The following is a 111,692-nucleotide window of genomic DNA, read 5'->3' as shown; positions in this document are numbered from 1 at the left end:
GTGCGTCGCCAGCCTGGCCAGCGTATCGAGATCGTGCGTCACCATGATCACGGTCAGGCCGAGCTCGCGCTGCAACTCGCGGAGCAAGTCGGCAAAGCTGCGGCTGCGATCGGGATCGAGCCCGGCCGTCGGTTCGTCCAGCAACAGCAATTCCGGCTCGAGCGCCAGCGCACGGGCCAGCGCCACGCGCTTGACCATGCCGCCGGACAGCTCGGCAGGCATCAGTTTGCCATGTCCGGGCTCGAGTTCAACCATCGCCAGCTTGAGATGGACCAGACGGCGAATCCAGTCGTCGTCCAGACACTTCAGTTCGCGCAATGGAAAGGCGATGTTGTCGAAGACCGGCAGCGCCGAAAAGAGCGCCCCGCCCTGGAACAACATGCCGAGCCGTCGCAACATGGCCCGTTGGGCGACGGGATGCGCAACCGCGAGATCCTCGCCGAACAGGTTGACGCTTCCCGCAGCCGGTCTCAGCAGGCCGAGAATCTGGCGTAGCAGCGTCGTCTTGCCGCTTCCCGAGCCGCCGATCAGGCCGACGATCTGCCCGGCCATGACCCGCAGGTCGAGATCGCGATGCACGTAACGGTCGCCGATCAGGGTGCTGAGCCCGCGCATCTCGACCACCGCCGACGTCGCACCGTTCATAGCTGGGGAATGCCCATGTTGCGGGTCATGATCGCGAACACCGCGTCGACCAGGATCACCAGCGTGATCGCCGTCACCACCGAGGTCGTCGTGTTGGCCGACAGGCTCTCGGTGTTCGGCTTGACGCGCAAGCCGAAATGACAGGCGACCCAGGCAATGATGAAGCCGAATACCAGGCCCTTGCCGAGGCCGATGACGAGATTGGCGACCGGCACCGCGCGCTGCAGGTTCTCGACGAAATAGGCGAAGGGAATGCCCAGTTGCAACAGGGCCGACACCATGCCGCCCAGCAGGGCGATCGCCGAAGCCCAGAGCACGAGGAGCGGCATGACTGCGGTCAACGCCAGCAACTTGGGCAAAACCACGCGAATGCTGCGCGATACGCCCATCGCCGACAGGGCATCGATTTCCTCGGTAACGCGCATCACGCCAATCTGCGCCGTCATCGCCGAACCCGAGCGGCCGGCGACCAGCACGGCCACCAACACCGGGCCCAGTTCGCGAATGATCGAGATGCCGAGGATGTTCACGATGAATACGTCGGCCCCGAAATTGCGCAACTGGAGCGCCGACAGATAACTGATCGTGACGCCGATCAGGAAGCCGACCAGCGCCGTGACCGGCAGGGCCATCGCGCCCGCCTTGTAGATGTTGGCGGCGATTTCCCGCCACGGGATTTCCGACGGATGCAGCACGAGATGGCCGAGGTCGAGCAGCATCTGGCCATAGAGGATTATCAGCGCCCGCAGGTTGTCGAGCAGGGCGAGCACCAGATAGCCCAACCGCACGACCGGCCCGGATGTAGGTGATGCAGCGACGGTCGCGGCCGGCGCCATGGTCGCCGCCCGCTCGAGCGCTCGCCGGTGCATCTCCGAAACCACCAGATCGCGCGGCCAGCTTTCGTTCCAGGTGCGCCAGAGCAGGACGGCCGCGGCACTGTCGAGCCGGCTGACGGACGACAGATCCCATGGCAGGCCTGCCAGCCGGCCGCCGGCCAGTTGCGCCTCCACTTCCCTCAATTGCGGCACCAGCGCAGCCAGCGTCCATTCTCCGGACAGAACGACCCTCCCCGACTCGACTTGCAGACGGGGAGACGGACTCACGCAACCTTCCTCGCCGTTCTCGACTTGACGATGTAATCGCGCCCGCTCTGCCGCCACACCGCCGCCTCTTCGCCGAGCGCGGCCGCCGTCCACGGATTTGCGGACAGCCAGTCGGCCGGCAGTTCGAGCTGGAAGCCGTTCGCCAGCGCCTTGACGCGCCAGGCCGGCAGGGCCCGGTCGTCGCGGGTGCGATGGAGCAGGACGGCCAGACGCAGGCAGAAAATGAGCCGCCAGGCACTGTCGACCGCAGGAAGCCCTCCCAGCTTTTCAAGCTTGCCGCGGTGGCCGAGCACCAGCATGGCGAGGCGCGCCTGATCCTTCTTGGAAAAGCCCGGCATGTCGGCGAAGGTCAGGATGTAGGCGCCATGCTTGTGGTATGCGTTATGCGCCACCGAGATGCCGATCTCGTGCATGCGCGTCGCCCACGACAGGAACTGCACGTCGGCCTCGGCCGGCGAACCCTCGGCGAGTTGCGTCAGGGCCGACAGGGCGGTCGCTTCGACGCGCTCGACCTGGTCGCCCTCGACCTGGTAGCGGCGGCGAAACTGCGCCACGGTCGAATCGCGCATGTCGTGGTGGTGGAAGCGCCCAAGCAGGTCGTAGAGGACGCCCAGGCGCAAGGCGCCGTCGGCGTAGGTCATGCGCTCGATGCCCAGTTCCTCGAAGATCGCCGACATGATGGCGATACCGCCCGGCAGCACCGGCAGGCGATCCCCCTTGACCCCGGGCAGATCGAGCGCTTCGGCCGAGCCGGCCTTGATCAGCAGGGCGCACAGCCGGTCCAGACCCTCGCGGGTGATGCCGCTCTCGCCGTTCGGGTTCAGGGCGTTCATTTCCAGCACGTCGGCAATCGCCCGCGCCGAACCCGAGGAACCGACCGCCTCCTTCCAGCCCAGGCGATGGTAGTCGTGGGCAATCAGTTCGATTTCCTTGGCCGCGGCGATCTGCGCTTCGCGCAGGCGCTTCCTGTCGATCCGGCGATCGGGGAAGAAACGCAGCGTGTAGCTGACGCATCCCATGTAGAGCGATTCCATCAGCTGCGGCTCGTGCCGCTTGCCGATGATGAACTCGGTCGACCCGCCGCCGATATCTACGACCAAGCGCTTGTGGGTAGCCATCGGCAGGGAATGCGAAGCGCCGATGTAGATCAGGCGCGCCTCTTCGCGGCCAGCAATGACCTCGATCGGAAAGCCCAGCGCCTCTTCCGCCAGCGGCAGGAATTCGGGGGCATTCTTGGCCACGCGCAGGGTATTGGTCGCCACCGCGCGCACCGCCCCGCGATCGAGTCCGCCCAAGCGCTCGCCGAAACGCCGCAGGGCTTCCAGCGCCCGAGTCTGCGCCGCGTCGTCCAGGCGCTTGTCCGCCGTCAGGCCGGAAGCCAGACGCACCGGCTCCTTGAGTGAGTCCAGCGGATAGATCTGGTCATCGACGACGCGCCCGACCTGCAGGCGGAAGCTGTTGGAGCCCAGATCGACAGCGGCGACGGTTTCGTAAATCATCGGCTTGCGGCGACCGTAAAGGTAGAACTGGCCAGCATTCTACCATTCCGCCCCGCCTGCCAGACCGGCAATATGGACGTAAAAAACCCGCCGACAAATGCCGGCGGGTTCTCGCAGAAACTACGCGCCGCTTAGCTGGCCAGCGCGTTCTTGATCTGCTCCAGCGTGGACGGATCCTCGATGGTCGTCAGATCGCCCGGATCGCGGCCTTCCGCCAGCGCCTGCAGCGAGCGGCGGAGCATCTTGCCGGAACGGGTCTTGGGCAGACCGGTGACGAAATGCACGCGGGCCGGGCGGGCGATGGCACCGAGGATGCCGTCGACCGTGCCCATGACTTCCTTCTCCAGCGCCTTGACCAGCTCGGGCGTCGCCACCTTCGAGGCATCCTTGACGACAGCGAAGGCCATCGGCATCTGGCCCTTCAGCTTGTCCTCGACGCCAACCACGGCAACTTCGGCGATCGCGGTGTGCGCCTGGATCGCCTCCTCGATCTCGCGGGTGCCCAGACGGTGGCCGGCGACGTTGATGACGTCGTCGGTGCGGCCGAGGATGGTGAAGTAACCTTCGTCATCCTTGATCGCCCAGTCATACGAAGAGTAGACCTGCGGCTCCTTGAACAGCGTGAAGTAGGTCGACACGAAACGATCGTCCTGGCCCCACACCGTGGACAGGCAGCCCGGCGGAAGCGGCGGGATGACGGCGGCGATGCCCTTTTCGTTCGGGCCGCACTCGGAACCGTCCTCGCGGAAGATCTTCAGGTTATAGCCATAGACCGGGAAGGAGGGCGAACCGAACTTGATCGGCGTCTTTTCGACGCCGTGCAGGGCAGCCAGCATGGGCCAGCCGGTTTCGGTCTGCCAGTAGTTGTCGATCACCGGCTTGTTCAGTTCGCTCTGGAACCACTCGTGCGTCGGCTGGTCGAGCGGTTCGCCGGCCATGAAGATGTGCTTGAGCGAGGACAGATCGTACTTGTGCATGTATGCCGGATCCTGCTTCTTGAGGACGCGGGCGGCGGTCGGCGCCGAGAACATGACGTTGACCTTGTACTTCTCGACGATCTGCCACCAGATGCCCGGATCCGGGCGCAGCGGCGTGCCTTCGTACATGATGGTCGCCATGCCGGCGATCAGCGGGCCGTAGATGATGTAGGAGTGGCCGACCACCCAGCCGATGTCGGAGGTCGAGAAATAGGTCTCGCCTTCGCCGCCGCAATAGATGTGCTTCATCGACGAAGCGAGGGCCACGGCGTAGCCGCCGGTGTCGCGCTGCACGCCCTTCGGCTTGCCGGTGGTGCCGGAGGTGTAGAGGATGTAGGACGGCTCGGAGGATTCCAGCCATTCGCACTCGACCTTGGCGTCGATGAACTGGGTACGCAAGGTGGCGTAGTCGACATCGCGACCTTCGACCTTGTTGAAGCCCTTGTCCAGACCGCGGTCGATCATCAGCACCTTGGCCGGCTTGTGCTCGGCCAGTTCGATGGCTTCATCGAGCAGATGCTTGTAGGGCACGGCCTTGCCGCCGCGCATGCCGGCATCGGACGAGACGATCAGGGTCGGCTTGGCGTCGTCGATGCGGGTGGCCAGCGAACCGGAAGCGAAGCCGCCGAACACCACCGAGTGGATGGCACCGATGCGGGTCGCAGCGAAGATCGCGAATGCGGCCTGGGCGATCATCGGCATATAGATCAGGACGCGGTCGCCCTTCTTGACGCCGAGGCTCTTGTAGATCGCCGCCATGCGCTCGACTTCGCGCTGCAACTCGGCGAACGAGTAGATCACCTCCTCGTTGGTTTCCGTCGAGATGTAGATCAGCGCGCGGTCATTCGGACGCTTGGCCGCATGACGGTCGATCGCGTTGTAGCAAAGGTTGGTCTTGCCGCCGACGAACCATTTGGCAAATGGCGGGCGGGAGAAATCGCACACCTGGGTGAACGGCTCCTTCCAGTCGATGAGCTTGGCCTGTTCCGTCCAGAACTCATCCGGCTTTTCGATGGAAAACTGGTGAAACTCCTTGTACGTCGTCATAAGACTTCCTCTAGCTTGGTTTTCCTGCACACACAGAGAATTGCCGGACTAATTGTTATGGTTTGCCCGGTCACGTAAGCGGCGTTCGATCTCTGCCATCGGCAGATTCAACCCCAAATCCTGATTCATCAAATGCAGCAGCGGCAGCAACTCGATGCCGAGCTGCCCGAGATGCGGCCGCACCACCTCGCCGCGCCGCGCGGCCAGCAGTTCCAGCGCGCGTTGCAGCTTGATCTGCCGCAGCTTCGCCGGATCGCCGGCACCGGACACGATCCGGTTGCCGCCCGCCCGCATCGCCTCGTGCATGCGCTGGGCTGCCAGTTCCAGCAGCGCCAGCGCCGAGGTCGCGGCATCCGCGGGAATGCTGGCAACGCCGATGCTCACCGTCAGCGAAACCGGTTGCCCCTGGGCCGGCACATTGGCAACCTCGACCGCTTCCCGCACCCGCTCGGCGAAGCCGGTAAACAACAGGAGCGACGTTCCCGGCGCGACGATCGCGAACTGCCCGGGCGCGAAATGCCCAAGACTGTCTTCCTGACGGATCTTGCCCGCCAGCATCTTGGCGAAACGCGTGCCGACACGCTCCGCAAGATCCGGCCCGAGCCGCTCGCAGACCTGATCGAAGGCGTCGAAGCCGAGGACCATGATGCACAGGTCGACGCCGGAGCGCGTGGCATGCGACATCGCCTGCGCCGCCTGGTGCTCCAGGTACTTCCGCGAAAAGAGGCCGCTGCCGGGATCCTGCACCATGCTCTCGCGTCCGGCTTCGATACCTTCCCGCGCCGCGGAAAGCGCCAGCAGGTTGGTCAGCCGGGTCAGGATCTCGGTGCTGCCCGCCCCCTTGGTGACGAAGTCCGAAACCCCCAGCTGCCGCGCACGCTCGCGCTCCGCTTCGGTTTCCTCGCCGGAAACGACAATGAAGGGCATTTCCTGCAGACGCCGCTGCTTCGAGGCGCGCACCCGCTGCAGCAACCCGAAGCCGTCGAGCTTGGGCATCTGCAGGTCGGAAATCACCGCCTTGATCGAATGATCGAGAATCAGCTGCTGCCAGGCCGATTCGCCATCGCCCTCCTCGCGGACGTCGAACTGCCCCTTCAGGTTCCTGACCAGCGCCATGCGCACCAGGCGCGAGTCGTCGACCACCAGAATACGCTGCAACTCGGCCATCTCAGTTGCCACCGATCTCGACGACGACACGCCCCTTGGCGCGCCCGGCAATGTATTCGTCGAAGGTCGCCGGCAGGTCGGCGAAGGCGATCCGGCGCGACATCATCGCCAGATGCGGCGGCCGCATGTCGCTGGCCAGACGCTGCCAGACACCGCTGCGATACGGCTCGCGGATGTAACCGGAATCGACGCCGAGCAGCGAGACGCCGCGCAGGATGAAGGGCGCCACGGTCGTGTTGAGGCTCATGCTGGCGGCCAGGCCGATGCTGGCGATGGTTCCGCCCTGCGCCATGGTGCTGGCGATCCAGGCGAGAATGTCGCCCCCCAGGTTGTCGACCGCACCCGCCCAGCGCGCCTTGTCGAGCGGACGGATCTTCGCCAGATCGAGGTCGCCGCGCAGCATCACCTCGGCGGCACCCAGGCTGCGCAGGTAATCGGCCTCGCTCGCCTTGCCGGTCAGCGCGACCACGTGATAACCGAGCTTGGCCAGGATATCGACCGCCAGGCTGCCGACGCCACCCGTCGCCCCGGTGACGATGACCGGACCGTTTGCCGGCGTCAGCCGGTTCTCTTCCATGCGCACGACCGCCAGGGCGGCAGTGAAGCCGGCCGTCCCGAGCGCCATCGCGTCATACAGTGACAGCCCGGCCGGCAGCGGGACCACCCAGTCGCCAGGCACGCGGGCAATTTCGGCGTAACCGCCATGATGCGCGACACCGATGTCGAAACTGGTCGCGATGACCGGATCGCCCACCTTGAAGCGCGGGTCGGCGCTCGCCATGACGGTGCCGGACAGGTCGATGCCGCCGACGCACGGGAAGCGGCGGATGATCTTGCCGGCTCCGGTCGCCGCCAAGGCATCCTTGTAATTCACACTCGAATAGGCGACGCGAATGGTCACCGAACCGGGGTCCAGCCGGCTTTCGTCCAGCGTCGCAAAACCGCTGCAAACCTTGCCGTCGCGTTCCTCAATTAGCAGTGCCTTGAAGGAATCCATTGTTTTCCTCGCTCCTCGGAAGGGAAATTGTATTCATAATTACAGCCAATGAACATAGTCAGCCAACTTTTCATTCTCTTTACAGCATGTAAGTTTTCGCTTACATTCAAACCCTATGCGTAAATTCCTACCCACCCTTTTCCTCGCCGTCGCCTGCACATCCGCCAGTATCACCGCCACCGCCACCGAACAGGTCCGCAAGGGCGAAGAGCAGCAGCCTTCCTTTTTCGAGCGCTACACCAATGCCGCTCAGGACGTGATCCTGCAGGGCCTCAAGCTGGTGGGCGTCCGTTACCGCTTCGGCGGCAACGATGAGGATGCCGGCCTCGACTGCAGCGGCTTCGTTCGTCTGGTCTTCAAGAACAGCCTGGGCGCCCAGTTGCCGCGCACGGCTGCCGAAATGAGCCAGGTCGGCCAGCGTATCGATACCACCCAGTTGAAGCCCGGCGACCTGGTGTTCTTCAACACCATGCGCCGCACCTTCTCGCATGTCGGCATCTATCTCGGCGACAACCACTTCCTGCACGCGCCGCGCACCGGTGCCGAAGTCCGCGTCGAAAGCATGGAAGACAGCTACTGGATCAAGCGTTACAACGGTGCCCGACGGATCATCGAAGGGAACTGAACGAATGATGCGGCGGATTCGCCGCATTTTTTTCGCCAAATTTCAATAACAATTCTCATTTACTTGGCCGGAAGCGGCCGCTAGAATTCGTTCGTCACCACACAAGCAAACGGAGTCCTGCAGCATGAAATCCTTAGCCCGCCTGGCCATCGCCGCGCTCGTTCCCCTGGCGTTCGCCGCCCATGCCGACGAGAAGGTGCTCAACCTCTACTCGGCGCGCCACTACCAGACCGACGAAGCGCTCTATGCCAACTTCACCCAGCAGACCGGGATCAGGATCAACCGCATCGAAGGCAAGGAAGACGAACTGCTTGAACGCATCAAGAACGAAGGCAGCAACAGCCCCGCCGACGTCTTCCTGACCGTCGACGCCGCACGCCTGGCCAAGGCCCACGAACTGGGGCTGTTCACGCCGGTCAATTCGAAGATCCTGGACACGCGGATTCCCGCCAACCTGCGCACCGACGACTGGTTCGCCTTCTCGAAGCGCGCGCGGGTCATCGTGTACAACAAGGCCGGGGTCAAGGTGGAAGAGGTCCAGACCTACGACGACCTCGCCAACCCGCGGCTCAAGGGCAAGCTCTGCTCGCGCTCCGGCTCCCATCCCTACAACCTTTCCCTGATGGCCTCGGTCATCGCCCACGAAGGTGAAGCCAAGGCCGAGGCTTGGGCCCGGGGCATGGTGGCCAACTTCGCGCGCGCCCCGAAAGGCGGCGACACCGACCAGATCAAGGCCGTCGCCGCCGGCGAATGCGGCGTCGCATTGTCCAATACCTACTACGTCGCCCGCCTGATGCGGTCGACCAAGCCGGAAGACGTAAAAACGATGGAAAAGGTCGGCATTGTCTGGCCCAACCAGGCCACCACGGGCACCCACATCAACGTTTCCGGTGGCGGCGTGCTGAAGACGGCCCCGCACCGGGAGGCCGCCGTCAAATTCCTCGAATACCTCGCTTCCGACGATGCCCAGCGCTATTTCGCCGACGGCAACAACGAGTGGCCGGTAGTCGAGAGCGTCAAGGTGAACAATCCGGCGCTCGAGGCCCTGGGCAAGTTCAAGGCCGATCCCCTGCCGATCGCCAAACTGGCGATGTACCAGATCAAGGCGCAGATGATCTTCGACCGCGCCGGCTTCAAGTAAGCGCGCAATTCGCCAGCGACACCCCGCCGCGGCGGGGTGTTTTCATTTACGCGCCCGCGACACCTGCCGCGACAGCGCGATCAGTGGCAACAGGCCGACCACGACGATGGCCAGCGAGGCGGTCGACGCCTCGGCCAGGCGTTCGTCGGAAGCCAGCGTGTAGGTCTGGGTGGCCAGCGTGTCGAAATTGAAGGGGCGCATCACCAGCGTCGCCGGCAGCTCCTTCATGACATCGACGAAGACCAGCAAGCCGGCGGTGAACAGGCTGCCGCGCAGCATCGGCGCATGCACGCGGCGCAGCGTTTCGCCCTGCCCCAGCCCCAGGCAGCGCGCCGCGTCGTCCATGTTCGGCGTGATCTTGGCCAAGCTCGACTCGACGGTATGCAGCGCCACCGCCAGGAAGCGCACGAGGTAGGCATAAATCAGCGCCGCGATGCCGCCCGTCAGCAGCAGCCCCGGGTTGCTGCCGAACCATTGCTCCCACTGGCCGGCCAGCCAGGTATCGAAGCGAGTTACCGGAATCAGCACGCCGACCGCGATGACGGCGCCAGGCACCGCGTAGCCGAGCCCGACCAGACGGTTGAGGCCGCTCGCCAGCGTGCTTTTCGACAGACGCGCGCCGTAGGCCATCAGCAGCGCCAGCAGGACGCCGATGCCTGCGGTGATGCCGGCGAGCAGGAAGCTGTTGCGCGACAGCGTCAGGAAACGCGCCCCGAACTGGGCATCGCCCTCGGTCAGCGCCATCTTGAGCAACAGTGCAGCCGGCAACACGAAGCCCAGCACCAGCGGCATGGCGCAGACGACGACGGCCAGCGTCGCCGCCGGCCGGCCGAGGCGGGCACCGGCCAGCGGCCGATTGCGGCCGGTGGTGTTGTGGTAGCGGGCGCGGCCGCGCGAAATGCGCTCGACCATCAGCAGGAAGAGGACGAAGGACAGCAGCATCGCCGCCAGCTGTGCCGCCGCGACGCGGTCGCCGAGCGAGAACCAGGCGCGGTAGATCCCTGTCGTGAAGGTGTTGACCGCGAAATATGCGACGGTGCCGTAGTCGGCCAGCGTTTCCATCAGCGCCAGCGCGATGCCGGCGGCGATGGCCGGCCGCGACAGCGGCAGCGACACCGCGAAGAAGGCGCGCCACGGCCCCATGCCGAGGGTACGCGCCGCCTCCAGCATGCCACTCGCCCGCTCCAGGAAGGCCGCGCGCGCCAGCAGGTAGACATAGGGGTAGAGAACGCAGACGAACATCAGGATGGCGCCCGGCAGCGTCCGGATGTCGGGAAACCAGTAGTCGCCGTGCTGCCAGCCGAAGGTCTCGCGCAGGGCCGACTGCACCGGGCCGACGAACTGCAGGAAATCGGTATAGACGTAGGCCATGACGTAGGCCGGCATGGCCAGCGGCAGCACCAGCGCCCACTCGAAGATGCGACGGCCGGGAAAATCGTGCATCGCGGTCAGCCAGGCCGTCGTCACGCCCACGAGGGCGACCCCGAGCCCGACGCCCAGGCACAGCAGCAGCGAATTGACGATGTATTCCGGCAGCACCGTCTGCGCCAGATGCGACCATGTCGCGCTGGTCCCGCCGACAAAGATGTTGAGGCCGACGCTGGCCACCGGCAGCGCCGCCAGCAGGGCGACGAGGACGGCAACGGCGAGGAGCGGGGAATGATTGGCAGCGCGCATGACGATGAATGCGAATTATAATCGACCACCATGTCCCAACTTGAACTAAATGGCGTCATCCAGCGCTACGGCAGCCACACCGTCGTCGACGGCGTCAACTTCCGGCTGGAGTCCGGCCAGATCGCCTGCCTGCTTGGCCCCTCGGGCTGTGGCAAGACGACCCTGCTGCGCTGCATCGCCGGTTTCGAGGAAATCGCCGGCGGCGAGATTCGCCTGCACGGCGCCGTGGTCAGCAGCGCCGGCAGGCGCGTGGCGCCGGAAAAGCGGCGCATCGGCATGGTCTTCCAGGACTACGCCCTCTTCCCGCACCTCACCGTCGAGCAGAACGTCGCCTTCGGGCTCGGCCGCCAGCCTGGGGAGGAAGCCCACCTGCGTGTCCGCCAGCTGCTCGCCACCGTCGGCCTGCACGGCCAGGGCGACAAGTATCCGCACGAACTCTCCGGCGGCCAGCAGCAGCGCGTCGCCTTGGCCCGTGCGCTGGCGCCGCGCCCCGAACTGATCCTCCTCGACGAGCCCTTTTCCAACCTCGACGTCGGCCTGCGCGAGCGGCTCTCGGTCGAAGTGCGCGAAATCCTCAAGCGCGAGGGTTCGACCGCGATCATGGTCACTCACGACCAGCACGAGGCCTTCGCCATGGCCGACGAGATCGGGCTCATGTACGAGGGCCGCATCCAGCAGTGGGACGTTCCCTACAACCTCTACCACCGCCCGGCCAACCGCTTCGTCGCCGACTTCATCGGCCAGGGCGTGCTGATCGCCGGCGTCGTCGGGCCGAACAACAGCGTGCGCATGGAACTCGGCACGCTGACTTCCGACACGCCGGTCGAATGCCACGAGACCTGCACCGATTGCGACAACGGCTGCCGCGTCGACATCCTGCTGCGGCCCGACGACATCGTTCACGACGACAGCAGCCCGGTGCAGGCCGAAGTGCTGCACAAGGCCTTCCGCGGTGCCGACATCCTCTACACCCTGCGCCTGGCGAGCGGCACCGAAGTGCTGTCGCTGGTGCCCTCGCACCACAACCATGCCCTCGGCGAAAAGATCGGCATCCGGCTCGATGCCGACCACGTGATCGCCTTCAAGAAGCATGAGGAATGCGACGATCCGGAATGCGAAATCAGGTTGGAGCAGCACCCGAAGCCCATCACCTGGCTGGCCGAAGAGCGCCCCCGCTGATCGTCACGCACCGTCCATGATTCCCTTTCTCGGCCTGCTCGACCCCTTTCCGCCGGTCGAGACGACCCGCGAGGATATGGGTGGCCTGCTCGCCATCGGCAGCGACCTGTCGCCGGCGCGCCTGCTCGACGCCTACCTGAACGGGATTTTTCCGTGGGGCACCGTCGAGGGCTATCCGCTGTGGTACAGCCCCGATCCGCGCATGGTGCTGTTCCCCGATGAATTCCGCCTCCGCCGCTCGCTGCGCAAGACCCTGCGCGCCCGTGGCTACGAGGTGCGCCTCGACAGCGATTTTCCGGCAGTCATCGCCGGCTGCGCCGCCATGCCCCGCCCCGGCCAGGACGGCACCTGGATCACCGCCGAGATGATGGACGCCTACGTCCGCCTGCATGAACTCGGCTGGGCGCACTCGGTCGAAGTTTACGTAGAAGGCGATCTGACTGGCGGCTTGTACGGCTTGGCGATCGGCCGCATGTTCTATGGGGAATCGATGTTCTCGCGCCGCAGCAACGTTTCGAAGATCGCCTTCGCCCATCTGGTCCGTTACCTTCGTGCCCACGATTTCGGCATGATCGACTGCCAGATGCGGACCGCGCATCTGGCCTCGCTGGGCGGCCGCGAGATTCCCCGCGCCGATTTCCTCGCCCGCCTCGGCGAACTGACCTGCAGCCCGCATCCGCGCCACCGGTGGACGACCGACGGCCTCGACCTGGACTGGTGACATGGCCCTGCCCGACGATTCCGCGTTGCCCTTCTCGCTGCTCCAGTTCTACGCCACCTCGCCCTATCCGTGCAGCTACCTGCCCGACCGCGAGGCGCGCTCGCAGGTGGCGACGCCGACCCACCTGATCGACGCCGAGATCTACAGTACCCTCGTCCGCCACGGCTTCCGGCGCAGCGGCGCCTTCACCTACCGCCCGCGCTGCGACAACTGCCGGGCCTGCGTCCCGGTCCGCCTGCCGGTTTCCGAGCTGCGCCCGAACCGCGCCCAGCGCCGTGCCCTCAAGCGCCACGCCGGGCTCACCGTGCGCGAGCTGCCGCTGGCCTTCTTCGCCGAGCACTACGCCCTCTACACCCGCTACCAGAACGCCCGCCACGCCGGCGGCGGCATGGACGAGGACAGCCACGAGCAGTACGGGCACTTCCTCCTGCAAAGCCGGGTGGACACGCGGTTGATCGAATTCTCGGAAGGCGGCGCGGTACGCATGGTCAGCATCGTCGACGTGCTGGAAGACGGCCTGTCGTCCGTCTACACTTTCTTCGATCCCGACCTGCCGCACGCCAGCCTCGGCACCTACAACATCCTCTGGCAGGCCGCGCAGTGCGTCGCCCTCGGCCTGCCCTACCTCTATCTCGGCTACTGGATCGCCGACAGTCGCAAGATGGCCTACAAGTCGCGTTTCCGGCCCATCGAAGGGCTGCTCGACGGCCAGTGGCAAGCCCTTCAACTCACCGAATCCGACCAATGAACCTCCGCCTGATTCCGCTGTGCTGCCTCGCCTTCCTCCCGCTCGCCCATGCCGAAGGCGAACGTCTGACCTACACCTGCGACGACGGCAGCCGCTTCGACGTGGCATTTTCGGCCGACAGCGACGGTCGACCGCAGGCGAGCCTCCGCTTCGCCGGGCGCGAGATCACGCTGCCGCAAGTCGTGGCGGCCTCCGGCGCCTCGTACCGGAGCGGCGATGTCGTGCTGCACACCAAGGAAGAAAAGGCCCTGTTCAGCGACGGCAAGAGCCGGCTGCGCAGCTGCCAGCAGGCCGGCAGCACGCCGGCGGCGGCACAACCGGCCGCCGGCGCCTTCGTCGACATCGGCGGCAGCGTCGCCTGGACGGACGGCGCCCCCCTGCCGCCCGACGCCGTGCTGATCATCCGCGTCCAGGACACCGCGCGCACCGACGCGCCGGCCCTGACACTGGCTGAACAACGCATCGGCCTCGCCGGGCAGCAGGCGCCGCTCCCCTTCCGCCTCACCATCGACCGCGACCTGCTGCACAGGAACGCCGTCGTCACCGTCAGCGCCCGCATCGAACGTCGCGGCAGGCTGCTCTTCATCAACGACTCCGTCCATCCCGCCTTCGTCGACGGTCAACCGCGCCAGGTCGCCATGCAGTTGCGCCCGGTCGGCGCCGCCCCGGGGCGCTGAACCGCGCCGGTTGCGCTGGATCAAGGTCCGCCACCGGCGCGCCGTGCGACAGTCCACGCTCCGCATCCAGACAAGAAAACTCCCCGTGCTATCGCCCAAGCATCCCCTGTGGCTGGTCGGCTTCCGGCCCTTCTTCGCGCTCGCCTGCCTGGCCGGCCTCAGCCTGCCCATCCTCTGGATCCTCATCCTCAAGGGCGTCCTGCCCGCCCCGGCGCAGCGTTTCTCGCCGACCCAGTGGCACGCCCACGAAATGTTCTTCGGTTTCGGCTGGGCGGTGCTCGGCGGCTTTCTGCTGACGTCGACCAAGAACTGGGTCGGCGTCCGCGGCTATCACGGCGCCACGCTGATGTGGCTGGTCGCCGCCTGGCTGCTCGAACGTCTCGCCATGGGCTTCGGCGGCGACTGGCCGGCGCCACTCTTCCTGCTCGCCACCAACCTCTTCCTGCCTGGCATCGTCGCCCTGCTGCTCGCCACGCTGATCCGCCACCGTGCGACCGACAGCTACCGCCTCGACAACGGCTTCTTCCTCGTCATCCTGCCGCTGTTCTGGATCGCCAAGACGCTGCTCCTGCAGCCCGAGCATTTCAACACCGGCTGGAGCATGACCCTCGGCCTCTTCCGCGTCGCCTTCCTCGTCATGTTCGAGCGCACGCTGACGCAGTTCATGCGCGCCGCCTTCACTGTCGACATCCTGCGCAAACCGCCGCTCGACATGGCGATCAAGGGGCTCGCCGCCATCCTCGTCTTCGCCGCCCTGCTCCCCGCCGGGCTCGCGCACGGCCTCGAACTCCTGCTCGCCGTCCTGCTCCTCGGCCGCCTCGCCTTCTGGCATCCGCTCAAGGCCTGCACGCGGCTCGACATCGGTATCATGTTCCTCGGTTACCTGGCCATCGCCGCCCAGCTGCTGATCGACGCCCTGCCGCCGCCGGGCAGCCTCGGCTGGGTCGGCACCGTCTCGGTGCACGTCTTCACCTTCGGCGCCATGGGGCTCGTCATCCCGGCCATGTTGATCCGCATCGCCAACGGCCACACCGGGCGCAAGGTCGTGTTCACCCGCTACGACAAGACGGTGCTGTGGATCATGATCCTCGCCTTCTACCTGCGCCTGGTCGGTCCGCAGTTCGCCTCCGGCGCCTACCTGCGCTGGCTCGACCTCGCCGCCGCCTGCTGGTTCGCCGCCTTCGGCCTCCTCGCCTGGCGCTACATTCCCCGACTCCTGCAGGCGCGCGTCGATGGCCGCGAACACTGAACGCCGGCGGCGCGCCCTGCTGCTAGCCGCCGCGCTGGCGCCCCCGGCGCTCGCCGCCGACGTCGCCTGCCACCTGACCTACGGCGGCGAGGCGCGCACCATCAGCGCCCGGCCGACAACGGTCCCGCACGCCGTGGCACCGGCCGCCGTCGGCAGCTTCTTCCTGTTCCGCATCGTCTTCCGCCAGGAACCTGCCGACCTCGCCGGCATCAAGCTCTACACCTACGTCGACCGTGACGAGGGGCCGACCCTCATCCACCAGGCCAGCTATCCCTACCCGCCGCCGGCCGCGGTCCACGGCTTCACCGGGCGCCATCTCGTCTACGAACCGCTGCGCGACAGCGAACTGCAATACTGGTGCGAACTGAAGGACGCTTCCTGAAAATGGCCCGTTTTTTCCGGTCGACCGCAACCGTCGCCCTGTTCTGCCTGCTCGCCGGCGCGGCGCGCAGCGAGCCGGTCACCCTGCTCTTCGCCGGCGACCTCATGCTCGCCGACGGTCCCGGCCGGACCATCGCCGCCGGCGGCGACCCGCTCGCCCCCTTCGCCACCATCCTCGACGCCGCCGACTACCGCATCGCCAACCTCGAAGTCCCGATTGCCAGCGGCGGCCAGCCGCATCCCGCCAAGGTCGCCACCTTCCGCGCCGACCCGGGCGTTGTCGCCATCCTGCACGGGCGCTTCGACGCCGTCTCGCTCGCCAACAACCATTCCGGCGACTACGGCCACGCCGCCTTCGGTGAAACCATGCAGCACCTCGCCAACGCCGGCATCGCGTATTTCGGCGGCGGCCGCAATCTCGCCGAAGCGCACCAGCCGCTATGGATCGACAGGAACGGCCTGAAGATCGCCATCCTCGGCTACAACGAATTCAAGCCGCGCGCCTTCGAGGCCGGCGCCGACTGGCCCGGCGTCGCCTGGAGCGAGGACGAGCACGTCATCGCCGACATTCGCGCCGCCCGGGCCGCCGGCGCCGACCTCGTCATCCCCTTCATGCACTGGGGCTGGGAGAAGGAAACGCAGCCGAGCGAACGCCAGATGACCTTCGCCCGCCGCATGATCGAGGAAGGCGCCGCCCTCGTCGTCGGCAGCCACCCGCACGTCACCCAGGGCGCCGAAATCCACCAGGGCCGGCCCATCGTCTACAGCCTCGGCAACTTCGTCTTCGACGGCTTCGACTACCCGGAAGCCCAGCGCGGCTGGCTGCTCCGCGTCAAGCTCGACAAATCCGGCGTCCTCGCCTGGGAAACGCTCGCCGCGCAGATCGACGACGCCGGCACGCCGTGGCCGGTCGCCGGCGCGTTCACGCCTTGCGGGCGCGGGGGCGAGGAAATCGCGCTGGAATGCCAGAATCCTTGAATTCACTCCTCACCGAGTATAACATATAAACATGTTATATGGAGGCGCCATGAACTTCAACATCTATCTTGACGACGAAACCGGGCAGCAGTTAGCTGTCGCCGCCAAAGAAAGCGGCGAAAACCGCAATGCGCTGATCCGCCAGGCCGTTGCCGAATGGTTGGCACGGCATGGCAAACCGCAATGGCCTGAAACGGTACTCAATTTTCAAGGGATCGCCGACATGCCGGCCTTCGAGTCCAGCCGCGACCAATTGCCCCCACCGAGCAGCGACCCCCTGGCATGAAGTACCTCCTCGACACCTGCACGGTCAGCGACTTCGTCAAAGGCCAGAGCGGCGTCCTTGATCGCATCAAGGCCACCCCGCCCAGCCTGATCGCCGTCTCCGCCATCACCCGCATGGAGGTCGAATTCGGCCTTCGACTCAACCCGGAACGTGCCAGAAAACTCGGCCCGATCCTCGACAGCGTGTTCAATGCCATCACCACGCTGCCGCTCGACGAAGCGGACGCCATTGCCGCGGCCGGCATTCGCGCCGCCCTCCAGCGCAGGGGCCAACCCATCGGCCCATACGACATCCTGATTGCCGGCTGCGGCCTGGCGCGCGGGCTGATCGTCGTCACCTCGAACACCGGCGAATTCGAGCGCGTCAGCGGCCTCCTGCTCGAAAACTGGCGCTAAATCGGCGTCGACCGCAACCGGCGGGCTACAATCCCGTCATCATGCAAATCGACACCTTCCTTGCCCGCTGGCGCGGCGCCGGCGGTTCCGAGCGCGCCAACTACCAGCTTTTCATCGCCGACCTCTGCGAATTGCTCGAAGTCGACAAACCCCAGCCCGCCAACGAAGACACCCGCGACAATCCCTACGTCTTCGAGCGCCGCGTTATCTTTCACCACGGCGACGGCAGCACCAGCAACGGCTTCATCGACTGCTACAAGCGCAGCAGCTTCATCGGCGAAGCCAAGAAAATCCGCGCCGGCTTTGAGACCCGCCAGTTCGACGACGCCCTGCTGCGCGCCCGCGGCCAGGCCGAAAACTACGCCCGCCACCTGCCGCCCGACGAAGGCCGGCCGCCCTTTTTGGTGGTTCTCGATGTCGGCAACGTCATCGAGCTCTACGCCGAATTCACCTGCACCGGCGGCAGCTACACACCCTTCCCCGACCCGCGCAGCCACCGCATCCGGCTCGACGACCTCGCCAAGCCCGACATCCGCGCCCGCCTCCAAGCCGTCTGGAACGACCCGCACAGCCTCGACCCGGCCCGCCGCACCGCCCGCGCCACGCGCGAAATCGCCGTCCGCCTCGCCCGCGTCGCCCAGTCCCTCGAAGGCAAATACCCGCCCGAGCGCGTCGCCGCCTTCCTCTCGCGCTGCCTGTTTTCCATGTTCGCCGAAGACGTCGGCCTGCTGCCCAAGGTCGACAACGAAGGCGCCTTCACCGGCCTGCTCAAGACGCTGAAGAACGCCCCCGAACAATTCGTTCCGCTGGTCGCCGAACTCTGGCAAGCCATGGACGAAGGCCGCTTCTCCGTCGCCATCCGTGCCCAGCTACCGCGCTTCAACGGCAAGCTCTTCAAGCAGCCCGAGGTTTTGCCGCTCGACCGCGACCAGATCGACCTGCTGCTCGAAGCCAGCCGCGCCGACTGGGCCGAAGTCGAACCCGCCATCTTCGGCACCCTGCTCGAAAGTGCGTTGAACCCGCTGGAGCGCCACGACCTCGGCGCCCACTACACCCCGCGCGCCTACGTCGACCGCCTCGTCCTGCCCACCGTCATCGAACCGCTGCGCGCCAACTGGCACGACACCCAGGCCGCCGCCCTGCTCCTTGCCAACGAAGGCAAGCTCAAGGACGCCGCCGACCTCGTCCGCGCCTGGCACCACAAACTGTGCACCACCCGCGTCCTCGACCCCGCCTGCGGCTCCGGCAACTTCCTCTACGTCACGCTCGAACACATGAAGCGCCTCGAAGGCGAAGTCCTCGACACCCTCGCCCAACTCGGCGACACGCAACAACGCCTCGAAGTCGAAGGCCTCACCGTCGACCCGCACCAGTTCCTCGGCCTCGAAATCAACCCGCGCGCCGCCGCCATCGCCGAAATGGTCCTCTGGATCGGCTACCTGCAATGGCACTTCCGCACCCAGGGCAGCGGCCTGCCGCCCAGCCCCATCCTGCGCGACTTCAAGAACATCGAATGCCGCGACGCCGTGCTCGCCGCCGACGCCATCGCCTTTGCCACCGACGAAGCCGGCAAGCCGCTCACCCGCTGGGACGGCCGCACGACCAAGCCCCACCCCGTTACCGGCGAACTCGTGCCCGACGAAGCCGCCCAAATCCCGCTGGAGCGCTACACCAACCCGCGCCCCGCCGAATGGCCGCAAGCCGACTACATCGTCGGCAACCCGCCCTTCATCGGCGCCGCCGCCATGCGCCAGGCCCTCGGCGACGGCTACACCGAAGCCCTGCGCGCCGCCTGGCCCGCCGTCCCCGAATCCGCCGATTTCGTCATGTTCTGGTGGCACCACGCCGCCGACCTGACGCGTCGTGGTGAAGTCCAGCGCTTCGGCTTCATCACCACCAACAGCCTCAAGCAAACCTTCAACCGCCGCGTCCTCGAACACCACCTCGGCGCACAGCCGCCGCTGGCGCTCGCCTGGGCCATCCCCGACCACCCGTGGGTCGACGCCGCCAGCGGCGCTGCCGTGCGCATCGCGATGACCGTCGGCCAGCCCGGCGACGCCCCGGGAACGCTGCAAACCGTCGTTGCCGAAGGCGGCGCCGACGGCGATGCCGTGCACATCGAACTGGCCGAGAAAGCCGGCCGCATCCACGCCGACCTGAGCATCGGCGCCGATGTCGTCGGCGCCAAGGCGCTGCGGGCGAACGAAGGATTGGCCAATCGCGGCTTTCAATTGATCGGCGCCGGCTTCATCGTCACCCCCGACGAAGCCGCCAAGCTACAACCCTGCGACCGCATTCGCCCCTACCGCAACGGCCGCGACCTGACCGACAAGCCACGCGGCGTCTCGGTCATCGACCTCTACGGCTTGACCACCGACGAAGCGCGCAGCCGCTACCCGGCTGCCTACCAATGGGTACTCGAACGCGTCAAACCGGAACGCGACCAGAACAACCGCGCCGGTTATCGCGACAACTGGTGGATTTTTGGCGAAGCACGCAAAGACATGCGCGCATCACTCGCCGGCCAGCCCCGCTACATCGCCACCGTCGAAACCGCCAAGCACCGCACCTTCCAGTTCCTCGACGCCAGCATCGCGCCGGACAACAAGCTCGTCTGCATTGCACTGCCCGATGCCTACACCCTCGGCGTGCTCTCGTCACAGGTGCACATCGCCTGGACGCTGGCCACCGGCAGCACCCTCGAAGACCGCCCGGTCTACGTCAAAACCACCTGCTTCGAGAAATTCCCCTTCCCCGCCGCCAGCCCCGAGCAGCAAACCCGCATCGCCGCCCTCGCCGAACAACTCGACGCCCACCGCAAGCGCCAGCAGGCCGCCCACCCCGACCTCACGCTGACGGGCATGTACAACGTGCTGGCCAAACTGCGCAGCGGCGAACCGCTGACCGCCAAGGACAAAGCCATCCACGAATCCGGCCTCGTCGCCGTCCTCCGCCAGCTCCACGACGAACTCGACGCCGCCGTCCTCGCCGCCTACGGCTGGTCCGACCTCGCGCCAAACAACACCGACGCCCTGCTCGACCGCCTCGTCGCCCTCAACGCCGAACGCAGCCGCGAAGAAGCCGCCGGCCACATCCGCTGGCTCCGCCCCGACTTCCAGAACCCGTCTGCTGCGGTCGACCCGCAAAAACAGGCAAAAATGGATTTGCCCCAAAATCCCCCGTCGACCGCAACCGCCCCCCCCAAACCCGCCGAAAAACGCCCCTGGCCCGCCACGCTGCCCGAACAAATCCGCGCCGTCGCCGACCAGCTGTCGCCGCACCCGCTCGACGAACCCGCCCTCGCCGCCCGCTTCACCGGCAAAGGCCCCTGGAAAAAGCGCCTCCCCGAAATCCTCGCCATGCTCGCCGCCCTCGGCCGCGCCAAGCAGTCGGACGGCGGTTGGGTGGGGTGAGCGTGTCATACTGCAAGCATTGAGCAATACAGCGCCAGCGCCGCGACGACATGCCTACCATTCTCAATTCTCACGGCTTCCGATTTTTCTTCTTCAGTCACGAAGGCGCGGAACCGCCGCATATTCATATTGAACATGGCGACAAGGTGGCAAAATACTGGCTGAACCCGGTCGCCCTGGCGATGTCGGAAGGGTTCAGAAGTCACGAATTGACGCGGGTTCGTGCGCTGGTGATCGAACACCGTGTGTTTTTCGAGGAGAAGTGGCATGAGTACTTTGGCAATCCAGCTTGATCCACATGCAGTCGATGTGAAGGTCGACGATGCTGCCTTGCATTTCGTCCTTGCCGATGGTCGCGAGATTTCCGCCCCGGTCGAATGGTTCCCACGCTTGCGCGATGCTTCACCGGCACAGCGTCAGCACTGGCGATTGATCGGCAAGGGGGTTGGTGTCCATTGGCCGGACATCGACGAAGACATTGCTGTCAGTACGCTGATGAGAAATCACTGAGCCGGCCGCGACACTCTCGACTGGAGTTTCGCGCCATGAACATCAAATATTTTCAGGATACCGATACCCTGTACATCGAGTTCCGCAAGAGTGAAATCGCCGAAACACGCGACCTCGACGAAAACACGCTGCTCGATGTCGATAGCGAGGGCAATGTCGTCGCCCTGACCATGGAACACGCTCGCCAACGGGCTGACTTTCCGCAGTTCTCATTCGAACAAATCGCTGCCTAACAACATGCGCGCGATTCACCCCGGCGAAATCCTCCGCGAGGAATTCCTCGTGCTGCTGGATATGAGCGCCAACGCGCTGGCCATGGCACTGCACGTTCCGGCGCCGAGGATCAACGACATCGTCCGCGAACGGCGGGCGATCACGCCCGACACGGCCCTGCGGCTGGCCCGCTATTTCGATACGACGGCGCAATTCTGGCAGAACCTGCAAAGTACCTTCGACCTGCGGCAGGCGGAAAACGAGAGTGCCGAACGGATCGCCGTGGAGGTTCGGCCTATGCAACGGGCTGCCTGAACCAGTAGCGGATCAGCAACTCGCCCGCTGCTCGAACCCCGTAAATTCCCCTTCGCCGTCGGCGATGTTGACGTGACTCACCTGCGCACGGGGCGGGCCGCGCCGGGCCCAGTCGATCAGTTTGAATACCGCAATGTCTTCACCGGCAGCCATGGCTTCGACGCTGCCGTCGCGGCGGTTACGCACCCAGCCGGCAACGCCGAGGAGACGGGCCTGTTCGGCCATCGAGGCGCGGTAGCAGACGCCCTGGACGAGACCTTCGATGATGAGATGACGGGTGATGTGCGCCACATGAGCCTCCGTCAGCGATTGCCAAGGATGCCGAAAGTGTAAGCGAAACCGGCGCAGCCATTGCGCTGCGCGGGTGCATTCATTCCCGACGACGGCAGCTTCAGCGCTGGCGCATCGTCGCCGGCAGAGCGGTACTCTTGTCCCGGCCCCAGAGGTCGAGCGGGTCGCCGACCGAGCGGCGCAGGACTTCGCGCGCCTTGGTGGCGGTCACCGGTTCGCTGAATGAAATGAGTTGGGCGAATGCCTGTCCGGTCAGGCGATACAACCACGTTCGGCGTTTTACGATCATGCTGCCCTCGCTTGGAGTTGATGACGCACTGGACTGCTGTCCCGCCGCTGGCGATTGATACGACTCTACTCCATTTGCGGCCGTCCTGCGCACTCGCAACAAGGTTATTTGCTGCAGAGCAGCATTTTCATTGATAACGCAACGCCTCGATCGGGTCGAGCCGCGCTGCCTTGCGTGCCGGGTACCAGCCGAAGAAGATGCCGACGGTGGCGGCGACGGCGAAGGCGACCAGCGCGGCGCTACCGGAAACGACGATGACCATGCCGGTGAAGACGTTGATCGCCAGGGCGACGGCGAGGCCGAGGACGAGGCCGAGCAGGCAGCCGGCGAAGGAGATCATCACCGCTTCGAGCAGGAATTGCGTGAGGATGTCGCGCTGGCGGGCGCCGATGGCCATGCGGATGCCGATTTCGCGCGTCCGTTCGGTGACCGAGACGAGCATGATGTTCATGATGCCGATGCCGCCGACCAGCAATGAAATGGAGGCGATGGCGCCGAGCAGGATGGACATGGTGCGCGTGGTTTCGGCTTCCGATTCGGCGGCCGCCGCCAGGTTGCGCATGAAGAAGTCGTTGGGCGTCCCTTCGCGCAGGCGGTGGCGCTGGCGCAGCAGGGACTCGACGCTGTCCATCGTGCGCTGCATGGTGTCGGCCGCTTCGGCCTGGACCATGATCATCCGCACCGAGCCCAGGAAGGGCGTGCCGAACACCTTGCGCTGCGCGGTGCTCAACGGAATGATGACGGTATCGTCCTGGTCGTTGCCGTCGAGGTTCTGCCCCTTGCTGGCAAGCACGCCGATGACGACGAACGGGTTCTGCTGGATGCGCATGGTCTTGCCGACCGGGTCCTCGTCGCCGAACAGGTTCTGCGCGGTGGTCTTGCCGATCAGCGCGACGCGCGTCGCCGAGCGCACGTCGGAATCGCCGAAGGCGGCGCCGCTGGCGATGCTCCAGGCGCGGGCATCGAGATACGGCGGCGTCGTGCCGACGACGTTGGCGTTCCAGTTCTGCGAGCCGTAGGCCAGCTGGCGGCGGCCCTGGTGGGTCGGCGCGACGTTGACGACGCCTTCCAGCTCGGCGATCGCCTCGGCGTCAGCGACGTTCAGCGTCGGCGCGCCGGCCGAGCCGCTGCGCACACCGGCGGTGGTGAAGGAGCCGGCAAGGACGATGAACAGATTGCTGCCCATCGTGCTGATGGTCTGCTGCACCGCGTACTGCGCGCCCTGCCCGATGGCCATCATGATGACGACGGCGCCGACGCCGATCACCATGCCGAGCATGGTCAGCGCCGTGCGCAGGCGGTTGGCGCCCATCGCCATCCAGGCTTCGCCGAGCATCGCCTTCAGCACGGCGCGATCTCCGCTTCGGTGAGCTGGTCGCTGACGATGTGGCCGTCGAGGAAGCGCACCTGGCGCCGGGCATGGGCGGCGATGTCGGGTTCGTGGGTGACGAGGACGATGGTGATGCCCTCGCGGTTGAGCTCGCCGAACAGGGCCATGATCTCCTCGCTGGTGTGGCTGTCGAGGTTGCCGGTCGGCTCGTCGGCGAGCAGCAGGCGCGGCTTGTTGACCAGCGCCCGGGCGATCGCCACGCGCTGCTGCTGGCCGCCGGAAATGCGGCTGGGCAGCGAGTCCGCATATTTGCCGAGGCCGACCTTTTCGAGCAGGGTACGGGCGGCGGCGCGCCGGATCGCCCTGTCGGCGCCGGCATAGACCAGCGGCAGGGCGACATTGTCGAGCAGGGTCATGCGCGGCAGCAGGTTGAAGCCCTGGAAGACGAAGCCGAGGGTCCGGTTGCGCAGCCGCGCCAGCGCGTCCTTGTCGAGATGGGCGACATTGGCGCCGGCGAGGAAATAGTCGCCGCTGCTCGGCGTGTCGAGACAGCCGAGCAGGTTCATGAAGGTGGATTTGCCGGAACCCGACGGCCCCATGATGGCGATGAACTCGCCCGGCCGGATTTCCAGGTCGACGCCGCGCAGGGCCGGAAACAGCCCGGCCGCCGTTTCGTAGGACTTGCCCAGCCCGACCACGCGGATGACCGGCTCGACCATCAGAACATCCGCATGCCGACGCTGGAGGGCGGCTTGCTGCCGTTGCTGTTCTCGCCGATGACGACGCGCTCGCCTTCTTTCAGGTCGCCGCCGAGCACTTCGGTATTGCGATTGTCGGTGATGCCGATCTGCACGCTGACCGGGCGGATCTCGCCGCCGTCCAGCACGAAGACGGTGCCGCTCTGGCCGTCGCGTTTCTTGCCCTTCTTCTCGCCGGGCGCCCGGCCTTCCATGCCGGCGCCCATGCCGGGACCCATGGTTGCGGTCGACGCCGGTTTCTGGCCATTTTCCGCCTTCTTCGCGCCGGCGTCGGCGGGCTTGAAGCGCAGCGCGGCGTTGGGCACCAGCAGCACGCCCTCGCGCCGGTCGACGGCGATGTTGACGTACGCCGTCATGCCCGGCAGCAGGACGTGCTCGGGGTTGGCCACATTGACCCGCACGTTGTAGGTGACGACGTTCTGCGTGTTGGTCGGGTTCAGGCGAATCTGCTGCACCTCGCCGGTGAAATTGCGGTTGGGGAAGGCGTCGACCGTGAAGCGCGCCTTCTGTCCCTCGCGAATGAGGCCGATGTCGGCTTCGGCGAAGCTGGTGTCGATGCGCATTTCCGACAAGTCCTGGGCAATCTTGATCAGCGTCGGCGTCTGGAAGCTGGCCGCCACCGTCTGGCCGAGGTCGACGACACGGTCGACGACGACGCCGTCGACCGGCGAGCGGATGACGGTGAAGTTGAGGTTGGCGCGGTCGCGGTCGTTCTGCGCGCGCGCCAGCGCCAGTTGCGCCTGCGCCGACTTGAGCGCCTGGCGGGACTGGTCGTATTCCTGCTTGGACACGTATTCCTGCGCGAACAGCGCGCTCATGCGCGCCTCGCTGGCCAGCGCCAGCTCCAGCGCCGCCTGGGCATTCACGACGTTGGCCGCGCTCTGCCGCTCGGCCGCCGAGACCAGCGCATCGTCGAGTTCGAGCAGCGGCTGGTTCTTCTTCACCTTGTCGTTGAAATCGACGTAGAGCTTCTTCACCGTGCCGGAAACCTGGGTGCCGACGCTGACCAGGACGACCGGGTTGAGCGTGCCGTTGGCCGACACCGTCTGCGTCACGTCCCCCTTTTCCAGCGTCGCCAGCTTGTAGCGGTTCTCCGGGTTCTGCGCGGTGCGCTGCTTGGCGTACCAGACGCCGCCGCCGATCAGGCCGGCGGCGAGCGCGAGGCCGAGGGCGATCCTGCCGATAGGTTTCATGGTTCTCCTTCCGCCGCCGGTTGCAGCAGCGTGTAATCGAGGGCACCCACCGACTGGGCCAGGGTGGCGCGGTAAACGTACCAGTCGAGCGCCGCCTGGATGCGCTGCAGCCGGGCGCTGGCCAGCGCGCTCTGCGCCGTCAGCAGGTCGAGCACGGTGCCGACACCGGCCTTGTAGCGGCCGAGCGCGACGCGCTCCGACTGCTCGGCGCTGGCGACCAGGTCGACCGTCGTCCGCAGGCTCTGCGTGGCGGTGGTCAGGCTCTGGTAGGCCTTCCAGACGTCGAGGGCAACCTGGTTCTTCAGGCGGTCGAGCTGGGCCGCCCGGACGTCGACCTGCGCCTCGGCGGCGCGCACCCGGTAGGTGGTGTCGAAACCGGTGAACAGCGGCAGGTTGACCGTGACGCCGAGCACCCCGCCATTGACCGAGACGCGATCGGTTTCGGCCCAGGTCGGCCCGGTCGACAGGCTGACCGTCGGCCGCCCCTGCGCCTGCACCAGGTCGACGTTGGCCTGCGCCGCCCTGACCTGCGCCTCGGCGGCCTTGAGGTCAGGGCGCCGGACCTCGGCTTCGGCGATCAGCGCCGCCACCTCGCGCTGGAAATCGGCATCGGGCAGCGTCGCCGGCGGCGCCACCAGCTCGAGGTTGCGGCCGGCCGGAAAGCCCATCACGTTGGCCAGCGCCCCGAGCGCGTTACGTGCTTCGCCTTCGGCGCGGATGCGGTTGAGCGTCGCCTGCGACAGCGCCGTCTGCGCCAGCAGGCGGTCGGCCGGCGTGGCAACGCCGACGTTGTAACGCGATTCGGCGGCATTGAAGCCCTCGCGCGCCGCCCGCTCGGCCTCGGTGGTCGACACGACGGCGGCGCGCGTCGCCTGCGCCGTGTAGAAGGCCTGCAGGGCGGAGAGGAACAGCGTCTGCACCGTGTAATCCTGCGTCGCGGCAGCGGCGGCCAGCAGTTGCCGGGCGCTTTCGCCGTTGGCCGAGCGGGCGCCGGAATCGAAGACCAGCCACGACAGCGTCAGCGCCGCGCTGCTGGCGTTGTAGTAGCGGCCGTCGTTCTGGTAGCGGCTGGCGCCCACCCGGCCGTCAAGGCCAGGCAGCCAGGCCGCCTGCGCGACCCCGACCTGCGCCGCCTGCACGCGCGCTGCCGCCCAGATTTCGCGGGTCTGGGGGTTGTTGCACAGCGTCAGGTCGACCGCGTCGATCGCCGTCAGCGGTGCCGCCGGCACCTCGCGCGCGCAGGGGACGTCGGCGGCGCGCCCGGCCGCCTGTGGCGTCGGACGCGGCGGCGTGATCCGCGCGGTATCGAAAGGGTCCAGAGCGACGGCCTCTACCGAAACGGCCAGACCGAACAGGAATAACGTCAGGGGGCGCAGCGGATTCGACATGGGGGCATAGTTTAGCGTCCCGCGGCCAATCCGCGTTGTTACAGATTGTTGCCGGCATATGCGGTATCTTCGCCCCCCATGCCATCCTCAGGACATTTATTCCCGGCGAGCTTTCTGGCCGGCGCCCGTGAAGGCTTCGTCACCTTCCTGCCGCTCTCGGTCGGCCTCGTGCCGTGGGCACTGGTGATGGGCATGGCGATGACCAGCGCCGGCTTCACGCCGCTGCAGGCGATGGGCATGAACATTATCGTCTTCGCCGGCACCGCCCAGCTCGGCACCCTGCCGCTGATCGCCGGCGAGGCGCCGCTGTGGCTGATCGTCGCCACCGCCCTCGCCCTCAACCTGCGCTTCGTCATCTTCAGCGCCGCCATCGCCCCCGGCTTTCGCGGCATCGGCACGCCGGGCCGCTGGCTGGCCGGCCACCTGCTGACCGACGGCGTCTTCGCCACCTGCCTCGACCGCATGCTGCATACCGACGATCCGCACTGGCGCCTCGGCTACTACCTGGCGCCGGCCGTCTGGTCGTGGGCGCTGTGGCAGCTTTTCGCACTGCTCGGCATCCACGCCGCCGGCTTCATCCCCAGGCAGTGGTCGCTCGAATTCATGGCCACCATCGCCCTGATCGTGCTGCTGGTACCGATGGCCCGCGTGCGCCCGATGCTGGTCGCCGCCGTGGTCGGCGGCGCCAGCGCCACGCTGCTGCGCGACATGCCGCTGCGCCTGGGGATCGTGGTCGCCATCTGCGCCGGCATCGCCGCCGGCTTCGCGGCCGAACACTGGGAACACAAGGGGCGCCAGCCATGAACTACGACGCCTCGCTGTGGCTGGTCTTCATCCTGATCGGGCTGGCCACCACCCTGCCGCGCGCCGGATTCATCGTCCTCGGCAGCCGCGTGGCCCTGCCGTCGGTGCTCCAGCGCGCCCTGCGCTATGCCCCGGCCGCCGCCCTGGCGGCGATCGTCGCGCCGGACGTGCTGGTCGTCGGCGGCACGGTCGAGGTCTTCAACCCGAAACTGGCGGCGGCCGGCGCCGCGGTGGCGGCCGCCGCACTGTCGCGCAACCCGTGGCTGCCCTTCATCGCCGGCATGGGCGTGTTGCTCGGCGTGCGACACATGCTTGGCGGATAGTGGAAAACGCGATCCCGGACACCGGGAATTTGCTGCAATGCGGTAAAATCGCGACCCATGCTCTATCCACTCATCCGCAAATTCTTCTTCGCCCTCGACGCCGAGACTGCCCACGGCATCGGCATGAGCGGCGTTTCCTTCCTGAACGCCACCGGCTTCGCCGGCTGCCTGGCCAAGCCGGTGACACCCTGCCCGGTCGAGGCCATGGGCCTGAAATTTCCCAACCCGGTCGGCCTCGCCGCCGGGCTGGACAAGAACGGCGACCACATCGACGCGCTGGCCCGGCTCGGCTTCGGCTTCATCGAGATCGGCACCGTGACGCCCAAGCCGCAGGACGGCAACCCGCGTCCGCGCCTGTTCCGCATTCCGGAAGCGCAGGGCATCATCAACCGCATGGGCTTCAACAACGCCGGCGTCGACCGCCTGCTGGAAAACGTGCGGATGGCGAAATTCCCGAAAGAAGGCGGCATCCTCGGCATCAACATCGGCAAGAACGCGACGACGCCGATCGAGCACGCCGCCGACGACTACCTGATCTGCCTGAACAAGGTCTACAACGACGCCAGCTACGTCACCGTCAACATTTCGTCGCCCAACACCAAGAACCTGCGCGAGCTGCAGAAGGACGAGGCACTCGACGACCTGCTGGCGCAGCTGAAGGCGCGCCAGGAAGTGCTCGCCGACAAGCACGGCAGGTACGTGCCGCTGGCGCTCAAGATCGCCCCCGACCTCGACGACCAGCAGATCGCGGCGATCGCCGACGCCTTGCGCCGCCATAGGATGGACGGCGTCATCGCCACCAACACCACGCTGTCGCGCGACGGCGTCGAGGGCCTGCCGAACGCCGACGAAGCCGGCGGCCTCTCGGGGGCGCCAGTCTTCCGCAAGTCGACCGACGTGCTGAAAAAGCTGGCGACGGCGCTCGCCGGCGAACTGCCGATCATCGGCGTCGGCGGCATCATGGGTGGCGAGGACGCGGCCGAAAAGGTCCGCGCCGGCGCCAGCCTGGTGCAGTTCTACAGCGGTTTCATCTACCGCGGTCCGGATCTCGTCAGAGAAGTGGCCGATACTCTGGCATATGTAATGAAGAAAAAGGTCTAAGCCCTTATTTTCCTTGCGGTTGTTCGCGCCGCGGCAAAGCCGGATAATACGGGCCTCGATTCCTCCCCAATCCATGAGCCACTACCTTTTCATCCTCGTCGGCGCGGTGCTGGTCAACAACGTCGTGCTGGTGAAGATCCTCGGTCTTTGCCCCTTCATGGGCGTTTCCAAGAAGCTGGAGACCGCCTACGGCATGGGCGCCGCGACGACCTTCGTGCTGACCATGGCGACTGGGGCGAGCTACATCATCGACCATTTCCTGCTCATGCCCTTCGGGCTGGAATACCTGCGCACGCTGTCCTTCATCGTCACCATCGCCGCCATCGTCCAGCTGACCGAGATGGTCATCGCCAAGACCTCGCCGACGCTGCAGCAGACACTGGGCATCTACCTGCCGCTGATCACCACCAACTGCGCCGTGCTCGGCGTGCCGCTGCTCAACATCGCCAACGGCCACAACTTCGTCGAGTCGCTCCTTTTCGGTGCCGGCAGCGCGGTCGGCTTCTCGCTGGTGCTGATCCTCTTCGCCGGCATCCGCGAGCGCGTCGAGGGCGCCGAAGTGCCTGTTTATTTCCGCGGCGTCGCCATCGCCATGGTCACCGCCGGCCTGATGGCGCTCGCCTTCATGGGCTTCGCCGGCCTGGACAAGTACCAGTAGGCGCCATGGACATCCTGCTCGCCATCGCCATCATGGCCCTCGGCGCCGTCGTGCTCGGTGCCGCGCTCGGCTTCGCCTCGATCAAGTTCAAGGTCGAGGGCGACCCGCTGGTCGACAAGATCGACGCCATCCTGCCGCAGACGCAATGCGGCCAGTGCGGCTACCCGGGCTGCAAACCCTACGCTGAAGCGATCGCCAAGGGCGAGGAAATCAACAAGTGCCCGCCGGGCGGCGTCGAGGGCGTGCAGCGCCTGGCGGACCTGCTCGGCCGCGAGGTCAAGCCGCTGGATGCCGAGGAAAAGCCCAAGCAGATAGCCATCATCGACGAAAACACCTGCATCGGCTGCACGCTGTGCATCCAGGCCTGTCCGGTCGATGCCATCGTCGGCGCCGCCAAGCAGATGCACACCATCGTCGCCCCGCTGTGCACCGGCTGCGAACTGTGCCTGCCGCCGTGCCCGGTCGAATGCATCCGCATGGAGCCGATCGCTGAGAACATCGACAACTGGAAGTGGAAATACCCCGTGGTAGAAATCAAGGCCGCCGCGCTGAAAGAGGCTGCCTGATGCTGATGAACCTGTTCAAGTTCAAGGGCGGGGTCAAGCCGCCGACCAACAAGACGCAATCCGTCACCCTGCCGATCGCCCAGGCGCCGTTGCCGTCGCGCCTCGTCGTGCCGCTGCACCAGAGCATCGGCGGCACGCCGCGACCGGTCGTCGCGGCCGGCGACAAGGTGCTGAAGGGCCAGTTGATCGGCGAGGCCGACGGCTGGATCTCCGCCGCCGTGCATGCCCCGACCTCGGGCACCGTCGTCGAGGTGGCGATGCACGTGCAGCCCCATCCTTCGGGCCTCGACGCGCTGTGCGTGGTCATCGAGCCGGACGGCAGGGACGAGTGGATTCCCCGTGAGGCCGTCGACTACAAGGCCCTGACCCCCGAGGAAGTTCGCGAACGCCTGCAGCAGGCCGGCGTCGTCGGCCTCGGCGGCGCCGTCTTCCCGACCCACGGCAAGCTGACCGCCTCGAAGACGGTGCCGATGGAAGAACTGATCATCAACGGCGCCGAGTGCGAGCCCTTCATCACCTGCGACGACCTCCTGATGCGCGAGCGCGCCGAGGAAGTCGTGCGCGGCATCGGCATCTTCCGCGACCTGCTGCAGCCGAAGAAGGTGCTGATCGGTATCGAAGACAACAAGCCGGAAGCCGCCGCCGCCATGCGTGCTGCGGTCGACGCGCTGCAGGAGCCGTTTTTGGTCGTCCCGGTGCCGACGCTCTATCCGGCCGGCGGCGCCAAGCAGCTGATCCGCGTCCTGACCGGCAAGGAGGTGCCGGCCGCCAAGCGCTCGACCGACCTCGGCGTCCAGTGCTTCAACGTCGCCACCGCCTACACTGCGTGGCGTGCCATCGCCCACGGCGAGCCGGTCGTTTCGCGCCTGGTCACCGTCACCGGCAATGTCCACGCACCGCGCAACTACGAAGTGCTGATCGGCACGCCGATGGACGAGCTGCTCAAGCTCGCCACACCGCACCCGGATACCGACGGCATCATCATGGGCGGCCCGATGATGGGCTTCCTGGTGCCCGACCCGCACGTGCCGGTGGTCAAGGCAACCAACTGCCTGATCGCCCACGACGACCGCCTGTTCCCGCCCAAGCCGCCGGAAATGCCGTGCATCCGCTGCGGCGCGTGTGCCCAGGCCTGCCCGCACGAACTGCAACCGTTCGAGATGTACTGGTTCGCCCGCGCCAAAAACTTTGGCAAGACGCAGGAGTACCACATCTTCGATTGCATCGAATGCGGCTGCTGTTCCTTCGTCTGCCCGTCGCGCATTCCGCTGGTCCAGTATTTCCGCTTCGCCAAGAGCGAGATCTGGGCGCGCGAACGCGAGAAGAACGCAGCCGACGGTGCCAAGGCGCGTTTCGAGTTCAAGCAGTTGCGCGAGGAGCGCGAAAAGGCGGAAAAGGCCGAAAAGCTGGCCAGGGCCGCCGCCGCCCAGGCCGCCAAGAAGGCGGCGGAAGCGGCGGCCGCGGCCGCCGCCGGGGGCGACGCAGCGGAGACCGCCGCGGCCGCGCCGGAAGTGGCGCCTGCTGCGGTCGACGCCGCAAAAGAGGCCAAAAAGGCCACCATCGAGGCGGCCATGGCGCGCGCCAAGGCGCAACGCGAAGCCGCCCAGCCGAAGAATGTCGAGGCGCTGAGCGGCGCCCAGCAGAAGGAAATCGACGAAATCGAAGCGCGCCGCCAGGTCGCCCACCTGACCGACGCCGACGCGGCCAGCCCGGCCGGCGAGAAAACCGAGTGATGTTCGCCCCCGCCCCCTATCTCCTCAAGGACGTCAGCGTCAGCCAGGTCATGACACAGGTCTGCATCGCGCTGGTGCCCGGCATCGTCGCCTACGCCTGGCTGATCGGCCCGGCCATCCTGGTCCAGCTGGCAATCGCCTCGGCCGCCGCGCTGCTCGCCGAATCGCTGATGCTCAAGCTGCGCGGCAAGCCGCAGGCGATGTTCCTCTCCGACGGCTCGGCCGTCGTCACCGCCTGGCTGATCGCCCTCACCTTCCCGCCGCTCGCCCCGTGGTGGCTGGTCGCCCTCGGCACCGTGTTCGCCATCGTCGTCGCCAAGCACCTTTACGGCGGCCTCGGGCAGAACCCGTTCAACCCGGCGATGGTCGCCTTCGCCGTCTGCATCGTTTCCTTCCCGGCGCTGATGTCGCAGTGGCCGAGCGTCGGCCTGCAGATGCCGCTGGTCGAGCAGCTCAACGTCATCCTCGGCCTGGCGCCGCGCGTCGATGCGCTGTCCGGCGCGACGCCGCTCGATGCTCTGAAGACGGCGCTCAAGCTCGGCGACAGCGGCGTCGACGTCGCCCAGCTGCTGGCCAACCAGGACATCTTCGGCAACTTCGCCGGGCGCGGCTGGGAATGGGTGGCCGCCGGCTACCTGCTCGGCGGCCTGTGGCTGTGGCAGCGCAAGCTGATCACCTGGCACGTGCCGGTCGCCTTCATCGGCGCGCTGGTGCTGATCTCCGGCGCGCTCTGGCTGTACAAGCCGGCGCAGTTCGCCAGCCCGCTATTCCACCTGTTCTCCGGCGGCGCCATGATCGGTGCCTTCTTCATCGCCACCGACCCCGTCTCCGGCTGCACGACGCCACGCGGCAAGCTGATCTTCGGCGCCGGCGCCGGCCTGCTCGCCTACATCATCCGCGTCTTCGGCGGCTACCCGGACGGCGTCGCCTTCGCCGTGCTGCTGATGAACCTGTGCGCGCCGCTGATCGACCTGCTGACCCAGCCGCCGATCTTCGGCATGAAGGACAAGGCATGACCGCGGTACCCAAGGAATTTTCCGCCGCCGGCATGGCCGCGCGCACGGCGGCGATCCTCTTCGTCTTCGTCATCATCTTCACCGGCCTGCTGTCCGGCGCCTACCTGTGGACCAAGCCGGCGATCGAAGCCTCGGCCGCCGAGGAGAAGATGAAGCTGGTCGACGAGGTGCTGCCGCGCAGCGAATACGACAACGCGCTGCTCGCCGACACCATCACCCTGCCGCCGACGCCGGAACTCGGCCTCGCCGATCCGACCGCCCTCTACCGCGCGCGCAAGGGCGGCCAACCGGTGGCCATGGTCTTCGAATCGGTCGCGCCGGACGGCTACGCCGGCAAGATCCGGCTGATCGTCGCCGTGCGCGCCGACGGCCAGGTGGCCGGCGTGCGCGTCACCCAGCACAAGGAGACCCCGGGGCTCGGCGACTACATCGAGGTCAAGAAGGACAAGAACAAGACCCATCCATGGATCACCCAGTTCGCCGGCCTGTCGCTGGCCCAGGTCGCCGACAACGAGTGGAAGGTGAAGAAGGACGGCGGCCGCATCGACTATCACGCGGGCGCAACCGTCACCCCGCGCGCCGTGTCCAAGGCCGTACTGAAGGCCGTCAAGTGGGCCGCCGCCAACCGCGACCAGATTTTTGCCGAAACGGGAGCCGCCAAATGATCACCCGCGACGAATTCCGCACCATCGCCCACAACGGCGTCTGGAAACAGAACACCTCGATCGTGCAGATCCTCGGCCTGTGCCCGCTGCTGGCGGTGACCACCAACGCGGTCAACGGCATCATGCTGTCGCTCGCGACGATCCTGGTGATGGCGCTGTCCAACGTCGCCGTCGCCTCGCTGCGCAATTTCATCCCGCACGAGATTCGCATCCCGGTCTTCATCCTCATCGTCGCCGCGCTGGTCACCGTTGTCGACCTGCTGTTCAACGCCAATCTGCACGAGCTGTATCTGGTGCTCGGCATCTTCATCCCGCTGATCGTCACCAACTGCATCGTGCTCGCCCGCGTCGAAGCCTTCGCCGCCAAGAACCCACCGCTGCAATCCACCTTCGACGGTGTCTTCATGGGCGTCGGCATGCTGTGGACCCTGGCCCTGCTCGGCGGCATGCGCGAACTGCTCGGCAGCGGCACGCTGTTCGGCGGCATCGACATGGTCTTCCCCAGCCTGCAGCCGATCCAGCTGCTGCCCGAAAGCTATCCCGGCTTCCTCCTCGCCCTGCTGCCGCCCGGCGCCTTCATCCTGCTCGGCTGCATGATCGCCTGGAAGAACTGGATGGATGCCCGCGCCGCTGCGCGCGCCCAGCGCAAGCCGCCGGCGTCGGTGGCCACCGCCGGCGCCCACTGAGCCGCCGGCCCGCCCGCCTTCGCGCGCCATGCGCATCGAACAACTCCGCCACAAACTGCAGGCGGCCGGCGCCCTGCCCTGCCACGAAGCGCGCGTGCTGCGCGCGTGGACCGCGGCCCGGCCACTGGCCGCCGGCACCCGCCGCCAGCGCGCCGAAGACTACCTGCCGCTGGCGCTGCGCACCGCCCTGCCCGGGCTCGAAGCGGAACTGCGCAACCTCGCCCGCCTGCGTTCCGCCCACCCCGGCGCCGATGGCTCGGAACGGCTACTGGTCGAACTCGCCGACGGCCAGACCGTCGAGAGCGTGCTGCTACCGCGCGACGGCGTCTGCGTTTCCAGCCAGGTCGGCTGCGCGGTCGGCTGCCAGTTCTGCATGACCGGGCGCGACGGCCTGCTGCGCCAGGTCGAGAGCGCCGAGATCGTCGCCCAGGTCGTCCTTGCGCGCGCCCGGCGCACGGTGAAGCGCGTCGTCTTCATGGGCATGGGCGAGCCGGCGCACAACCTCGACAACGTCCTCGACGCCATCGATCTGCTCGGCACCGCCGGCGGCATCGGGCACAAGAACCTGGTCTTCTCGACGGTCGGCGATTACCGCGTTTTCGAGCGTCTACCGCAGCAGCGCGTCGTGCCGGCGCTGGCCCTGTCGCTGCATTCGACCAATCCCGAACTGCGCGCCCGCCTGCTGCCCAAGGCGCCGCGCATCGATCCCGAGGAACTGGTCGAACTAGGCGAACGCTACGCACGCACCACCGGCTACCCGATCCAGTACCAATGGACGCTGCTCGCAGGCATCAACGACAGCGACGAGGAAATGGACGGCATCGTCCGCCTGCTGACCGGCAAGTACGCGATCATGAACCTGATCCCCTACAACACGGTCGACGCCCTCGCCTTCCGCCGCCCGCCCGGCGAGCGGGCCGCCGAACTGGTACGCAGCCTGCATCGCCGGCGCATCCTGACCAAGCTGCGCGATTCGGCCGGCCAGGACGTCGACGGCGGCTGCGGGCAGTTGCGGGCGCGCGCGCAATTCGCCGACGAACGGCCGCGGCGGCGCCCCGCCAGCATCCCGCTGGCCGTCGTGTCCTGAACCTGCCACCATGAAAAAAGCCGACATCGCCGAGTTCTACGCCCGCCTGCGCGCCGCCAACCCGGCGCCGGCGACCGAGCTCGAATACGCCTCGCCCTTCCAGCTGCTGGTCGCCGTCATCCTCTCCGCGCAAGCGACCGACGTCGGCGTCAACAAGGCGACGGCCCGGCTCTTTCCCGTCGCCCCGACGCCGGCCGCCATGGCGGCACTCGGCGAGGAAGGGCTGACCGAATACATCAGGACCATCGGGCTGTTCCGGACCAAGGCGAAGAATGTCATCGCCACCTGCCGCATGCTGCTCGAACGGCACGGCGGCGAGGTTCCCGAGGACCGCGCGGCACTCGAGGCGCTGCCCGGCGTCGGCCGCAAGACGGCCAACGTGGTGCTCAACACCGCCTTCGGCCACCCGACCATCGCCGTCGATACGCACATCTTCCGGGTCGGCAACCGCACCGGGCTGGCGCCCGGCAAGACCGTCGACGAGGTCGAAAAAAAGCTGCTGCGCGTGACGCCGGACGAGTTCAGGCGGGATGCCCACCACTGGCTGATCCTGCACGGCCGCTACGTGTGCAAGGCGCGCAAGCCGGATTGCGGATGCTGCGTCGTGTTCGACCTCTGCGCCTACAAGGGCAAGACGGCGTGAAGGTCGCCAGCTGCCTGGTCAGCGGCCGCCAGCCGGCGCCCGAGCTGGCGGCCACCGCCGTCCGCGAGGCGCTGGCGCGCGCCGGCTGCGAACGCGCGGCCGGCGTTCTCCTCTTTCTCACCCGCGACTTCGCGCACCACGCACAGCCGGCCGTCGTCGCCGCCGCCCGTGCCGCCGGCACCCTGGAGGTCGCCGGTTGCACCGCCTACGGCCTGCTCAGCGATGGCGGCTGGCTGCTCGACGACGCCGGCGCCGCGGCACTGGTCATCGCGCCGGACGAAGCGGCGCCGGCGGCGGTGCCGGATGCCCCGCTGCTGTCGTTCACCGGCCACCACACCCTGCCCTACGACTGGCAGGCCGGCCCGCCGCGCGCCGGCCTGCTCGATGCCGACGCCGCCGCCTGGGCGCACGGCCGGCTGTCCGACGACACCTGCGCTGCCGCCCGCCTGCCCGGCGTGCAGGCACGGCTGGCCTGTTCGTTGGGCCTGCGCCTGTTGAGCGGGGAACTCACGGTCGATGCCGTCAACGGCTACGACGTGCAGCGCATCGGCGGGCAAGCCGCCAGCGCCAGCCTGCAGCGCTGCCTGCCGGCCGATGCGCGCAACAATCCGCCGCTGCACCAGCTCGTTGTCGTCCGCCAGCCCGGGATGCCGGCCCTGCCCATCCTCACCGCCAACGGCGACGGCTCGCTGACGCTGGCCGCCCCCCTGCTCCCCGGCGAACCGGTGCGCTGGGCCATGCGCCAGCCGCTGGCGACGGAACAGGACATGCGGCAGTCGCTGCTGGCTGCGGTCAACCCCGAAACAAGGCCGGATTTCGCCGTCATGTTCTCCTGCCTCGGCCGCGGCCCGCTGTTCTACGGCGACGACGACCGCGACCTGCTGGCTTTCCGCGAGCAGTTTCCCGGCGTGCCGCTGGTCGGCGCCTACGGCAGCGGCCAGATCGCGCCGGTCGGCGGCGAAAATCGCCTGTTCCAGAACGCCGTCGTCACCCTGTTATACGAAAGCGCCCATGTTTAATCCCTCCCGCGACCAGGTCCGCCGGTTTTTCTGCGACGCCTGGAAGAAGCACCAGGAACGCCTGCCGCTGGTCGGTGCCGAAGTCACCGCCGCCGACATCGCCGCCCGCCATCCCGAATACCACGCGCTGCTGAACGATCCCGAGCAGGCGGTCGAGCACGACTGGACGCCGGAGAGCGGACAGATGAATCCCTTCCTGCACCTGTCGCTGCACCTGGCAATTCACGAGCAGGTCAGCATCGACCAGCCGCCGGGCATCCGCGCCGCGTTCGAGGCCCTGCGCGCGCGCCTCGACCCGCACGCAGCCGAGCACGTCATCCTCGAATGCCTGGGCGAAACGATCTGGCGGGCGCAGCGCCAGGGGGGGCAGATGGATGCGCTGGCCTACGTAGACGCCGTGCGGCGCAAGGCCAGCCTGATCTGAGACCGCCGGTTGCGGTCGACGTGTCCGGGAGGCGGAAATTCATCCGCCCCGCCGGAGAGGATCAGCTACGCGGCAGCGCGTAGCTGTCCTGCGTCATCAGGTCGACGCCGCACTCGAGGCGCTCGATCCAGTTGATGAACTTGTTGACGGCATCCTTGCCGACGAAGCGGTTGCCGTGCTGCGGGACGATCTGCTCGATGTCGAGCTGGCGCACCATGTTCGCCCAGTACTTGCAGATCTTGCCGGAGACGATGTAGCGCTTGTGGAAGCCTTCCATGTACTTGACGTGGCTGTCGAAGTCGGTGACCGGCTCGCCGGCGCTCGCGGAGTTCACGATGGACGCCCCGAGGTCGCCGGAGAACAGGATCTTGGCCACCGGATCGTAGAACTGGAAGTTGCCCTCGGCATGCATGAAGTGCGCCGGCAGGGCGGCGATCTTGCACTGACCGAGCGGAATCAGCACGCCTGGATCCGGGATGCCGATGATGCGTTCGGAAACATCCTTGCCGGTCGTGAAGTGCGGCACGAAGCGCGTCCACAGGCTGGAAATCATGACCTTGCAATGCGAGGCGACGAACCACTTGTTGACCGAGGCGATGATGTCGGGGTCGGGGTGCGAGGCGAAGATGTAGTCGAGATCCTTGGACGAGAAATACTTCTGCATGTCCATCAGCAGGCCGGTATAGGTCATCGTGCCGCCCGGATCGATCAGCGCGCCGTGGCCGTTGTCGACAATCAGGAACTGGTTGCACTGGACCGCACCGGTGGTCTTTTCATCGACCAGATCGTAGAAGGCGTGGACGATGTGCTTGCCATCGTTGAACAACTCGACTGCCATGATTTCTCCCCCCAGAAAATTGGGCGCAATTATCCGCCCCCGAGCCGATTCTGACCAGCATCAATCGCGTTATTGTTCGTCGCCGGGCGGTGCCACCTTGACCACTTCGTCGAGCGAGGTCAGCCCCTGCGCCACCTTCAGCGCGCCGGAGATGCGCAGCGGGCGCATGCCTTCGCGGCAGGCGAGGTCGCGCAGGGTCGCGATGTCGGCATTGGGCCGCACGTGCTTGCGCAGTTCGGGCGAGTTGAGCAGGACTTCGTAGATGCCGACGCGCCCGCTGTAGCCGGTCATGCGGCACTCCAGGCAGCCGACCGGTTGATGCAGCTGCACCGGTTCGTTCGATTTCCACGGCGCCACCAGCTGCCGCCAGGCGGCCTTCTGGTCCTCGCTGATCGGCACCGGCTTCTTGCAGTGCGGGCACAGCGTCCGCACCAGGCGCTGGGCCATGACGCCGAGCACCGTCGAGTTGATCAGGTAGGCCGGCACGCCGAGGTCGAGCAGGCGGGTGATGGCCGAGGGCGCGTCGTTGGTATGCAGGGTGGACAGCACGAGGTGCCCGGTCAACGCCGCCTGGATCGCCATTTCTGCAGTTTCCAGGTCGCGGATTTCGCCGATCATGATGATGTCGGGATCCTGCCGCATCAGCGCCCGCACGCCGTCGGCGAAGCCGAGGTCGATGTTGTGCTGGACCTGCATCTGGTTGAACGCCGGCTCGACCATCTCGATCGGGTCCTCGATGGTGCACACGTTGACCTCGGGCGTCGCCAGCTGCTTCAGCGTCGTGTACAGCGTCGTCGTCTTGCCCGAACCGGTCGGCCCGGTGACCAGGATGATGCCGTTGGGCGTCGTCGTCATCTGCTGCCAGCGCGTCTCGTCGTCCTTCGAAAAGCCGAGCGAGCGCAGGTCGCGGACCAGCACCTCGGGGTCGAAGATGCGCATCACCAGCTTCTCGCCGAAGGCTGTCGGCAGCGTCGACAGGCGCAGCTCGACCTCCTGTCCGCCCGGTGTCCGCGTCTTGACCCGGCCATCCTGCGGACGGCGCTTCTCGATCACGTCCATGCGCCCGAGCAGCTTGATGCGGCTGGTCATCGCGTTCATCACCGCCATCGGGATCTGGTACACCTGATGCAGCACGCCGTCGATGCGGAAACGGACGATGCCGACATCGCGCCGGGGCTCAATGTGGATGTCCGAGGCGCGCTGGTCGAAAGCGTACTGCCACAGCCAGTCGACGATGTGGATGATGTGCTGGTCGTTGGCGTCGAACTGGCGGTTGCCCTTGCCCAGCTCGACCAGCTGTTCGAAGCTCGACAGCCCGGCCGTCACCTCGCCCCTCGCCGCCGCCTTCTTGACCGACTTGGCGAGGTTGAAGAATTCCACCAGGTAGCGGGAAATATCCTCCGGGTTGGCCATGACCCGGCGGATTTCCTTGCGCAGGATGTGCTGCAGTTCCGGCAGCCATTCGCGGACGAAGGGCTCGGCGGTGGCGATGACGATCTCGCGCGTCGTCACCTGCACCGGCAGGATGGAAAAGCGCCCGGCATAAGCGCTCGACATGACTTCGGCGACGCCGGTGAAATCGATCTTGAGCGGGTCGATGTGCAGATAGTCGAGGCCGGTCTTGCCGGCCAGCCACTCGGTCAGGTTCTCCAGGGTGAGCAGGCGAGCCGGCTGACCGGGCGGGCGCCATTTCTGGTCGGCGATGACGACCAGCGGATGTTCCCGGGCGCTGTGCAGGCGCCGCTCGACTTTCAGCGCCTCGGCCGTTTCGCGCTCGACGAGGCCGTCGCCGACCATCCAGTCGAGCACTTCCGAAAGCGCCAGGCGGTGCTCGTGCACGTTGATTTCGTTCATGCGGCGGACTATATCATGTCATACGTAACGCTTTGTAAGCCCCGCCCGGGGCGGTAGCACTCATTTACAATTGGTCGCGGCCGGCCGCCGGCAGGCGCCTAGAATGAAGACGAAACAACCACAAGGAGATGATCATGAAAACCCGCTTGATGATGATTGGCAGTGCGTTGATGGCTTCCCTGATCTGTCTGCCGGCGCTGGCCCAGCCCGCGCAAGGCATGGGACCCGGGATGGGCGGCATGGGAATGAGCGGCATGGGGCCGGGCATGGGACCCGGGATGGGGCCGGGTATGGGCGGCCCCGGCGCCGGCATGGGGCCGCGCGGCGCCGGCCCGCGTGCCCCGCGCGACTGCGCCCAGACCGCCAACCCGGAAGCGTGCAAGGCACATCAGGCGGCGCGCGAACAGGCGCGCGAAGCGTGCAAGGACAAGTTCGGTCCCGACCGCCGGCAGTGCCTGCACGAGCAGATGCAGAACTTCGATTGCGCCAGGGCGGCCAACCCGCAGCAGTGCGAAGCGCGCAAGAAGGTCTACCAGGAATGCAAGGGCCAGACCGGCCCCGCCTTCCGCCAGTGCGTGCAGCAGAAGATGCCGCCCGCCGACTGCAGCAAGGCCGTCGATCCGCAGCGTTGCGAAATGGTCCAGAAGGCCCGCGAAGCATGCAAGGACAAGGTCGCTGCACCTGATTACATGGCCTGCCTGCGCGCCCAGTTCGGCGTGAAATGAGTGGACGGGGCGCTGCCTGACAGCGCCCCTCCTTTTGGCCCCTGACGGGCCGGTCGACCGCGACAGGCGGTCCTTTCAGCGCCGCAGGGGCCGCAGCAGGTCGCGCAGACCGTTGTGGTCGATTTCGTGCATCAGGGACAACAGGCGCCCCAGTTCGCCGGGCGGAAACCCGGCACGGGCAAGCCAGTTGAGATAATGCCCCGGCAGATCGGCCAGCACCCGGCCCCGATACTTTCCGAACGGCATGACGACCACCAACAGTCGCGCAAGTGCGGCCTCCTCCATGCAGCCTGCTAGGCCCCGAAGCCGCCCTCGCCGGCCGGCGGCGTGCAGTCACAGGCGGGGCACAGCTCTCGGCAGCCGGCGGCATCCTCCCCGATCAGCAGGCATTCGAGGACGACCCGGTCGCGTCCTTCGTTCTTCGCCCGGTACAGCGCGGTATCGGCACAGTGGATGATGGCGTCTAGGTTGGCCTGCGGATCGGCGAACACCCCGCCGATGCTGACCGTCAGCGGCAACCTGATCTCCCCGCAGACGATTGGTTGCGAGCGTATCGCCCCGAGCAGCTTGTCGGCGACCGCCTGTAGTTCCCCGAGATGCTTCAGGCCGGGGAGCGCCACCAGGAACTCCTCGCCGCCCCAGCGCGCCAACAGGTCGTAATCGCGCACCATGTGCTGGAGCATCCCGGCGACGGCGACCAGCGCCTGGTCGCCCACGGCATGGCCATGGGTATCGTTGATGGCCTTGAAATAGTCGACATCGACGATCAACAGGCCCATCAGGGTCCCCGCGCGCGCCAGGCGGTTGCGCTCCACCTCCAGCCGGGACATCATGCCGCGCCGGTTCATGACGCCGGTCAGGAAATCGGTCTGCGCCATGCGTTCCAGCTTTTCGGTACGCTCGGCCACTTCCCGCTCGAGTTCCTCGGTATGGCAGGCAATGCGTTCCGACATGGTCCTGAAGGTCTGCGTCAGGCGGCCGATTTCGTCGCCGGAGCGATCCTCGGGAATGTCCACCCGGTGACCGCTGTCGCCAAAGGCCTTGGCCAGCGCATCCAGCCGTACCACACGGCTGACCACGGTTTTCTGCAGAATGAGGAGCGCGGCGAGGAGTACGAGATTGAGCGCCACGATCAGCAGAAGCACCGCCGAAGCAAGGCCATTGCCGCCGACAGCGGCGGTCGGCGGCGTCATGGTCAGGATGAACCACTGGATTTCGGGCAGCCAGGTCAGGCCGATCAACTGACGCCGCCCCTGAACGACCAGATCCAGCGCCTCGACCTCGCTCCTGCCTCCGACCAGCGCGGCCATGGCCCGCTGCAGCGCCGCCTCGTCCTCCGGCCGGTCGAGGAGGTTGAAAACGGTGTTCTGGGCCTCCTTGCCTGCAGCCTTGCGCGCGGAGGCGAAGTCGATCATCGTCACGTCCTGATGGCCCTGGATGGCCCCGTGGCGGTCGAAAAACACCGTCATGACTCCGGGCAGATCGCTGCTGACCACGCCGTTGATGAAATCGGTAAGGTCGAGCCCGCTGCAGGCGATCGCCGCCGGTTTACCCAGCGCATCATGGACGATGGTGTTGATCCACACCTTGGTCAGCCGGGTATGGCGGTCGGTGTCGATGTTCAGTTGGGTGGTCCTGCCGCCCTTCAGCGTCAGGTAGAACCAGGCATCCTTGGCAATGCTCGGACTGACGGTATAGCGCGGCAAGTACAGGTTCGCGCCGCCACGGGCGTCGTTGTAGTAATAGTTGCCGGATCCGGCGAACACGAAGCAGTAGCTGCGGTCGCGCAGAAACTCGCGGTATTCCTCCAGTTCGCTGATCGCGGCACGGGCGATCTGCGGATTGGCCTCGTCCGCCAGCCAGGCCCTGAGCACCTGGGAGGTGGCCATTTTCTGGACCAGGGTGACTTCGCGGGTGACCATGCCGAGGACACGGCTCTTTTCGTAAAGCACGTTGCGCTCGGCGAAACGCTGGCCGAACACCGTCACCATTTCACCGGAATACCAGGCATAGAAGCGGTAGCCGGCCACGCCCCCGAGCACCGCCACGCAGGCGAGTAGCAGCAGGAAATGCAGGCGGAGACCGAATCTCATTGGGGCATGCGCATGTCGTTATTGGTTTGAACGCCGGATTTTAATTGACTTTGGCCGCCGCCATGCGCCCCATTGAAGACAATGGAAGAACAACGGGGGCATACCCGCCCCCGTATCGTCGAGGCCGCGCCGCGCTGAATGCCGCGCCCTTTTCAGGAATATTGGGCGAATGGCATTTGCAGCCGGGCGGTGGCCTGCATTTTTGCCCGGTTTGTCGCGTCGACCGCGACAAACCGGAAAACCGGCGCCTTACTTGCCCGACAGCGCCATCATCAGGTCGTTGATGCGCTTGACGAAGCCCGCCGGGTCGTCGAGTTGGCCGCCTTCGGCCAGGGTGGCCTGTTCGAAGAGCAGCGCCGCCCAGTCGGCGAAACGGCTTTCCTCGTACTTCAGACGCATCACCGCCGGGTGCTGCGGGTTGATCTCGAGGATCGGTTTGGTCGTCGGCATCGGCTGGCCGGCGGCCTTCATCAGGCGCGCCAGGTTGCCGGAAGGGTCGTGCTCGTCGGCGACCAGGCAGGCCGGCGAATCGGTCAGGCGATGCGTGATGCGCACGTCCTTGACCTTGTCGCCGAGCGACGTCTTGACCTTGTCCAGCAGTTCCTTGTACTCGTCGGCGGCCTTTTCGGCTTCCTTCTTCTCGGCTTCGTCTTCCAGCTTGCCGAGGTCCAGTCCGCCCTTGGCGACCGATTGCAGGGGCTTGCCGTCGAACTCGGTCAGGTGGCCGACCACCCACTCGTCGACACGATCGGACAACAGCAGCACTTCGATGCCCTTCTTGCGGAAGATTTCCAGGTGCGGGCTGTTCTTCGCCGCGTTGAAGGTGTCCGCGGTGACGTAATAAATCTTCTCCTGGCCTTCCTTCATGCGGCCGATGTAGTCGGCCAGCGAGACAGTCTGTTCCGGCGTATCGTTGTGCGTGGAAGCGAAGCGGATCAGGCCGGCGATTTTTTCCTTGTTGGCGAAATCCTCGCCGACGCCTTCCTTGAGTACGGCGCCAAAGGCTTCCCAGAACTTGGCGTACTTCTCCTTGTCGTTCTCGGCCAGGTCTTCAAGCATGCCGAGCACCTTGCGCGTGCAGCCACTGCGGATGCCGTCGATGTCCTTGCTCTGTTGCAGGATTTCACGCGACACGTTGAGCGGCAGGTCGGACGAATCGACCACCCCGCGCACGAAGCGCATGTAGAGCGGCATCAGCTGCTCGGCATCGTCCATGATGAAGACGCGGCGCACGTAGAGCTTGATGCCGTGGCGGGCGTTGCGGTCCCACAGGTCGAACGGGGCGCGGGCCGGGATGTAGAGCAGTTGCGTGTATTCCTGCTTGCCCTCGACGCGGGCGTGGGTCCATGCCAGCGGGTCCTCGAAATCGTGGGCGACATGCTTGTAGAACTCCTTGTACTGCTCGTCGCTGATGTCCGACTTGCTGCGCACCCACAGCGCGTTGGCCTGGTTGACGGTTTCGTCCTCGTCGGTCGTCACCTGCTCGCCCTTCTCCTGGTTCCATTCCTCCTTCTTCATCAGGATCGGCAGCGTGATGTGGTCCGAATACTTGCGGATGATGGACTTCAGCTTCCAGCTGCTGAGGAGCTCGTCCTCGCCTTCGCGCAGGTGCAGCGTGACGTCGGTGCCGCGGCCGTCCTTCTCGACCATCTCGACGGTGTAGTCGCCCTCGCCGCCGGATTCCCACTTGACAGCCTGACCGGCCTCGACGCCGGCGCGGCGGGAAACCACCGTGACCTTGTCGGCGACGATGAAGGACGAATAGAAACCGACGCCGAACTGGCCGATCAGGTGGGCATCCTTGGCCTGGTCGCCGGTCAGCGCCGAGAAGAATTCACGGGTGCCGGACTTGGCGATGGTGCCGAGGTGCGCGATCGCCTCGTCGCGGCTGAGGCCGATGCCGTTGTCGGAGATGGTGACGGTGCGCGCCGCCTTGTCGAACGAGACGCGAATCTTCAGCTCGCCGTCGTCGCCATAGAGGGCAGCGTTGTTGAGCGCCTCGAAGCGCAGCTTGTCGCAGGCGTCGGACGCGTTGGAAATCAGCTCGCGCAGGAAGATCTCCTTGTTGCTGTACAAGGAGTGGATCATCAGTTGCAGCAGCTGCTTTACTTCGGCCTGGAACCCCAGGGTTTCGCGATTGGCGTTCGCGGTTGCGGAATCGGACATGCTTGAAACTCCCTATCGAACCAAAAAGGTGGGATGGGAGATGGGGGCGTCGCCGCGGATTTCAAGTCATTCGATGCGTCCGTAGCGCACTTCGACGATGTCGATTTCGCGGACCCCGAGCGGACTCTGGAAACGCACGGTATCGCCCTCGCGCGCCTTGATCAGCGCGCGGGCCAGCGGCGAGATCCAGCTGATGCGGCCGCGCGCGACGTCGGCTTCGTCGACGCCGACGATGGTGTAGGTGCTTTCGTTGCCGTCGGCATCGGCGACGGTGACGCAGGCGCCGAAGAAGACCTGGTCGTTGTCGCCCTGGCGCAGCGGATCGACGACTTCGGCGTTGTCGAGGCGCTTGGTCAGGAAGCGGATGCGGCGGTCGATCTCGCGCAGGCGGCGCTTGCCGTAGATGTAATCGCCGTTTTCCGAGCGGTCGCCATTGGACGCCGCCCACGCCACGACTTCGACGACGTGCGGGCGCTCACGCTTGACCAGGTGTTCGAGTTCGTCCTTGAGCCGGGCATGGCCGGCCGGCGTGATGTAGTTGCGCGTTCCCGCCGGGAGCTTCAGCGCCGGTTCGAGCTCTTCATCGTCCTCGCCTTCGCTTTCCCGGACGAACGCCTTGTTCATCAATACCCGATGCTGTAGTGCTCGACGTCGACGCGGATCAGTTCGCGCCCGAGCAACGCCGCCGTGTACTTGGCGAATTGCTCGGCCCACGTGCGCTGTTCGCGGAAACGCGCCTCGCCGGCATACTTGGCGACGCTCAGGATGCGGTCGACGGCGAGGATCTTGCCGGTCGGCGTGGCCACGTCGCACTCGAGGGCCGTAAACTCGTGGTCGAACCACTTGCGGGCCTCGTCGGCCGGCGCGCCGCCGATCAGCTTGAATTCGAATTCCTTGTCCCGACCGAACGCGATGATGACGTGATGCTGCATTTTTCCCTCCTCCCGAAACTGTTCGGGTTATTCTAGCAAAACATCGCAGCTTGCAAGGGAAACGCCATGTCCACCCAGTCGCTGAACGAGACGGAAATCGCCGATATCCGCCATCACCTGCACGAGCTTCAGGTCGAGCACCGCGACCTCGACCAGGTCATCGCCCATCTCGCCGAAAACCCGCCGCCCGACGAACTGCTGGTCCGCCGCCTGAAAAAACGCAAGCTGGCGATCAAGGACAAGATCATCCTGCTCGAGGAAATGCTGGTGCCGGACATCCCGGCTTAGGGCTTGTTCCCAGTAAGCGACGGGCTGCGCCGGCTACTGGGAACAAGCCCTAATCCCGGGACGGCGGTATGCGGAAGAAGATCCAGTAGGCGCCGCCGATCGCCGCTGCAACGGCCAGTTCCCACAGGACGGGCACCTGCCACACCGCCCCGGCCAGCACCGCCAGCAGGAGCAGGTAGCGCAGCACCTTCAAGTCACAGCACCTGGCGGCCGAGATACCAGGCCAGCGCGGCCATCGCGGCGCTGCACGGAATGGTGAGAATCCACGCCCAGACGATGCCGCCGGCGACGCCCCAGCGCACGCGCCGGGCGCCGCGCGTCGAGCCGACCCCGGCGATGGCGCCGGTGATGGTGTGCGTGGTCGACACCGGAATGCCGAGCGCCGTCGCCATGAACAGCGTGATCGCGCCGCCGCTGTTGGCGCAGAAGCCGCGCGCCTGGTTCAGCTTGGTGATGCGATTGCCCATCGTCTTGACGATGCGCCAGCCGCCGAACATGGTGCCGAGGCCCATCGCCGAGTAGCAGGCAAGCACCACCCAGCCCGGCGGCGCCGTGTCGCCGGCCTGCGAAACGCCGGCGGCGATCAGCAGCATCCAGATGATGCCGACCGTCTTCTGGGCGTCGTTGCCGCCGTGGCCGAGGCTGTAGGCCGCCGCCGAGAGCAGTTGGAAGCGGCGGAAATGCTTGTCGACCTTGCGCGGCGCCATGTTGCGGCAGAGCCAGGAGACGATCACCATCAGCGTGCCGCCGATCACGAAGCCGAGGAAGGGCGCGATGAAGATGAAGGCGATGATCTTCAGCACGCCGCCCATGATCAGGCCGCTGAAGCCGACCTTGGCCAGCGCGGCGCCGACCAGGCCGCCGATCAGGGCATGCGAGGACGACGACGGGATGCCGTAGTACCAGGTGATGACGTTCCACAGGATGGCGCCGACCAGCGCCCCGAAGATGATGTAGTAATCGACGATGGCCGGGTCGATGGTGCCCTTTCCGATGGTCCTGGCGACGGTCAGGTGGAACAGGAAATAGGCCAGGAAGTTGAAGGCCGCCGCCCAGATGACGGCCTGGAACGGCTTGAGGACGCGCGTCGAGACGATGGTGGCGATCGAGTTGGCGGCGTCGTGGAAGCCGTTCATGAAATCGAACAGCAAGGCGACGGTGACCAGGGTGATGATCGCCCCGACGCTGATGTGCAGGTTGTCCATGCTGGAAAACCCGCTCAGGAATTTTCGAGAACGATGGCTTCGACCGTTCCGGCGACATCCTTGCAGCGATCGGTGACCGATTCGAGCAGTTCGTACATTTCCTTGAGCTTGATCACCTGCCGGACGTCCGGCTCCTCGCGGAAGACCTTGGACATCGCTTCACGCAACATGCGATCGGCGTCGGACTCCAGCGCGTCGATCTCGTGGCACAGCTTGAGGATGGCCGGCGCGTTCTCCATGCTGTGCAGCAGGCGGACCAGCGCCTTGACGCGCACGCAGGACTGCTCGGTGATGTCGGCGAGCGCCTTGGCATCGGGCGGCACGTGATGGATGTCGTAGAGCGCCATCGACTCGGCGACATCCTGGATGATGTCGAGGATGTCGTCCATGCTGTTGATCAGCTGATGGATTTCATCGCGGTCGAAGGGGGTGATGAACGAGGTGTGCAGTTGGGCCAGCGTGTCGTGCGTGATCTTGTCGGCCTGGCGCTCGATGTCGTCGATCGCGTCGGCGTGACCGGCCGCCTGGCCCGGCTTGTCAACCAGCGCGCCGATCATTCCGGAAAGCTCCTTGCCTCCCCGCACGATCAACTCGGCATGCGCGTTGAACAGGTCGAAATACTTGCCCTCCCTGGGCATCAATCTTCCGAACATGACAGTCCTGTGAAGTTATTATTACGCCCGCCATTCTACCATGCACGGCCGACGCCCTCGCTTGCGGATAAAATGCAGCATGCGCCGATTCGCCTTCAGCGCGGACGCCTTCGGCGACCGCTTCGACCTCGCCGACCTGCCACTGCCCCGCCCGCCGCGCGGCTATGCCGTGCAGATGCTGGACACCGACACCCTGCTCGACCGCCATACCGGCGCCTTCCTGCCGGTTCGCGCGAGCGGCCTCGCCGGCCTGTTCGCCACCTTCGACGAGGCCTATGCCGCCGCCTGCCGCTGGGTGGAAGCACACTGCGCGACGCCGCAGGAACATCGCCTGGCCATCGTCCCCGCCGGTTTCGACGACCTCCTGCAGCGCCACGTGCTGATCTACGGCGTCCTTTGCTGTCGACCCTGAAAAGCTGCCCATTTCCGGAGAAAGCCATGTCCCGCCCGTTCAATCCCCGCCCGCTCGGCCGCAGTGACCTGATCGTTCCCGAGGTCTGCCTCGGCACCATGACCTTCGGCGAGCAGACCGGCGAGGCCGATGCCCATGCCCAGCTCGACTTCGCCCTGGCGGCCGGCGTCAATTTCATCGACACCGCCGAGATGTACGCCGTCCCGGCGCGCGCCGAAACCTGCGGCGCCTCCGAAAGCATCGTCGGCCGCTGGCTGAAGCGCCAGCAACGCGAGCGGATCGTCGTCGCGACCAAGGTCGCCGGCCCCTCGCGCAACCTCGACTGGATCCGTGGCGGCCCGCCGGCACTCGACCGCGCCAACATCCGCGCCGCCATCGACGGCTCGCTGCGCCGCCTGCAGACCGACTACATCGACCTCTACCAACTGCACTGGCCGGAGCGCAACCAGCCGATGTTCGGCCAGTGGCAGTACGACCCAACCAAGGAGCGCGCCTGCACGCCGATCCGCGAGCAGCTCGAAACGCTGGCCGAGCTGGTCGCCGCCAGCAAGGTGCGCGCCGTCGGGCTGTCCAACGAACACCCGTGGGGCGTCATGCAGTTCCTGCGCCTGGCCGACGAACTCGGCCTGCCGCGCGTCCTGTGCACGCAGAACGCCTACAACCTGCTGACCCGGACCTTCGAAACCTCGCTCGCCGAAGTCTGCCACCGCGAACAGGTCGGCCTCCTCGCCTACTCGCCGCTCGCCTTCGGCCACCTCACCGGCAAATACCTCGCCGACCCCGCCACGCCCGGCCGCATCAGCCGCTGGCCGGCGTTCGGCCAGCGCTACTCCAAGCCCAACGTCGTGCCGGCAGTCACCGCCTACGTCGCCCTCGCCCGCCGGCACGGCCTGACGCCGGCGCAGCTGGCGCTCGGCTTCGTGCGTTCACGCTGGTTCGTCAGCAGCACCATCGTCGGCGCCTCGTCGCTCGCCCAGTTGCAGGAAACGCTGCCGGCGACACAGACGCCGATGCCGCCCGAACTGCTCGCCGAGATCGACGCCATTCACCTGCGCTACACCAATCCGGCGCCATGAGCCGTTCGCTGTTCGCGGCCCTCGCTGCCGCCCTGGCGGCCACGGAAATCGGGCAAAAACTGGCGTTGACCGCAGCCGTCGCCGCCGACTGGCAGGCCGGCCGCCTCGACTGGCGGGATGCGGCGCCGGTCGTCCTCGTCTGCGGCCTTCCGGCGCGGCCGGAACTCGTCCCGCACCGCCAGGTGCCGCAACGCGGCACCAGCAGCCCGCAAGGCCGCGCCCGCCTGCTGCACGCCATCGTCCACATCGAGTTTTCGGCGATCAACCTGGCCCTCGATCATGCCGCCCGCTTCCGCGGCATGCCCGAGCAGTATTACGCCGACTGGATCGGCGTCGCCGCCGAGGAGGCCGAACACTTCATCATGCTGCGCCAGCGCCTGCAGGCGCTCGGCCACGACTATGGCGATTTCCCGGCGCACGCCGGGCTGTGGACGATGGCCGAGAAGACCGCCGGCGACGTCCTGGCGCGCATGGCGCTGGTGCCACGTCTGCTCGAAGCGCGCGGCCTCGACGCGACGCCGCCCATCCAGCGCCGGCTGGCGGCGGCCGGCGACGACGAGTCCGCCCGCCTGCTCGACGTCATCCTGCACGACGAGATCCTTCATGTCGGCCTTGGCGACCGGTGGTTCCGTACGCTCTGCGCGCAACGCGGACTCGAACCGGAAAGCACCTATCGCGACCTGTTGCGCCGCTTCGAGGCCCCCTGGCCGCAGGCCCCGATGAACGAGGCGGCGCGCCGGCAGGCCGGTTTCAGCGTCCTCGAACTGGCGGCATTGGCAGAAAAAATGTAGAATAATCAATTCAATGCGCTGATGTTTCGCCCGCAGTAACGCCGAGCAGCCCCCGGTTTTTCAGGTTCTTGTGCAGGATTCACCCCATTGATTCGTTCCCCGGCATGGCTGCGTCGGGGTCACCCAGGCCGCCCGACCTTCGGGCCAATCCGTCGCCACTTAGAACAACGTCAAGGGCGGCGAGGAAAGGAAACAGCATCATGTCGACATCTGTCGAAAGCTTTGCCGACCTCGGTCTAAGCGACACGCTTCTACAAACGCTCACCCAGATCGGCTACGAAACCCCGTCGCCGATCCAGGCCCAGTGCATCCCCGTCCTGCTCGAAGGTCACGACCTGATCGGCATGGCGCAGACCGGCACCGGCAAGACCGCCGCCTTCGCACTGCCGCTGATGGAAACCATCGACGTCAAGCTGATGAAGCCGCAGGCGCTTATCCTGACGCCAACGCGCGAACTGGCGATCCAGGTCGCCGAGGCGCTGCAGAGCTACGCCAAGAACCTGCCCGGCTTCCACGTGCTGCCGATCTACGGCGGCCAGAGCTACACCATCCAGTTGAAGCAGCTGGCGCGCGGCGCCCACGTCATCGTCGGCACGCCGGGCCGGGTCATGGACCATCTCGAGCGCAAAACGCTCAACCTCGACAATCTCAAGACCCTCGTCCTCGACGAAGCCGACGAAATGCTGCGCATGGGCTTCATCGACGACGTCGAATGGATTCTCGAGCACACGCCCGAGCAGCACCAGACCGCGCTGTTCTCGGCCACCATGCCCGAGCAGATCCGCCGTGTCGCCCAGAAATACCTGGTCGAACCGCGCGAGATCAAGATCAAGTCGGCCACCGCCACCGTCGCCGCCATCCGCCAGGTCTACTGGCAGGTGTCCGGCATGCACAAGCTCGACGCGCTGACCCGCATCCTCGAAGTCGAGGACGACTTCGACGCCGCCATCATCTTCGTCCGCACCAAGACCGCCACCGTCGAACTCGCCGACAAGCTCAACGCCCGCGGCTACGCTGCTGCGGCGCTGAACGGCGACCTCAACCAGCAGATGCGCGAACGCGTCATCGAGCAGCTGAAGTCGGGCGCGCTGGACATCGTCATCGCCACCGACGTCGCCGCGCGCGGCATCGATGTGCCGCGCATCAGTCACGTCGTGAACTACGACATCCCCTACGACACCGAGGCCTACGTGCACCGCATCGGCCGCACCGGCCGCGCCGGGCGCACCGGCAACGCCATCCTCTTCGTCGCGCCGCGCGAGATCCGCATGCTGCGTACCATCGAGCGCGCCACGCGGCAGCCGATCGCGCCGCTGACCCTGCCCAGCCGGGCCGACGTCACCAACAAGCGCGTTGCCGGCTTCAAGGAAAAGGTCGCCGAAGTGCTCAACGCCGAAGGCCTCGAGTTCTTCGCCAACATCGTCTCGCAGATCGCCGAGGAGCAGAATGTCGGCGCCGAGGAAGTCGCCGCCGCGCTGGCAATGATGGCGCAGGAAGGCAAGCCGCTGCAGATCGCCGGCGAGGACCCGCCGCCGGCGCGCCCGATGCGCGGCGACGACCGCCGCCAGGCGAGCTTCGGCGAGCGCGACGAACACCGGCCACGCTTCGGCGAACGTCCCGCCTTCCCGGACCGCGGCGGCGACAAGCCGCGCTTCGAGCGCCCGCGCGACCACGAGGATCGCCGCCAGCGCACGCCGCCCACTGGCGACATGGTGCGCTACCGCATCGACGTCGGCCGCGAGCACGGTGTCCAGGTCAAGGACATCGTCGGCGCCATCGCCAACGAAGCCGGCATCGAAAGCCGCTTCATCGGCCGCATCGCCCTCTACGAGGAATCGAGCACCATCGAGCTGCCGGCCGGCATGCCTAGCGAGGCGGCCAACGCGCTGAAGCGCACGCGCGTGCGCGGCGTGCCGATCAACCTGCGGCCGGACGAAGGCCGACCCGACAGCGCCGGCGGCGAGCGCAAGTTCAAGAAGAAGCCCAACTACTGATTCCGGGCGACGACGACAGAAAGAGCCACGGCATGATCCGTGGCTTTTTTGTACTTGCGCAACAAATGGGAATAATTCTTGTTTACATCGGATGCCGCCAGGATTAAGATGCGAACCATTCTCATCAATGAGGAATGGCTATGCAGACCCTGCTCCTGAACATCTCGCTCGCCGGCATCCTGCTCTGGTGCCTGCTGCTTGCGGTGCCGGTGTAGCGATGCCGGCCGCCGAACTCTGGGCCGGCGCCCTCAGCCTGCTGCTGATCCACAGCGAAAGCGGCTGCCCCCATTCCGCACTGAACGCAGCCCGCCTGCTCGACCGCCTCTGCGATTCGCCGGAACTCGACGAGGAAACCCGCTGCCTGTGCGAGCGGGCCAGCCAGCGCCTGACCAACAGCCGCAAACAGGAGGTGTGCCATGCTCGCCCCGCTTAAGGATCGCTCGCAGATCGAGCGCGAAATGCCGCCCCTCGGGGCCGACCCGCACATCAACCGGCTGGAAACCGAGAATCTGGCGCTCCGCCAGGCGCTGCGGCAATCCCGGCAGGCCCAGAAACGCAGCGCCGCCCTGGGCGCGCGTAAAGTGGTCGCCCAGAGCAACGAGATCAGCCGCCTGCAAAGCCTGCTTGAAGCCAGTCGCGAGCGGGTGGCGGCGCTCGAATCGGGGCAGGCGATCGTCGAACTCGGCCAGCGGCTGATGGCCCTGGGCGAAGCCAACGAGCAACTGGCCGAGGCCGCCCGCCGCGTCTGGCTGCTCGACAAGACGGTGTGCGCAGCGCACGAGGAATGCACCCGCCTGGCCCGCGAACGCGACCGGGCCATCCACTGTCTCGAAGCCAACGCCCGCGCCGGCCTCAAGGTCCTCGACTGACCGCCCTTTCGTCTTCCCCCGCCAGCTAACCGGGACACCGGCCAGCCAGCCCCTTTGCCAAGGAGCTTCCCATGTCCCAGCTACCCTTCCACGTCGCCGGCGGCCTGTTCAGGCAGTCCGGCCCCGCCCTCACCCTGCCCCGCCCGCAGGAAACCCCGACGCCCGTGCGCGGCTCGCGCCGGCGCAAGCTGTGGGAGATTCCGCACAAGTTCCATTGCCCGGTGATCGGCGTCTGCTTCGGCGTCGAGGAACTGCGCACCCTGATGTCGCGGGTCATGCACTTTCCGCGCGAAACGACCGATTTCGTCCTCCACACCACGGCGGTCGGCGCCTGCGAGGAGCGCAGCCAGCTGGCCGACATCCTGCACAAGCATCTGGAAAAGCGTTTCCAGCTCACCGTCCGCCGCTTCGCCGGCGCCCGCGACAGCGCCGGCCTGGCGGTCCTGTGGCACGAGGAAACACGACGCGGCAGCGAGATTCCGGCGGCGCTCTGGGCCTGCTGGACGCATCCGGCCTGCGATGCGCGGCTGGAGCAGGAAATCTACGGCGACATCCACATGATCCAGCACCAGATTGGCAGCGGCACACGGGCCGACCTTGCCACGCTGAAGTCGCTGCGTGCCGAGAACGCCGAACTGCGCCGCCAGCTCGACGCTGCCCGCCACGAAAGCGAAGCGATGCGCGCCGAGAAGTCGCGCGAGACGCAGGCGCTCGGCCAGCGCATCGTCGAACTGCGCGCCGACCTCGCCGGCAAGGAGGCCTGGGGCGCCAGCCTCAATGCCCGGCTCGACACCCTGCGCCAGACGCTGCCCGACCTGCGCGACCGCCAGGCGCTGGCGCGCCGGGCGCATGACGCCGAGGCGCGCGCCGGTGCGCTGGCCGCCAGCGCCGCGGCGCTGGAAGACGAGGTCATCCGCCTGCGCCGCCGCCTGGCGCTGGCCGAGGAAAACAACCCGGCACCCGGCCCTGAAAATGGCCTCGATTCGCCGGTCGACCGCGACGAGCCGGCGATCCTGGCCGGCAAGTGCGTGCTCTGCGTCGGCGGCCGCTCGGGGGCGGTCGATGCCTACCGGCAGATGATCGAGGTGCGCGGCGGCCGTTTCCTGCACCACGACGGCGGGCTGGAGGAAAGCCTGCACCGCATCGACGGCGCGCTGGCCGCCGCCGACCTGGTCATCTGCCAGGCCGGCTGCATCAGCCACAACGCCTACTGGCGGGTGAAGGAACAGTGCAAGCGCAGCGGCAAGCGTTGCCTGTTCCTGAAGTCGTCAGGGGTGACCGGGCTATCGCGCCTGATCGATGCCAGCGTGCGCGACGAAACACTACCGGTAGTTGAAAATAGCGACTGAAGCACTAGATACAGTAGCCTTTTCTTGACAGCCTGCGGGTGACGCCCATAGACTGTCTCCCGTTGATGGTTCCCCATCCGGGGATTAAAAGGGAATCCGGTGCCAGGCTGAATGCCTGAAATCCGGGGCTGCCCCCGCAACTGTCATCGGCGAGCGTTCCGCCCATCTTTGCCACTGGTCACCGACCGGGAAGGCGGCGGAAAGCGTCGAGCCGAGAGCCAGGAGACCTGCCGCAACGTCCTTCCAACCAACGATGGGGCGGGGTGTCCCTGAAAGGTCTGTGCGTGGCAGTGTTTGCATCCGTTCGTGAGCGTCGACCGCAACCGGCTTGTGCCGGGCGGCGCGGTGTCGCGTCCGGCGCGCGCTTCCGGTTCTCCGCCCCCCAAGCCGGAGAATCGTCGTGTCCCCGAACGTATTAGCGCTTTCCGCCCACAGCGTGGCGGCCCTGCAGGTCATCCGCCGCAACGGCGCCGTCGTCGACTTCCATGCCGAGAAGATCTCTGTCGCCCTGACCAAGGCCTTCCTCGCCGTCGAGGGCAGCCAGAGCGCGGTGTCGTCGCGCGTCCGCGAGGTCGTCGCCCGCCTGACCGATACCGTCGTCCGCTCGCTGACCCGCCGCCTGCCCGACGGCGGCACGGTGCATATCGAGGACATCCAGGATCAGGTCGAACTGGCGCTGATGCGCGCCGGCGAGCACGACGTGGCGCGCGCCTACGTGCTCTACCGCGAGCGGCGGGCGGCCGAGCGGGCGACGCTGGCCGTGGCGGCAGGCACGCCGACGCTGCATGTGACGGTCAACGGCGAACGCCGCCCGCTCGACATCGCCGCCCTGCTGGAAACCTGCGAAGCCGCCTGCGCCGGTCTGGGCGAAAGCGTGTCGGCGCGCACCATCCTCGACCATGCATTGAAGAACCTCTACGACGGCGTCGCGCTGGCCGACGTGCGGCAGGCGCTGATCCTCGCCGCGCGCACGCTGATCGAGCGCGAACCGGGCTATGACTACGCCACTGCCCGCCTGCTGCTGGCCAGCCTGACGGCAGAGGCAGTCGGCCATGCCGTGGCGCCGGCAGCGTCGGCTGCGGTCAACGCCGAATATCTGCCGGTTTTCATCAAGCGCGGCATCGCCGCCGAACTGCTCGACCCGCGGCTGGCCGACTTCGACCTCGACCGTCTCGCCGCCGCGCTGCAGCCCGAGCGCGACAAGCTGTTCGGCTACCTCGGCCTGCAAACCCTGTACGACCGCTATTTCCTGCACCTCGACGGCCGCCGCATCGAGACGCCGCAGATCTTCTTCATGCGCGTCGCGATGGGGCTGGCACTCAACGAGATCGACCGCGAGGCGCGCGCCATCGAGTTCTACGACCTGATCTCCGGCTTCGACTTCATGTGCTCGACGCCGACGCTGTTCAACAGCGGCACGCTGCACTCGCAGCTGTCGTCGTGCTATCTGACCACCGTCGCCGACGACCTCGACGGCATCTACCAGAGCATCAAGGAAAACGCCCTGCTCCAGAAATACGCCGGCGGGCTGGGCAACGACTGGACGCCGGTGCGCGCACTGGGCAGCCGCATCAAGGGCACCAACGGCCAGAGCCAGGGGGTGATCCCCTTTTTGAAGGTGGTCAACGACACGGCAGTCGCCGTAAACCAGGGCGGCAAGCGCAAGGGGGCGGTGTGCGCCTATCTCGAAACCTGGCACCTCGACATCGAGGAATTCCTCGAACTGCGCAAGAACACCGGCGACGAGCGCCGCCGCACGCACGACATGAACACCGCCAACTGGATTCCCGACCTGTTCATGCAGCGCGTGATCGCGGGCGGCGAGTGGACGCTGTTCTCGCCGGTCGACGTGCCCGATCTGCATGAAAAGACCGGCGCCGAATTCGTCGAAGCCTACGAGGCTTATGAAGCCCGGGCCGCCGCCGGCCAGCTCCGGCTGCACAAGAAGCTTCCCGCCGTCCAGCTGTGGCGCAAGATGCTGACCATGCTGTTCGAGACCGGGCACCCGTGGATCACCTTCAAGGACGCCTGCAACCTGCGCTCGCCGCAGCAGCACGTCGGCATCGTGCATTCGAGCAACCTGTGCACCGAGATCACGCTGAACACCTCGGATTCGGAAACGGCGGTGTGCAACCTCGGCTCGGTCAATCTACCGGCGCACCTCAAGGACGGCGCGCTGGATCAGGCCAGGCTCGCCCGCACCATCCAGACGGCCATGCGCATGCTCGACAACGTCGTGGACATTAATTTCTACGCGACGCCCAAGGCGCGCAACGCCAACCTGCGCCACCGGCCAGTCGGCCTCGGCATCATGGGTTTCGCCGACTGCCTGTACGAAATCGGCCTTTCCTACGCGTCGACCGCGGCTGTCGAATTCGCCGACCGCAGCATGGAAGCCGTCTGCTACCACGCCTATTGGGCCTCCACCGAACTCGCCCGCGAGCGCGGCCGCTATTCGAGCTTCGCCGGCAGCCTGTGGGATCGCGGCATCCTGCCGCACGAATCCATCGACCTGCTCGCAGCCCGGCGCGGCGAGGCGGTCGAGGTGAACCGTGACACCACGCTCGAATGGGCCGCGCTCAGGGAACGCATCGCGACGCACGGCATGCGCAACTCCAACTGCGTCGCCATCGCGCCGACCGCGACCATCTCCAACATCGTCGGTGTCTCGGCCAGCATCGAGCCGGCCTACCAGAACCTCTACGTCAAATCGAACCTGTCCGGCGAGTTCACCGTGGTCAACGAAGCGCTGGTGCGCGACCTCAGGGCACTCGATCTGTGGGATGAAGTGATGGTCGCCGACCTCAAGTACTTCGACGGCTCGCTGGCTCGCATCGACCGCGTGCCCGACGAACTCAAGGCGCGCTACGCCACCGCCTTCGAGATCGACCCGGTGTGGCTGATCGAAGCCGCCGCGCGCCGGCAGAAATGGATCGACCAGGCGCAATCGCTGAACCTCTACCTCGCCCTGCCCTCCGGCAAGAAGCTCGACGAAATCTACAAACTCGCCTGGAAACGCGGGCTGAAAACCACCTACTACCTGCGCACCCTGGGCGCCAGCCAGGCCGAGAAAGCCGGCGGGCGCGACGATGCAGTGGTCACCGAGGAGGCGCCGAAATTCTGCGCCATCGACGATCCGGAATGCGAGGCATGCCAATGAACGCCGCCTTCCGTTTCGACGATTGGGACACGCCGGCCACGCCGGTTGCGGTCGCCCCCGAAAAACCAGCAAAAACCGAGGTCGACCGCAACCAACCGACGCGGCTGGCCCCGATCAACGCCGCCGACAAGCGCATCGTCAATGGCCAGGCCGACATCAACCAGCTCGCCCCCTTCAAGTACCCGTGGGCCTGGGAATTCTTCCTCAAGGCCAACCGCAACCACTGGACGCCGCTGGAAATCTCCATGGCGCAGGACGTGCACGACTACCACCACAAGCTGACGAGCGCCGAGCGCCACGTTTTCGAGAACGTGCTGGCCTACCTGACGACCTCCGACATCCTCGCCATGCGCAACATCGGCCTGGCGGTCATGGAGAAGATGAGCGCGCCCGAATTGCAGATCTACCAGGCCCGGCAGGTTTACGAGGAAGCGCTGCACACCTGGACCTACCAGCACTGCATCGAAAGCCTCGGCCTCGACCAGCAGGAGATCTACAACCGCTACCGCGTCGTGCCGGCAATCCACGGCAAGATCGCGCTCGCCAACCGGCGGCTGGAAAAGGTGCTGCGCTCGGACTTCGACCTGACGGACCGCGCCAACCTGCACGAATTCGCGCTCTCCTACTTCTTCTTTGCCGTCATCTTCGAAGGCTGCTGGTTCTACAACGGTTTCACCCCGGTCTTCGCGCTGCAGCGGCGCGGCCTGATGAAGGGCGCCGCCGAGCAGTTGCAATACATCATGCGCGATGAGGTGCTGCACTGCGCCTTCGGCATCCGCGTCGTCCGGGAGCTGTTGAAGGAAGAAGACATGACGCTCGACCCGCAGGCGCTGCGCCAGTTGTGGGACGAAGCCGAAGCCGCTGAAACCGCCTACGCGGCTTTCATCCTGCGCGATCCCATCCTCGGCTACAACGCGGAACTGCACGTGCAGCAGTTCCGCTTCATCGCCAATCGCCGCGCCCGGCAAGTGGGCGTCGAGGAACCCTTCCCCGGCGCCGAAAACGTCCTGCCCTGGCTCGACGAGCAGGCCAATCTGCGCAAGGAGAAGAACTTCTTCGAGACGCGCGTCACCGAATACCAGACCGGCGGCGCGCTGGCGTGGGAGTGATCGAAAGTCCGGCGGCGCTGGCCGTCCGCCGGCTCGCGGCCGGGGATCGCGCCATCATCCTGGCGCACCTGCTGGCGCTCGACCGCGACGACCGCTACGGGCGCTTCGGCAGCGCTCTTTCGGATCATGCCATCGCCACCTATGTCGGCCGCCTGCGCCTCGATCATGACGCCGGTTTCGGCATCGTCGATGCATCCGGGCTGCTTACCGGCTTCATCCACCTCGCCGTCCACGCCCCGAGCGGCGAAATCGGCGCCAGCGTCCTGCCGGAAAGCCGCCGACAAAGGCTGGCCCGCCGGCTGTTCGCCGCCGCCTTTCGCCATGCCCGCCACCGCAGCCTCGACACCATCCACCTGGCCACCGGCCACCCGGCGGCCCTGCGCATCTGCCACACCCTCGGGCTGGCGGTCGACCTCCGCCCGACCGCGCCGCGCGCCATCGTTCGCCTGATCTAGGGCGTGCTCACAATTACCGGCGGGACTGCATCGCTTACCGTGAGCACGCCCTGAGCCCCTTCCCCACCCCACCGCAGCAACAATCGTCGCTGCGCGGCCAGCCACTCCCTTCCGGCAAATGCTTGCCGACGTTGTGCAGATGCAACATTTCCGGCCAGGCAACCGGAAGTCAGTTGACAGTCATTCTCATTAACAACAAAATGAGAGCCATTCTCGTTTGTATTCGTATCCAGATGAAACAGCCCAACATCCCCCTGCCGGTTCACCCCGCCGCCTCGGCACCGTCGGCCCAACGCCCCCGCGTCGATAGCGAAGCGCTGCTGCAAGGTGCGGCTGCGCTGGAGATCGACCACGCCGGCCAGACCTACCTGCTGCGCGTTACCCGTGAAAACAAGCTGATCCTGACCAAGTAACCGTTTCCGTTGTCCATCTCTCGTTCCCGGTAGCCAGCAAGCATGAAGCCAGCAAGCCAACGGTTTTTTTCCCGGCGAACGACACGGCTGGAAAAAAACCGATGAGCCATGTCCTTTCCCGCCCTTCCCCCTTCCAGCGCAGCGGCCTGCTGGGCGCCGTCGTCGCGCTGCATGCCGGCATCCTGCTGCTGATCCTGGCAGCAAAGACGGTCGCCCCCCAGATCATGGCCATGCCGCTGGTCGTCGACCTGCTGCAGCCGCCGGAAGTCCGGAAGGAACCCGAGGCCAAGCCGCTGCCGGTCGCCCGCCCGCAGCCGCAGCGCCAGAAGCCGGTGCCGACCCCCAGGACGCCGGTGCCGGCGCTCGAAACCACGACCAGCACCGCGCCCGCCCCCGAGGCCGTGGTCGCCGTGCCGCCCGAGAACAAGTCGACCAGCACCGCCCCGGCGGCCGCCGCCGAGTCGTTCAGCGCGGCGCGTTTCGACGCCGACTACCTGCGCAACCCGGCGCCGCCCTATCCGGCGCTCGCCAAGCGCATGGGCGAGCAGGGCAAGGTCGTCCTGCGCGTTTCGGTCACGCCGCAGGGCACGGCCGACAGCGTGGACATCAAGACATCGTCAGGCAGCCCGCGCCTCGACGAATCGGCCCTGAAGACCGTCCGCAACTGGAAGTTCGTTCCCGCCAAACGCGGCGACGTGGCCGTCCAGAGCTGGGTGCTCGTCCCAATCATCTTCAAACTGGAGCAGTAATCATGCAGGAAAATTCTTTCGGCTTCGCCCATCTGCTGGCCCGCGGCGACGCCGTTTCGCACACCGTCGCCGTCATCCTGGCCGTGATGTCGATCGCCAGCTGGTACCTGATCCTGGCCAAGACATGGGACTGGTGGCAGATGCGCCGCGCCGCCCGCGCGGTCGGCGCCTTCTGGTCGGCGAGCAGCGTCGGCGAAGGAATCGAGCGCCTGCGCGAGGCGGGCGCCGACAGCCCCTACGCCCAGCTCGCCACCCAGGCCAACATCTGCAACGCCGACTGCGAAACCGCCGCCGGCCGCCTGGCCGCCCGCTTCGATCCGTCCGAACAGATGGAGCGCGCGCTGCGCCAGCAACTCTCGGGCACCCAGGCGGCACTGGAGAACGGCCTGACCTTCCTCGCTACCACCGGCGCCACGGCGCCCTTCGTCGGCCTCTTCGGCACCGTCTGGGGGATCTACCACGCCCTGCTCGCCATCGGTCTCTCCGGCCAGGCAGCGCTGGAGAAGGTCGCCGGCCCGGTCGGCGAGGCGCTGATCATGACCGCCGCCGGCCTCGCCGTCGCCCTGCCGGCAGTCTTCGCCTACAACGCCTTCACCCGCGCCAACCGCGTGCTGCTCGCCGATCTCGACGCCTTCGCCCACGACCTGCACGCCTTCTTCACGGTCGGCAAGCCCTTCGTCGCCAACAGCGCGCAGATCCACCCGATGCGCGCCCGCGCCGCCAGCGGAGCCGCGTGATGGCGATCGGCAGCTTCAACTCGCCCGGCACCCAGGCGCCGATGGCGGAGATCAACACGACGCCGCTGGTCGACGTCATGCTCGTCCTGCTCATCATCTTCATCATCACCGCGCCGCTGATGACGCACTCGGTCAAGGTCGAGCTGCCGCGCGCCGCGAGCGCGCCGACGGAAGACAAGCCCTTGACCCTGCAGGTCAGCATCAACGCCGACAACCGCGTTTTCGTCGGTGCCGAGGCAGTCGACCGCGACAGCCTCGAAGGCCGCTTCCGCGAGGCGCTCGCCCGCGACGCGAATGTCGAGATGCACCTCAAGGCCGACCGCAGCACGCGCTACGAGGCGGTCGCCGAAACCATGAGCGCCGCCCGCCGCGCCGGTCTGGGCAAGATCGGTTTCGTCACCCAGCCGGGGGGCGAAGCGCGCTGAAACCTCTTTTCAACAATACTCAAGCCAGCCAGCCGCAGTAGCCAGCAGGAGCAGCAAGCCAGCCAGAGAAACCAGGGAGTCTTACCATGTCGTTCGCCAAGAAGCTCGTTTCCGCGCTGGCCCTTTCCGCTGTGCTGGCCGCCCCCGCCCTTGCCCTCGAATACCCGATCGGCGTGCCGCAGCAGCGCGCCGGCATGGAGATCGCCGCCGTTTACCTCCAACCGATTGAAATGGAACCGGAAGGCATGATGCGCAAGGTCGCCGATTCCGACATCCACATCGAGGCCGACATCCACGCGCTGGCCAACAACCCGAACGGCTTCGAGGAAGGGGCGTGGATCCCCTATCTGGTCGTCAAGTACGAAGTCTCGAAGATCGGCGGCGACCACAAGGTGGCCGGCGACTTCATGCCCATGGTCGCCAACGACGGCCCGCACTACGGCGAGAACATCAAACTGGCCGGCCCCGGCAAGTACAAGGTGAAGTACACCATCCTGCCGCCGTCGGCCAACCCGCATTCCCATTTCGGCCGCCACACCGACCGCGCCACCGGCGTCCGCCCGTGGTTCAAGCCCTTTGAAGTCGAGTACGAATTCACCTACGTCGGCATCGGCAAAAAAGGCGGCTACTGATCATGCGCCTCTCGAAACTGACCGCCGCGCTCGTCGCGGCGGGGCTGGCCCTGCCCGCCTGCGCCGCCTCCGACGCCGCCACCCTGCAAAAACTGATGGAGCGCATGGAAAAACTCGAGGCCCGCAACGCCGAGCTGGAAAAGGAAGTCAAGGCGCTCAAGAACGAAAGCGCCGAAATCGCCAAGGGCCTCGACAGCCCGCGCCTCTCGGAAAGCGAGCCGGAACTGACGGTGCGCCTGAAGGCGACCGAAAAAGACGTCCTCGAGATGAAGAAATCGTCCAAGGTCGTCGAATCGCTGGAAGGCATCAAGGCGACCGCCGCCCTCGCCACCGTCGTCCAGGGCGCCAGCGGCCTGCCTTCGGGCACGCCGGATTCAGGTACCCAGCTCAACTACCGCGCCGACGTCACGGTCGAGTTGCCGTTGCAGCCGATCGGCGACATCGAGCACAAGCTGTTCGGCGGTTTCCGCATGGGCCAGGGCCAGGGCCTCAACACCGCCTTCTCGGCCCTCGGCTACTACGCCAGCGCCCCCAACGCCCTGGCCTTCCGCGCCAGCGGCGCCAGCCCCGACGACTCGGTGGTCATCCTCGGCCAGGCCTACTACCAGGCGGCGATCCCGCTGCCCTTCGGCGGCTTCAAGCCCTACTCGCGGGAGACGCTGGACATCACCTTCGGCAAGATGGACATCTTCAGCTTCTTCGACCAGAACGCGGCAGCCGGCGACGAAACGCGCCAGTTCCTCAACTCGGTCTTCGTCCACAACCCGCTGCTCGACGCCGGGCGCGAGGTCGGCGTCGATGCCAACGGCTTCCAGCCCGGCTTCATCGTCGGCTACACCAACAGCTTCGACAAGACGCAACCGTGGCGCCTGTCGTTCGGCGTCTTCGGCACCGGCCCGCGCGGCTCCAACTACGAGGCCAGCCTGACCCAGCCGCTGCTCTTCGGCCAGGCCGAAACCCAGCTCAAGCTGCTCGGCGGCCTCACCGGCAACTACCGTATCTACGCCTGGAACCGCTCGTCCGGCGAGGATTACGACTACTGGGCCACGGGCCAGTCGACCCAGCACACCGGGATCGGCGTCTCGGTCGATCAGCGCATCGGCGACGGCATCACCGTGTTCGGCCGCTACGGCAACCTGGTCAAGGGCGAGCTGCCGTTCAACCAGGCGGTCGCCGTCGGCGCCCAGTTCAGCGGCAGCTACTGGGAGCGCGGCGCCGACTCGTTCGGCATCGGCTTCAGCTGGCTGCAGACCGGCAGCAGCTACAAGAACGCCACCTTCGACTGGAACGGCACGCCGCTCACGTTCACGCCGAGCGGCGCGGAAACGATCACCGAACTGTACTACCGCTACCGCCTGTCGCCGCAGTTCGAACTGAGCCCCGACTTCCAGTGGCTGACCCAGGGCGGCGGCAATGCCAGCGCCAAGGACGTCACCGTGTTCGGTCTGCGCGCCAACATCGTCTATTGAGGAAACGTCATGAAGTACGCTCTCCATTCCGTGGTTTCCGGCCTTTTTCTGGTGTCGACCGCAGCAATCGCTGACGACCTGCCGACCTTCAGGCTGCTGATGAAGGATGGCCGTTTCTTTCCGGAAACGATCGAAGTGCCGGCCCAGACCCGCTTCCGCCTGGAAGTCAAGAACGAGGGTCCGGGCGCCACGGAATTCGAGAGCCTCGAACTCAAGAAGGAACTGGTGCTGGCGCCGGGCGTGACGCGCACGACGGTCTTCGCCCCGATGAAGCCGGGCACCTACAAATTCTTCGACGACTTCCACCCGGACACCGGTCAGGGTCGCATCGTCGCCAAATGAACCGCCAGCCAGCCAACTCGTAACAACAGCCAGCAAGCACGGAGCACAGCATGGGTAACGCATTTTTCGTAGTCTGGCGGGAAAGCCTCGAAGCCTTCCTGATCGCCGGCATCCTCTACGCCTGGCTGCAGGGCAACGACAGCAGCGGCCGGGGAAAGCACGCGCTGTTCGTCGGCCTCGCCGCCGGCGTCGGCCTCGCCCTGCTGCTCGGCTGGGCCTTGCTGACGGTGCAGGACGAACTCACCGGCAACGCCCTCGAAGCCTTCCAGGTCGGCACCCTGTTCGTCGCTTCCGGGCTGATCACCCAGATGGTGCTGTGGATGCGGAAGCACGGCCGTCAGATGAAGGCGCGCCTGCACGCCGACCTCGCGGCGGCCGCCGAGAAGTCGGGCTTCGTCGGCGTCGCCGTGGTCGCCGCGCTGGCGGTCGCCCGTGAAGGTGCCGAAACGGTCATCTTTCTCTACGGCATGGCGCAGTCCGGCGAGGTCGGGACGCTGATCGGCGGAGCACTGGCCGGTTTCGCCGGCGCCGCCGCCACCGCCTGGCTGGCGGCGAAAAGCCTGGCCCGCCTCAATATCGGCCTGCTGCTGCGCCTCTCGTCCTTCCTGCTGCTGATCCTCGCCTCGGCCCTGCTGGTCGCCGCCGTGGACCGGCTGATCGGCGCCGGCTGGCTGCCGGCCCTGGTCGATCCGCTGTGGGACGCTTCCGACCTGCTCGACGACGGCACCACCGGCGGCAAGCTGTTCGCCGACTTCGCCGGCTACCGCGCCCGCCCGACGCTGACCACCCTGCTCGCCTGGGCCGCCTACTGGGTCGTCGTCGTCATCGCCTGGCGGAGAAGCAGCCATGGTTGAGCACACCCTGGTCTTCCATGCGCGGCATCGTCGCGGTCGACTGGAGAAAATCGGCCTTTTCCTGCGCCGCAACCGCCGCCTCATCGTCGCCATCCAATGGCTGGTCGTCGTCATCTACGCGGCGCTCGTCGTCATCCCGGCCTTCCTGCCGCTGCCGCCGGAAGAAGCGCACATCTGGAACAACCTGCGCCTGTTCGCCCAGTTCGTCTTCTGGGGCGTCTGGTGGCCGGGCGTCATGATCGCCACGGTCACCCTCGGCCGCGTCTGGTGCGGCATCTTCTGCCCGGAAGGCAGCGTTTCGGAATGGGTCAGCAAGTACGGGCGCGGCAAGCCGCTGCCCGGCTGGCTGAAATGGTCGGGCTGGCCCTTCGTCGCCTTCGTGTGCACCACCGTCTACGGGCAGCTGGTCAGCGTCTACGAATACCCGCAGGCGGCGCTACTGGTGCTCGGCGGTTCGACCGTCGCCGCCGTCGGCCTCGGCCTGCTCTACGGCCGCGAGAAGCGCATCTGGTGCCGCTACCTGTGCCCGGCCTCGGGCGTCTTCGCCGTGCTGGCCAAGATCGCGCCGCTCCACTACAAGGTTGACCGCGCCGCCTGGGATCGCTATCAGGGCGACTACGAACCGGTGAACTGCGCACCGCTGGTCGACGTCCGGCGCATGACCAGCGCCTCCGAGTGCCACGCCTGCGGGCGCTGTGCCGGGCAGCGCGAGGCCGTCGCGCTGCGCGCCCGCTCGCCGTTCAGCGAAGTGCTCGACCTTGACGCCGCCGCCCGCACGCCGGACGCCCTGACCCTGGTCTACGGCGTGCTCGGCGTCGCCACCGCCGCCTTCCAGTGGACCGTCAGCCCGTGGTTCCTGCACATCAAGCTGGCACTCGCCGACTGGCTGGTCGAGCACGAGCATTTCGCCCTGCTCGACAACGACGTGCCGTGGTGGCTACTGACCCACTATCCGGAAGCCAGCGACCTGTTCACCTGGCTCGACGGCGCGCTGATTCTCGCCTACCTGCTCGGCGGCGGCTTCCTGCTCGGCAGCCTGCTGCTCGTCGGCCCAGCGCTCGCCACCCGGCTGCTCGGCGACCGCCGCCTGACCTGGCAGCGCTTCACCCTGGCGCTGGCGCCGCTCGCCGCCGCCAGCGTCATCCTCGGCCTGTCGATGCTCACCGTCAGCCACCTGAAGGCCGAGCACGTCTGGCTCGGCTGGCTGCCCACCTTCCGCATCGCCCTGCTCGCTGCCGGCTGCCTGGGAACCTTGTGGCTGGCCTTCTGTCTTTCAAGATATGCCGACGCCGTTCCCTGGCGCCGGATGCTGGCCCGCGCGGCGATGCTTCTCCCGGTCGCCCCGATGGCCGGCATCTGGACGCTGGTTTTCTTCGTCTGGTAAGACACGGTGGCGTCGCCTAGAATGGTTGCTCCGGCAAGCCAGCCGATTTCGCCAGCCAGCCGAATTTCCCACGATTTCCGGAGAAGCACATGAAAGGCGACAAGAAAATCATCGACATCCTCAACGGCCTGCTGGCCGGCGAGCTGACCGCAGTCGACCAATACCTGATTCATGGCGAAATGTACGCCGACATGGGCTTTGCCCGCCTGGCCGAGAAGGCACTGCACGAATCCGACCACGAGCGCCAGCATGCGCGCGCCCTGATCCAGCGCATCCTGTTCCTCGAAGGCAAGCCCGACCTCTCCAAGCGCGCGCCGCTGAAGATCGGCAAGACCGTGCCGGAAATGCTCAAGGCCGACCTCGACGTCGAATACCATGTCGTCGGCGAGCTCAAGAAGGCCATGGCCGCCTGCGAGAAGGCCCAGGACTACGTGACCCGCGACATGCTCGGCGTGCAGCTGGAAGACACCGAGATGGACCACGCCTACTACCTCGAAAAGCAGATCGGCCTGATCGACCTGGTCGGCCTGCAGAACTACCAGCAGAGCCAGATGGGCTCCGATACCCCGGCGTAAGGAGCGACCATGAAAGGCGACAAGAAGATCATCGATGCCCTCAACAAGGTGCTCAAGAACGAACTCACGGCGATCAACCAGTATTTCCTGCACGCCCGCATGTTCCGCAACTGGGGACTGGAGAAGCTGAACGACTACCAGTACAAGCAGTCGATCCGCGTCATGAAGGAGGCCGACGAACTGATCGAGCGCGTGCTCTTCCTCGAAGGCCTGCCCAACCTGCAAAACCTCGGCAAGCTGATGATCGGCGAGGACGTCGTCGAATGCCTGGCCGGCGACCTCAAGTACGAGCGCGAAATCCAGCGCCCGCTGCTGGTCGAGTCCATCGCCCTGTGCGAAACGCTGCAGGACTACGTCAGCCGCGACCTGCTCGAAGACCTGCTCGAACACTGCGAGGAAGCCATCGACTGGCTGGAGACTCAGCAGACCCTGATCGTCGACGTGACCCTGCCCAACTACCTGCAGGCGCACATGGAGCCGAGCGGCGACTGACCGCAGGCCCTGCCCATCCGCCAGAAAGCCGCAGCCCGCCTGCGGCTTTTTCATTTTCCGGCCGCTCGATTCGCGGCTGGCCCGTCTATTGCTGCACGGGTGGACGGCTGCGGTCGACTGTCGGAAATGGCACAAAATCACGACGGCCCGGTCGCCGCGAAATTGTTGTTGACAATCATTCTCACCTCAATAAAATACGAATTGTTCGCATTTACATAAACAGCAGGAGCTCCGGAATGTACGTCTGCGTCTGCCAGGCCGTTACCGACCGCCAGATTCGTGAAGCCGCCCAGGGCGGCGCCCGCACGCTGAAGGATTTGCGCCGCGACCTCGGCGTCACGCGCGACTGCGGCCGCTGCGCCTCGTGCGCCCACGAATGCCTGCAGGAAGCGAACGGCGGCAACGGCAAGCCGGGCAAGGTCCTGTTGCGCGAAGCCGCCTGACGGATCGCCGAAGACAGCAAAAAACGGGAGCCGCGGCTCCCGTTTTCGTTTGGCCTGCCCCGCTGCTCAACGGAACCCTGCCCGGTCGAGCACCATCTGCGCGGCGACCATATTCTTCGCCAGCATGCCGATCGGCAGCGGATCGGCCTTGAACTTGCCGAGCGCCGTCAGCGCCGGGTTGTTGGTGACGACGCCGTCGACCACCGGCCATTCGTTGTTGCCGTCGGCGAAATATCGCTGCGCCTCGTCGCTTGCCAGGTATTCGAGGAACCTGACCGCCGCCTCCTGGTTCTTCGAGGTCTTGACCATGCCGCCACCGGAGATGTTGATGTGGGTGCCGGTCGTCGCCTGGTTGGGCCAGACAATGCCGACGCGCTCCATCATGCGCCGGTCGTCGATCTTGTCGGAACGGACCAGGCGCGCCAGGTAGTAGGTGTTGGACACCGCGACGCCGCACTCACCGGCGGCGACCGCCTTGATCTGGTCGGTGTCGCCGCCCTTCGGCGCGCGTGCGAAGTTGGCGACGACGCCGCGCGCCCAGGCCTCGGTCTGCGCCTCGCCATCATGGGCGATCAGCGAGGACACCAGCGACAGGTTGTAGGGATGGGCGCCGGAACGGCTGCACAGCTTGCCCTTCAGCTGCGGATCGGCGAGCGACTCGTAGGTCTGCACCTGCTCGGCCCTGAGCGCGCTGCGGTTGTAGATGATGACGCGGGCACGGGTCGAGAAGGCGAACCAGGTGGCGGTGCGCAGGTGGGCCGGGATGCGCGTTTCCAGCACCTTCGATTTCACCGGCGCGAACAGGCCGAGCTCGTCGGCCTTGGCCAGGCGCGCGGCGTCGACCGTGATGAAGACGTCGGCCGGGCTGTTGGCGCCCTCGTTCCTGATGCGCTCCATCAGTTCCTCTTCCTTGCCTTCGATGCGGTTGATCCGGATGCCGGTCTGCTGGGTGAAGTTGGCGTAGAGCGCCTCGTCGGTCTGGTAGTGGCGGGCGGAATAGAGATTGAGCACCTTGTCCTGCGCCGGGGCGGCAAAGCTGGCGGCAGCCAGCGCGAAAGCGATCAGCGAAAGGCGTATTTTCATGCGTTGCTTCTCCTTGCGGGATGGTCGTACAAATGTTCGGCGGTAATCTGCTCGAGGCGGACGACACCGCACAACGCCATCGTTGCCTCCAGTTCGTCCTGCAACAGGCGCAACACGTGGGCAATGCCGAGCGGGCCGACGGCGGCCAGCGCGTGGATGTAGGGGCGGCCGATCAGCACCGCCGAGGCACCGAGCGCGACCGCCTTGAAGATGTCGCTGCCGCGCCGGATGCCGCTGTCGAGCAGGATCGGCACGCGGCCCTCGATCCGGCGGGTGATGGCCGGCAGGGCGTCGAGGCTGGCCGGCAGCGTGTCGAGCGTGCGGCCGCCGTGGTTGGAGACGACGATGCCGGCGGCTCCGAGGTCGACGGCGCGCGCCGCGTCATCCGGGTGCAGCACGCCCTTGACGATGACCGGCAGGCGCGTCGTCGCCAGCAGCCATTCGAGGTCGCGCCAGGTCGGCGCGTGGCGCATCAGGCCGTCGAACACGGCACTGCCGCCGGGCGGCGGTTTTTGCCCGTTTTCGGCGGTCGACCGCAGCAGGTTGGCCGAGTCGACACCGGGCGGCAACTGGAAGCCGACGCGCTGTTCGCGGTTGCGAATGCCGCTGAGCGGCGCGTCGACGGTGAACACGATAGCCGCGTAAGCGGCGGCCTCGGCGCGCCGCACCAATTCGCCGGAGAGGCCGCGGTCGGGCTGCAGGTAGAGCTGGAACCAGCGCGCACCGTCGCCGGCCTGGCGGGACATCGCAGCGACCTCCTCGATCGTGCAACTGGCCAGGGTGCTGAGGATGAACCCGGCGCCGAGCGCGGCGGCGGCATAGGCGGTGGCCCGCTCGCCTTCGGGATGGAACAGCTTCTGCCAGGCGACCGGCGCCAGCAGCACCGGGCTCGGGTAGTCGTGGCCGAACAGTGTCGTCCGGCAGTGGCCGCCGGCGACGTCGCTCATGACGCGCGGCAGCAGGGCCAGCCTGTCGAAGGCGGTGCGGTTCCAGGCACGCGTCAGCTCGTCGCCAGCAGCGCCGTCGAGGTAGGCCCAGGCGTTGTCGTCGAGCCGGCGGCGGGCGTACGCTTCGTAATCGGCGACCGCCGCGATCTCGCGCGGGATGCCGTCGAGCAGTGGCGCCTGGAACATCAACTGTCGGCCCAGCGGCGCAGCAGGTTGTGGTAGCAGCCGGTCAGGCGCACCACCGGGTCGGTGTCGCCGTGCGTTTCGCGCAGGCCGAGCAGCGCCATGTCCATGTCGAACAACAGGCGGCGCTGGCCGGGGTCGCGCACCATGCTCTGCATGAACATGAAACAGGCGAGGCGCGCGCCTTGCGTGACCGGCGCCACCTCGTGGATCGAGGTGGACGGATAGACGACCATGCTGCCCGCCTTTAGCTTGACGCCGTGCTTGCCGAAGGTGTCCTCGATGGTCAGCAGGCCGCCCTCGTATTCGTCCGGGTCGGAGAGGAAGAGCGTCGCCGAGACGTCGGCGCGCACATAGCCGCTGCCGTCGGGCAGCTGGCGCATGGCGTTGTCGGTATGGAAGCCGTAGTAGTTGCTGCCGCCGGCATAGCGGTTGAAGAACGGCGGCAGGATCTTCAGCGGCAACGCCGCGGTGAAGAACATGGCGTTGCGGCCGAGCGCCCTGAGCACCAGGCGGCGCAGGGCGGGCAGATGTTCGGCGTCTTCGGCCAGTTGCTCGTTGTTCTTGGCCTTGGCCGCCTGCAGGCCGGCCGTAATTTGCCCGTTTGACCAGGTCGACCGCGACAGCAGGTCGCGGGCGGTGGCCAGTTCTTCCGGGGTCAGGACGTCGTCGATGGTGATCAGCATGGCTTCCTCAAGCAGAAGCCCCCGCCACACAGGGCGACGGGGGCTGGGTGGGTGATGCGCCTAGAACTTGTATTCGGCACTCAGGATGGCGCGGAACGGCTGGCCGACGTAGACGAAGCCGCCGTTGTCGTAGATTGCGTCGTAATACAGCTTGTCGAACAGGTTCTGCAGGGTGAGCTTGACGTTGTACTTCGGTTGCTCGTAGGCCACCATGGCGTCCCAGCGCACGTAGCCGGGCGCGACGTTCGGATTGAATGCCGCCGTACCGCCGCCCGCCGGGTTGTAGCCGTAGCGTTCGCTCTTGGCCTCGAAGCCACCGCCGATCCGCCAGCCGTCGAACAGCCGGTAGGTGGTCCACAGGTTGGCTGTCTGCTCGGGCGTGTTGCGCGGGGTCTGGTGCAGGAAATTGCGGTTGGCGCCGGGCGCCACCTCGAGAATCTCGGCGCTCATGAAGGCGACGCCGCCGAATACTTCCCACTTGTCGGTGATGCGCCCGGCGACTTCGAGTTCGACGCCGTTGGTACGCCGCTTCTTGGTCAGGATGGAATATTGCGGCGAGTCGAGGTCGGTGCTGCGCTCCCAGGTCTTTTCGGCGGTGAACAGCGCCGTGCGCAAAGCCAGGTCGCCGTCGAGCAGCAGCCATTTGGCGCCCAGTTCGGCGACGTTGCCGCGCTCCGGCGGGTAGGCGCTGCCGGAAAGCTGGTAGAGGTCGGCGGTCGGGCTGAAGGTGTCGCTGTAGCTCAGATAGTAATGCTGCGTCGCATCCGGCTGCCACGACAGGCCGGTGCGATAGCTCCATTCGCCGAAGTCGCCGGAAAAGGCATTGCTTCTGTTGCCGGTGACCGAAACGTAGTCGGCGCGAATCTCGTCGCGGCGGACGCCGACCAGCAGCTTCCAGTCGCTGACGAACTCCAGCGTGTCCTGCGCGAAGATGGCGTAACTGTTGCCGTTATAGGTATTCGGCGCTCCGGTGAAGTCCCCGGACCGGTACATCGGCCGGGTCGCGGTGCCCTGGTTGCGCAGGGCCCAGCGCTTGCTGTCCTCGTACAGGTATTCGAAGCCGGCAAGGAACTCGTTCTTCATGCCGAAGGCAGTGAAGGTCGTATTGAAATCGCTCTGGAAGGCGACGTTGTCGGTATCGGTCTCGCGCGTCTTGGCCTGCGAGGCCAGGCTGTACTGCGTCGGCGCCCCGCCCTGCGGCGCCACCGCCCAGTACGAGCGCTTGTAGTTGGCGGCGCGCAACACCGTCCGCCACTGGGTGTCGGGCGAAATCCGGTAGAGGTAGTTCAGGGTGGCGATATTGGTGTCGCTGTTGTCGAAATTGCCATTGACCCCCCAGTAGGCGCCGGATTGCGCATAGCTCTCGTTCGGCCGCCGATTCGTGGCGAACGGCACACCATAGTCCGGGCGGTCGCTGGTCATCAGGTAGTAGTAGCTGAGGTTGAGTTCGTGCTCGGTACCCAGCCCGAAGGAAACGCTCGGCGCGAAGCCGGCGCGCTGGATGTTCGGCGTCGTGCCGGACACCGGATTGGAACGCGAACTGTCCTCCTCGCGCGCCATCATGTTGACGCGGATGGCGCTGGTTTCGCCGAAACGCTGGTTGATGTCGGCGTTGAACGCGGCATAGCCATGGGTACCGACACCGACGCCGGCCGAATTGATGCCGTAGAGCATCGGCGTCTTGCTGACCTGATTGATCACGCCACCCGCCTGGCCGCGGCCGAACAGCATGGCGGCGGCGCCGCGCAGCACATCGACCTGTTCCAGGTTGAAGGTTTCGCGGTTGTACTGGGCGGTGTCGCGGATTCCGTCGAGGTAGATGTCGCCGAAGGTGTAGAAGCCGCGCAGCATCATGTTGTCGCCGGAGCGCCCGCCCTCGGCGGCGTTGAACGAGATGCCAGGCACGTTGCGCAAGGCCTCGCGTAGCGTGTTGACGTCCTGGTCGTCCATCAGCGAGCGGGTCACGGTCACGACGGACTGCGGCACATCGTGCGGGTCCTGGACGACCCGGCCGACCCGGGTCCGAGTGGCGCGCAGACCATCCTGCGGCTCGGCGGTGGCGGTCACGGTGACCGGCGACAGGGTCTTTTCCTCCTCGGCGCGAACCGTTTCGGTGGTACCGAGCAGGCTGGCGACGACCATCGCGCCGAGCGGCAACAATTTCCTTTTTTCCGCCGCTCCCCCGGGGGCGGCCGACGTTGAAAGCGCAGGCGCTTTCGCTTTTACCCTCTTGTTCTTCACAGGCATTCCTCAAGCTAGTCAATTGGGGAGGCTGGCTGGCGGAATGGCTGGCTGGCCGAACATGCCGTTCGAGATTCATGGTGACCGCGCAGGCGGCCGCCTGATTGCCAGACGAGGGAAATTCGCCACAGGCAGGCTCAAACAGCTATTTCTGGAACCTTGCTGGCTGGGCGCTGTGGCTGGCTGGTTCATCAATGCAAATGCGAATATATCGCATTTACATTTCAGAAACAACCGTCAGGCGATCGTCGGGATCGCGCGGAAGGAAAATCAGGGTTTCTCGGCAGGTTCGGCGAACCACTGCTCCTTGCCGACGACGACGTTGTTCTTCGGCTGGAGGACAAAATTCGGCGACATGATCTGGACGCCGTAGGTATTGAACTCGTCCTGGATCTGCGAATGCAACTCGGAGAGAATCTGGATGCGCTCCAGCGGGCGGTCGACGTAGGCGTAGATCTCGTATTCGACATAGAAATCCTGCAACGCCTTCTGCATGACGAAGGGCTTGGGCTGGCTACGCAGGCCGGACGTCCGTTCAGCGGCGTTGATCAGCATCGCGTGCACCTGGCGCCACGGCGTGTCGTAGCCGATGGTCACCGTCGTCGAGATCAGTGTACCGCGTTCGCCGGCGGCCCCGGTGAAATTCTTGATCGGGTTATTCACCAAGACCGCGTTGGGGATGGTCACTTCCTCGTTGCGCATGTTGATGATCTTGGTCGACAGGGCACTCATCTCCTTCACGACGCCGGTCACTTCGCCGATGCTGACGAAATCGCCGACCTTGAGCGCCCGCGAATAGATCAGCACCAGGCCGCTCATCAGTTGCGTGACGATGCCGGCCGAACCGAGCGTCAGCATGAAGCCGAACATCACCGACAGGCCCTTGAACGCTTCGCTGTCGGCGACCGGCAGGTAGGGATAGGCGATGGCGATGCCGACCGCCCAGATCAGGACGCCGAGCAGCCGCCGCGTGGCGTGCGCGGTATCCCGGTGCACCCCGGGAATCAGCGAGCGCCCCTGATAGACGTTCTGGAAGACGTTGCCGGCGACATCGTTGGCCGCCTTGGTGATGAACAGGATGACGCCGACGGTCAGCAGTCCGGGCACCGAGGTGACCAGCCCTTCCCCGAATCCCTCCAGCATGTTCACCAGGAAACCGGACAGGCGCTCGGCGAGCGGCTGGGTCAGCGGGAAATTGGCCAGTACATAGGTGAACCACAGGTAGGCGACGGACAGCCAGAGCGTCAACAAAAGAAGTTGCGCGATCCGCTTGACCAGCAGCCAGCCCTGGGCGGCCCAGCGCAGCCGGGTGTCTTCGTTGGCCGACAGGACCTTTTCCTGCAGGCGATCTAGGACCAGCGTGGTGGCCTTGCGGATGCCCCACAGCAGGACAACCATCAGGGCAGTGGCGAGGATGGAGAAGAGCAGTCCGCGGGCGACGACCGGGCCGTGCCCCTGCTCGATCAGCGCCGCGATGGCCTGCTCGAAGCGTTTCCCGACCTGCTGCGAAGTCTCTTCGAGACCCATCTTCTCCTCGGGATCGAGGTCGCCCTCGTAGAGAACGAAGATATTCCGTTCGCCGATCGAATAGACGACGCCCTTCTGGCCCTCGATGGTCAGGTGCGAACGCGTGATCGGCTTCGAGAGCTCATTCTCGTCGAGTTGCCGGAGCCGTTCGTGGATGCGCCTGACGCGGAGTTCCGGCGACCCGCCCAGCGCCGTCATGCGCAAGGTCGCGATGTCGCGGTTGGCGATGGTCAGGACCGCTTCCGGCGCCGCCGCCTCCTTCGCCAGCAAGGGCCACGGCGCCAGGATGACGGCCAGCAGCATCATGCAGCGCAACATCCGGTGGATCGTGTTCATGACCCCCTCCCCGTTTCAGGAAACCACAATGGCCGGTTCGCCCTCGACAATCTCGCCGATCACCGAAACATGCGAAAAACCCTGCTGCAGGAAGATCGAGAGGACTTCCGTGACCGTATCCGGCGTGCACGACACCAGCAGGCCGCCGGAGGTCTGCGGGTCGGTCAGCAACGCCCGTTCGTTGTCGCCCAGCCCGGCGGCCAGCTGCACCGCTTCTCCGTAGCCGGCCCAGTTGCGTCCCGAAGCCCCGGTCACATAGCCGGCATCGGCGAACTCCAGGGCGCGGCCGAGCAACGGCAGGGCCGAGAATTCGACATTGGCCCGCACCCCGCTGCCCTTGCACACTTCCATGAGGTGGCCGAGCAGGCCGAAACCGGTGACGTCGGTCACCGCATGCACGCCGTCCAGGCAGGCCAGCACCGGCCCGGGGGTATTGAGCTGGGTGGTGTTGGCGATCATGTTCTCGTAGTCGCTCTCGCTCAGCTTTTCCTTCTTCAGCGCCGCGCTATAGACGCCAACGCCGAGCGGCTTGCCGAGGATCAGGCGGTCGCCGGGCCGGGCTCCGGCGTTGCGCTTGAGGTGCGCCGGATTGACCAGGCCGATGGCGACCAAGCCGTAGATCGGCTCGACCGAGTCGATGGTGTGGCCGCCGGCAATCGGAATGCTCGCCGCCCGGCACACCGCTTCGCCGCCCTCGAGGATCCTGCCGATGGTGTCGAGCGGCAGGACGCTGACCGGCATGCCGACCAGCGCCAGCGCGAAGAGCGGCGTGCCGCCCATGGCATAGACGTCGGAAATCGCATTGGTCGCAGCGATGCGCCCGAAATCGTAGGGATCGTCGACGATGGGCATGAAAAAATCCGTCGTCGCGACAATGGCCTGGTGCTCGTTGATCTGGTACACCGCCGCATCGTCGCTGGTTTCGGTGCCGACCAGCAGTTGCGGCGGGATGATGCCCGGCCTGACGCCGGCCAGCAGCTTCTGCAGCACGCCGGGGGCGAGCTTGCAGCCGCAGCCGCCGCCATGGGAGAGCCCGGTGAGTTTTATCTTTTCTTCGGACACGGCTGTTCTCTCGGTTTGTTGCCTGTAGCGCAGTTTAACTCACTCGGCATCGAAGCCCGCATCCTCGATCGCCGCAACCAGCGCGCTGCGCGCGACCGCCTGCGGATCGTAGGCAACCCTGGCCTCGCCCGCCTCGAGCGAAACCTCGGCGCTCGCCACGCCGGCGATGCCGGTCAGCACGCCGGTGATGTTCTTGACGCAGCCCTGGCAGCTCATGCCGCCGACCTTGATGACGCTGGTTTCCATGTTCTATCCCTTGTTGGCCAATCCGTATTTCCGGAGGAACGCGACGAACTGCTCGGGCGGCAGCGGGCGGCTGAAATGGTAGCCCTGCACCAGCTCGCAGCCCATGCTGCGCAGAATCGCATACTGTTCTTTCGTCTCGACCCCCTCGGCCAGCACCTTGAGGCGCAGGCCGCGGCCCATGCTGAGGATGGTCGAGGCGATCGCCCGGTCGTCCGGATCGACTTCCAGGTCACGGACGAAGGAGCGGTCGATCTTGAGCTTGCCGACCGGGAAGCGCTTCAGATAGGCGAGCGACGAATAGCCGGTGCCAAAATCGTCGACCGCCAGCTCGACGCCCATGTTGTTGAGCGCCGACAGCGTGCTCAGGGTCTGTTCGGCATCCTGCATCACGGTGCGCTCGGTCAGTTCCAGCTCCAGGAAACGTGCCTCCAGCCCCGAGGCAGCGAGCGCGTTGGCCACCGTGTCGACGAAGCCCGGCTGGCGAAACTGGATCGGCGAAACGTTGACAGCGACGATCAGCGGCGGCAGGCCGGCATCCTGCCAGGCGCGCACCTGGCGGCAGGCCTCGCGCAGCACCCAGTCGCCGATCGGGTTGATCAGGCCGATGTCCTCGGCGACATGGATGAACTGATCCGGCGGCACCAGCCCGATCTCGGGATTCTGCCAGCGAATCAGTGCCTCGACGCCGATGATGCCGCCGCTCTCGACATGGACCAGCGGCTGGTAATGCAGGATGAATTCGCGGGCGCCCAGCCCGCGGCGCAGGCCGCTCTCCATCAGCAGGTGCTTGAGCGTCGCCACGTTCATTTCGCTCGAATAGAAGCGGAAGGCGTTGCGCCCCGCCTCCTTGGCCTTGTACATGGCGGCATCGGCGTTGCGCAGCAGAGCCTCGAAATCCTTGCCGTCGACCGGATAGAGGCTGATGCCGAGCGATGGTGTGATCGTCAGGTCGTGGCCGCCGACCGCGAAGGGCGCGGCGCAGACGTCGAGCAGGCGGCAGGCGACCTCGGCCGCCGCCGAGGCCCGGATGCCGGGCAAGGCGATGATGAACTCGTCGCCGCCGAGGCGGGCCAGGGTATCGACCTTGCGCACCACCGTCGACAAGCGCTGCGCGACCGCGCACAGCAGTTCGTCGCCGACGCTGTGGCCAAGCGAATCGTTGACCCGCTTGAAGTGGTCGAGATCGAGGAAGATCAGCGCCAGCTCCGAGCCATCGCGTTCGGCCGCGGCCAGCAGCTGGGTGAAGCGGTCGCTGAGCAGGCGGCGGTTCGGCAGGCCAGTCAACGGGTCGAAATCGGCCAGTTCGCGGGCGCGCCGCTCGGCATCCTTCTGCGCCGTGATGTCGAGCAGCGTGCCGACCGACGCCGGCCGCCCGTCGTAGCTTGCCGGGGAGCCGAGGATCATGACCGGAAACTCGCTGCCGTCCTTGCGCACTGCCGTCAGTTCGTAGGGCTTGCCGGGCGCGCCGGCTTCCCGCTGCCGCATCTGCTCGCGCACCATGTCGCGCTGCTCGGGGACGATCAGGTCGAGCGGCCCGAGGCGGTCGATCAGTTCCTCTTCCGCATAGCCGAAAATTCCGACCAGATAGGGATTCACGTAGCGGAACAGGCCGTCCTGGAGGACGAAGATCCCGACCTGCGCAGCCTCCATGGTCGACCGGAACTGCGCTTCCCTTTCATGCATCGCAGCCTCGGCCAGCACCTGCTCGCTGACGTCCACGACGACCCCGAAGGCGACCAGCGGCCGACCCTCGGCATCGACCTCGAGCATCATCGAATCGTGGCAATGCCGCGTCCGGCCGTCGGCGCCGACCAGCCGATAGTGGACGACCAGCGACGCGCGCTGGCCGGGGCGACCGGCGGCGACCTCGGCGATGCGGGCCAACACCCCCTCGTAGTCGCCCGGCAGCATGTGGCGGCCGACGAGTTCCATGCCGGCACTGCGCACCGTGTCCAGTTCGAGCCCGAACAGGGTCGTCGCGGCGCCCGAGATGTACTCGAAACGCCCCGTTACCAGATTCAGGCGATAGACGACACGCGCGATGCTCTCGAGCAGGTCCTCGTAGAACGACAGTTTTTCGTTTTCTTGCAGACAACCCCCTCGATACGGCTAGCGGGCTTGCGGGCGCCAGCGCTTGAGCAACAGGGAATTCGACACCACCGATACCGAACTCATGGCCATCGCCGCGCCGGCGACGACCGGGTTGAGCATGCCGAAGGCGGCCAGCGGAATCCCCAGGACATTATAAATAAAGGCAAAGAAGAGGTTCTGCCGAATCTTGCCGAGCGTCGCCCGCGACAGGTCGATGGCATCGTCGACGCCGCACAGGTCGCTGCGGATCAGCGTCAGGTCGGCGGCCTCGACCGCCGCGTCGGAACCGGCGCCGATGGCGAAGCTGACGTCGGCGGCGGCCAGGGCCGGCGCATCGTTGATCCCGTCGCCGACCATCGCCACCAGGCCGCCGGATTTCAGTTCGGCGATCGCCGCCGCCTTGTCGCCGGGCAGGATGCCGGCGCGGAATTCGTCGATACCCGCTTCATGGGCGATCGCCGCCGCCGTCGCCGCGTTGTCGCCGGTCAGCATGACGACACGGATGCCGCGCGCGCGTAGCCGTTCGATGGCGACGCGCGAGGTCGGCCGCAGGGCATCGGCGATCGCCAGCAGGGCCAGCGCCACGCCTCCTGCGTCGAGCACGACGACGGTCTTGCCCTGCCGCTGCAGGCCCAGCACCGCCGGATCGTCGGCCATCCCCAGCCACTCGGGCGCCCCCAGGCGCAGCGCCCGCCCGGCGATCTCGCCGGCCACGCCAGCCCCCGGCGTCGCACTGAAATTAACCACTTTCGGCAGGTCGACCGCAGCAGCCCGCGCCAGCACGGCGCGCGCCAGCGGATGCTCCGAGCCCTGCTCGAGTGCCGCCGCAAGGCGCAGCGCCTCGTCGGCATCGGCCGCCAGCGGCACGATGTCGGTCACCTGCGGCTCGCCGCGGGTCAGCGTGCCGGTCTTGTCGAGGGCCAGCACGGCGATTTTTTCCGCTCGTTCCAGCGCCTCGACGTTCTTGACCAGAATCCCGGCCCGCGCGCCCTGCCCGGTGCCGACCATGATCGCCGTCGGCGTCGCCAGCCCGAGGGCGCACGGGCAGGCGATGACCAGCACGGCGACGGCATTGACCAGCGCCTCGGCAAAAGCGCCGGAATGCCACCACCAGCCGGCGAAGGTCGCCAGCGCGATGACGCACACCACCGGCACGAAGACGGCGGAAATCCGGTCGGCCAGCCGCTGCACCGGCGCCTTCGAGCCCTGCGCCTCGCCGACCAGGCGGATGATGCCGGCGAGCAGGGTCTGCTCGCCGACGCCGGTCGCCCGGCAGCGCAGCGCCCCCTGGCCATTGGCGGTTGCCGCGAACACCTGGTCGCCCGGCGCCTTGGCGACCGGCATGCTCTCGCCGGTCAGCATCGCCTCGTTGACGCTGGAGCTCCCGTCCACCACCTCGCCATCGACCGGCACGCTCTCGCCGGGACGGACCATGAAGATGTCGCCCGGCATCAGGACATCGACGGGAATCTCGACCCACTGCCCGTCGCGCTCGATGCGCGCCGTCTTCGGCTGCAGGCGGATCAGCGATTCGATCGCCTCCGAAGTGCGCGCCTTGGCCCGCGCCTCGAGCAGCTTGCCGAGCAGGACCAGGGTGATGACCGCCGCGCCGGCCTCGAAATAGACGTGCTGGGCGAGTCCGAACAGCGTCACCGCCGCCGAAAAGCCCCAGGCCATGCTGGTGCCGAGCGCCACCAGCACGTCCATGTTGGCACCGCCGCCGCGCAGCGCCTTCCAGGCGCCATCGTAGAAACGCCAGCCGATCCAGAACTGGACCGGCGTCGCCAGCGCCAGCTGCAGCCAGCGCGGCAATTCGGCATGGTGCTGCGCGCTGCCGAACATGAACAGCATCTGCCCGACCAGCGGCAGGGTCAGGGCCACGGCGATCCAGAAACGGCGGATTTCCCGCCGGTAGTCGGCCGCCCGGCGCGCCTTCTCGCGCGCCCGCGTGTCCTTGTCGACGAGGCTGGCGGCGAAGCCGGCGCGCGCCACCGCGGCGATCACCGCGCCCTCGTCGGCCTCTCCCGCGAGCCGCACGCGCGCGCGCTCGGCCGCCAGGTTGACGTTGGCCTGCATGCCCGGCTGCCGGTTCAACACCTTCTCCAGGCGCGCCGAGCAGGCCGCGCAGGTCATGCCGGCGATGGCGAACTCGACGACGCGGCTGCCGGCGGCTTCGCTCATTTGACCAGCAGCACCGGGCACGGCGCCAGATGCAGGACGCGGCTGGCGACCGACCCCATGACCAGGCCGGCGATCCCGCCGCGCCCGTGGCTACCCATGACGACGAGGTCGCACGCCAGTTCCCCGGCCATTTTGGCGATCACCTCGGCGGCCTGCCCGACGTGGATATGGGTGGTATGGAAACGCCCCGCAGCATCGAGCTTCTGCTGGGCCTCCTGGAGATGCGCGCGGCTCTCCTCCATGTAATGGGCGTGCAGCGTTTCCTTGCCGACATGGGCCAGCGCGCGGCCGATCGGAATCGGCGGTTGCACGTGCAGCAGATGGATTTCCGGCACCTCGCGGAACCAGGAAACATGGCCGATCAGGTGGTCGACCGCACGCAGTGCGCAGGGCGAACCATCGACCGCCAGCAGGATTTTCATCGTCATCGCTTTCTCCTAGATCCAGTGCAGCAAACGCATCAGACCGAGCAGCCCGTAGAGGCCGAAACCCAGCACCAGCAGGCCGGAGGCGATGCGCACCGCCGGCCGCCGCACGAACGCGTTGAGCCTTGCCAGCAGGATGCCCGCCAGCAACAGATTTGGCAACGTGCCAAGCCCGAAGGCCAGCATCAGCAAGGCGCCGCGCCCGGGCGCGCCGGCGCTCAGGGCAGTGGCCAGCGCGCTGTAGACCAGCCCGCAGGGCAGCCAGCCCCACAGCAGGCCGAGCGGGAACGCCTGGCCGACCGTCCGGGCCGGCAGAAAGCGCCGGGTCAGCGGCTGAATCACCCGCCACAGGTGCTGGCCGGCCCGCTCGGTGAACGCCAGTGCGCGCGTCACCCCGAGCAGGTAGAGGCCGAGCGCGACCAGCATCAGATTGGCCAGCAGGTAGAGGCCAATGCGCACCGGCGCCTGCCCGTCGAGTGCCAGGCTGGCGGCGCCGAGCGCCCCGGCCAGCGCGCCGGCGGCGGCGTAGGAGGCAATGCGGCCGGCATTGTAGGCGAGGTGCATCGACCAGCGGGCGGGCGCCCCGAGCGACAGCGCGCCGACGATGCCGCCGCACATGCCGACGCAATGCGTACCGCCCAGCAATCCGACGAGGAACAGGGCGAAATAGGCGGAATCTGGCATCTGCAACGGTGAACGGCAACTCGGGCGAAAACGCGCAGTTTACCCTGCCCGCCTCGCCCGATGCACGCGGATCAGATCACCTTCGAGTAGCGTGTCCGCTGGCGATCGGCGCGCAGATAGCGATCGAACACCATCGAGATGATGCGCACCAGCATGCGTCCCGGGGGCAGGACGGTAATCCACTCGCGTTCGACCTTGACCAGCCCGGCGTGTTCCATTTCCCTGAGATCGTCGAGTTCGGCGGCGAAATACTTGTGGAAGTCGATCAGGTGGGCGCTTTCGATCGATTCGATGGACAGCTCGAAATGACACATCAACGCCTGGATGATCGAACGGCGCAGGATGTCGTCGGCGGTCAGCTCGATGCCACGGAACACCGGCAGCATGTGGGCGTCGAGCCGGTCGTAGTACTCGTCCAGGGTCTTGACGTTCTGACTGTAGGTCGGCCCGACCTTGCCGATCGACGAGATGCCGAAGGACAGCATGTCGCAGTCGGCATAGGTCGAGTAACCCTGGAAGTTGCGGTGCAGGCGCCCCTGGCGCTGGGCGACCGCGAGTTCGTCGTCGGGCTTGGCGAAATGGTCCATGCCGATGAAGACGTAGCCGGCCTCGGTCAGCTTGCGAATGGCGAGCGCTAGGATCTGCAGCTTGGCGTCGGCCGACGGCAGGTCCGGCTCGGCGATGCGCCGCTGCGGCTTGAACAGGCTGGGCAGGTGCGCGTAGTTGTAGATCGACAGGCGGTCGGGGTCCATCGCCAGCACGCGCTCCAGCGTCCGGTTGAAGCCCATCACCGTCTGGTGCGGCAGGCCGTAGATCAGGTCGACGGAAACCGACTTGAAGCCGTTGGCGCGCGCCGCATCGATCACGTTGGCGGTTTCTTCCTCGCTCTGGATGCGGTTAACGGCCTGCTGGACGCGTTCATCGAAATCCTGGACGCCGACGCTCATGCGGTTGAAACCGAGTTCGCCGAGCAGCGCCACGGTTTCCCGATCCACCTTGCGCGGGTCGACCTCGATCGAGTATTCGCCGCCGTCGAGCAGCTTGAAATGCTTGCGCGTGACACCCATCAACTGGCGCATCTCGTCGTGCGACAGGAAGGTTGGCGTGCCGCCACCCCAGTGCAGCTGGATCACCTCGTGATTGCCATCGAGGTATTCGCTCTGCAGCGCGACTTCCTTGGCCAGGTATTTCAGGTACTTGGCGCTGCGCCCGTGATCCTTGGTGATGATCTTGTTACAGGCGCAGTAGTAGCAAATGGTGTTACAGAACGGGATGTGGAAGTATAATGAGAGCGGTCGGCTGATGCCGCCGATGTTGCGCTTGCCCAGCCACAGCTTGGCCGCCTCCGAATCGAACGCTTCGACGAAGCGGTCGGCGGTAGGATAGGACGTGTAGCGAGGGCCGTTTACGTCGAAACGGCGAATGATCTGAGGATCGAATACGAGGTTTTCAGTTGCAAAATTCATTAAACATACCACCAAGATTAGGTCGGATTATGTTCGGATGCGGCAACATTTCGGTTGACCTGGATCAAGCTTACACGGGTTCCTGATGCCTCCCCAATCTGCCACCAGCACGATCTCCCTCTCGGTCATCAAGACCGCCTGTTCGAACTGCAATCTGCGCGAATTGTGCCTGCCGTTCGGACTCAGTCTGGATGAACTCGAACGGCTCGACGATCTCGTTTCGACCCGGCGACGGCTCAAGCGCGGCGAGCACCTGTACCGTTCGGGCATGCCCTTCGATGCCATCTACGCGATCCGCAGCGGTTTCTTCAAGACCGACGTGCTGCTGGAGGATGGGCGCGAGCAGGTCACCGGCTTCCAGATGGCCGGCGAACTGCTGGGCCTCGACGGCATCAGCAGCGAACACCACACCTGCAACGCGGTCGCCCTCGAGGACAGCGAGATCTGCGCGATTCCCTTCTCGCGGCTGGAAAGCCTGTCGCGGGAAATCCACACCCTGCAGCACCATTTCCACAAGGTCATGAGCCGCGAGATCGTCCGCGACCACGGCGTGATGATGCTGCTCGGCACGATGCGTGCCGAGGAGCGCCTCGCCGCCTTCCTGCTCAACCTGTCGCAGCGCTTCACGGCGCGCGGCTTCTCGCATGCCGAGTTCTACCTGCGCATGACGCGCGAGGAAATCGGCAGCTACCTCGGCCTCAAGCTGGAAACCGTTTCGCGCGCCTTTTCCAAGTTCCAGGAAGAAGGCTTCATCGCCGTCCAGCAGAAACACATCCGGATTCTCGACGTAAACGGGCTGAAAGCCCTGATGAACCACCGCGCCTGAGCGCCGTCGCCCGGCACCGGCGGGTCCACTCGCTGCCGCGGGGAATCTCCAAAAAACAGGGGGCGCCCCGCAGGGCGCCCGAGGCCGATGCGCGGAAGGTTTCCGGCGCATCGGGCAATGACCGGCGCGTCGATCAGAAGAAAATGATGCCGCCCAGGGAAAGCGAGCGATTGTTGTTGTCGTAATTGCTGTCGCTCACGTTGTGGATCTTTTCCTGGTTGTATTCGCCGACCAGGGTAATGAACTTGTTCAGCGAATGGTAGACGCCAACGGTATAGGCCTTGTTGGTGATTTCGTTGAGCGGACTTTGCATGCCCGGCCCGCCGGTGATGCCGACGAAGCCGTTCTTGTCCTTGTTTTCGCCGTAGTTCACGCCGACCTTGGTTGCCCCGAATTTGTAGGTGCCCTGCAGGAAATACCCGACGGAATCCGTCTTGTTGCCATTGCCATCGCTTCCGTTGTAGAACTGGGCGCCGACGGTGGACAAGCCGAGGCCGTTCCCGCCGAAGCCGTAGGCGACCGCTTCGAAATTGCCATAGCCGACCTTGGCGCCGATTTCGTAGCCGCTCGCGGTGAAGGACTCGACGGCACAGGGGTTCATGGAACAGCTGGTGGTCTGGCTGACGCCGCCGACCCACAGCTTGCCGGTGGTGCCCGAGGCTTTCCAGTCGTAGCTGCCCACTGCCTGGAAACCGGGCGCCACGGTCTGGTCGCCGGCGAAGCTGCTTGGCTGGAAGATGCCGGCGGACGCCTGGAAGCCGGACAGCGTCGGGGTCGTATAGGTGATCTGCGGCTGGAAGCCGGTGTACATGTAGCCGTGGCCGATCATGCCGAAGGTCGTGTTGTAGGGGATGCCGGCGTTCGTGGTGCCGCCGACGCCGATCAGGGTCATGTCGGAAAGGATGATGTTCGAGGCGAACAGGCCGATATCGCGGCCGAATTTCAGCGTGCCCCAGTTGTTGTTGCCGAACTGGAAATAAGCGTTGCGCGTGTCGATCTGGCTGAAGGGGTCGGTCGTGCCGGCGCCGCCGGCGTTGTTGCCGATCGGCAGGCCGATAACCTGGGAATTGCTGTTGATGCCCGGCGCGAAGCTGATGTGCGCCTTGATGTCCTGCTCGTTGACCGTGGTCGTGACCACGAAGTTGATCCAGCCCGGCAGGGTGCCGTTAGTCAGTTCGCTGTTTTTGGTGGTCGTGCTGGCACCGGTGGCCAGGTTGGTGGACTCGGCGTTGCGGAACACGTAATAGCCATTGACGGTACCGTTGATGTCGAGCGTGACGTCGTTGTGCGTGAAGCTGACGGCCTGGCTGGCGGTGCTGGCGCAGGCCAGCATGGCGAGAACCAGCGGACGAACGGACAGGTTATGCTGCATGAAATGTCTCCAGAAATTTTGTGAGTGAACCCTGCCGACCGGATCCCGATCCGGCCGGACTTCCCCCGCTGCCACCACATCGGATGGCATCGCGTCCCAAGGATTGCGAAGCCCGTGCCAACCCTCCGGGAAAACCCCGGGATAGTGCGCAACGCGCCGTTCAGCGGCCTTTTCCAGCACTTTTGGGAATCTTCCACCGGGGAAAAACTGCGGCGTCGCGCCGTTCAGTTTTTTGGCACCTGAAGCACCGGTGACTCAAAACGCAACAGGAAAAAGCCGTTGCCGGAACGAAAAAAAGCCCGGCGAACCGGGCTTTGGCAGTGATGCCCGGTCGGCACCGGGCGTATTCGGATTCAAGGCGGTCGGCGCTTCAGGCCGGACGCAACCAGCCCCTGGCACAGGCCATGTCGAGGAAGGCATGGGTATCGCCGGCGATGGCTTCAGGCTGGCCGGGAAAGGTGGCATTGAGGTCGGCGATGATGGCTTCCGCCGTGCGCTCGCCGTCGCAGCGCTTGAGGATTTCGGCGGCGGCCGGATTGAGTTTGATCAGGCCTTCCGGGTAGAGCAGGATGTGGGCATCCTGGCTGGCTTCCCAGCGGAAGACGAAGTGCGGGCTGAGCCGCGGGCGTTCGGTGTTCGTCATGTCGAGACTCCGGGCGTGGGCGGCGGCCGCAGCCGCAGCCGCCGCCGCTGGCCGCTTAACGCACGTAGACGTAGGCGGTGACTTCGAAGCCGAGGCGGATTTCGCAGTAAGCCGGGGTTTGCCAGTTCATCGTGTGTCTCCTTGGTGATTGGAGCGGCACCCTGCCGCTCCTGTTTCGATTATCCGCAAAGCCTGTGCCAGGCGCCCCCGGGCGATCGCCAAAAGCGCCTCGCGAAAATCATGAGACCTTGCTCATCTGCGTGTAGGCGCCCCAGCCGTCGATGTGGACCGGGCAATGCGCGAGCAGCATGGCGTCGAGCATCGACCACAGCAGGTCGAGCTTGAACTGCAGGATGGCGAGTGCCCGTTCCTGCAGCTCGCGCGTGTTGAAATGGCCGAGCGTGATGCGCAGGCCGTTGACCACATCGCGCGGCGCTTCGGTCAGGCGGCGGCGAAAATAGTTGTAGCCCTCGGCCTCGATCCACGGGTAATGCGTCGGCCAGTGGTCGAGGCGAGATTTGTGGATGGTCGGCGCGAACAGCTCGGTCAGCGACGAAGCGGCGGCCTCCTGCCACGGCACACGGCGGGCGAAATTGATGTAGGCATCGACGGCGAAGCGCACGCCGGGCAGCACCAGACGCTGCGAGACGATGTCCTCGCGCGACAGGCCGACCGCCTCGCCGAGGCGGATCCACGCCTCGATGCCGCCCTCCTCGCCGCCGTAGCCGTCATGGTCGAGGATGCGCTGCACCCAGTGGCGGCGCACCTCGCGGTCCGGGCAGTTGGCCATGATCGCCGCGTCCTTGATCGGGATGCTGATCTGGTAGTAATAGCGGTTGGCGACCCAGGCCTGGATCTGTTCGCGGGTGCACTTGCCCTCGTGCATCATCACCTGGAAGGGATGGTGGATGTGGTAGCTGCCGCTGCGCGCCCGCAGCTGCGCCTCGAACTCTACTGCGGTCCACGCCTGCAAATCGTTCATTTTCATTTCCTGTCTCCGTCGTCGATCAGCATCCCGTCGAAAGCGACCTCGATGCCGGCGCGGGCCAGTTCGGCGCGCTCCGGCGAGTCCTCGTCGAGGATAGGGTTGGTGTTGTTGATGTGGATCAGCACCTTGCGCGGCTTCGCGTAGCGGCCGAGCAAGGCGATCATGCCGGCCGGCCCGGATTGCGGCAGATGGCCGATTTCGCGGGCAGCCTTGGTCGAGATGCCAAGACTGATCATCTCGTCGTCGGTCCAGAACGTCCCGTCGAGCAGCACGCAGTCGGCATCGTCCAGGTAAGGCTCCAGATGCGGCTCCATCGCCCCGAAGCCGGGCGCGTAGAACACCTTGCGACCGGTCGCCGCATCCTCGATCAGCACGCCGATGTTGTCGCCGGGATGCGGGTCGTGGCGGTGCGGCGAATACGGCGGCGCCTTGCTGGTCAGCGGCACCGGCGTCAAGCGCAGCCCCGCCGCCCCGGGAATGGAAAATGGCGACGGGGGAACGACCGAAACCGGCTGCCAGCGCACCGTGCAAAAATGCGAGAGCACATTGAAAACCGGGTTGCCGGTCGTCAGGTCTTCATGGACCTGCGGCGTGCACCAGACATCGAGCGGCCTGCCCTCGCGCAACATGAAGAGGCCGGTGGTGTGGTCGATCTGCGCATCGATCAGGACGACGCCGACAATGCCCGTGTCGCGCAGGCCACGGCCCGGCTGCAGCGCCGGGTTGGCGCGAATCTGCGTCAGGATGTCGGGCGAGGCGTTGAACAGCACCCAGTCGGTGCCGTTGGCACTGACCGCGATCGACGACTGGGTACGCGGCGTGGCCCGCACGCTGCCGTCGCGCACCCCGGCGCAATTACGGCAGTTGCAGTTCCACTGCGGGAAGCCGCCACCGGCGGCAGAACCAAGGACAAGTATTTTCATGGCCCCAGTCTGCCCGGGAAATCTCCGCCTGCCGTGCAGGAAACGGCCAAATTGGCCTCATGGTTTTCTGGAGATGGTGGAAAAAGGTCTTTGCCGTTTTTGGGCAGTGGACCGCAGCAGTCGGGCAATTCTGGCTTGCCGGTGCGTGGTGGTTTGGTTATGGGTGGTTACTGCGTGCCACAAGACGCGCTCGCCATCTCGATGCCTCAGCGGCGGATTTCTGAACGGAGCGGTCCTGCAGGACGTAGACTGACTGATAACCTCTCGGCCATATCGGACGGTAGGCCACCGCGCCAATCAGCTCCGCTTTGCGCTGGTTGGAGGAGACGAATGGAAAGCCGCGCTAATTCGACTTACTATGCCGCTCGGGGCGTGCATCCCTTTGCCAAAACAATAATCCCGTTTAAAAGAAAATCGAATACGCCCGCCCACCGCTAGAAGCGCACAAGATGACCCGAAGATCAAAACCCAAGAGCTCGCCCGCCGTGCTGCCGACAAACCGCGAGGGTTCGAGGCCGCGAGCCAGGCGCTACGTGGTTGCCGGTCTGGTGCTCGCCACCTTGATTGCCGGCGTCACGCTGTTTTTCGTTTCTTCGTCCCCGGTGCCGGACCCTGCCTCCTCCCCATCGCCTGGACCAGCTGTCACCTCCAACACTGCGCCAGGTGCCGCCTCAGCCACCCACGTCGGCGCCGAAACCTGCAAGACCTGCCACGAGAGCGAATTCAAGGCGTGGTCGGGTTCACATCACCAACTGGCGATGCAGGAAGCGACGGCGACCAGCGTGCTCGGCGACTTCGCCAACGCGAAGTTCAGGAAGGATGGCGTCGAGTCCACGTTCTTCAAACGCGGCGACAGGTTCATGGTGCGTACCGACGGCCCGGACGGAAAACTGACCGACTACGAAGTCACCTACACCTTCGGCCTCTATCCACTGCAACAGTATCTGATCCCATTCCCGGGCGGACGTTACCAGGCGCTGCCGATCGCCTGGGACGCCCGCCCGAAAAGCGAAGGCGGCCAGCGCTGGTTCCATCTTTATCCCAAACAGAAGACGGACTACACGGACTCTCTGCACTGGACGGGCGTCTATCACAACTGGGCGCTGCAGTGCGCCGAGTGCCATTCGACCAATCTGCGCAAGGGTTATGACGCGGCCAGCCAGACCTACAAGACGACCTTCAGCGAAATCAACGTCGCCTGCGAAACCTGTCATGGTCCGGCTTCCACTCACGTCGACTGGGCCAAACAGGCCAAGCCGCCGTATGGCGCCAGGGCCGACAAGGGTCTGCCCTCGCTGCAAAGCCGCTGGAAGGAAGCGTGGACATTCCCGAACGAGCAGGCGCGATTCGCGGTGCGCGACAAGCCGGCAGCGCCAGCCGGCATGAACAGCTGTGCTGCCTGCCACGCCCGCCGCTCAACCCTTAGTGAAGACCGGACGCCCGGTGCGCCGCTGGAAGACAGCCATCGCCTGGCAATGCTCACCGCGCCCAACTACCATGCCGACGGCCAGCAGCGCGAAGAGGTCTATGTCTGGGGCTCGTTCCTGCAAAGCAAAATGCACCAGAACGGCGTCACCTGCATGGATTGCCACGAGCCGCACAGCCAGAAGCTGCGCGCCGAAGGCAATGCCCTGTGCACCCGTTGCCATGCCGCCACCGAGTTCGATGTGCCGAAACACCATCACCATACAGCTGGCGGCAAGGGGGCGCAGTGCGTCACCTGCCACATGCCGACACAGAACTACATGGTGATCCATGCCCGGCAGGATCACAGCCTGCGCATCCCGCGCCCCGATCTCTCCATGAAGTTGGGCAGTCCCAACGCCTGTACCCAGTGCCACACCGACAAGAAGCCGCAATGGGCAGCCAGCGCCATGGATCAGTGGTATGGCAAAAGCTGGCGCGAGCGCCCGCACTACGGCAACACTCTTCATGCCGGCGAAACCCAGGGCGTGCGCGCCTTGCCCGGCCTGCTCGAACTCGCCGCCAGCCCGACGGCGCCGGCAATCGTCCGGGCGACGGCAGCGACACTGGCCCAGCCCCATGCCAATCCCGATAGCCTGCCGGCGGTGCGCGCCCTGTTGCAGGATGCCGACCCCTCGGTGCGCATCGCCGCGCTGGGCATGATCGCCAGGGCTGACCCGGCCAACCGGGTGCTCAGTGGCGCGCCGCTACTCGCCGACCCGGTGCGCGGCGTGCGCATCGAAGCGGCGCGCCTCCTCGCCGACATACCGGATACCCAGATCCCGGAGGGAAAGCGCGCCGCCCGTGCCGCCGCCCTGCTGGAATATGAAAATGCCCTGGCGCTGGAGGCCGACTGGCCCTCGGGCCAGGTCAACCTTGGCAATCTGCGCCTGCAGCAGGGACGCGGCGACGAGGCGATCGCCGCGTTCGAGCGTGCCATCGCGCTCGACACGGGCTTTCCCGGGGCCTATGTCAATCTTGCCGACGCCTTGCGCCAGCTCGGGCGCGAACCGGATGCGGAAAAGGTATTGCGCCAGGGCCTGGCGGCGCTGCCGCGCGATGCCGACCTGCACCATTCGCTCGGGCTGCTGTTGACGCGCAAGGGCGACAAGATGGCGGCGCTGAACGAATTCGTCGAAGCGGCGAAGCTGGCCCCGGATAACGCGCGTTATGCCTACGTCCATGCCATCGCCGTCGATTCCGCGGGCAAGCGCGAGCAGGCGCTGACCCTGCTGCGCAGCGCCAACAAGCGACACCCCAACGATCTCGATATCCTTAGTGCGCTACTGTCGATAAGCCGTGAAACCGGCGACCGGCGAGCCGCACTTGTCTACGCGAAGCAACTCGCGGAGATGGTGCCGGGCAACCCCGGTCTGAACCGGCTGATTGCCGAGCTGGAAGCGAAATAGGACGCCGCGGAACGCTGTCTCAATCCCGGTTGACCATCGGGAGAGCGACGGTTTCCGCCATCTGCCCCTATCGAGAGTTAGCGCAAAACACGTCGCAAATGCCGGTATGGCGCCCCGCACTCAGCATATTGTCTTGCGGCCCGTGTTCAGAACGAATGCGATAGAAAGAGCCGCAAGTCCCAGATTGCCAGATCATTAGTGCCCAGACTCAAGTAACTGGCGGCGAATTCGATGAGGGTTGTCCTGTCGACCAGAGATCGTACGCCTAGTCGCGTCATTCCGCTCCAGGGGCTGGAATCCTGGTACGCTAGATCGCCGTCGAGGTAGCGGCCTGAATCCGGACGCTCGAAGTCATAGGCAATGCCAAGCTCGGCATACGGCATGACTGCCGATCCATTGTCGAATCGGTACAGCCTGTTGATCTCGACGGAGGATTCGAGTGTTCCGAAGTCGTAACTGTTTTTAGGCATCCTCAACGTAATTGGCGTGCCCAGAATACTGCCGCCCAGATTGTAGGCATCGGCGTTGTTGTGCATGTATGACAGCGTGAATTTTGGCCGCACGAAGGCTGAACCGAGGGGGTATTGACCTTGGGCATTGAGCGTGGCGGAGTAGCGCTGCACTTCGTAACTGCCATTCAGCGAAAGTATCCGGTTGTCGATGTTGGATTGGCCGAGTCCCAATGCGCCGTAAAGTGACCATTGCGGAGACACCTGATAAGCCATGTAGGGGCTGATCATGAAGCCATCCGAATCGCTGGTCATAACACCCTGGAAACCCTTGCTGGAAGATGTTTCCAGCGACAACTGCAAGCCGGCCACCAGATCGCTGGCGACCCGGCGATCGGCGCCCATGACTATCACGCCAGCGTTTCCAGTCGTATCGAGCCCGTTGCGATGGTCGCTGGTGCTGGTGTAGTGGGTATCGACCCATGTGTTCCATAGCGTGTCTTCGACCAGGTCACGGCCTGCGGTAATGGGTACTCCAGCAGCAGATTCGCTGGCGGCCTGGGGATCCTGCTGTTCGTGAGAATGGCAACCGGACCTTGGGTCTGAATCACTTCCGCCAAGTTCACTCGGCCGCATTTCCGAACAGGGAAGAACCGTCGGCGGCGGGGTGTAACCGTCCACTGCGGTCAACGCAATATTCCCGGTCATTTTTTCGCCAGAAGGCGGCAGCGTACCGATCGGCGGGGTGACACCGCCCGGCAGGCTTGGAGTAATTTCCGTTGGGGGAAGCGTGGCGATCGGCGGCGTCACTCCACCCGGCAGGGTCGGCTTAACACCCGACGGCGGCAGCGTACCGATCGGTGGCGTGACAACACCCGGGATGGTGGGCATAACACCCGATGGCGGTAGCGTACCGATCGGCGGCGTGACCCCACCCGGTAAGGTGGGCATAACACCCGACGGCGGCAATGTGCCGATCGGTGGCGTCACACCACCCGGCAGAGTTGGCTTAACGCCCGATGGCGGCAGCGTGGCGATCGGCGGGGTGACCCCGCCCGGCAAGGCGGGCATCACACCGGACGGCGGCAGCGTACCGATCGGCGGAGTGACTCCACCCGGCAGGGTCGGCATCACACCGGACGGCGGCAGCGTGCCGATTGGCGGTGTGACCCCACCCGGCAGAGTTGGCTTAACGCCCGATGGCGGCAGCGTGGCGATCGGCGGGGTGACCCCGCCCGGCAAGGCGGGCATCACACCCGATGGCGGTAGCGTACCGATCGGCGGCGTCACACCACCCGGCAAGGTTGGCTTAATGCCCGACGGTGGCAGCGTACCGATGGGTGGCCGGACCGAGCCCGGCGGACGAACTACCGGGGGAAATACAAAGCCACCCTGCTGGTTTTGGGTGTCCAGCAGACAGCCATTGCCGCCAGTGTCCTCGTAGAGTTTGTGCGTACCACCATTGCCGTTGGAAACCACCGGTGAAATTGACACACGCAACCCGCGCCGGCCTTTGCTCCACGCGTCCACCGCCTGGTTTCCCTGCGCCGCCTCCAGCCTGAAGGCTCCCGCCGAGGTGCCGGAAATCCAGACTGAGCGGGTTGAATCGGTCGTCGTCCCCAGGTATCGCAAGTTACCTGCCGCGCCACATTGCGCTGCCCCTGCCGTAGCCGGCAAACCGGAGAGCGCAAGCGCTGCCATCGATAGCTTCAACGCAAACAGCGGACGCGGAGCCAACAAGCAATGCGTCAGTTTTCTATTTCTCATTTGTTCCAAACCTTACCCCTTGCCCTGGACTCAAGCCAGGGTTCATATGATTTTCACTCTGCCCGCCTGATGCCACTCATTCGAACATCATCAGAGGTTGGCAAATACCGGACTACGTTATCTTGTTGATTGTGATTGTGTAGATAGACGGGCCGACAAAATTAGGGAAATGGAGGCCGGCAGCGCCGGCCTCGCGAGAATGACTGTCAGTAAGGCGGATTGATCACGATGTACTGCGATCCCTGCGGCTGATACCAGGTATTGCCGCACTGCTGATAGATCATGCCGCCGTAGTTGACCGGGACGCATCCGGCCGGCACGGTGCGCACCATCGAACCGATGACTGCGGAAGTCACGGCAACCGTTGCGGTCACCGCCGCCGCTGTTGCCACCGGATGATAGTCGTTGTCCCAGCCGCCGCGGTTGTTATCAACATTGACATTGACGTTCCGATTGGCATTGATATTCGTATTCCGGTTATTTACGTTGTTCACGCTGGTGTTGCGCACGTTGTTGGCACGTACGTCACGATTGCTGTTGTTGATTTGCCGGTTGCCACCACCACCAGCATGAGCGCCACCGCCCCCACCGGCACGCGCACCGCCCCCACCACCGTGACCACCGCCGCCGCGACCGGCTTCAGCGACTGGCGCCAGCGCAAAGCTGGCCAGAACGAGAGCCGTCAGGGGGGCCAGGAAGAATTTGTTGAATGATTTTTTCATGTTGGCGCTCCTTTACTTCTGAACCAGTGGGCGAATTTCGACCGCAGTCGCGCCCTTGGGTGGCGTGAACTTGAAGACCCCGTCCTTGAACGTCGGCTTCAGGTTCCAGTCGATCAGTTGGAGCGACTGCGGGCGGGCCTCGTCATTGCGATTGGTGATCACAAGCTTGCGCGGCAACGGCTTGTCGCCGGTGGTGATCCAGATCTGCCAGTCGAAATTGCCTTGGCGGAAGGCGTAGTGGTCGCAAAGATCCTTGCCGACGAAGTCCTGACCGGCATTCATTGCCGATTCGATTTTGTCGAACGATGCCGCCGGCGTGCCCCAGATGAACATGTCGGCCAGCGGCACTTCCACGCCATAGCGGTCTTCCAGCCTCTTGACCAGTTCGCCAAGATTTCCGGAATACTCGACGGTCGAGTAGTACTTCTGCGCCGGTGTATAGAGGGTAGCCGTCTTGCCGTCGTAGATCAGCTCGCGTTCGGCGCGGGCGCTCCAAATCCGGGCGTGCAGACGGTTCGGACGCTCGGCGTCCATGTCCGCCGTTGCCGTGTGCTGCAGCTTCTGACCATCGGCGAGAACCCGCTCGCCGGTCAGTTCGGTGGATACCTGGAAGCGCTTGAGGGTCTGCAGATGCGCGCCCATGTTCTTGAGGGCCTGGATCGATGCCGGATCGACTGCATTTTCCACTGCCTGTGCCGTAGCGGGTGCGGCAGCCGGTGGCGCCGTCTGTGCATATATAGCGGGCGCTGCAAGCGACATCGCCAGCAGGCTGAGCACCAGTTTCTTACGTACCATGGTTATCTCCTGGGTTGGGAAAACATACTGAGCGGCACTTTGCGCAAGTGCCAGAGGGGGAAATTCAGAGCATGTGGATCAAAAACGCCGGTGTATTTCGCTAAGCATCTTCGTTCATACCAGCGCCTTGAGTAATTTCAGGATAATGTCTTTGAGCGGGATTTGCAGCGCAGCGGCAACCAGCATGGGCAACGCAATCGGCAACACGATTGCAAGCATTGCACGCATGCCGATCGGTGCCAGGCGCATGGCCTTGACCGCGCCATAGATGGCTGCGGTATCGGCGACCGGCCCGATTTCGGCGGCTTCGAGCAGTGTCGGATCGGCCACCGGCTCGCCCAGTATCCAGCGCCGGTGCACCATGCGCCCGTGCTCGCCGACCAGCGCGGCGTAGGCCGGGCGTGCCCGCTGCTTGGTGGCCAACAATGCGGGCGCCAGCATCAGCAGGGGTAACAGGCACAGGAATGCGCTGATGACCACAAAGGCAATGGCTGGCAGCTTCAGCGCCTGCAGCGTGACCTCGTGATAGACAATGTCGTGCGCCCAGTGCGCGGAGAGTACCGCCGACAGCGCCAGGCTCACTGGCGCAAAAGCCGCTGGCAGCGCCTGCACGAAGTCGAGTCCGCCGGCGCGGTCGGGGTGCGTGGGAACCAGCGCGAGATCGAGCCGCCCGATACGCGCGAACAAAATCACAACCAGCAGCAGCCGCCACAGCCAGGCCAGCAACAGCGCCACGAAGATCGGTCGCGAGACATAGGCAACCCACCAGCCACCGAAGCCGAGCTGGCCATTGCCGTCAAGCGCCCACGACAGCGCGTCGGTGTGCGCCTCGGGCGTATCCGTGATCGTCCACGCGAGCACCAGGCCAAGCAGCAGCGCCCACGGCAGTGTAGTGTCGCGTAAGCGCCGCATGTCCTGCAGAACACGTTCGAAGGGTGCGCGTGCTGCCGTGCCGATGATGCCCGACTCGGTGAACTGCCTGACGATCTGCATCAAGCCCTTATGTACCGTCGCTTCGGCAATAACCAGCAGGACGACCGCAAGCAGGAAGCGCGCGTGAATCCCGAAGTGCTGCAACAGCGACTCGCCCGGCGCGCCCTCCCAGAGCCGATGGTTGAGCGCCGCCCAGATCACCGGCACCAACCAGGCCAGCCCAGCCAGAAGCATGGCGCGGCGCATGACGCCCAGGCCGTTGGCAGGCGCCAGTCCGAGCTTGCGCTGCCAGCGCAGGGGCGGCTCGTTGTCGATGGGCGAGAAAGAGTGCTCGGCGGAGTCGGTCGTCATGCCGGATGGGTGGTTCATTGCCTTGTTGACACCCCGAAGACCGTCTTCCAGTCGCTCTTCATATCGACAACCGTCCAGCCGCGCGCTTGCGCTTCGTCGAGCGCCTTGTCGAGCTTGCCGATGTGCGACTTGCGGTCGTAAGCCCATTCGCGTTCGGCATCGGTATGGTGGACGATGAGCGCGAAGCGCGGCCCGGTGCCGGCAGTCGTCCATTGCAGCATCTGCAGATCGCCGTCGGAATTGCCGAAGGCGGCGATCGGTCGACGCCCGATGTGCTGGTTGATGGCGACCGGTTTGCCGCCCTTGTCGTCGATGAAGTTGATTTCCGGCAAGCGCACCAGCACCGGCTTGCCGTCGCGGATTTCATATTTTGTCTTGATGCTGCTGCCAATGACCTGTTCCGGCGGCACGCCATAAACCTTCTCCGTCCATGGACGCATGAACTCGATGCCGCCGCCGGAGACGATGTAGGTCTTGAAGCCGTTGGCGCGCAGGTAGGCGAGCAGTTCGCGCATGGGCCGATAGACCAGCTCGGTAATCGGCCGCCCCGTCTTCGGGTGCTTTGCCGTGGCAATCCAATCCTTGACGATCTGCTCGAATTCCGCCGTGCTCATGCCTGCGTGCGTGGCCATGACCATTTCCAGCAGAGCCTTCTCGCCGCCCGCCAGCGCCGCTTTCATGTCGCCCTTGAGCACCGACGCGAACGGCTCTTGCGTTGTCCACTCCGGATGCTGCGGGGCCAGCGCCTTGACGCGGTCGACGACGAAAAAGGCCTGAAAATACATCGGTTGCTCGGCCCACAGCGTCCCGTCATTGTCGAAGGTGGCGATGCGTTCGGGCACCGGCACATAGTCGGGGGAGCCTTCTTGCGTCACCTTCCCGACAAACTCGACGATGGCACGTCGCGACGTGGTGTCGTTCCAGGATGGCAGCGGGTCCGCACCCGAGACCGGGGCCGCAAAGGCAATTGCTGCCGCTGCGCTCAGCAAAACAGCGGCCATCCTGCCCAATGTTTTCTTCATGGAAACCCCGTATTTCAATGCAAAACGGGGCGCCGTCAATCATGACGACGCCCCGCTGTCGATCAACTTATTTGCCTGCAGTGGTCATGCCCTTGATCTGCTTCTCCAGCGAATCAAGGCTCCAGTCGCCTGGCTTCTGGCTGGGCGGGTAGTCCTTCAAGGTCATCAGGAACTTGCTGGCCACGGCCTGCAGCGGGATCAGCACAAAGGCACGGTCAATCATCCAGTCGTGATACGTGTTGGAGTTATGCTGCGACTTTTCGAACGGATCGCGCCGCAGATTGAACAGCAGCGGCAAGCGCAGATGAACCATGGGCTCACGCCACACGTCCAGCTGGTGGGCGCGGTTCTCCAGGTAGACGGCCTTCCAGTCACCCACACGAATGGCCATCACGGCGCCGTCGTCGCCGACATAGATGAATTCCTTGCGCGGTGATTCCTTGACCTTGCCGCTCAGGTAATCGAGCAGGTTGTAGCCATCGATATGGTTCTTGTAGCTGCGGCCGTTCAGCGTCGTGCCCTTGAGCAGTTTTTCCTTGATGTCGGGGGCGCCGGCGACGGCGGCAAAAGTCGGCAGCCAGTCCTCGTGCGAGACGATGCCGTTCAGCGTCGTGTCGGCAGGGAAATGCCCGGGCCAGCGGACGAAGGCCGGTACGCGGAAGGCGCCTTCCCAGTTCGAATTCTTCTCGCCACGGAAAGGCGTGGTGCCGGCATCGGGCCAGGTGTTGTAGTGCGGGCCGTTGTCCGTGGAATACATGACGATGGTGTCGTTGGCCAGGCCAAGTTCGTCGACCAGCTTGAGCAACTCGCCCACCTGCATGTCGTGACCGACCATGCCGTCGCTGTATTCATCCTGACCCGAGATGCCGATATGCTCGGGCTTCACATGGGTGCGGAAATGCATGCGGGTGGCGTTCCACCAGACGAAGAAGGGTTTGCCTGCCTTGGCTTGGCGGGTCAGGAACTCCTTCGCCGCGGCCAGCGATTCCTCATCGATGGTCTCCATGCGCTTCTTGGTCAGCGGACCCAGGTTCTCGATGGTCTGGCCGCCCTTGCCGTCGGCCTTGGACTTGATCACGCCACGCGGGCCGAACGTCTGCAGGAAGGTCTTGCCATTGGGCAGCTTCATGTCTCGCGGATAGTCGCGGTTCTCGGGCTCTTCCTCGGCATTCAGGTGGTAGAGGCTACCCATGAATTCGTCAAAACCGTGCATGGTGGGCAGATGCTCGTCGCGGTCGCCCTGGTGGTTCTTGCCGAACTGGCCGGTGGCATAGCCCTGGCTATTCAGCACCGTGGCCATGGTGACGTCGCTCTTCTGCCAGCCTTCCTTGGCCCCGGGCATGCCGACCTTGGTCATGCCGGAACGCACCGGCACCGAGCCGCTGATGAAGGCCGCGCGGCCCGCCGTGCAACTCTGCTGCGCGTAGTAGTCGGTGAACCCGACGCCTTCCTTGGCGATGCGGTCGATGTTCGGCGTCTTGTAGCCCATCATGCCGCGGTTGGTGTGGCTGATGTTCCAGGTGCCGATGTCGTCGCCCCAGATGACCAGGATATTGGGTTTTTTTTCCGCAGAGAACGCGGGTGATGCCGCGATGAACGCCAGCGCTGACGCCACGAGCCAGCTTGCGACCCGGCGCCATGTAAATTTGTTCATGGACCTCTCCTCGATGAACTAACGAAATTAACCGCTCAACGGTCGGTGTATTACTAGAACATAAGAATCGAATTACGTTTCATGCAATGATTTGATTGCGGTGATAACATTTCTGCATGAGCCTGGATATCAAACTGTTGCGACAGATGCTTTCACTGGCCAAGCACCGCAATTTCGCCCGTGCCGCCGAATCGTTGCATATCTCCCAGCCCGCGCTATCGCGCAGCATTTCCAACCTCGAGGAGACACTGGGCGTGCAACTCTTCGACCGGACCAGTGGTGGCGTGGAACCAACCGCCTATGGCCGCCTCATTCTCGAACGCGGCAGGGAGATCGTCGCCAAGGAGAATGAACTGCAACGCGAGATCCGGTTGATGCAGGGGATCGAAATTGGCGAACTGGCGATCGGCGCCGGACCGTTTCCCTTCGAGATTTCTGTCGGACCGGCGGTTTCGCGGCTGATTGCCGCCTATCCGAAATTGCAGATCAGGGTGGAAACTGCCAGCCCGCTGGCGATCGTCAATCGCATCCTGGGCGGCAGCTTTGACCTGGGCGTCGCAGACATCCGCGAATGGCATGATGAACAACGCCTCACGCTTGAGGCGCTACCGGTTCACGCCGGATTCTTTTGCTGCCGTCCGCAACATCCACTTGCCGGCAGGCGCGGACTGACCCTGGAAGAAATACTTGCCTACCCGCTGGTCGGCACCGTCTTCCCGCCCGCCCTGGCAGGAATACTGGCGCAGGGGCAGGCAGGCGGCAGGATCGACCAGGATACCGGGCACTTTCTTCCGGCAGTGACGATCGATTCGATGAGCCTTGCGCGGCGAATCACGATGGGATGCGATGCCATACTTCTTATGACCATCGGCGCTATCGAGCGTGAGCTCCTGGCTGGAGATCTCGTGATCCTCGATTGTCACTTGCCCTGGATGCATACCAACTACGGGTTCATCTCCAAGCGTGATCGCAGTTTGTCTGCAGCCGCGCGGGAATTCATGGCGCGATTGCGCGAAGTTGAAGCTGAAACTGTTGAACGCGAGAACGCGCTGCTGGCGACCCATCTCGGCTCCAAAGCAAATCCTCAAAATCCCGCGGCACCTGAGACAAAGACAAAATCGTGAGGATTTCCGGAAGCCACACCGCGCGCGGCACCATTGGCGCCTGGGTGCTTTATGACGTCGCCGCGCATGGTTACGGGCTGATGATTCCGGCGGTCGGCTATGCGATTTACTTCACCTCGTTCATTGCTGCCGCACACCCGCTGGCGGATGGGCTGTGGTCGCTGGCCGTCGCCTTGCCGCTAATCGCCGCCGGATTGATCAGCCCGTGGCTCGGCGCCGTTGTCGATAGTCATGGTCACCGCCGCACCTGGCTGGCCGCAGCAACGATTGCCTGCGGTCTGGCAACGGCCTTGATGGTCACGCTGGAACAGGGCGATATCGCGTCGGGCATCGCCTTGTTCGCGGTTGCCCAACTGGCTTCACTGCTGGCGGGAGCCCTGTACAACGCCTATCTGCCGCAAATTTCGACACCTGAAAATTCCGCGCGCATCTCCGGCATTGGCTGGGGCTTGAGCTATCTGGGCGGGATCGCCTGTTTCCTGCTTTGCCTTCCGTTCATTCGCGGTGGCATCGTACCCGGCAATGAATCCCATTTTGCCCAGGCATTTCTGGTGACGGCCGTATTTCTGCTGGTGGTCGGGCTGGCAGCGATTTCCCGATTTCCTCGAGAAATCAGGGTCGACCGCAACACGCGCAGCATTCGCCCGTATCGGCAGATTTGGGCAACCATTTGCAACTGGCGAAACGAGCGCGAGATACCGAAATTTTTGCTCGCCTACTATCTGCTCAACGATGCCATGGTCACGGTCATCTTTTTCGCGGCAATCTTTTTCAAGACGACATTCGGCCTGAGCGTGCAGCAGGTGCTGATGTATTCGCTGGCCTTCCAGTTGATCGCCATTCCGGCGACCATGTTCTTCGGCTGGCTTGGCGACCGCTGGAGTCAGCGCGGGGCGCTCAATGTCACGCTGCTGATCTGGGCCGTGGTACTCGCCCTGATGGGCTGGGCCGACGGCGAATATGCGCCGCTGGCCATCGTGATCGTTCTCGGGCTGGTTCTGGGATCGACCCAAAGCCTGTGCCGCAGCATGTTCTCACGCATGATCCCGACTGATCGGACTGCGGAGTATTTCGGCTTTCACGCACTGGCCGGCCGGGCGTCATCGGCGCTCGGGCCGCTGTTGTTCGGCGCCGTCAGCGCCGTTGCCGGGAGCCAGCGGATGGCCATGGTTTCGCTGGGTGTCTTTCTCGTTGCCGGTGGAATCCTGATGTCCCGGGTCCGACTGATCGATCGCTGAAACGCATTGCCGGCCTCAGAAACTTATATGGCTGCTCCATGGCAGAGGCATACGGCAGGCACTGGCCGAATGTTGCCAGATGACCATTACATTTTCAGGCTGCAGATAGGCTTCAACCGTCGACAATCAAGTCAGGTGCGCCAGACACCCGGCACCGTGTTCGATGAATAGACGATGAAGCTGGACACCGGCCGCCCCTGCGGCACGGGCGGCTGCGACATCGGCAGCATTGCGGATGCCACCGACTGCGACCAGCGCTGGTCGCCCAATGCCGCCGGTCAAGTCGGCCAATTCGTCAAAGCCTGCACGGTGATCGGGGCGGACGACGGTCAGTTGCGCAAAGCCGGTTTCGGTCATGGTTTCGAGCAGCCCTGCCGCCTCGGCCAGTGGGATTTTGATTGCCAGCAGCACGCGGCGGCCGGCTTCGGCCAATCGATCGCGGCAGGCGGCGACGGTGCGCAGGGCGGCGAGCAAGGTGCGGCGGTGGACTGGTGCGAGAAAGCGCTGGTTGGCCCTGGCGCTCAGATTCAGGCTGACGTAGTCGGCCACCGGCCAGGCGGCGGCGAGGCCGGCCTGCCATTCGTCGGCCAGGGTTTCGGCGGTGGCTTCGGGCGGCAGCCCGAGGCCGATGCCAATCGCGGTACGTTGCGGGGCTGAACGGTCGAGCGCGCTGAGCCGGGCGACCAGCGCGGCAAGGCCGGGATTCGAGCCGGCGACGGGGTGCACCGTGACCGAGCCGAATTCGACGCTGCCGAAACCCAGGCCAAGCAGTTCCGCCGCCCGGCTGCCGTCCTTGTCGATGCCGCCGGCCAACCCGGGCCGGGCCAGCCAGGGCAGCGCGCCGGGCGCGTTCATCCGCGGCGCCGCGCGAAGTCGGTGATGAACCCGGCCAGCGCCTGTGCGCCGGCTTCCGGCATGGCGTTGTAGAGGCTGGCGCGCAGCCCGCCGAAATGGGCATGGCCGCGCAGGTGGTGCAGGCCGGCGGCGGCGGCTTCGCTAATGAAGGTTTCGGTCAGGGCGGAATCGGCGAGGTGGAAGCGGATATTGACTGGCGAACGCTGGTCGACCGCAACCGGCGCGACGAAAACCTCGCCGCTGCCGTCGATCGCGCCATAGACCCGCGCCGCCTTGCGCCGGCCGGCGGCTGCCATCGCCGTCAGGCCGCCCTGCTCGGCGATCCAGTCGAAAACCAGCGCCGCCATCTGGATGGCGAACATCGGCGGCGTGTTGACGCAGCTGTTGGCCTCCGCCTGGCGGCGATAGGAGAACGGCGCCGGCAAGTCGGCCGGGCTGCGTTCGAGCAGGTCATCGCGGATGATTGCCACGGTCAACCCGGCTGGGGCGATGTTTTTCTGGGCGCTGGCGTAGATGAAGCCGAACTTGTCGACGGCCAGCGGCGCGGTCAGGAACGACGAGGTGCAGTCGGCGGCGAGCGGCACGGCGCCGGTTTCCGGGAGGCTGGCGCAGGCGCTGCCATCGACGGTCTCGTTCGGCGTGATGTGGCAATAGGCGCAGTCGGCCGGGAGCGCCCAGACGCCATCGGCGGGTGGAAAGAACTCGATGGTATCGGCTTGCCGGCTGGCTTCGGCCATCGCCCGCGCTGACCAGTAGCCGCGATTGACGTAGGCGGCGCGTTGCTGCGGTCGACAGAGATTCAGCGGCAAAATCGAGAACTGCTGCATGGCACCACCGGCCAGGAAGAGGATCCGGTAATTGGCCGGCAATGCGAGCAATTCAGCCAGTCGTTGCCTGGCGCGGGCCAGAAGCGCGCGAAAATCCGGCCCGCTGAACGGGCGTTCGAGGGCGCAGGCGCCGTCGGCACCGCGCCGGAAGATTTCTGCAGCCGCCTGCGCCAGCACCGCATCGGGCAGGCGGGCCGGGCCGGCGGCGAAGTTCCAGGCCATGCCGCTCAGCCGAACAGGACGCCGCCGTGGCTGCCGGCCGCCATGAAGAAGAGCAGCGGGATCGACAGCATGGTGTTGGTCCGCGACGAAAGATGGGTGATGCGCGAGCAGCGCAGCCTTTCCTCGACGCTGGCCGGCTGCAGACCGAGCACCTTCTTCTGGTGCGGCCAGAGGACGAACCACAGGTTGAGCAGCATCAGCGTGCCGATCCACGTTCCCAGGCCGATCGGCGCCAGACCGCCCTGCAGGGTCATGGCGCCGGGCAGCCAGCCGCGCTGCCAGAGCATGTAGATGCCGGCGCTCCACGCCACCACGGAGGCCCAGCGAAAAGTGCCGTGTTCGCGGTTGATCACTGCTTGCAGGCGCGGGCTGCCGGCATCGGCCAGGTCGCTCGCCTGCAGCGGCCGCCAGCTCGGGCGCTGGACGACGCTCGAATAGTTGTGGCCGATCCAGATGACGCCGGCGAGGAAGTGCGCCCAGCGGGCGAGCAGGTCGAGCAGCGCGCCGTCCATGGCCTCAGCCCGGCAGCTGGCGCAGCAGCAGGACCAGCACGACGGTCAGCGCAATGCCGAGGGCGATGGTGCCGGTCGCGGTGTCGTAGGGGTGATGCATCGTCTTCAGGCCTCCATGAAGTCGGTCGATACCGCGCCGGCCCAGCGTTTGACCAGCGGCTTGTGGAAGCGCAAAGGTTTGGCCGCCTGCGCCACCGCCTCCTGGATCATCCGGTGGTGCGGCGATTTGCTGCAGGCCGGGTCGGTATTGGCGGCGTCGCCGGTGAGCAGCAGGGCCTGGCAGCGGCAGCCGCCGAAATCGCGCTCCTTTTCGTCGCACGAATTGCATGGCTCGGGCAGCCAGTCGAGGCCGCGATATTTGCGGAACAGCGGCGAGTCGTGCCAGATCCAGTCCAGCGACCTGTCGCGGACCGTTTCGAATTCCAGCCCGGGAATGACCCGCGCCTCCTGGCAGGGCATCGCCACGCCGTCCGGCGCGATGGTCAAGTGGATCGCCCCCCAGCCGTTCATGCAGGCTTTCGGCCGGCCTTCGTAGTAATCGGGGATGACGAAATAGATGGTCATCGCATTGCCGAGCCGGCCGCGCCAGTCGTTCACCACGCGCTCGGCCTCGCGAACCTGGGCCAGCGACGGCATCAGTTCCTCGCGGTTCATCAGCGCCCAGTTGTAATACTGGATGTTGGCGAACTCGATGTATTCGATGCCGAGATCGACCGCCCAGGCCAGCAGGCCGTCGATTTCGCCGATGTTCTGCCGGAACAGCGGGACGTTGAGCACCATCGGGAAATGGTGTTTCTTGATCAGCTGCGCCGCTTCCAGCTTCAGGGCATGCGCCCGGGCGCCGACCAGCGCGTCGGTCAGCTTGGGCTGAATCGCCTGCAGGGACAACTGGATATGCTTCAGACCGGCCGCCTTGAGGGCGAGCAGCCGTTCTTCGGTGAGGCCGATGCCGGAGGTGATCAGGTTGGTGTAAAAGCCGATTTCGCTGGCGTAGGCGACCAGCTCTTCCAGATCGTCGCGTAGCAGGGGTTCGCCGCCGGTGAAGCCGAGTTGCAGCGCGCCCAGTTCGCGCCCTTCGCGCAGCACCCTTTTCCATTCCTCGGTGCTCAGCTCGCGGCTGCCGTAATCCTCGAAATCGAGCGGATTGCTGCACCACGAACATTTCAGCGGGCAGCGATAGGTCAGTTCGAGGACCAGCCAGAGTGGCTTGCCCTGACCATCCAGACTGAGACCGTTTTGTTCCTTGGGCATGATCTTCCTTTCGACGACTGCGAGGCGATGGTTCATTGTTGGTCATCGGGCACCCCGGCGCGCCGGGGAAATCGGGAATCGCGGCTCATGATTTTTGCGAGACGGCGGCCGCCCTGCCCCGCCGCCCTACCCGGCGACCGAAGCCGCTACCCAGCCGAGAGCCTGGATGCAGGCCCCGGCGATCGGCGGCGACATCCCGCCGTGGCCGGCGCCGGCCACCGGCCGCCAGGTCGCCTCGGGCCAGGCACGGTAGAGCGTTTTCGCGATCGCCGGCGGGCAGACCGGGTCGGCCATGCCCTGGACGATGGCCGCCGGGATGTGGCGCACGCGGTCGATGCCGGCGAGCAGCTGGCCGGGGACGAGAAAGCAGTCGCGCCTCAGGTAATGCAGCTGCACGCGCGCCTTGGCTATCTGCACCGCGCTCGGCGCGGCGGCCAGCGGCGGCTCGCCCATCAGCGCCCGCTCGTAGTCGAGCCAGGCGCGCGCCGCCACGCCAGCGGTGCGCGGGTCGTCGCCGAGAATGCGCCGGGCGTAGGCGGCGAGCAGGTCGCCGCGCTCGGCGGCCGGCACCGCGCCGGCGAAGGTTTTCCAGGCGGCGGGCGCGGTGCCGTGGCTGCCCTGCACATAGGCCGCGATCTCGGCGCGCGAGCCGAGAAAGATGCCGCGCAGGACGAGGCCCAGCACGCGCTCCGGAAAAGTCTGCGCGTAGGCGAGCGCCAGCAGGCTACCCCATGAGCCGCCAAAGACGATCCAGGCCGGGATGCCGAGCGCCTCGCGCACGTATTCGAGATCGCTCACCAGATGCCTGGTGGTGTTGGCGGCAAGGGCGCCAAGCGGCTGGCTGCGGCCACAGCCGCGCTGGTCGAGCAGGATGGCGTGGAAGTGCCGGGGGTCGAACAGGCGGCGCTGGAACGGCGTGCAGCCGCTGCCCGGTCCACCGTGCAAAAACAGCACCGGCAGGCCGTCGACCGCAGCACACTCCTCCACATACACGACATGACCATCGCCGACCGCCATCTGCCGGGCGTAATGCGCCGGGCTGGCGGGAAAGAACGGATCGCCGTCCACTCAGGCCTCGATCAGCCCGTTGCGCAGCGCCACCAGCGTCAGTTCGGCGGCGTTCTGCACGTTGAGCTTCTGCTTGATGTGATAGAGATGGGTGCCGACGGTGCTCGGGCTGAGGCAGAAATTGGCCGCCACGTCGTTGACCGAGCGCCCCTCGGCCAGCTTGAGGAAAACGGCGAGTTCCTTCTCGGTCAGCGTCTCGACCGGGTTGTCCGAACCCGAGAACTGGGCCAGCGCCAGCGCCGGCGCCAGTTCGGGGTCGAGGTAGCGTTGCCGGCGGGCCACCTGGCCAACGGCGCGCAGGAATTCCTCCGGCGCCGCGCGCTTGCACAGGTAGCCACGGGCGCCGAGGCGCAGCGCACGCACCGGCACGACGTCGTCGTGGTGCGCCGAGAGCATCAGCACCTGCGCCTTCGCATCCCAGACCAGCAGGCGTTCGAGCGCCACGAGGCCGCCGATGCCCGGCATCGAGACATCCATCACGACGACGTCGGGCGTCGATTCGGCATAGCGGCGGACGGCGCTTTCGCCGTCCGCGGATTCGCCGACGACGACGGCGCCGGCGCCTTCGAGGAGCAGGCGAAAGCCGAGGCGGACCACCGCATGGTCGTCGGCAAGCAGGACGCGAATGCCTTGCAGGGCGTTGTTCATGGTGTTTCCTCCACAGGAATGGCCAGGGGCAGCCGGGCATGCAGCGCGAAGCCGCCGCCGGCAGGATTCTCGAAACGCAGGTCGCCGCCGAGCAGGGCGACGCGCTCGCCCATGCCGGTCAGGCCGAGGCCGCTGCCGGCCTGCGGCGACGGCCGGCCGTCGCGCCCGCGACCGTCGTCGCGCAGCGCAACGTGCAGCGCGCCGCCGGCGCAGCGGATGTCCAGTTCGACCCTGCTCGCCCGCGCATGGCGGACGACGTTGGTCAGCCCTTCCTGGACGATGCGGACGACGGCCTGCGCCACCTCGTCGCCGACCGCCTGCGCGCCGAGCGCCAGCCGGCTGTCCAGCGCAATCTCTTCGTGCTGCAACTGCCAGGCCACCAGTGTGCGTTCCAGGGTCGTCGCCAGGCCGCCGGCCGGCGGACGCAGGCGATGCAGGATGCCGCGCACGCCGTCCTGCAGCTCGCCGGTGACGGCGACGATGCCCTGGGCCGGGCTGTGCACCGCCGGCAGCCCGGCGCTGCGCTGGACGATGGCGCCGGCCAAGGCGCGCACGGCGGTGATGCCCTGGGCCAGTTCGTCGTGCAGTTCGCGGGCGATGACGCGGCGTTGCGCTTCGAGGCGGGCCTGCAGGTGCTCGCTGACCTCGCGCTCGGTTTCGAGCTGTACGTTGGCGTCGACCGCAGCCACCAGGCGGTCGGCCATGCCGTTGAAGGCGCGCGAAATCCTGCCCAGTTCGGGGGTGGCAAAGACCGGCAGGCGGGTATCGAAGCGACCGGCGCCGGTGCGGTCGAGGGCCAGCATGACCTGAGCCAGCGGGCGCAAGGCACGGTCGAGCGCCCGGCGCGTGGCGGCGAACAGCGCGGCGAGCAGCAGCAGCGCCCAGCCGGCCATCGCCAGCAGGTCGTCCCAGGCGTCGATCAGCGAACGCGAGGCATCCGGCGTCAGCACCAGGCGCAGGCTGCCGACTTCCAGCGCGCGCGGGGCAAAACCGGGGGCGAGCACGGCGGCGAACCAGCCCGGCACCGAGCGCCCGGCCTTGTAGGTCGGCGGCGGCGAACGGTACAGCAGGCGGCCGTCGGCGGCGAAGACTTCCAGCGCATTGGCGCGGATGCGGCCGAGCGGACGGACGGTGCCGAGCACCCGCTCGGCCTGCGCCGCCGGCGGCTCCCCCTGCATTTCAGCGGTGAGCGCCTTCAGCCATTGCAGCGAGACGCGGTTCGCCGCCTCGACTTCTTCATGGATGCCGGTGCGCGCACCCTGCAGCCAGAGCCCGGCCAGCGCCAGCAGGAAAGCGGCGGCCAGCCCGGTCAGCACCAGGCTGATGCGGGTGTGCAGGCTGAGCTGGTGGCGGCCGGGCATGGTCACTTGCCGCCGAAGGTGTAGCGCAGGCCGATCCAGGCGGCGCGCGGCGCGCTGGGCGCCAGGAAGGTTTCATGCCGCCAGGTACCGGAATCGGACCGGAAGGCGCCGTTGCCGGCAAACGGGTTCTCGGCCAGCGCCGCCGCCGTGCCGTAACGCTGGTCGAAGACGTTGTTGATCTTGCCGAAGACATGCCAGCCAGCACCGAGGTTGGCTTCGGCGAAGAGGTTGAGGATGGCATAACCGGGCAGGCGGCCGGCGCCATCGAAGCTGCGGGTATTGCCGAAGGCGTCAGTCGCCTCGCCGGCCTGATGCTGGTTGTTTTCGTTGCCGCGCGCGTACTGGCCGGAGTAAGCCTGGACGTCGCCGCCGATGCGCAGCCAGTCGGCGGCCCGCCACGTGAGGCCGAGCTTGAGGCTGTGCGTCGGCAGGCCGGGGATGCGGTCGCCCGGCTTGACGAGGATTTCGTCGTCCTGGCCGTTGGCCGTGCATTCCGGTGCCGTGCCGCGCGAACTGTTGTTCTCCGAGAGCAGGCAGGCGCTCGACTGGAAGGTGGCTTGCAGGTAGCTGTAGCCGATCCGCCAGTCGATGGTGCGCTGGCTGCCGGAAAGGCCAAGTTCAAGGCCCTGGCGGCGGGTCTCGCCGAAGTTGGTGAAATAGCCGGCGCTGGTCGAGGTGCCTACGAACAGGATGTCGTCCTTGCTGACGGTGCGGAAGACGCCGGCGCTCCAGGCGATGCCGCCGACCAGCTGGCCGCGCACGCCGGCCTCCAGGGTCTGGGCGACGACCTGCTTCAGGTAGGGGTCGGCGGCCATCGCGTTGGGCAGGGTGCACGGGTTGGCGGGGTCGGCGCAGCCCAGTTCGATCGGCGTCGGCACGCGGTTGCCCTGGCTGAAGCCGGCGTAGGCATTGAGGGTCGGCAGCGCCTGCCAGGTCAGGCCGAGGGCGGGGTTGAGCTTGTAATAACTGTGGTCGCCGTCGAGGTTGGGCGGGTTGGGGTTGAGTTCGTCGTGGGTCGTGACGCGGCTCATGTTGTAGCGCGCCGAGCCGGTCAGGTGCAGGTTCGGCGTCAACGTCACGGTGTCGGACAGGTAGAGGCTGGTGGTGCGCGTCGTGCCGTTCAGCGCGTTCTGGTCGACCGCCGGCCCGAGCAGCGAAATGCCCCGGCTGGCGTCGATGAGCCCTAATTCCTGCGTTTGCGTGAAATCCATGCTGGCGTAGTCGAGCGAGGCGCCGAGCGCCAGCTGGTGGCGTTCGCCGCTCAGGTTCCACTGCAGCGATGCGCCGCTGCCCCGCTGCGTCGTCTGCGTCCGGTTGTAGGCGCCGGAATCCTGGTCCGACACGCCATCGAAGGGGCCGTCTTCGAACTCGTCATTGACGTCGCCGTTCAGCGTCTTGGTCGTGATCCGGCGGAAATAGGCGGTGCCGCTCAGGCTGGTCGTGTCGCTCAGCCACAGGCGGCCGTTCAGCGCGACCTGGGTGAGGTCGTTCTCGGTGGTGTCGGGATGGGTGAAGACCTGGGCGCGGCGCGCAGCGTACATCGAATCCGGCACCAGGCCGTTGCCGGTCAGGCTGGTCACGGCGCGGGTCAGCGTCAGGTCGGCCTCGCCGGCGGCGCTCTTGTGCGAGAGTTTGCCGAAGAACTGCCTGACGTCCGATCCCGAGTAATCGCGCCAGCCGTCTTCCTTGAACCAGTCGGCCGCCATGTACCAGCCGAGCGAACCGCTGTTGCCACCGTACTCCAGTTCCAGGTTGCGCCGGGCGAAACTGCCGCCGGAAACCTCGATCTTGGCGCCGGGGTCGGTAAACCCGCTCTTGGTGCGGATGGCCAGCGCGCCGCCCAGGGTATTGAGGCCGAACAACGGGTTCGAGCCGGGGATGAGGTCCATGCCGGCGATGGCGGAAGTGGGCAGCAGATCCCAGTTGACCGTATCGCCGAAGGGCGCGTTGGCCCGCACGCCATCGACGTACACCGACAGCCCCTGCGGCGTGCCGAGCAGCGGCGAGGCGCTGAAGCCGCGGTAATTGACGTCGGGCTGGAAGGGGTTGCCCTGCACCTCGTTCATATTGACGCCGGGCAGCTGGCGGACCATGAAGTCCGGCAGGTTGAGGCTTTCCTGTTCCTCGATCTGCTGGCCGCTGGCCGACTGGACATTGGCCGGAATCTGCTGGCGCGGCACGCCGATGCCGGCCAGCGGCGTCGTGCCGACGATCTCGACGCGCGGCGTTTCGATGGCGGTTTCGCCGGCATCCGCCGCGCCCCAGGCGGTGGCGAGCGCTAGCGCCAGCACCGCGCGCTGCCTGTTTTCTGGTTGCTTCATGTTGCTCTCCTGAGCCGGTAGTTGATCGGAACGACGACCTGGATCTCGCTGGCCTCCAGCCCTTCGGGCAGCGGCGGCAGGCTGGCGAGCCGGTCGAGCATGGCCAGCGCGTGCTGGTCGAGTACCGCGAAGCCGCTCGAACGGTCGAGGTGGACGGAAACCAGATTGCCCTTGCGCGCCACGCACAGGCGCAGGCGCACCTCGCCCTCCCAGCCGCGCTGAGCGGCGACCGCCGGGTATTGCTGGTGGCCGGCAAACAGTTCGGTCAGGCGCTGGCGGTAGGCGTCGAGCAGGCTGCCCTGCGCGACCTGCGGTGCCGCCGGCGCTTCGGCCACTGGCTGAGCGGTGTGGGCGACTGACGACGTCGCAGCAGAATTTGCCGTTGTGGCCGCCGCCGGCATGGCCGGGACTGGCGGCGCAGCAGCCTCCGCCACATGGCGAGCCGGCCGGTGCTCGCGACGTGGCGGAAGCTGCCTCGCCTGCTGGGGGACGACGGCCGGCGCGGGCGCCGGGGGCGGCGCGGCCGTCGATCCGGAGGGGGGGGTGGCGACCAGGCGCAGGCTGGCCAGGATCGTCGGCAGGACAGCCGGCCGTTCCCTGGTCTTGAGCAGCGCCAGGGCGACGGCGTGAATGACGAGCGACAGGCCGAAAATCGCCCAGAAACGCCGGTCGACCGCAACCGTCGTCATTGCAGCACCGCCTGCTCGGCAGCCGGGAAGAGGTGACCGACCGAGCGGCGATATTCGCTGGCCGCCACCGGCAGATCGGCGAATTCCGGCGGCAGCGGGCGGGCCAGCACTTCGTTCATGTCCAGCCCGGCGGCGGCGGCATCGTGCAGGCTCTGTTGCAGCCAGACCAGCCAGGCGCGGGTCTGGCGGAGCGCTGACGCATCGCCGGCGACCGCACCGTGACCTGGCACCAGCTGCATGAAGCCGGGTTCGCGGGTAATGGCTTCCAGCCGGTCGAGCGCCGCCAGCCAGTGCGCGAGGTCGGCATGCGGTGTGGTCGGAGCGCGGCCGTTGAAGACGAGGTCGCCGGCGAAGAGCACGCCGCTCGCTTCGTCGTAGAGGGCAAGATCGGCGCCGCTATGGCCGGCGAGTGCCAGCAGGCGCAGGCGGCGGCCGGCGATCTCGCTCGTGCCGCCAACCAGTGTCCGGGTCGGCGCCAGCACGTCGGTGCCTTTCATCCAGTCGCCGGTCAGGCGAAAGAGGTTTTCGGCGTAGGAATTGCCCTCGGCGGCGATGCCCTGACGGGTCGCGGCCAGCGCGCCGGCAGGCAGGTCGGCAAAGGCCTGGTTGCCGAGAAAGTGGTCCGGGTGATGGTGGGTGTTGATGACCAGCACCGGCGGCTGCGGCGTGACAGCGGCGATGGCGGCGCGCATCTGCTCG

The 111,692-nt window shown here is 66.1% G+C and carries 113 protein-coding genes and 1 riboswitch (2 of these 114 only partly in view); of the genes, 57 read left to right on the top strand and 56 right to left on the bottom strand.

Annotation, left to right across the window (positions count from 1 at the left end; translation table 11 throughout):
* The 6 genes from GH660_RS08340 to GH660_RS08315 form a co-directional block, all read right to left on the bottom strand.
* Nucleotides 1-645 carry the 5' portion of an ABC transporter ATP-binding protein gene (locus tag GH660_RS08340; protein WP_153146170.1) on the bottom strand. 117 nt of this gene lie to the left of the window's left edge, so 645 of the gene's 762 nt are visible here — the first part of the coding sequence; it begins with the start codon at nucleotides 643-645; the stop codon falls past the left edge of the window.
* Complete coding sequence (locus GH660_RS08335; RefSeq protein WP_153146169.1) at nucleotides 642-1,748, bottom strand: ABC transporter permease; 1,107 nt, start codon at nucleotides 1,746-1,748, stop codon at nucleotides 642-644. The genes GH660_RS08340 and GH660_RS08335 overlap by 4 nt, the downstream gene beginning before the upstream one ends.
* A complete protein-coding gene (gene ppx, locus GH660_RS08330; protein ID WP_153146168.1) occupies nucleotides 1,745-3,247 on the bottom strand; it encodes an exopolyphosphatase in 1,503 nt (500 codons plus the stop codon). The genes GH660_RS08335 and ppx overlap by 4 nt, the downstream gene beginning before the upstream one ends.
* A gap of 131 nt (nucleotides 3,248-3,378) precedes the next feature.
* Nucleotides 3,379-5,271, bottom strand: coding sequence for a propionate--CoA ligase (locus GH660_RS08325; RefSeq protein WP_153146167.1), 1,893 nt, complete (start codon nucleotides 5,269-5,271; stop codon nucleotides 3,379-3,381).
* A 48-nt stretch (nucleotides 5,272-5,319) separates the two neighbouring features.
* Complete coding sequence (locus GH660_RS08320; protein WP_153146166.1) at nucleotides 5,320-6,450, bottom strand: diguanylate cyclase; 1,131 nt, start codon at nucleotides 6,448-6,450, stop codon at nucleotides 5,320-5,322.
* On the bottom strand, nucleotides 6,440-7,435 hold the full coding sequence (locus GH660_RS08315) for an oxidoreductase (RefSeq protein WP_153146165.1): 996 nt from the start codon (nucleotides 7,433-7,435) through the stop codon (nucleotides 6,440-6,442). The genes GH660_RS08320 and GH660_RS08315 overlap by 11 nt, the downstream gene beginning before the upstream one ends.
* 115 nt (nucleotides 7,436-7,550) lie before the next feature.
* Between GH660_RS08315 and GH660_RS08310 the strand changes: the two genes are divergently transcribed.
* Together GH660_RS08310 and GH660_RS08305 are read left to right on the top strand one after the other, a co-directional pair.
* Nucleotides 7,551-8,060: a C40 family peptidase gene (locus GH660_RS08310; RefSeq protein WP_153146164.1), complete on the top strand. Its 510-nt coding sequence runs from the start codon at nucleotides 7,551-7,553 to the stop codon at nucleotides 8,058-8,060.
* A 124-nt stretch (nucleotides 8,061-8,184) separates the two neighbouring features.
* The gene (locus GH660_RS08305) at nucleotides 8,185-9,201 is read left to right on the top strand and encodes a Fe(3+) ABC transporter substrate-binding protein (RefSeq protein ID WP_153146163.1); all 1,017 of its coding nucleotides are present in this window, start codon (nucleotides 8,185-8,187) and stop codon (nucleotides 9,199-9,201) included.
* A 42-nt stretch (nucleotides 9,202-9,243) separates the two neighbouring features.
* On the opposite strand, the gene GH660_RS08300 is transcribed toward GH660_RS08305, so the two are convergent.
* The gene (locus tag GH660_RS08300) at nucleotides 9,244-10,878 is read right to left on the bottom strand and encodes an iron ABC transporter permease (RefSeq protein ID WP_153146162.1); all 1,635 of its coding nucleotides are present in this window, start codon (nucleotides 10,876-10,878) and stop codon (nucleotides 9,244-9,246) included.
* Between the two features lie 30 nt (nucleotides 10,879-10,908).
* Between GH660_RS08300 and GH660_RS08295 the strand changes: the two genes are divergently transcribed.
* The 14 genes from GH660_RS08295 to GH660_RS08230 all read left to right on the top strand — a co-directional run bounded on the left by GH660_RS08295 (nucleotide 10,909) and on the right by GH660_RS08230 (nucleotide 21,943).
* Entirely contained in the window at nucleotides 10,909-12,057 is a 1,149-nt protein-coding gene (locus GH660_RS08295; protein WP_153146161.1) for an ABC transporter ATP-binding protein, read from the top strand.
* Nucleotides 12,058-12,073: 16 nt separating this feature from the next.
* Nucleotides 12,074-12,778: a leucyl/phenylalanyl-tRNA--protein transferase gene (gene aat, locus GH660_RS08290; RefSeq protein ID WP_153146160.1), complete on the top strand. Its 705-nt coding sequence runs from the start codon at nucleotides 12,074-12,076 to the stop codon at nucleotides 12,776-12,778.
* A gap of 1 nt (nucleotide 12,779) precedes the next feature.
* Complete coding sequence (locus tag GH660_RS08285) at nucleotides 12,780-13,526, top strand: arginyltransferase (RefSeq protein ID WP_153146159.1); 747 nt, start codon at nucleotides 12,780-12,782, stop codon at nucleotides 13,524-13,526.
* A complete protein-coding gene (locus GH660_RS08280; RefSeq protein ID WP_153146158.1) occupies nucleotides 13,523-14,203 on the top strand; it encodes a YbaY family lipoprotein in 681 nt (226 codons plus the stop codon). The genes GH660_RS08285 and GH660_RS08280 overlap by 4 nt, the downstream gene beginning before the upstream one ends.
* A gap of 85 nt (nucleotides 14,204-14,288) precedes the next feature.
* Entirely contained in the window at nucleotides 14,289-15,452 is a 1,164-nt protein-coding gene (locus GH660_RS08275) for an NnrS family protein (RefSeq protein ID WP_153146157.1), read from the top strand.
* Nucleotides 15,436-15,834: a hypothetical protein gene (locus GH660_RS08270; protein WP_153146156.1), complete on the top strand. Its 399-nt coding sequence runs from the start codon at nucleotides 15,436-15,438 to the stop codon at nucleotides 15,832-15,834. Before GH660_RS08275 ends, GH660_RS08270 begins: the two co-directional genes overlap by 17 nt.
* Nucleotides 15,835-15,836: 2 nt before the next feature.
* Complete coding sequence (locus GH660_RS08265; RefSeq protein ID WP_153146155.1) at nucleotides 15,837-16,811, top strand: CapA family protein; 975 nt, start codon at nucleotides 15,837-15,839, stop codon at nucleotides 16,809-16,811.
* Between the two features lie 49 nt (nucleotides 16,812-16,860).
* The gene (locus tag GH660_RS08260; RefSeq protein WP_194266256.1) at nucleotides 16,861-17,097 is read left to right on the top strand and encodes a CopG family transcriptional regulator; all 237 of its coding nucleotides are present in this window, start codon (nucleotides 16,861-16,863) and stop codon (nucleotides 17,095-17,097) included.
* The gene (locus GH660_RS08255; RefSeq protein ID WP_153146153.1) at nucleotides 17,094-17,492 is read left to right on the top strand and encodes a type II toxin-antitoxin system VapC family toxin; all 399 of its coding nucleotides are present in this window, start codon (nucleotides 17,094-17,096) and stop codon (nucleotides 17,490-17,492) included. Before GH660_RS08260 ends, GH660_RS08255 begins: the two co-directional genes overlap by 4 nt.
* A gap of 41 nt (nucleotides 17,493-17,533) precedes the next feature.
* Nucleotides 17,534-20,905, top strand: coding sequence for a DNA methyltransferase (locus GH660_RS08250; protein ID WP_153146152.1), 3,372 nt, complete (start codon nucleotides 17,534-17,536; stop codon nucleotides 20,903-20,905).
* A gap of 50 nt (nucleotides 20,906-20,955) precedes the next feature.
* Nucleotides 20,956-21,198, top strand: coding sequence for a DUF4160 domain-containing protein (locus tag GH660_RS08245; RefSeq protein WP_153146151.1), 243 nt, complete (start codon nucleotides 20,956-20,958; stop codon nucleotides 21,196-21,198).
* Nucleotides 21,173-21,415, top strand: coding sequence for a DUF2442 domain-containing protein (locus tag GH660_RS08240; RefSeq protein WP_153146150.1), 243 nt, complete (start codon nucleotides 21,173-21,175; stop codon nucleotides 21,413-21,415). Before GH660_RS08245 ends, GH660_RS08240 begins: the two co-directional genes overlap by 26 nt.
* Nucleotides 21,416-21,450: 35 nt before the next feature.
* Nucleotides 21,451-21,648: a DUF2283 domain-containing protein gene (locus tag GH660_RS08235; protein WP_153146149.1), complete on the top strand. Its 198-nt coding sequence runs from the start codon at nucleotides 21,451-21,453 to the stop codon at nucleotides 21,646-21,648.
* A 4-nt stretch (nucleotides 21,649-21,652) separates the two neighbouring features.
* Nucleotides 21,653-21,943, top strand: a complete 291-nt coding sequence (locus GH660_RS08230) for a HigA family addiction module antitoxin (RefSeq protein WP_153146148.1) — start codon at nucleotides 21,653-21,655, stop codon at nucleotides 21,941-21,943.
* 12 nt (nucleotides 21,944-21,955) lie between these two features.
* On the opposite strand, the gene GH660_RS08225 is transcribed toward GH660_RS08230, so the two are convergent.
* From GH660_RS08225 to GH660_RS08200, 6 genes are all read right to left on the bottom strand, one after another.
* The gene (locus tag GH660_RS08225) at nucleotides 21,956-22,234 is read right to left on the bottom strand and encodes an acylphosphatase (protein ID WP_228276406.1); all 279 of its coding nucleotides are present in this window, start codon (nucleotides 22,232-22,234) and stop codon (nucleotides 21,956-21,958) included.
* Between the two features lie 100 nt (nucleotides 22,235-22,334).
* A complete protein-coding gene (locus tag GH660_RS08220; RefSeq protein WP_153146146.1) occupies nucleotides 22,335-22,523 on the bottom strand; it encodes a hypothetical protein in 189 nt (62 codons plus the stop codon).
* Nucleotides 22,524-22,650: 127 nt separating this feature from the next.
* Nucleotides 22,651-23,871 (bottom strand): ABC transporter permease, encoded by a 1,221-nt coding sequence (locus tag GH660_RS08215; protein WP_153146145.1) that lies wholly within the window; start codon nucleotides 23,869-23,871, stop codon nucleotides 22,651-22,653.
* A complete protein-coding gene (locus tag GH660_RS08210) occupies nucleotides 23,865-24,572 on the bottom strand; it encodes an ABC transporter ATP-binding protein (protein ID WP_153146144.1) in 708 nt (235 codons plus the stop codon). The genes GH660_RS08215 and GH660_RS08210 overlap by 7 nt, the downstream gene beginning before the upstream one ends.
* Nucleotides 24,572-25,804, bottom strand: a complete 1,233-nt coding sequence (locus tag GH660_RS08205) for an efflux RND transporter periplasmic adaptor subunit (protein ID WP_153146143.1) — start codon at nucleotides 25,802-25,804, stop codon at nucleotides 24,572-24,574. The genes GH660_RS08210 and GH660_RS08205 overlap by 1 nt, the downstream gene beginning before the upstream one ends.
* Complete coding sequence (locus tag GH660_RS08200; protein ID WP_153146142.1) at nucleotides 25,801-27,192, bottom strand: TolC family protein; 1,392 nt, start codon at nucleotides 27,190-27,192, stop codon at nucleotides 25,801-25,803. Before GH660_RS08200 ends, GH660_RS08205 begins: the two co-directional genes overlap by 4 nt.
* A gap of 78 nt (nucleotides 27,193-27,270) precedes the next feature.
* Here GH660_RS08200 and GH660_RS08195 point away from each other — a divergent pair, with 78 nt between their 5' ends.
* The 13 genes from GH660_RS08195 (at nucleotide 27,271) to GH660_RS08135 (ending at nucleotide 37,917) form a co-directional block, all read left to right on the top strand.
* Nucleotides 27,271-27,996, top strand: a complete 726-nt coding sequence (locus GH660_RS08195) for an AzlC family ABC transporter permease (RefSeq protein ID WP_153146141.1) — start codon at nucleotides 27,271-27,273, stop codon at nucleotides 27,994-27,996.
* Nucleotides 27,993-28,319 (top strand): AzlD domain-containing protein, encoded by a 327-nt coding sequence (locus tag GH660_RS08190; RefSeq protein WP_153146140.1) that lies wholly within the window; start codon nucleotides 27,993-27,995, stop codon nucleotides 28,317-28,319. The genes GH660_RS08195 and GH660_RS08190 overlap by 4 nt, the downstream gene beginning before the upstream one ends.
* Before the next feature lie 57 nt (nucleotides 28,320-28,376).
* On the top strand, nucleotides 28,377-29,420 hold the full coding sequence (locus tag GH660_RS08185; RefSeq protein ID WP_153146139.1) for a quinone-dependent dihydroorotate dehydrogenase: 1,044 nt from the start codon (nucleotides 28,377-28,379) through the stop codon (nucleotides 29,418-29,420).
* Between the two features lie 73 nt (nucleotides 29,421-29,493).
* Nucleotides 29,494-30,078: an electron transport complex subunit RsxA gene (rsxA, locus tag GH660_RS08180; RefSeq protein WP_153146138.1), complete on the top strand. Its 585-nt coding sequence runs from the start codon at nucleotides 29,494-29,496 to the stop codon at nucleotides 30,076-30,078.
* A gap of 11 nt (nucleotides 30,079-30,089) precedes the next feature.
* The gene (gene rsxB, locus GH660_RS08175; protein ID WP_153146220.1) at nucleotides 30,090-30,644 is read left to right on the top strand and encodes an electron transport complex subunit RsxB; all 555 of its coding nucleotides are present in this window, start codon (nucleotides 30,090-30,092) and stop codon (nucleotides 30,642-30,644) included.
* Nucleotides 30,644-32,377: an electron transport complex subunit RsxC gene (gene rsxC / locus GH660_RS08170; RefSeq protein ID WP_153146137.1), complete on the top strand. Its 1,734-nt coding sequence runs from the start codon at nucleotides 30,644-30,646 to the stop codon at nucleotides 32,375-32,377. Before rsxB ends, rsxC begins: the two co-directional genes overlap by 1 nt.
* The gene (locus GH660_RS08165) at nucleotides 32,377-33,393 is read left to right on the top strand and encodes an RnfABCDGE type electron transport complex subunit D (protein WP_153146136.1); all 1,017 of its coding nucleotides are present in this window, start codon (nucleotides 32,377-32,379) and stop codon (nucleotides 33,391-33,393) included. The genes rsxC and GH660_RS08165 overlap by 1 nt, the downstream gene beginning before the upstream one ends.
* Nucleotides 33,390-34,058 (top strand): electron transport complex subunit RsxG, encoded by a 669-nt coding sequence (rsxG, locus tag GH660_RS08160; RefSeq protein WP_153146135.1) that lies wholly within the window; start codon nucleotides 33,390-33,392, stop codon nucleotides 34,056-34,058. The genes GH660_RS08165 and rsxG overlap by 4 nt, the downstream gene beginning before the upstream one ends.
* On the top strand, nucleotides 34,055-34,744 hold the full coding sequence (locus GH660_RS08155; RefSeq protein WP_194266255.1) for an electron transport complex subunit E: 690 nt from the start codon (nucleotides 34,055-34,057) through the stop codon (nucleotides 34,742-34,744). Before rsxG ends, GH660_RS08155 begins: the two co-directional genes overlap by 4 nt.
* 28 nt (nucleotides 34,745-34,772) lie before the next feature.
* A complete protein-coding gene (locus tag GH660_RS08150) occupies nucleotides 34,773-35,831 on the top strand; it encodes an RNA methyltransferase (protein ID WP_153146134.1) in 1,059 nt (352 codons plus the stop codon).
* 10 nt (nucleotides 35,832-35,841) lie between these two features.
* The gene (gene nth / locus GH660_RS08145; protein ID WP_153146133.1) at nucleotides 35,842-36,474 is read left to right on the top strand and encodes an endonuclease III; all 633 of its coding nucleotides are present in this window, start codon (nucleotides 35,842-35,844) and stop codon (nucleotides 36,472-36,474) included.
* Nucleotides 36,471-37,493 carry an FIST C-terminal domain-containing protein gene (locus GH660_RS08140; RefSeq protein WP_194266254.1) on the top strand — a complete coding sequence of 341 codons (1,023 nt, stop codon included), beginning with the start codon at nucleotides 36,471-36,473 and terminating at the stop codon, nucleotides 37,491-37,493. Before nth ends, GH660_RS08140 begins: the two co-directional genes overlap by 4 nt.
* On the top strand, nucleotides 37,486-37,917 hold the full coding sequence (locus GH660_RS08135) for a DUF1841 family protein (protein WP_153146131.1): 432 nt from the start codon (nucleotides 37,486-37,488) through the stop codon (nucleotides 37,915-37,917). Before GH660_RS08140 ends, GH660_RS08135 begins: the two co-directional genes overlap by 8 nt.
* 61 nt (nucleotides 37,918-37,978) lie before the next feature.
* On the opposite strand, the gene GH660_RS08130 is transcribed toward GH660_RS08135, so the two are convergent.
* Together GH660_RS08130 and GH660_RS08125 are read right to left on the bottom strand one after the other, a co-directional pair.
* Entirely contained in the window at nucleotides 37,979-38,755 is a 777-nt protein-coding gene (locus GH660_RS08130) for an MBL fold metallo-hydrolase (protein ID WP_153146130.1), read from the bottom strand.
* A gap of 69 nt (nucleotides 38,756-38,824) precedes the next feature.
* Nucleotides 38,825-40,609: a GspE/PulE family protein gene (locus GH660_RS08125; protein WP_153146129.1), complete on the bottom strand. Its 1,785-nt coding sequence runs from the start codon at nucleotides 40,607-40,609 to the stop codon at nucleotides 38,825-38,827.
* Between the two features lie 134 nt (nucleotides 40,610-40,743).
* Between GH660_RS08125 and GH660_RS08120 the strand changes: the two genes are divergently transcribed.
* On the top strand, nucleotides 40,744-41,334 hold the full coding sequence (locus GH660_RS08120; protein ID WP_153146128.1) for a hypothetical protein: 591 nt from the start codon (nucleotides 40,744-40,746) through the stop codon (nucleotides 41,332-41,334).
* Between the two features lie 75 nt (nucleotides 41,335-41,409).
* Here the strand turns inward: GH660_RS08120 and GH660_RS08115 are convergent, their stop codons facing one another.
* The 5 genes from GH660_RS08115 to GH660_RS08095 all read right to left on the bottom strand — a co-directional run bounded on the left by GH660_RS08115 (nucleotide 41,410) and on the right by GH660_RS08095 (nucleotide 46,525).
* Complete coding sequence (locus tag GH660_RS08115; protein WP_153146127.1) at nucleotides 41,410-41,619, bottom strand: DUF3820 family protein; 210 nt, start codon at nucleotides 41,617-41,619, stop codon at nucleotides 41,410-41,412.
* Between the two features lie 8 nt (nucleotides 41,620-41,627).
* The gene (locus tag GH660_RS08110; protein WP_153146126.1) at nucleotides 41,628-43,427 is read right to left on the bottom strand and encodes a diguanylate cyclase; all 1,800 of its coding nucleotides are present in this window, start codon (nucleotides 43,425-43,427) and stop codon (nucleotides 41,628-41,630) included.
* 249 nt (nucleotides 43,428-43,676) lie between these two features.
* Entirely contained in the window at nucleotides 43,677-45,593 is a 1,917-nt protein-coding gene (htpG, locus tag GH660_RS08105; RefSeq protein ID WP_153146125.1) for a molecular chaperone HtpG, read from the bottom strand.
* Between the two features lie 66 nt (nucleotides 45,594-45,659).
* Complete coding sequence (gene greB / locus GH660_RS08100; protein WP_153146124.1) at nucleotides 45,660-46,217, bottom strand: transcription elongation factor GreB; 558 nt, start codon at nucleotides 46,215-46,217, stop codon at nucleotides 45,660-45,662.
* Nucleotides 46,217-46,525, bottom strand: coding sequence for a hypothetical protein (locus GH660_RS08095; RefSeq protein ID WP_153146123.1), 309 nt, complete (start codon nucleotides 46,523-46,525; stop codon nucleotides 46,217-46,219). Before GH660_RS08095 ends, greB begins: the two co-directional genes overlap by 1 nt.
* A 66-nt stretch (nucleotides 46,526-46,591) precedes the next feature.
* On the opposite strand from GH660_RS08095, the gene GH660_RS08090 reads away from it, so the two are divergent.
* Nucleotides 46,592-46,813: a YdcH family protein gene (locus tag GH660_RS08090; protein ID WP_153146122.1), complete on the top strand. Its 222-nt coding sequence runs from the start codon at nucleotides 46,592-46,594 to the stop codon at nucleotides 46,811-46,813.
* Between the two features lie 49 nt (nucleotides 46,814-46,862).
* On the opposite strand, the gene GH660_RS08085 is transcribed toward GH660_RS08090, so the two are convergent.
* From GH660_RS08085 to GH660_RS08075, 3 genes are read right to left on the bottom strand one after another with little or no spacing between them, the layout of a single operon-like run.
* Nucleotides 46,863-47,006 (bottom strand): hypothetical protein, encoded by a 144-nt coding sequence (locus GH660_RS08085; protein WP_153146121.1) that lies wholly within the window; start codon nucleotides 47,004-47,006, stop codon nucleotides 46,863-46,865.
* A 1-nt stretch (nucleotide 47,007) separates the two neighbouring features.
* Nucleotides 47,008-48,018 carry an inorganic phosphate transporter gene (locus tag GH660_RS08080; RefSeq protein WP_153146120.1) on the bottom strand — a complete coding sequence of 337 codons (1,011 nt, stop codon included), beginning with the start codon at nucleotides 48,016-48,018 and terminating at the stop codon, nucleotides 47,008-47,010.
* Nucleotides 48,019-48,032: 14 nt separating this feature from the next.
* Nucleotides 48,033-48,671, bottom strand: coding sequence for a DUF47 domain-containing protein (locus GH660_RS08075; protein WP_153146119.1), 639 nt, complete (start codon nucleotides 48,669-48,671; stop codon nucleotides 48,033-48,035).
* 79 nt (nucleotides 48,672-48,750) lie between these two features.
* Between GH660_RS08075 and GH660_RS08070 the strand changes: the two genes are divergently transcribed.
* The 22 genes from GH660_RS08070 (at nucleotide 48,751) to GH660_RS07965 (ending at nucleotide 68,401) form a co-directional block, all read left to right on the top strand.
* Nucleotides 48,751-49,083 carry a hypothetical protein gene (locus GH660_RS08070; protein WP_153146118.1) on the top strand — a complete coding sequence of 111 codons (333 nt, stop codon included), beginning with the start codon at nucleotides 48,751-48,753 and terminating at the stop codon, nucleotides 49,081-49,083.
* 26 nt (nucleotides 49,084-49,109) lie between these two features.
* Nucleotides 49,110-50,159, top strand: coding sequence for an aldo/keto reductase (locus tag GH660_RS08065; RefSeq protein ID WP_153146117.1), 1,050 nt, complete (start codon nucleotides 49,110-49,112; stop codon nucleotides 50,157-50,159).
* Nucleotides 50,156-50,950, top strand: a complete 795-nt coding sequence (locus GH660_RS08060; protein ID WP_153146116.1) for a ferritin-like domain-containing protein — start codon at nucleotides 50,156-50,158, stop codon at nucleotides 50,948-50,950. The genes GH660_RS08065 and GH660_RS08060 overlap by 4 nt, the downstream gene beginning before the upstream one ends.
* A gap of 200 nt (nucleotides 50,951-51,150) precedes the next feature.
* Nucleotides 51,151-52,944, top strand: a complete 1,794-nt coding sequence (locus GH660_RS08055) for a DEAD/DEAH box helicase (protein WP_153146115.1) — start codon at nucleotides 51,151-51,153, stop codon at nucleotides 52,942-52,944.
* Nucleotides 52,945-53,161: 217 nt separating this feature from the next.
* Nucleotides 53,162-53,377: a hypothetical protein gene (locus tag GH660_RS08050; protein WP_153146114.1), complete on the top strand. Its 216-nt coding sequence runs from the start codon at nucleotides 53,162-53,164 to the stop codon at nucleotides 53,375-53,377.
* Nucleotides 53,361-53,813 carry a hypothetical protein gene (locus GH660_RS08045; RefSeq protein ID WP_153146113.1) on the top strand — a complete coding sequence of 151 codons (453 nt, stop codon included), beginning with the start codon at nucleotides 53,361-53,363 and terminating at the stop codon, nucleotides 53,811-53,813. The genes GH660_RS08050 and GH660_RS08045 overlap by 17 nt, the downstream gene beginning before the upstream one ends.
* Nucleotides 53,814-53,884: 71 nt before the next feature.
* A complete protein-coding gene (locus GH660_RS08040; protein WP_153146112.1) occupies nucleotides 53,885-55,162 on the top strand; it encodes a DUF2325 domain-containing protein in 1,278 nt (425 codons plus the stop codon).
* Between the two features lie 49 nt (nucleotides 55,163-55,211).
* A riboswitch (cobalamin riboswitch) is annotated at nucleotides 55,212-55,412 on the top strand.
* A 150-nt stretch (nucleotides 55,413-55,562) separates the two neighbouring features.
* Nucleotides 55,563-58,322, top strand: coding sequence for a ribonucleoside-diphosphate reductase subunit alpha (locus GH660_RS08035; protein WP_228276405.1), 2,760 nt, complete (start codon nucleotides 55,563-55,565; stop codon nucleotides 58,320-58,322).
* Nucleotides 58,313-59,431, top strand: coding sequence for a ribonucleotide-diphosphate reductase subunit beta (locus GH660_RS08030; RefSeq protein ID WP_228276404.1), 1,119 nt, complete (start codon nucleotides 58,313-58,315; stop codon nucleotides 59,429-59,431). The genes GH660_RS08035 and GH660_RS08030 overlap by 10 nt, the downstream gene beginning before the upstream one ends.
* On the top strand, nucleotides 59,428-59,886 hold the full coding sequence (locus tag GH660_RS08025; protein WP_153146111.1) for a GNAT family N-acetyltransferase: 459 nt from the start codon (nucleotides 59,428-59,430) through the stop codon (nucleotides 59,884-59,886). Before GH660_RS08030 ends, GH660_RS08025 begins: the two co-directional genes overlap by 4 nt.
* Nucleotides 59,887-60,119: 233 nt before the next feature.
* Entirely contained in the window at nucleotides 60,120-60,299 is a 180-nt protein-coding gene (gene hemP, locus GH660_RS08020) for a hemin uptake protein HemP (protein WP_194266253.1), read from the top strand.
* A 101-nt stretch (nucleotides 60,300-60,400) separates the two neighbouring features.
* Nucleotides 60,401-61,048 (top strand): energy transducer TonB, encoded by a 648-nt coding sequence (locus tag GH660_RS08015; protein ID WP_153146110.1) that lies wholly within the window; start codon nucleotides 60,401-60,403, stop codon nucleotides 61,046-61,048.
* A gap of 2 nt (nucleotides 61,049-61,050) precedes the next feature.
* On the top strand, nucleotides 61,051-61,785 hold the full coding sequence (locus GH660_RS08010) for a MotA/TolQ/ExbB proton channel family protein (RefSeq protein WP_153146109.1): 735 nt from the start codon (nucleotides 61,051-61,053) through the stop codon (nucleotides 61,783-61,785).
* Nucleotides 61,785-62,210 (top strand): biopolymer transporter ExbD, encoded by a 426-nt coding sequence (locus GH660_RS08005; RefSeq protein WP_153146108.1) that lies wholly within the window; start codon nucleotides 61,785-61,787, stop codon nucleotides 62,208-62,210. Before GH660_RS08010 ends, GH660_RS08005 begins: the two co-directional genes overlap by 1 nt.
* An 86-nt stretch (nucleotides 62,211-62,296) precedes the next feature.
* On the top strand, nucleotides 62,297-62,842 hold the full coding sequence (locus tag GH660_RS08000; protein WP_153146107.1) for an iron transporter: 546 nt from the start codon (nucleotides 62,297-62,299) through the stop codon (nucleotides 62,840-62,842).
* A 2-nt stretch (nucleotides 62,843-62,844) separates the two neighbouring features.
* Nucleotides 62,845-64,311, top strand: coding sequence for a carbohydrate porin (locus GH660_RS07995; protein WP_153146106.1), 1,467 nt, complete (start codon nucleotides 62,845-62,847; stop codon nucleotides 64,309-64,311).
* A 9-nt stretch (nucleotides 64,312-64,320) separates the two neighbouring features.
* A complete protein-coding gene (locus GH660_RS07990) occupies nucleotides 64,321-64,653 on the top strand; it encodes a cupredoxin domain-containing protein (RefSeq protein ID WP_153146105.1) in 333 nt (110 codons plus the stop codon).
* A gap of 50 nt (nucleotides 64,654-64,703) precedes the next feature.
* On the top strand, nucleotides 64,704-65,507 hold the full coding sequence (locus GH660_RS07985; RefSeq protein WP_153146104.1) for an FTR1 family protein: 804 nt from the start codon (nucleotides 64,704-64,706) through the stop codon (nucleotides 65,505-65,507).
* Nucleotides 65,500-66,891, top strand: coding sequence for a 4Fe-4S binding protein (locus GH660_RS07980; protein WP_153146103.1), 1,392 nt, complete (start codon nucleotides 65,500-65,502; stop codon nucleotides 66,889-66,891). Before GH660_RS07985 ends, GH660_RS07980 begins: the two co-directional genes overlap by 8 nt.
* 89 nt (nucleotides 66,892-66,980) lie before the next feature.
* A complete protein-coding gene (bfr, locus tag GH660_RS07975; protein ID WP_153146102.1) occupies nucleotides 66,981-67,466 on the top strand; it encodes a bacterioferritin in 486 nt (161 codons plus the stop codon).
* Nucleotides 67,467-67,475: 9 nt separating this feature from the next.
* A complete protein-coding gene (gene bfr / locus GH660_RS07970) occupies nucleotides 67,476-67,958 on the top strand; it encodes a bacterioferritin (protein ID WP_153146101.1) in 483 nt (160 codons plus the stop codon).
* 236 nt (nucleotides 67,959-68,194) lie between these two features.
* Nucleotides 68,195-68,401, top strand: coding sequence for a (2Fe-2S)-binding protein (locus tag GH660_RS07965; protein WP_153146100.1), 207 nt, complete (start codon nucleotides 68,195-68,197; stop codon nucleotides 68,399-68,401).
* A gap of 66 nt (nucleotides 68,402-68,467) precedes the next feature.
* On the opposite strand, the gene GH660_RS07960 is transcribed toward GH660_RS07965, so the two are convergent.
* The 12 genes from GH660_RS07960 to hemN all read right to left on the bottom strand — a co-directional run bounded on the left by GH660_RS07960 (nucleotide 68,468) and on the right by hemN (nucleotide 83,559).
* Nucleotides 68,468-69,484 (bottom strand): Fe(3+) ABC transporter substrate-binding protein, encoded by a 1,017-nt coding sequence (locus GH660_RS07960; RefSeq protein WP_153146099.1) that lies wholly within the window; start codon nucleotides 69,482-69,484, stop codon nucleotides 68,468-68,470.
* Nucleotides 69,481-70,617 (bottom strand): alpha-hydroxy acid oxidase, encoded by a 1,137-nt coding sequence (locus GH660_RS07955; protein ID WP_153146098.1) that lies wholly within the window; start codon nucleotides 70,615-70,617, stop codon nucleotides 69,481-69,483. The genes GH660_RS07960 and GH660_RS07955 overlap by 4 nt, the downstream gene beginning before the upstream one ends.
* Nucleotides 70,617-71,300, bottom strand: coding sequence for a Fe2+-dependent dioxygenase (locus GH660_RS07950; protein WP_153146097.1), 684 nt, complete (start codon nucleotides 71,298-71,300; stop codon nucleotides 70,617-70,619). The genes GH660_RS07955 and GH660_RS07950 overlap by 1 nt, the downstream gene beginning before the upstream one ends.
* Nucleotides 71,301-71,360: 60 nt before the next feature.
* Nucleotides 71,361-73,460 (bottom strand): TonB-dependent siderophore receptor, encoded by a 2,100-nt coding sequence (locus GH660_RS07945; protein WP_228276403.1) that lies wholly within the window; start codon nucleotides 73,458-73,460, stop codon nucleotides 71,361-71,363.
* Between the two features lie 351 nt (nucleotides 73,461-73,811).
* Nucleotides 73,812-75,404 carry a mechanosensitive ion channel family protein gene (locus GH660_RS07940; protein WP_153146095.1) on the bottom strand — a complete coding sequence of 531 codons (1,593 nt, stop codon included), beginning with the start codon at nucleotides 75,402-75,404 and terminating at the stop codon, nucleotides 73,812-73,814.
* A gap of 15 nt (nucleotides 75,405-75,419) precedes the next feature.
* Nucleotides 75,420-76,466: a selenide, water dikinase SelD gene (gene selD, locus GH660_RS07935; protein WP_153146094.1), complete on the bottom strand. Its 1,047-nt coding sequence runs from the start codon at nucleotides 76,464-76,466 to the stop codon at nucleotides 75,420-75,422.
* A 39-nt stretch (nucleotides 76,467-76,505) separates the two neighbouring features.
* Complete coding sequence (locus GH660_RS07930; RefSeq protein WP_153146093.1) at nucleotides 76,506-76,712, bottom strand: heavy-metal-associated domain-containing protein; 207 nt, start codon at nucleotides 76,710-76,712, stop codon at nucleotides 76,506-76,508.
* Nucleotides 76,713-76,715: 3 nt separating this feature from the next.
* On the bottom strand, nucleotides 76,716-78,728 hold the full coding sequence (locus tag GH660_RS07925; RefSeq protein ID WP_255478798.1) for a bifunctional diguanylate cyclase/phosphodiesterase: 2,013 nt from the start codon (nucleotides 78,726-78,728) through the stop codon (nucleotides 76,716-76,718).
* Between the two features lie 93 nt (nucleotides 78,729-78,821).
* On the bottom strand, nucleotides 78,822-80,984 hold the full coding sequence (locus GH660_RS07920) for a cation-translocating P-type ATPase (RefSeq protein ID WP_153146091.1): 2,163 nt from the start codon (nucleotides 80,982-80,984) through the stop codon (nucleotides 78,822-78,824).
* Complete coding sequence (locus tag GH660_RS07915; RefSeq protein WP_228276402.1) at nucleotides 80,981-81,412, bottom strand: universal stress protein; 432 nt, start codon at nucleotides 81,410-81,412, stop codon at nucleotides 80,981-80,983. The genes GH660_RS07920 and GH660_RS07915 overlap by 4 nt, the downstream gene beginning before the upstream one ends.
* Before the next feature lie 9 nt (nucleotides 81,413-81,421).
* The gene (locus GH660_RS07910) at nucleotides 81,422-82,093 is read right to left on the bottom strand and encodes a sulfite exporter TauE/SafE family protein (protein ID WP_153146090.1); all 672 of its coding nucleotides are present in this window, start codon (nucleotides 82,091-82,093) and stop codon (nucleotides 81,422-81,424) included.
* A gap of 71 nt (nucleotides 82,094-82,164) precedes the next feature.
* On the bottom strand, nucleotides 82,165-83,559 hold the full coding sequence (gene hemN / locus GH660_RS07905) for an oxygen-independent coproporphyrinogen III oxidase (protein WP_153146089.1): 1,395 nt from the start codon (nucleotides 83,557-83,559) through the stop codon (nucleotides 82,165-82,167).
* Between the two features lie 85 nt (nucleotides 83,560-83,644).
* Here hemN and fnr point away from each other — a divergent pair, with 85 nt between their 5' ends.
* Nucleotides 83,645-84,385 carry a fumarate/nitrate reduction transcriptional regulator Fnr gene (gene fnr, locus GH660_RS07900; protein WP_153146088.1) on the top strand — a complete coding sequence of 247 codons (741 nt, stop codon included), beginning with the start codon at nucleotides 83,645-83,647 and terminating at the stop codon, nucleotides 84,383-84,385.
* 133 nt (nucleotides 84,386-84,518) lie between these two features.
* On the opposite strand, the gene GH660_RS07895 is transcribed toward fnr, so the two are convergent.
* From GH660_RS07895 to pqqB, 5 genes are all read right to left on the bottom strand, one after another.
* Nucleotides 84,519-85,757: a porin gene (locus tag GH660_RS07895; protein ID WP_153146087.1), complete on the bottom strand. Its 1,239-nt coding sequence runs from the start codon at nucleotides 85,755-85,757 to the stop codon at nucleotides 84,519-84,521.
* A 370-nt stretch (nucleotides 85,758-86,127) separates the two neighbouring features.
* Complete coding sequence (gene pqqD, locus GH660_RS07890) at nucleotides 86,128-86,400, bottom strand: pyrroloquinoline quinone biosynthesis peptide chaperone PqqD (protein WP_153146086.1); 273 nt, start codon at nucleotides 86,398-86,400, stop codon at nucleotides 86,128-86,130.
* 55 nt (nucleotides 86,401-86,455) lie between these two features.
* The gene (pqqA, locus tag GH660_RS18185) at nucleotides 86,456-86,530 is read right to left on the bottom strand and encodes a pyrroloquinoline quinone precursor peptide PqqA (RefSeq protein WP_084019755.1); all 75 of its coding nucleotides are present in this window, start codon (nucleotides 86,528-86,530) and stop codon (nucleotides 86,456-86,458) included.
* A gap of 108 nt (nucleotides 86,531-86,638) precedes the next feature.
* Nucleotides 86,639-87,382, bottom strand: a complete 744-nt coding sequence (pqqC, locus tag GH660_RS07880) for a pyrroloquinoline-quinone synthase PqqC (protein ID WP_153146085.1) — start codon at nucleotides 87,380-87,382, stop codon at nucleotides 86,639-86,641.
* Nucleotides 87,383-87,384: 2 nt separating this feature from the next.
* Complete coding sequence (gene pqqB, locus GH660_RS07875; RefSeq protein ID WP_153146084.1) at nucleotides 87,385-88,311, bottom strand: pyrroloquinoline quinone biosynthesis protein PqqB; 927 nt, start codon at nucleotides 88,309-88,311, stop codon at nucleotides 87,385-87,387.
* Nucleotides 88,312-88,844: 533 nt separating this feature from the next.
* Here pqqB and GH660_RS07870 point away from each other — a divergent pair.
* Nucleotides 88,845-91,184 carry a tetratricopeptide repeat protein gene (locus tag GH660_RS07870; RefSeq protein WP_228276401.1) on the top strand — a complete coding sequence of 780 codons (2,340 nt, stop codon included), beginning with the start codon at nucleotides 88,845-88,847 and terminating at the stop codon, nucleotides 91,182-91,184.
* Between the two features lie 146 nt (nucleotides 91,185-91,330).
* Here GH660_RS07870 and GH660_RS07865 read toward each other — a convergent pair whose 3' ends face one another.
* The 6 genes from GH660_RS07865 to GH660_RS07840 form a co-directional block, all read right to left on the bottom strand.
* The gene (locus GH660_RS07865; RefSeq protein WP_153146082.1) at nucleotides 91,331-93,400 is read right to left on the bottom strand and encodes an autotransporter outer membrane beta-barrel domain-containing protein; all 2,070 of its coding nucleotides are present in this window, start codon (nucleotides 93,398-93,400) and stop codon (nucleotides 91,331-91,333) included.
* 206 nt (nucleotides 93,401-93,606) lie between these two features.
* Nucleotides 93,607-94,122, bottom strand: a complete 516-nt coding sequence (locus GH660_RS07860; RefSeq protein WP_153146081.1) for a hypothetical protein — start codon at nucleotides 94,120-94,122, stop codon at nucleotides 93,607-93,609.
* 12 nt (nucleotides 94,123-94,134) lie between these two features.
* Nucleotides 94,135-94,917 carry a DUF2092 domain-containing protein gene (locus tag GH660_RS07855; RefSeq protein WP_153146080.1) on the bottom strand — a complete coding sequence of 261 codons (783 nt, stop codon included), beginning with the start codon at nucleotides 94,915-94,917 and terminating at the stop codon, nucleotides 94,135-94,137.
* A 114-nt stretch (nucleotides 94,918-95,031) separates the two neighbouring features.
* On the bottom strand, nucleotides 95,032-96,201 hold the full coding sequence (locus tag GH660_RS07850; RefSeq protein WP_228276400.1) for a hypothetical protein: 1,170 nt from the start codon (nucleotides 96,199-96,201) through the stop codon (nucleotides 95,032-95,034).
* Between the two features lie 14 nt (nucleotides 96,202-96,215).
* A complete protein-coding gene (locus GH660_RS07845; protein ID WP_153146079.1) occupies nucleotides 96,216-97,223 on the bottom strand; it encodes an HAD family phosphatase in 1,008 nt (335 codons plus the stop codon).
* 67 nt (nucleotides 97,224-97,290) lie between these two features.
* On the bottom strand, nucleotides 97,291-98,877 hold the full coding sequence (locus tag GH660_RS07840; protein WP_228276399.1) for an arylsulfatase: 1,587 nt from the start codon (nucleotides 98,875-98,877) through the stop codon (nucleotides 97,291-97,293).
* 116 nt (nucleotides 98,878-98,993) lie between these two features.
* Here GH660_RS07840 and GH660_RS07835 point away from each other — a divergent pair, with 116 nt between their 5' ends.
* Both GH660_RS07835 and GH660_RS07830 read left to right on the top strand, forming a co-directional pair.
* A complete protein-coding gene (locus GH660_RS07835; RefSeq protein ID WP_153146078.1) occupies nucleotides 98,994-100,001 on the top strand; it encodes a LysR family transcriptional regulator in 1,008 nt (335 codons plus the stop codon).
* On the top strand, nucleotides 99,998-101,239 hold the full coding sequence (locus GH660_RS07830) for an MFS transporter (protein WP_153146077.1): 1,242 nt from the start codon (nucleotides 99,998-100,000) through the stop codon (nucleotides 101,237-101,239). Before GH660_RS07835 ends, GH660_RS07830 begins: the two co-directional genes overlap by 4 nt.
* Before the next feature lie 126 nt (nucleotides 101,240-101,365).
* Here GH660_RS07830 and GH660_RS07825 read toward each other — a convergent pair whose 3' ends face one another.
* From GH660_RS07825 to GH660_RS07780, 10 genes are all read right to left on the bottom strand, one after another.
* Nucleotides 101,366-102,094, bottom strand: coding sequence for a dihydroorotate dehydrogenase (locus GH660_RS07825; protein ID WP_153146076.1), 729 nt, complete (start codon nucleotides 102,092-102,094; stop codon nucleotides 101,366-101,368).
* Complete coding sequence (gene serC, locus GH660_RS07820; RefSeq protein ID WP_153146075.1) at nucleotides 102,091-103,143, bottom strand: 3-phosphoserine/phosphohydroxythreonine transaminase; 1,053 nt, start codon at nucleotides 103,141-103,143, stop codon at nucleotides 102,091-102,093. Before serC ends, GH660_RS07825 begins: the two co-directional genes overlap by 4 nt.
* A gap of 5 nt (nucleotides 103,144-103,148) precedes the next feature.
* Nucleotides 103,149-103,655, bottom strand: coding sequence for a urate hydroxylase PuuD (locus tag GH660_RS07815; RefSeq protein WP_153146074.1), 507 nt, complete (start codon nucleotides 103,653-103,655; stop codon nucleotides 103,149-103,151).
* Between the two features lie 105 nt (nucleotides 103,656-103,760).
* Nucleotides 103,761-104,942, bottom strand: a complete 1,182-nt coding sequence (gene pqqE / locus GH660_RS07810; protein ID WP_228276398.1) for a pyrroloquinoline quinone biosynthesis protein PqqE — start codon at nucleotides 104,940-104,942, stop codon at nucleotides 103,761-103,763.
* Between the two features lie 90 nt (nucleotides 104,943-105,032).
* Nucleotides 105,033-105,974 (bottom strand): prolyl aminopeptidase, encoded by a 942-nt coding sequence (pip, locus tag GH660_RS07805; protein ID WP_153146073.1) that lies wholly within the window; start codon nucleotides 105,972-105,974, stop codon nucleotides 105,033-105,035.
* Nucleotides 105,975-106,622: a response regulator gene (locus GH660_RS07800; RefSeq protein ID WP_153146072.1), complete on the bottom strand. Its 648-nt coding sequence runs from the start codon at nucleotides 106,620-106,622 to the stop codon at nucleotides 105,975-105,977.
* A complete protein-coding gene (locus GH660_RS07795; protein WP_153146071.1) occupies nucleotides 106,619-107,983 on the bottom strand; it encodes a HAMP domain-containing protein in 1,365 nt (454 codons plus the stop codon). The genes GH660_RS07800 and GH660_RS07795 overlap by 4 nt, the downstream gene beginning before the upstream one ends.
* Nucleotides 107,984-107,985: 2 nt before the next feature.
* Nucleotides 107,986-110,304 carry a TonB-dependent receptor gene (locus GH660_RS07790; protein WP_153146070.1) on the bottom strand — a complete coding sequence of 773 codons (2,319 nt, stop codon included), beginning with the start codon at nucleotides 110,302-110,304 and terminating at the stop codon, nucleotides 107,986-107,988.
* Nucleotides 110,301-110,993, bottom strand: coding sequence for an energy transducer TonB (locus GH660_RS07785; protein WP_153146069.1), 693 nt, complete (start codon nucleotides 110,991-110,993; stop codon nucleotides 110,301-110,303). Before GH660_RS07785 ends, GH660_RS07790 begins: the two co-directional genes overlap by 4 nt.
* Nucleotides 110,990-111,692, bottom strand: the 3' portion of a protein-coding gene (locus GH660_RS07780) for a quinoprotein relay system zinc metallohydrolase 1 (protein ID WP_153146068.1). It continues 227 nt past the right edge of the window; only the last 703 of its 930 coding nucleotides appear in the window; its start codon lies off the right edge, out of view; the stop codon is at nucleotides 110,990-110,992. The genes GH660_RS07785 and GH660_RS07780 overlap by 4 nt, the downstream gene beginning before the upstream one ends.

The sequence above is a fragment of the Dechloromonas sp. H13 genome (assembly GCF_009469615.1).
Lineage (GTDB): Bacteria > Pseudomonadota > Gammaproteobacteria > Burkholderiales > Rhodocyclaceae > Azonexus.
This window is presented reverse-complemented; position numbering and strand designations above follow the sequence as displayed.

Bases quoted from the DNA above. Each gene is read 5' to 3' on its own strand.
- ppx (WP_153146168.1), bottom strand. From the start codon at position 3,247: ATGATTTACGAAACCGTCGCCGCTGTCGATCTGGGCTCCAACAGCTTC.
- GH660_RS08325 (WP_153146167.1), bottom strand. From the start codon at position 5,271: ATGACGACGTACAAGGAGTTTCACCAGTTTTCCATCGAAAAGCCGGAT.
- GH660_RS08315 (WP_153146165.1), bottom strand. From the start codon at position 7,435: ATGGATTCCTTCAAGGCACTGCTAATTGAGGAACGCGACGGCAAGGTT.
- GH660_RS08310 (WP_153146164.1), top strand. From the start codon at position 7,551: ATGCGTAAATTCCTACCCACCCTTTTCCTCGCCGTCGCCTGCACATCC.
- GH660_RS08305 (WP_153146163.1), top strand. From the start codon at position 8,185: ATGAAATCCTTAGCCCGCCTGGCCATCGCCGCGCTCGTTCCCCTGGCG.
- GH660_RS08300 (WP_153146162.1), bottom strand. From the start codon at position 10,878: ATGCGCGCTGCCAATCATTCCCCGCTCCTCGCCGTTGCCGTCCTCGTC.
- GH660_RS08295 (WP_153146161.1), top strand. From the start codon at position 10,909: ATGTCCCAACTTGAACTAAATGGCGTCATCCAGCGCTACGGCAGCCAC.
- aat (WP_153146160.1), top strand. From the start codon at position 12,074: ATGATTCCCTTTCTCGGCCTGCTCGACCCCTTTCCGCCGGTCGAGACG.
- GH660_RS08285 (WP_153146159.1), top strand. From the start codon at position 12,780: ATGGCCCTGCCCGACGATTCCGCGTTGCCCTTCTCGCTGCTCCAGTTC.
- GH660_RS08280 (WP_153146158.1), top strand. From the start codon at position 13,523: ATGAACCTCCGCCTGATTCCGCTGTGCTGCCTCGCCTTCCTCCCGCTC.
- GH660_RS08270 (WP_153146156.1), top strand. From the start codon at position 15,436: ATGGCCGCGAACACTGAACGCCGGCGGCGCGCCCTGCTGCTAGCCGCC.
- GH660_RS08265 (WP_153146155.1), top strand. From the start codon at position 15,837: ATGGCCCGTTTTTTCCGGTCGACCGCAACCGTCGCCCTGTTCTGCCTG.
- GH660_RS08260 (WP_194266256.1), top strand. From the start codon at position 16,861: ATGAACTTCAACATCTATCTTGACGACGAAACCGGGCAGCAGTTAGCT.
- GH660_RS08255 (WP_153146153.1), top strand. From the start codon at position 17,094: ATGAAGTACCTCCTCGACACCTGCACGGTCAGCGACTTCGTCAAAGGC.
- GH660_RS08250 (WP_153146152.1), top strand. From the start codon at position 17,534: ATGCAAATCGACACCTTCCTTGCCCGCTGGCGCGGCGCCGGCGGTTCC.
- GH660_RS08245 (WP_153146151.1), top strand. From the start codon at position 20,956: ATGCCTACCATTCTCAATTCTCACGGCTTCCGATTTTTCTTCTTCAGT.
- GH660_RS08240 (WP_153146150.1), top strand. From the start codon at position 21,173: ATGAGTACTTTGGCAATCCAGCTTGATCCACATGCAGTCGATGTGAAG.
- GH660_RS08235 (WP_153146149.1), top strand. From the start codon at position 21,451: ATGAACATCAAATATTTTCAGGATACCGATACCCTGTACATCGAGTTC.
- GH660_RS08230 (WP_153146148.1), top strand. From the start codon at position 21,653: ATGCGCGCGATTCACCCCGGCGAAATCCTCCGCGAGGAATTCCTCGTG.
- GH660_RS08220 (WP_153146146.1), bottom strand. From the start codon at position 22,523: ATGATCGTAAAACGCCGAACGTGGTTGTATCGCCTGACCGGACAGGCA.
- GH660_RS08210 (WP_153146144.1), bottom strand. From the start codon at position 24,572: ATGGTCGAGCCGGTCATCCGCGTGGTCGGGCTGGGCAAGTCCTACGAA.
- GH660_RS08205 (WP_153146143.1), bottom strand. From the start codon at position 25,804: ATGAAACCTATCGGCAGGATCGCCCTCGGCCTCGCGCTCGCCGCCGGC.
- GH660_RS08200 (WP_153146142.1), bottom strand. From the start codon at position 27,192: ATGTCGAATCCGCTGCGCCCCCTGACGTTATTCCTGTTCGGTCTGGCC.
- GH660_RS08195 (WP_153146141.1), top strand. From the start codon at position 27,271: ATGCCATCCTCAGGACATTTATTCCCGGCGAGCTTTCTGGCCGGCGCC.
- GH660_RS08190 (WP_153146140.1), top strand. From the start codon at position 27,993: ATGAACTACGACGCCTCGCTGTGGCTGGTCTTCATCCTGATCGGGCTG.
- GH660_RS08185 (WP_153146139.1), top strand. From the start codon at position 28,377: ATGCTCTATCCACTCATCCGCAAATTCTTCTTCGCCCTCGACGCCGAG.
- rsxA (WP_153146138.1), top strand. From the start codon at position 29,494: ATGAGCCACTACCTTTTCATCCTCGTCGGCGCGGTGCTGGTCAACAAC.
- rsxC (WP_153146137.1), top strand. From the start codon at position 30,644: ATGCTGATGAACCTGTTCAAGTTCAAGGGCGGGGTCAAGCCGCCGACC.
- GH660_RS08165 (WP_153146136.1), top strand. From the start codon at position 32,377: ATGTTCGCCCCCGCCCCCTATCTCCTCAAGGACGTCAGCGTCAGCCAG.
- rsxG (WP_153146135.1), top strand. From the start codon at position 33,390: ATGACCGCGGTACCCAAGGAATTTTCCGCCGCCGGCATGGCCGCGCGC.
- GH660_RS08155 (WP_194266255.1), top strand. From the start codon at position 34,055: ATGATCACCCGCGACGAATTCCGCACCATCGCCCACAACGGCGTCTGG.
- GH660_RS08150 (WP_153146134.1), top strand. From the start codon at position 34,773: ATGCGCATCGAACAACTCCGCCACAAACTGCAGGCGGCCGGCGCCCTG.
- nth (WP_153146133.1), top strand. From the start codon at position 35,842: ATGAAAAAAGCCGACATCGCCGAGTTCTACGCCCGCCTGCGCGCCGCC.
- GH660_RS08135 (WP_153146131.1), top strand. From the start codon at position 37,486: ATGTTTAATCCCTCCCGCGACCAGGTCCGCCGGTTTTTCTGCGACGCC.
- GH660_RS08130 (WP_153146130.1), bottom strand. From the start codon at position 38,755: ATGGCAGTCGAGTTGTTCAACGATGGCAAGCACATCGTCCACGCCTTC.
- GH660_RS08125 (WP_153146129.1), bottom strand. From the start codon at position 40,609: ATGAACGAAATCAACGTGCACGAGCACCGCCTGGCGCTTTCGGAAGTG.
- GH660_RS08120 (WP_153146128.1), top strand. From the start codon at position 40,744: ATGAAAACCCGCTTGATGATGATTGGCAGTGCGTTGATGGCTTCCCTG.
- GH660_RS08115 (WP_153146127.1), bottom strand. From the start codon at position 41,619: ATGGAGGAGGCCGCACTTGCGCGACTGTTGGTGGTCGTCATGCCGTTC.
- GH660_RS08110 (WP_153146126.1), bottom strand. From the start codon at position 43,427: ATGAGATTCGGTCTCCGCCTGCATTTCCTGCTGCTACTCGCCTGCGTG.
- htpG (WP_153146125.1), bottom strand. From the start codon at position 45,593: ATGTCCGATTCCGCAACCGCGAACGCCAATCGCGAAACCCTGGGGTTC.
- greB (WP_153146124.1), bottom strand. From the start codon at position 46,217: ATGAACAAGGCGTTCGTCCGGGAAAGCGAAGGCGAGGACGATGAAGAG.
- GH660_RS08095 (WP_153146123.1), bottom strand. From the start codon at position 46,525: ATGCAGCATCACGTCATCATCGCGTTCGGTCGGGACAAGGAATTCGAA.
- GH660_RS08090 (WP_153146122.1), top strand. From the start codon at position 46,592: ATGTCCACCCAGTCGCTGAACGAGACGGAAATCGCCGATATCCGCCAT.
- GH660_RS08080 (WP_153146120.1), bottom strand. From the start codon at position 48,018: ATGGACAACCTGCACATCAGCGTCGGGGCGATCATCACCCTGGTCACC.
- GH660_RS08075 (WP_153146119.1), bottom strand. From the start codon at position 48,671: ATGTTCGGAAGATTGATGCCCAGGGAGGGCAAGTATTTCGACCTGTTC.
- GH660_RS08070 (WP_153146118.1), top strand. From the start codon at position 48,751: ATGCGCCGATTCGCCTTCAGCGCGGACGCCTTCGGCGACCGCTTCGAC.
- GH660_RS08065 (WP_153146117.1), top strand. From the start codon at position 49,110: ATGTCCCGCCCGTTCAATCCCCGCCCGCTCGGCCGCAGTGACCTGATC.
- GH660_RS08060 (WP_153146116.1), top strand. From the start codon at position 50,156: ATGAGCCGTTCGCTGTTCGCGGCCCTCGCTGCCGCCCTGGCGGCCACG.
- GH660_RS08055 (WP_153146115.1), top strand. From the start codon at position 51,151: ATGTCGACATCTGTCGAAAGCTTTGCCGACCTCGGTCTAAGCGACACG.
- GH660_RS08050 (WP_153146114.1), top strand. From the start codon at position 53,162: ATGCCGGCCGCCGAACTCTGGGCCGGCGCCCTCAGCCTGCTGCTGATC.
- GH660_RS08045 (WP_153146113.1), top strand. From the start codon at position 53,361: ATGCTCGCCCCGCTTAAGGATCGCTCGCAGATCGAGCGCGAAATGCCG.
- GH660_RS08040 (WP_153146112.1), top strand. From the start codon at position 53,885: ATGTCCCAGCTACCCTTCCACGTCGCCGGCGGCCTGTTCAGGCAGTCC.
- GH660_RS08030 (WP_228276404.1), top strand. From the start codon at position 58,313: ATGCCAATGAACGCCGCCTTCCGTTTCGACGATTGGGACACGCCGGCC.
- hemP (WP_194266253.1), top strand. From the start codon at position 60,120: ATGAAACAGCCCAACATCCCCCTGCCGGTTCACCCCGCCGCCTCGGCA.
- GH660_RS08015 (WP_153146110.1), top strand. From the start codon at position 60,401: ATGAGCCATGTCCTTTCCCGCCCTTCCCCCTTCCAGCGCAGCGGCCTG.
- GH660_RS08010 (WP_153146109.1), top strand. From the start codon at position 61,051: ATGCAGGAAAATTCTTTCGGCTTCGCCCATCTGCTGGCCCGCGGCGAC.
- GH660_RS08005 (WP_153146108.1), top strand. From the start codon at position 61,785: ATGGCGATCGGCAGCTTCAACTCGCCCGGCACCCAGGCGCCGATGGCG.
- GH660_RS08000 (WP_153146107.1), top strand. From the start codon at position 62,297: ATGTCGTTCGCCAAGAAGCTCGTTTCCGCGCTGGCCCTTTCCGCTGTG.
- GH660_RS07995 (WP_153146106.1), top strand. From the start codon at position 62,845: ATGCGCCTCTCGAAACTGACCGCCGCGCTCGTCGCGGCGGGGCTGGCC.
- GH660_RS07990 (WP_153146105.1), top strand. From the start codon at position 64,321: ATGAAGTACGCTCTCCATTCCGTGGTTTCCGGCCTTTTTCTGGTGTCG.
- GH660_RS07985 (WP_153146104.1), top strand. From the start codon at position 64,704: ATGGGTAACGCATTTTTCGTAGTCTGGCGGGAAAGCCTCGAAGCCTTC.
- GH660_RS07980 (WP_153146103.1), top strand. From the start codon at position 65,500: ATGGTTGAGCACACCCTGGTCTTCCATGCGCGGCATCGTCGCGGTCGA.
- bfr (WP_153146102.1), top strand. From the start codon at position 66,981: ATGAAAGGCGACAAGAAAATCATCGACATCCTCAACGGCCTGCTGGCC.
- bfr (WP_153146101.1), top strand. From the start codon at position 67,476: ATGAAAGGCGACAAGAAGATCATCGATGCCCTCAACAAGGTGCTCAAG.
- GH660_RS07965 (WP_153146100.1), top strand. From the start codon at position 68,195: ATGTACGTCTGCGTCTGCCAGGCCGTTACCGACCGCCAGATTCGTGAA.
- GH660_RS07960 (WP_153146099.1), bottom strand. From the start codon at position 69,484: ATGAAAATACGCCTTTCGCTGATCGCTTTCGCGCTGGCTGCCGCCAGC.
- GH660_RS07955 (WP_153146098.1), bottom strand. From the start codon at position 70,617: ATGTTCCAGGCGCCACTGCTCGACGGCATCCCGCGCGAGATCGCGGCG.
- GH660_RS07950 (WP_153146097.1), bottom strand. From the start codon at position 71,300: ATGCTGATCACCATCGACGACGTCCTGACCCCGGAAGAACTGGCCACC.
- GH660_RS07940 (WP_153146095.1), bottom strand. From the start codon at position 75,404: ATGAACACGATCCACCGGATGTTGCGCTGCATGATGCTGCTGGCCGTC.
- GH660_RS07930 (WP_153146093.1), bottom strand. From the start codon at position 76,712: ATGGAAACCAGCGTCATCAAGGTCGGCGGCATGAGCTGCCAGGGCTGC.
- GH660_RS07920 (WP_153146091.1), bottom strand. From the start codon at position 80,984: ATGAGCGAAGCCGCCGGCAGCCGCGTCGTCGAGTTCGCCATCGCCGGC.
- GH660_RS07915 (WP_228276402.1), bottom strand. From the start codon at position 81,412: ATGACGATGAAAATCCTGCTGGCGGTCGATGGTTCGCCCTGCGCACTG.
- GH660_RS07910 (WP_153146090.1), bottom strand. From the start codon at position 82,093: ATGCCAGATTCCGCCTATTTCGCCCTGTTCCTCGTCGGATTGCTGGGC.
- hemN (WP_153146089.1), bottom strand. From the start codon at position 83,559: ATGAATTTTGCAACTGAAAACCTCGTATTCGATCCTCAGATCATTCGC.
- fnr (WP_153146088.1), top strand. From the start codon at position 83,645: ATGCCTCCCCAATCTGCCACCAGCACGATCTCCCTCTCGGTCATCAAG.
- GH660_RS07895 (WP_153146087.1), bottom strand. From the start codon at position 85,757: ATGCAGCATAACCTGTCCGTTCGTCCGCTGGTTCTCGCCATGCTGGCC.
- pqqD (WP_153146086.1), bottom strand. From the start codon at position 86,400: ATGACGAACACCGAACGCCCGCGGCTCAGCCCGCACTTCGTCTTCCGC.
- pqqC (WP_153146085.1), bottom strand. From the start codon at position 87,382: ATGAACGATTTGCAGGCGTGGACCGCAGTAGAGTTCGAGGCGCAGCTG.
- pqqB (WP_153146084.1), bottom strand. From the start codon at position 88,311: ATGAAAATACTTGTCCTTGGTTCTGCCGCCGGTGGCGGCTTCCCGCAG.
- GH660_RS07865 (WP_153146082.1), bottom strand. From the start codon at position 93,400: ATGAGAAATAGAAAACTGACGCATTGCTTGTTGGCTCCGCGTCCGCTG.
- GH660_RS07860 (WP_153146081.1), bottom strand. From the start codon at position 94,122: ATGAAAAAATCATTCAACAAATTCTTCCTGGCCCCCCTGACGGCTCTC.
- GH660_RS07855 (WP_153146080.1), bottom strand. From the start codon at position 94,917: ATGGTACGTAAGAAACTGGTGCTCAGCCTGCTGGCGATGTCGCTTGCA.
- GH660_RS07850 (WP_228276400.1), bottom strand. From the start codon at position 96,201: ATGACGACCGACTCCGCCGAGCACTCTTTCTCGCCCATCGACAACGAG.
- GH660_RS07845 (WP_153146079.1), bottom strand. From the start codon at position 97,223: ATGAAGAAAACATTGGGCAGGATGGCCGCTGTTTTGCTGAGCGCAGCG.
- GH660_RS07840 (WP_228276399.1), bottom strand. From the start codon at position 98,877: ATGAACAAATTTACATGGCGCCGGGTCGCAAGCTGGCTCGTGGCGTCA.
- GH660_RS07835 (WP_153146078.1), top strand. From the start codon at position 98,994: ATGAGCCTGGATATCAAACTGTTGCGACAGATGCTTTCACTGGCCAAG.
- GH660_RS07825 (WP_153146076.1), bottom strand. From the start codon at position 102,094: ATGAACGCGCCCGGCGCGCTGCCCTGGCTGGCCCGGCCCGGGTTGGCC.
- serC (WP_153146075.1), bottom strand. From the start codon at position 103,143: ATGGCCTGGAACTTCGCCGCCGGCCCGGCCCGCCTGCCCGATGCGGTG.
- GH660_RS07815 (WP_153146074.1), bottom strand. From the start codon at position 103,655: ATGGACGGCGCGCTGCTCGACCTGCTCGCCCGCTGGGCGCACTTCCTC.
- pqqE (WP_228276398.1), bottom strand. From the start codon at position 104,942: ATGAACCATCGCCTCGCAGTCGTCGAAAGGAAGATCATGCCCAAGGAA.
- GH660_RS07800 (WP_153146072.1), bottom strand. From the start codon at position 106,622: ATGAACAACGCCCTGCAAGGCATTCGCGTCCTGCTTGCCGACGACCAT.
- GH660_RS07795 (WP_153146071.1), bottom strand. From the start codon at position 107,983: ATGCCCGGCCGCCACCAGCTCAGCCTGCACACCCGCATCAGCCTGGTG.
- GH660_RS07790 (WP_153146070.1), bottom strand. From the start codon at position 110,304: ATGAAGCAACCAGAAAACAGGCAGCGCGCGGTGCTGGCGCTAGCGCTC.
- GH660_RS07785 (WP_153146069.1), bottom strand. From the start codon at position 110,993: ATGACGACGGTTGCGGTCGACCGGCGTTTCTGGGCGATTTTCGGCCTG.